We start from the raw sequence: 109,869 nt of genomic DNA on the forward strand, positions 1-109,869 counted from the left end.
ATCTCCCCCACTTGGGGGGAGATTGGCCGGCATCACTGATTTCGCCAATCACAAAGGTCGCAAGAAGAGTGCCGTCGCCGGAGCTGCCAATCTCCCCCCTCGTGGGGGAGATGGCCGGCAGGCCAGAGGGGGGCGCCGTAGGGCGAAAGCCTCTCGAAAATGAGCGTCGCGCTGGCGGAGCACCCGCATGACCTCCTCCGTGCCACATCTCCACCAAGCCTCGACCCGCACCGACCTCGTCGACTGGGGCGCACAGCCGGATGCGCTGGAAGGCGCTTCGCACTCCACCGGCAGGCTCGTCCACAAGGGGCCGAACAACCAGCCGGAATCCGGCATTTGGGTCTGCACGCACGGCCGCTGGCGGCTGGCGATCCCGCGCGACGAATTGTGCCATTTCGTTGCCGGCCGCGCGACCTACCGATCGGACGACGGCGAGGTGATAGACGTCTCCGCCGCCACGGTGGTCATGTTCCCGGCCGGCTGGGCGGGCGAATGCACCGTACACGAGACCATCCGCAACATTTACATGCTGGCCTGAAGCCAGCCACTGGAGCTTTACGACATGCCGACACCGATCATGAAATCGCCGCTCGCCCTCACCGACCTCGTCGACTGGGGCGTCATCCCTACCATGATCGAGGGAGAATCCCGCACCTCCGGCAAATTGCTGCACAAGGGACCTGAGGGCCGCTCCGAATGTGGGTTGTGGGTCTGCACGCCGGGCAAATGGCACTGCCACGTCACCCGCGACGAGTTCTGCCATTTCCTCGAGGGCCGCTGCACCTATGTCCACGAATCCGGCGAGGTGATCGACATCGAACCGGACACCGCAGCGTTCTTTCCGCAGGACTGGAAGGGCGTCTGCACCGTCCACGAGACCGTCAAGAAGGTCTACATGATCCGCTGAGCCTTCTCGATAATTCTACCTCTGCCGGACACCTGACGTGGTTTTCTCCGCTTCCGATGCTCACGGACTCCAACGTCCGCTCCGCTTCGGTTCTCGAAAACCACGTCATCTGTCTCGGCAGGGCGACTTCTCAAAAAGGCTCCGTGCACACGGGAGGACAGAATGGATTTTTCACCTGACCGGCCGACCTTCTTCGTCAATCCCGATTATCGGCCGATGACCGGCGCAGCAAAACCGGTGATCGATCCGGCGACGCTGGAAACCGTCGGTGCGATCACCGCAGCCAGCGATGGCGAGATCGATGCGGTGCTCACCGCGGCGACGAAGGCGCAGGCGGCGTGGAAAAAACTCGACGCCAAGAGCCGCGCCAGGCATCTGCATGCTGTCGCCAACGCCATCGAGGCGGCCGACTTCACGCGCTGCGCCGAGCTGATGGTGCGCGAGATGGGCAAGCCCTATCCGGAAGCAATCGGCGAGATCGCCAACTGTGCACCGATCTTCCGCTACTACGCCGAAATGGCGCGTGACGATGCCGGCAAGATTGCCGGCACGACGCAGACCGGATCGTTCCAATATGCGCGCTACGAGCCTTACGGCACGTCGGTGCACATCATGCCCTACAACTTTCCGATCCTGTTGATGTGCTGGACCGTCGCCGCCTCGCTCGCCGCCGGCAATGCCTGCGTCATCAAGCCGGCCGAGGCGACGACACTGTCGACGCTGGATTACATGACCGTGTTCCGCTCACTGCCGGAGGGCCTGGTTTCCTGCCTGCCGGGTGGTGCGGCTACCGCGCAGGCGCTGATCGCTTCGGACCGCACGCATGCGGTCGCCTTTACCGGCTCGGTCGCCGCCGGCAAGGCTGTAGCCGTCGCTTGCGCCGAACGCATGAAGCCTTGCGTTATCGAGGCCGGCGGCAGCGATCCGCTGATAATCAGCCAACACGCCCCGCTGGAGGTGGCGGCGGCCGGCAGCGTCACCGCCGCTTTCCATCTTACGGGCCAGGTCTGCACCTCGGCCGAACGGTTCTTTGTCGTCGATGCCGTTCACGACCGTTTTGTCGAGCTGTTTGCCGAGAAGACACGTGCGCTGCGCATCGGCAACGGGCTGGACAAGACCGAGATCGGACCGCTGGTCAGCGAGGCGGCGCGGGCGAAAGTCATGCGGCTGGTCGATGATGCGATCCGCAGCGGCGCCAAGGCGATCACCGGCGGGCGCATTCCACCGGCGCATAATGTCGGCTGGTTCTACGAGCCGACAATCCTGGCCGGCGTCACGCCTGATATGGCGATCGTGCGCGAAGAGTGTTTCGGGCCGGTCGCCGCGATCTGCCGGGTCAAGGATTTCGATGAGGCGATAGCGCTTGCCAATGATAGCCCGTTCGGGCTCGGCGCCTCGGTCTTCACCACCGATCTCGCCGAAGCGCATGAGGCTGCGGAGCGGCTCGAGGCCGGCATGGTCTGGATCAACAATCCGCTGATCGACAATGACGCGCTGCCGTTCGGTGGCTGGAAGGCGTCGGGCCTCGGCCGCGAGCTTGGGCGCCAAGGGCTGGATGCCTTCCGCCGCTCGAAGATGGTGATCATCGACCACAAGCCAGCGATCCAGGGCTGGTGGTATCCTTATCCCGACCGCTGGTTCCGTGAGGCCGGCGGCCGCAAGCACGTGTGAGGTGACACGGAAGGAGCGTGGTCAGCGCCGCCCTTCATTGATCGTCGGATAGAGCGTGATCTGATCTCGTGGTCGCCGATCGCGCGGCGCGATGCCCTTCTCTGCGGCCTTGTCAAGGATCAGCGCTCCGACATCGGGGGTGACGCCACTTCAGCGCAACGCCTTCTGGCCGCCCGCGGCGGTGATGACGCCGACGATGATCAGTCCGGTCAGCAGCAGCCGGACGCCGGCGCTGACGCCGAACGTGTTGAGCATGGTCAAGAGCAGCACCAGGAACAGCGCCGCGCCCCAGACGCCCGGCACATTGGCCTTGCCGCCGGCCACCGACGTGCCGCCGATGACGACCACGGCGATAGAGGCCAGTAGGTACTCATTGCCGATATCGACATTGGCGCCGCGGAAATAGCCGGCGAGCAGCGCCCCGTCAAGGCCGCCGAGCGCGCCCGACAGCGTGTAGGTGAGGAAGCGGATGCGGCTGACATTGATGCCGGCAAGCCACGCGGCGCGAATGTTCTGGCCGATCGCCAGCACCGAACGGCCATAGATCATGCGCTGCAGCGCGATTGCAGCGCCGATAGTGAACAGCACGGTGAGGATCGCCAGCACCGGAACGCCAAGAATCTGCCGGTTGGTGAAATCGGCGAAGCCTGGCGGCGGCTTGATCTGCAAGCCGCGTCCGTAGCTGATGTCGATCGACTGGATGATGAAGCTGGCCGACAGAGTGGCGATGATCGGCGGAATGCGCAGCGCCCAGATCAAGAGATAATTGGCGGCGCCGATCGCCATGCCGCAGGCCAGCGCCGCCAGCAGCCCGACGGCGATCATCGAATCGTTGCCGTCCATCACCTTCATGGCGACGGCGCTGGCGAGGCCGATATTGGCCGGCAGCGACAGGTCGACATTGCCCGGCCCGAGCGTGATCACGAACATCTGGCCGACACCGACGATGACGGTGAAGACGGCGAGCGAAAGTGCCGCCGTGATCATGCCGCCGCCGCCATAGCCGCCCGTGAAGGCGACCGTCGCCAGCCACACCAGCAGCGCGCCGATGAAGGACCAGATCCAGGGTTTGGCGAGCAGCAACCGCAACGAGGCCATCGCTCACCTCTCCCTGCGGCTGATCAGCACCCGGGCCGCCAGCACGATGATCAGGATGGCGCCATTGGCGGCCACCTGCCAGTCGGGCGGAATGTGCATGAAGGTCAGCAGCGGCGACGCCGCCAGCGCCAACGTCAGCGCGCCGATCACCGCGCCGATCGGCGACACCCGGCCGCCGACGAATTCGCCGCCGCCGAGGATGACGCCGGCGATCGAAAGCAGCGTATAGCCATTGCCGATATTGGCATCGCCCGAGGTGGTGATGCCGATCAGGGCCATGCCGGACAAAACGCCGAACAGGCCGGTCAATGCGAACAGCACGACCTTGGTCTTGAGCAGCGACCAGCCGGCACGGCTGAGGGCCGCGGCATTGCCGCCCGATCCGCGCAGGATCACGCCATAGGAGGTTCGCATCAGCCCGAAATGAACGACCGCCGCGATCAGCAGCGCCGCAATGATCGGAAAGGGAACAAAAGGCGGCTTGAAGGCCATCAGCGATAGCAGCCAGTCCGGCGCCTTGCCGCCGGGCTTCGGCAGGATGAGGATGGCGAGGCCCTGCCAGACAAAACTCATGCCGAGCGTCACCACGATCGAAGGCAGATTGCGCAAGTGGATCAGCGCGCCGAGCAGCGCATAGACGCCGATCGATCCGAGCAGGATCGCGACGCCGACCAGCGGCGCCTCCTTCAGCCACGTCGCCGTGACGCAGCCGACGAAGCCAACGAAGGTGCCGATCGACAGGTCCAGCTCGTTGCCGGCGATGACGAACATCTGCGCGATCGTCGCCAACGCGATCGGGATCGCCAGGTTGAGCATCAGGCTGAAGCCGAAATAGCTGATGGCGCGCGGGTTGAGCCAGGCGATCGCCAGCAGCACCAGCACCAGCGACAATGCCGGCAGCAGCCCGCGCAGCAGGCGCGCCCGCGCCAGCGCGCTGCGCTCGGAAGAACTCTTGGGGCCGGTCTCGACGGGTGCTGCCGTCATCTCAGGCCGCATCGCCGAACGAGGACTGGATGATCTTTTCCTCCGTCAGCTCGTCGCGACCAAGGTTGGCGACGATCCGGCCGTTCTTGAAGACATAGATTTGGTGGCAATTGTCGAGCTCTTCGGTTTCCGTGGTGTACCAGAGGAAGGTACGGCCGCGGCCAGCCTCTTCGCGCACAAGGTCGTAGACCTCGAGCTTGGTGCCGATATCGACGCCGCGCATCGGGTCGTCCATCAGCACGATCTTCGCGTCGGAACCGAGCGCCCGGGCAAACAGGGCCTTCTGCTGGTTGCCGCCGGACAGCGAATAGATGTTGTTGTTCATGTCGGGCGTGCGGATGCCGATCTTTTTTTGCCAAAAAGTTGCGAGCTCGGCTTCGCGCTGCGGCGAGATCAGCAGGCCGTTGCGCAATCGCGCCAGCGAACGGATGCCGATGTTTTGCGCAATCGACCATTGCGGAAAGATCCCGTCAGACTGGCGGTCGCCGGCCACCAGCGCCACCGGCGCGGTGACCTCGATGCCGGTTTTAGCGCGCGCCGCGGCGGCGAAGATCGCGAGCAGCAGGTCCGTCTGTCCATGGCCGGCAAGCCCGGCAAGGCCGATGATCTCGCCCGCATGCGCCACAAGTTCGTTGCCGTCCTCTTGCCGCGCCGGGCGGGCCCGGACCCGCAACGGGCCGGTCTCCGGCTTCTGGGTCGCGATTTTGGCTGCGATCTTCTCACGCGCTTCCGCTCCACCCATGGTCGTCACCAGCCTGTCGCGATCGAAAGCGTTCGCCGCATCTGACGCAACGACCTTGCCGTCGCGCATCACCACGATGCGGTCGGCATTCCCGAGCACCTCGCCCAGAACATGCGAGATCAGGATGCAGCTCCGGCCAGCGGCGACAAAGCGCCGGACGAAGGCCAGCAACTGGCCGGCCGTGTGCGCGTCGAGCGAGGACGTCGGCTCGTCGAGGATGACCAATTCGAGCGGATCCTGAGTCACCGTGAAGGCGCGCGCCACCTCGACCATCTGCCGTCTGCCGATGGACAGGTCGCTGGCGATATCGGAGGCGGAGATGCTGTGGCCCGGGAATATCTCGTCGAGCTTGGCAGCGATGAGATCGGCCGCCTTGCGCCGCCAGCCGAGGCCGCGCAGCGCCGGGTGGTTGATGCGCGTGTTCTCGGCTACGCTGAGGTTAGGGCACAGCGACAGCTCCTGAAACACGCAACGAATGCCGAGCTGTTGCGCGCGAGGCACCGAATAGTGGTCCTCGATGGCGCCACGCACCGCGATCCGACCGCTGTCGGGCAGGAGCGTGCCCGCCACCATATGCATGAGCGTCGACTTGCCCGCGCCATTGTGGCCGACGAGGCCGACGCATTCGCCGGCACCAACGTGGAAGTCGACGCCGGCGAGCGCCCTGACGGCGCCGAAACGTTTTTCGGTGCCGTCCAGTCTGATGATGTCGATATTGGCGGCGCCGAAATGTTTCTCGGCGCCGTCCAGCCTGACGATGTCGGCGTTACCCCTAGGCATCCCTAGCGATATCCAGTTGGCGATGCAGCTGGCAACGTGCCACGCTCACTTGATGTTGGCTTTGATCGCCGCGATGGCGTCTTCCTGCGTGTATTCGTGGCTGGCGACACCACCCTTGGGGATTTTCGGCAGCGCAGCCTCGAAATCATCCTGGGTGAAGGCGAGGTAGGGCACCAAGAGATCATGCGGGACGTCAGTGCGGCCGTCGAGCACCTGCTGCGCCACCCAGAAGGCCAGCGACGATACGCCCGGCGCGATGGACGCCGACCAGGTCTGGTAGCCGTCCTTGTCCTTCTGTTCCTTCCACCATTGCAGCTCGTCCTGACGGTTGCCCATGATGATGGTCGGACGCGGTTTGCCGGCTGCGGCGAAGGCTTGCGCCGCGCCATAGCCGTCGCCGCCCTGATCGACGACGCCGACGATTTCCGGCAGCGATGGCAGGATCGTCGCGACCGCCTTCTGTGCTGTGGTCTGATCCCAGTCGCCGGTTACCGAACCGACGATCTTGAACTCGGGATGAGCGGCGACGCCCTCCAGAATTCCGGCATGGATGGCGTCATCGATCGAGGTGCCGGCAAGGCCGCGGATTTCCAGCAGATTGCCGCCCTTAGGCTGGAATTTGGCCATCTGCTCGACTTCCTGCCTGCCCATGTCCTTGAAGTCGACGACCACGCGGTAGGCGCAGGGCTCGGTGACGATGCCGTCGAAGGAGACGACGACGATGCCGGCGTCGCAGGCCTGCTTGATGGCGCCGTTGAGTGCGTCCGGCGAGGCGGCGTTGATGACGATCGCATCATAGCCTTGCAGGATCAGGTTCTGGACCTGGGCTGCCTGGGTCGGCACTTCCTTGTCGGCCGTCGTGAAAATGTCCGCGGCTGCGACCACCCCGTCGGCGACCGCCTTCTTGGTGACGATGCCATAGCTGTCGAGCATCGCCTGTCGCCACGAATTGCCGGCATAATTGTTGGAAAAGGCGATCTTCTTGTCGCTGGTGTCGGCAAACGCGGTGCCTGACGCGAGCATCGCCGCAAGGGCACTCAAGACGAGTATCTTCTTCATATGTTATCCTCCCATGGATTGCTGGTCGTTGTTGGCTGCTGGTGGCTGTTATGACGACCCTCGTTTCAATATTGTCAGACAAATTTAGAAGGGCGCACTTGTCAACAGCGATCGGTGACGGTTTGACGATCAACTTGCGGTGCAATGATTGAAAAGGCTTCGGCTCCTGGTCTAGGGGTGGGGGCAGGAGACCGAAATCGAGATGGCAGCGACGCCGACTGATGCGCTGGGCGCACCCGGAATTCCGGCGCGCTGGACGTCAAGCGCCAAGAGCGGGGTCGGAACCGCGCTGTCTCCGGCCTGCCCTATCTGGTTCACGATCAGCCACGGCATTCTCAACGAGGTCTATTACCCCGGCCTCGACAGCGCCTGCACCCGAGACATGGGGCTGGTCGTCACCGGCCCCGGCGGCTATTTCTCGGAAGAAAAGCGCGATGCCGTGCACAGCGTCGAGCCGTTCGAGGATGGGGTGCCCGCCTACAGGCTGGTCAACACCGCCGCCGATGACACCTACCGGATCGAAAAGCGTATCGTTACGGACCCGGAACGTCCCGCTTTGCTGCAGGAAATCAGCTTCACGCTGCTGACAGGCGCGGTTGCCGACCACCGCGTCTACGCATTGCTGGCGCCGCATCTGGTCAACGCCGGCATGGCCAACACCGCCTGGGTCGCCGACTACGAGGGAAAGCCTGTCCTGTTTGCATCGGGACGTGGCGTCTGCCTGGCACTCGCCTCGTCGCTGCCCTGGGGAGCATGCTCCGCCGGCTATGTCGGTGTCTCCGACGGCTGGCAGCAGCTCCGTCGCGGCGGCCGGCTCGACCCGGCCTGCCGTAGGGCCGACGACGGCAATGTCGCGCTGACCGGCGAGATCGGCTTTTCGGCTGCGAACCCGAAGGCGTTGCTGGCGCTGGGTTTCGGAACGACGCCGCAAGAGGCGGCGGAAAATGCCTCGGCCAGCCTGAAGTGGGGTTTTGAGCCCGCGGCCAAATCGTATGTCGAGAAATGGCGGGATTGGCAGGCTAGCTTGCTGCCGTTGGACCGGCATATAGCAGGGATAAACACCTATCGCGTCAGCACGGCGGTTCTGGCGACACACCGCTCATCCACCGGAGCGGCCGTCGCCAGCCTGTCGATTCCCTGGGGCTTCAGCATGGGCGACGACGATCTCGGCGGCTATCATCTGGTCTGGCCGCGCGATCTGGTCGAGACCGCGGGCGGCTTCCTGGCCGCCGGCGATCCGGCGCAAGCGCTTGAGATCCTCGCTTATCTCCGCTCCATCCAGCAGCCTGACGGCCATTGGCCGCAGAATGCTTGGCTCGACGGGTCTGCCTATTGGCGCGGCATCCAGATGGACGAATGCGCCTTCCCACTGCTGCTCGCAGACGCGCTGCGCCGGGCTGGGCACCTGCCGCGCGCCAGGTTGCTCGCCTTCATGCCGATGGTCGAACGCGCCGCTTCCTATGTCGTACGCAACGGTCCGGTCACCGGCGAAGACCGCTGGGAAGAGGATGCCGGCTACAGCCCGTTCACGCTCGCCGTCGAGATCGCCGCACTGCTTGCCGCGGCGGACATGTTCGAAATTTGTGACAAAGGAGAGCCGGCAAACTATCTGCGTGAAACCGCCGATGTCTGGAACGACCAGATCGAGCGCTGGACCTATGTCGCCGGCACTTCCCTCTGCGAAGAGGTCGGCATCGAAGGCTATTACGTCCGCATCGCGCCGCCCGACACCGCCGGTGCGGCCTCGCCGAAGGACGGCTATGTGCCGATCAAGAACCGGCCGCCCGGCGACGCGGACCGGCCGGCCGAGGCGATCGTCAGCCCGGATGCGCTGGCGCTCGCCCGCTTCGGCCTCAGGGCCGCCGACGATCCGCGCATCGTCGACACAGTCAAGGTCATCGACGCGCGGCTGCGCCGCGACCTGCCGCAGGGCCCCGTCTGGTATCGCTATACCGGCGACGGCTATGGCGAACATGCCGACGGCGCGCCCTTCGACGGGACCGGCCAGGGCCGGCCCTGGCCGCTGTTGGTCGGCGAGCGCGCCCATTACGAACTGGCGGCGGGGCGCAAGGACAAAGCAGCGAGCCTGCTCAAGACGTTCGAAGGCTCGGCCGGGCCTGGCGGCCTGATGCCCGAGCAGGTCTGGGATGGTCTCGACATGCCGGAACGCGAACTGCGGCACGGTGGACCGTCGGGCAGCGCCATGCCGCTGGTCTGGGCACATTCGGAGCACATCAAGCTGCTGCGTTCGCTCAGTGAAGGCGCCGTCTTCGACATGCCGCCGCAAGGCGTGAAGCGCTACATCGAGGACAGGACCGTGGCGCCGCGCCGGACATGGCGCTTCAACCACAAGGTCCGCACCATGCCCGCCGGCAAGATGCTGCGCGTCGAACTGCTGGCCCGGGCGGTGGTCCATTGGAGCAGCGACGGGTGGGCGACCATCCATGACGCCGCGACGACTGAGAATGCCTTCGGCCTTCATCTTACGGACCTGCCCGTTGCCGATGTTCCGCCGGGCAGTACGATCGTCTTTACTTTTTTCTGGCCCGATGCCGGCCGTTGGGAGAATGTCGACTTTTCCGTCGGTGTCGACAAAAGCATGATCCCGAACCGAAGGTCCGCGTTAGCGAAAAGTGGCAACCGGTTTTCGGAAAAGGTCATGCTCCAAAGATAGAGCAAGTAAATCTTCTATCCCTCAAGAACCAGGACGAGAAACATGCAGATCGGAATGATGGGACTGGGCAGGATGGGCGCCAACATGGTGCGGCGCCTGCTGCGCGATGGCCACGAATGCGTGGTCTACGACATCAACCCGGCCAGCGTTGCAGCCCTTGTGACAGCTGGCGCGATCGGAGCGGCTTCGATGGAGGAGTTCGTCGGCAAGCTGACCAAGCCGCGCAGCGCGTGGCTGATGCTGCCGGCGGCAATCACCAGCCGGATCGTCGATCAGGTGGCCGACCTGATGGAGCCGGGCGACATCATCATCGACGGCGGCAATTCCTATTATCACGAGGCTGTCGACCACGCAGCGCGCCTGGCATTGAAGGGCCTGAGCTATGTCGATGTCGGCACCAGCGGCGGCGTCTGGGGCCTCGAGCGGGGCTACTGCCTGATGATCGGCGGCCCCGACAGCGCGGTCCAGCATCTCGACCCTGTCTTCGCCACCTTGGCGCCGGGCGCCGATGCCGGGGTGCCCGCCCCCGGCAAGGCCGCAGGAACCGCCCCCTTCGGCTATCTCCATTGCGGACCGAGCGGCGCCGGCCATTTCGTCAAGATGGTCCACAACGGCATCGAGTACGGCGTCATGGCCGCCTATGCCGAAGGCATGAACATCCTGAAGTCGGCGAATGCGGGCAAGAGGCAGCGGACGGCCGACGCCGAAACCAGCCCGCTGGAAAACCCTCAATATTACCAGTTCGACATCGACATCGCCGAGGTGGCCGAGGTCTGGCGGCATGGCAGCGTCATCGGCTCCTGGCTGCTCGACCTGACGGCAGGCGCGTTGAAGGCCGACTCGGCCCTGACGCAGTTTGGCGGACGGGTCTCGGACTCCGGCGAAGGCCGCTGGACGCTGAAGGCGGCGATCGACACCGGCGTGCCGGCGCCGGTTCTGTCCTCGGCCCTGTTTGACCGGTTCTCCTCGCAAGGCGAATCCGAATTCGCAGACAAGCTCCTGTCCGCCATGCGCTACGCTTTCGGCGGCCATGTGGAAAAGCCGAAGACCGGCTCGTGACGGGGAAGACACGCTCATGAACCAGGAACGATCCGACACGCTGGTGCTTTTCGGGGCGACCGGCGACCTCGCCCACAAGAAGATCTTCCCCGCACTTTACGCCATGGTCGCCAAGGGAACGCTGACCGAGCCGGTGATCGGCGTCGCTTTCGACGCCTGGGACCTGAAGCAGTTGGAGGCGCGCGCCCGCGACGGCATCGTCAAGGCCATCGGCAAGATCGACGAAAAAATCTTCGCGAAACTCGCCTCGCTGCTTCGCTATGTCAGCGGCGACTACCGCAGCGCCGCGACATTCGAGAAGCTGAAAAACGCGCTCGGAACCGCGCAGCACCCGCTGCACTATCTGGCGGTGCCGCCGACCATGTTCGAGACGGTCATCCAGGGGCTGGAGCAGTCGCGCGCAGCCCAGGACGCGCGCCTGATGGTGGAAAAGCCTTTCGGTCACGATCTGCAATCGGCGCGCTGGCTGAACCGGGTCCTGCACCTGGTATTCGACGAGCAGTCGATCTTTCGCATCGACCACTATCTCGGCAAGGAGGCGATCCAGAACCTGCTCTATTTCCGCTTCGCCAATTCCTTCCTCGAGCCGATCTGGAACCGCAATTTCGTCGAGAGCGTGCAGATCACCATGGCCGAGGATTTCGGCGTCGAGGGCCGCGGCCGCTTCTACGACGAGGTCGGCTGCATCCGCGACGTCATCGAGAATCATCTGCTCAACATCCTGCTGCTGCTTGCCATGGAGCCGCCCGTTGGTCGCTCGGCCGACGATCTGATCGACGAGAAGGTACAGGTGCTGCGGGCGATCCGGACGCTGACCAAAGACGATGTCGTGCGCGGCCAATTCAAAGGCTATCTCAGCGAGCCGGGCGTCGCGCCAAACTCGCCGGTCGAGACCTTCGCGGCGGTGCGGTTTTTCGTCGACACCTGGCGCTGGCAGGACGTCCCCTTCTTCATCCGCGCCGGCAAATCAATGCCGGTGCACGCCACCGAGGTCATTGTCCGGCTGAAGCGGCCGCCGCTCGACGTCTTCGACCCGATCAAACCGGGCGACGCCAACTACGTGCGCTTCCGCATCGACCCGCAGGTGGCGATCTCGATCGGCGCCCAGCGCAAGGCCGCCGGTGACGACATGATCGGCGAGCAGGTCGAACTGACCGCGCTCGACGACAGCAAGGGCGACATGCCGCCCTATGAGCGGCTGATCGGTGACGCCATGAACGGCAACGGCCAGTTGTTCACCCGCCAGGATGCCAGCGAGCTTGCCTGGCGGATCGTTGGCCCGGTGCTTGGCGACACCACGCCGCCTCAGCTTTATGAGCCGGGGACATGGGGCCCTGCCGATGCGATGGCCGGGTTCGGACCGCCGAACGGCTGGATCAATCCGGCAAAATGAACTCGAGAGGCGACGCAATGGCTAAAGCGGCGAAAAAGCCGGCACAGGACAGCGAAAAGATCGTGCTTGCGATCGATATTGGCGGCTCCCATGTCAAGATCCTCACCAGTGCCGGCGGCGAGGAGCGCAGAACCGATTCCGGACCCGGCCTGACGCCGCAGCAGATGATCGCGACCGTGCAGACGCTCGCCGATGGCTTGCCCTATGACGTCATCTCGATGGGTTATCCCGGCCCGGTGCACCACAACAGGCCGCTGACCGACCCCGCCAATCTCGGCAAGGGCTGGGTCGGATGCGACTTTGCAACGCAGTTCGGTAAACCGGTGAAAATCGTCAATGACGCGCTGATGCAGGCAGTCGGCAGCTATGAAGGCGGGCGCATGCTGTTCCTGGGTCTGGGAACAGGCTTGGGTGCGGCGATGATCGTTGACAACGTCGCCCAGCCGATGGAACTCGCGCATCTTCCCTACAAGAAGGGCGGCAGCTTCGAGGACTATGTCGGCGAATGCGGTCTTGAAAAGCGCGGCAAGAAGAAGTGGCGCAAACACGTCTTCGACGTCGTCGAGCGGCTGCGCGCCGCCATGCAGCCTGACTATGTGGTCATCGGCGGCGGCAATGTCGACGAGTTGGACGAATTGCCTGCCGGTTGCAGGCGCGGCGACAACACACGCGCCTTCGAAGGAGGATTTCGACTGTGGCGCGACAAATCCCTGATTATCTGATATTATAATGGTTTGGGATCAGACCTGTTGATCTGGCCCGGGCGTTAGTATTGTTATTCAAAATAATGTGTGGCGTGGTGCGGCGTCATTGCGTTACGCAGATTTGCCGACTAGGAATTCTGCGACCCCACTAACGGAGAAAATAGATTGACCGACGACAGCAACAAGGCCCGCAAGGACATCGACCTTCTCGAGCTGACCGCTCACATCGTGTCCGCTTACGTCGAGAAGAACCGCTTGCCCGCTTCCGGCCTCGGCGATCTCATCGCCAGCGTCAGCGCGTCGATAAGTGGACTCGGACAACCCGCCGCTCCGGTGGCAGCGCCGCTGATCCCCGCCGTCAATCCTAAGAAATCGGTGACGCCGGACTACATCATCTGCCTCGAAGACGGCAAGAAGTTCAAATCCCTGAAGCGCCATATCGGCGTTCATTTCGGGCTGACGCCGGATGCCTACCGCGCCAAATGGGGCTTGCCTGCCGACTATCCGATGGTTGCCCCCAATTATGCGGCCTCGCGCTCGCAACTGGCGAAGGCGATCGGCCTTGGCCGCAAGGCCGCCCCGCCGGCGCCGGTCAAGAAGGCCAGGAAGCCCAAAGCCACGGTCTGACACGTCGTTCGAAGCCCGGCAAACGCAAGCTTCAAAGATTGGCGAGTCAGAGAGGGCGCGAAGGAACTCGACCTGCGCGCCCAATAGCCTCTCCACCTCCGCCGAGCGCGTTTGCCCCCATGCAATTAGCATGGTAGCCCGGAAATCCTCGATCCAGAGCCGATTTTTGCGCGCGCCCCGCACCGAACTGCGCTAAAAGCGCTGTGGTTGGACCAGCGCCCTTCGTGGAAGAGCCCCGCCGGCCGATACACAATCTCGTCGGGGCCATTCACAAATGACAGCCGAACAGACATCGCCCGACCGGCGCTATGCCGCCTTCCGCCACAAACCCTTCCTGAGTTATTGGGCGGCACGCTTCCTCTCCACATTCGCCACCCAGATCGTATCCGTCGCCGTCGGCTGGCAGGTGTACGACCTGACCCGCGATCCATTCGATCTCGGCCTTGTCGGCATTGTCCAGTTCTTGCCTTCGCTGCTGCTGGTGTTGGTCACCGGGGTGGTCGCCGACCGTTTCGGCCGCCGCCTGATCATGGCGCTGACCGCACTGCTGGAGGCGATCTGCGCGTTGGTGTTGCTGCTGCTGACGCTGCGCGGCCTTAGCGGGCCGGGGTTGATCTTCGGCGTGCTCGCCATGTTCGGCATCGCGCGCGCCTTCTTCGGACCGGCGGCAGCGTCGCTGTTCGCCAACCTCGTGCCACCTGAGGATTTCGGCAACGCGATCGCCTGGAATTCGTCAGCCTGGCAGACGGCGACCGTCGTCGGACCGGTCGCCGGTGGCTTGCTCTACGGGCTTTCGGCGGAAGCGGCATACGGCACCGCAGCCGTTCTGATGTTTGTCGCCGCGGTGCTGGTCTTTACTATCCCGAAGCCTGCCCAGCGCAGCGAAACCGACAGGCCGACGATGCAGACCCTGTTTGCCGGCTTCGGCTATATCTGGAGCGAGAAGATCGTGCTCGGCGCCATTTCGCTCGATTTGTTCGCCGTGCTTTTGTCCGGCGCCACGGCACTGCTGCCGGTCTACGCGCGCGACATCCTCGAACTCGGCCCATGGGGCCTGGGACTGTTGCGCTCGGCACCGGGCATCGGCGCCATCTGCGTTGCCATCTGGCTGGCCGGACATCCGATCCGCAACCATGCCGGCGTGGTCATGCTCGGCTTCGTCGCGCTGTTCGGCGCCTCTACCGTGCTGTTCGGCCTCTCCACCATCACCTGGCTGTCGATCGCAGCACTCGCCTTGCTCGGCGCCACCGATATGTTCAGCGTCTACATCAGAGAGACGCTGATCCAGCTGTGGACGCCGGACCAGGTGCGCGGCCGCGTCAACGCCGTCAACCAGGTTTTCGTCGGCGCCTCTAACGAGCTCGGCGAATTCCGCGCCGGCACCATGGCGGCATTGATCGGCACCGTGCCTGCGGTGGTGATCGGCGGCGTCGGCGCAGTCGTTGTCGCCGGGCTGTGGGCGGTGCTGTTCCCGCAACTGCGCAAGGTGCGCCACCTCAACGGGCGAAACTGATCCAGGGCATACTGACCCAGACGCTGCCCCCCCCGCGACGTCTCAGCACTCATCGATCGGGAAGGATGCTATTCGGGTGTAGCAACGCGAATCGCGCGGGTGCCGATCTTTGCCCCTGTGACGGCATCCACGGCCACCGGCTCGATTTCTGCTCCTGTCTCAGCGTCGATGTATCGCGCCAACCTGCCTTCGCCACGGTACTCGCGTCCCCACGCACCCAGTAAGATCAGCACCGGCAAGAAATCGCGTCCGGCGGCGGTCAGCACGTACTCATCGCGCGGAGGCCGCTCCGAGTAGCGTCGCTTTTCCAGAAGTCCCTCCTCCGTCAGCGTCGCCAACCGCCGGGTCAGGATGGTTGGGGCGATGCCCAAACTTTTCCGGAATTCGTCGAAGCGGGTGAGGCCCAGGCTCGCGTCGCGAAGGATCAACATGCTCCACGCATCGCCGACGCAGGTCAGGCCGCGGGCGATCGGGCAAGAGGCATCGCAAAAATTTTTCATGTTCATATCATTTTGATAGTGACTTCATATCGAAATGATAGTAACATCCTTTTGAAATGCAATCCAGCACAAAGAAAGGAGTGACTTCCATGAACAGGACCAACCTTGGCGTCCCCCATCCGGAACGCAACCGTCAGCGCGTGCAATCGGCACATCATGTCGCCGCGGGCCAGCCGAGATCGGCATCATCCAAACGGAGCGTCGCAATGATCAACCTCATCGGTGGCGTGGCGGCATTCTTCCTGGCCGCGTCTCCGTTGCATGCCGGCGAGCTGTCGGTCATGGCCGGGGAGAGTATCGATCTCGGCGGTTTTCGCGGCGTGTTGCACTACACCGACGAAAATGACGGCTATCGGGTGATCGCAACGATAGCCGATGGTGAGGCCGGGCTCCCGGTGCGTTTCTCGGCCACGCTCGCCGAAGGGCAGTCGGCTAGGATATCCGTGCCGCGGAAATTGGGCGAACCTGAGCAAAGCCTCGAGATTTCGCGCTCCGGCGACAAGCTTACCGTCACCGAGCTGGGGTCGGTGTCCAACCAGCGAACTGGGGCCCTTGCCGACTAATGCCGCTCATCGGATCGCCGAGGCGTGCGCCACATCTCCATTTGGCGCGCATGCCTGCAGCCGCCAATCCAACACAAAGAAAGAAGTGACTTCCATGAACAAGACCAATCCTGGCGTCGCCCTGGTGACAGGGGCATCCACCGGCATCGGGCGCGCAACGGCCATTGCTTTGCAAACCGCCGGCTTTCGCGTGTTCGGCACCAGCCGTCGCGCGGTCGCCGATCGATCCGACGGCGTTACCATGCTGACCTGCGACGTCACCGATGACGCGTCGGTGGCGAAACTGGTCGATGACGTGTTGGCCGAGGCCGGGCGTATCGACCTGCTCGTCAACAATGCCGGCATCGGCCTGCTCGGCGGCGCCGAGGAGTCCTCGACCACTCAGGCTCGGGCACTGTTCGACGTGAACGTCTTCGGCGTACTCCGCGTGACCAACGCGGTCCTGCCGATAATGCGCCGTCAAGGAACGGGCAGGATCGTCAATTTGAGTTCGGTATTGGGGTTAATCCCAGCACCCTATTCCGCGCTCTATGCGTCGACCAAACATGCCATCGAAGGCTATTCCGAATCGCTCGACCACGAACTGCGCCCTTTCGGAATTCGCGTCGTGTTGGTCGAACCCGCCTATACCCGCACGTCCTTCGAAGATAATCTCGCCAAGCCGGACCAGTTGCTTGATATCTATGACGCTGCGCGCGCTGGCATGAACGCAGTCGTGCGGAAAGCAATGGAAAAAGGCGATGCTCCCGAAATCGTAGCCGAGACGGTCTTGAAGGCTGCGACCGATCGCGCTCCGAAGAGGCGCTATGCGGCGGGAAAAATGGCGCGCCAGGTCAGTTTCCTGCGCCGTTTCGTCCCGGCATCCGCATTCGACAAGAGCCTGCGAAAGCAGAACGGGCTGCCGGTCTGACGTCGGCAACGACGTCCTGCTTCGGTCGAACCGGCAGGCCACAGCAGACTGCTGTCGCTCGGTTCACCGCTCGGCAGGCAGGCCTTGCCGGTCCGGTGGCTTGACGCAACCCTTGGCTCATTGTCGGGCTCCAGCGGTGGCAGGACAGTTTGCGTTTTATAGGCGGAAACTAGATCAGGACCGCGCGAGCCTGCCGAAAATCGTCTGCAGGAATTCGCCGAGCCAGCGTTTGAGATGCATGTCCCAGATCAGCCGGCCGCCGAGATGGTCGCGGCCGGGCTGCGCGCCGGGCAACTCGAAGCGATGCGCGCCGCGAACGACCCAGCGCTGCATCATCGCCCTGGTCAGTTCGCCATGGAACTGGATGCCCCAGGCATTGTCGCCATAACGAAAGGCCTGGTTGGGATAGGTTTCGGCCGTCGCCAGCAGCGTCGCGTCCCGCGGCAGCGAAAAACCTTCGCGGTGAAACTGGTAAACCATGTCAGGCCAGTGCATCAGCTTCTTGCCATCCTCGGTCGCCTTCAGCGGATACCAGCCGATCTCAACCAGCCCCTCGCCATGACCCTCGACCTTGCCGCCAAGATGGTTGACCAGCATCTGCGCGCCGAGGCAGATGCCAAGCAATGGCCGGTTTTCCCTGAGTGGAACTTTCAGCCAGTCGGTCTCGCGGCGGACGAAATCGTCCTCGTCATTGGCGCTCATCGGTCCGCCGAACACCACGGTCCCGGCGTGACCGTCCAGTGTTTCCGGCAAGGTGTCGCCGAGCGGCGGGCAGCGGAGATCGAGGTCGAAGCCTTCTTCGATAAGCATGTGGCCAACGCGCCCGGGGCTCGAACTCTCCTGATGCAGCACGATCAGGATTTTTGGTCTCGGCCTCGGCATGGATGGCATCGGAATCCCGTCTATTCGTCGCTCGACGTTCCAGTGGCGCCCGGCGCTTCGGCGGCCGCCTTGCGGCGTGCCTCGACGCGGTCATGGCGTTCGACATCCATCAACTCGGCGACCCGCCAGACGATATTGTCCTCGAGTTCGTGCAATTCGCCATCGGCATAGACGATCTCCCACATCAGGCCGATGAAGGCTTTTCGCGCGTCTGGATCGAGCTGGCGCTTCAACACGCTGGTGAAGGCGTAGAGGTCGATCGCCTCATTGTCGGCCCGCTCGCCGGCAGCGGCAAGCGCGTCGAGCTCGTCGCCACTGATCGAATAGCTTTCCGCCAGAACTGCCTTGAACCGCTCCCATTCGGCATCCTGACGCACGCCGTCGGCACTCATCACATGATAGAGAAGGGCGGATGCGGCAACGCGCGGATCATCGGCGTCGTTGCGGGCGCTGCCAGCTGCCGGCAGGTCCTTCAGAAACGACAGAACGCGTTCGAACATGTGATTCCTACTTCCCATCGGCCAAAACTAGCAAGCTCAGCCAAATCAGAACAATCGAAATTTGCGTGGTGATTTTTGGTCTTCGTCGTCCGGATCGACGCCGGGGTCGTCGGGCAGCCGGGCCAGTTCCTCCGCCGGTTCGACAGCTTCGGCATCCGGCGCGCTGACCGGCGTAACATCGTCTTCGCCGCTTTCCGATCCCGTCGCGGTGGTCGGTTTTTCCGACGAAACAGCGGGGTTCAGCTCGATGACATTTTCCTTTGCCGGCTTGATGGGCGCCGCAATGGTCGGCACCGCGGCGTCCGGCGCGTCCTCGTCACTGTCGATGAGCTGGCCGAGCCGCTCCATCGGCGCCCGCCATTCGAAGGCGTCTAGCTTGCCGGTGATCGGCGAGACCGGCGCCCAACGTTCGGAGACGACGCCGTCGGCAACCCAGGCCGGATCGCGCGGTGCACGCACTGCCTTGGACAAAAGCTGCCGCACCTTGCCCTGATCGCCGGTCTCGGCCTCCTCGATGTCGGCCAGAAGCAGATAGGCGCCTTCGCGGCGATCCATGCGAATGGCCGCCTCGGCCTCTTTACGGGCGGTTGAAAAGTCCTGCGCGTCGAGCGCGGCGCGCGCCACCGCCAGCGAGGATTCGGCGTGGTTCTTCTTCATCTCCTGCAGCTTCTTCGCCCGATTCAGGCGGTCGAGCACGGCATCGCCCGGCCGGGCGTGTGTGTAAAGCTCGGCGATCTCCGGATGCGGCTCGGCTTTCCATGCCGCTTCGAGTATTTTCGCGCCCTTGCGCACCTCGTTCTGCCTGAACAGCAGTTTGGCTGCGACGACCGCCGCCGGGGCGAAATCCGGCCGCAGCCGGTTGGCCTCGAGAGCAGCGGTTTTGGCGGCATTGGGATCGCTGTCGATCAGCGACTGCGCCTTTGCGGTGAACAGCACGGCGCGACGCCGGTTGGCGGCGTCGCGCTCGATCTGGCGCGTCGATTTCTGCGCGTCGACCAGTTTCAGCGCGCCGTCCCAGTCGCCACGCCCGGTCAGGTCTTCCAGCGTCGATTCGGCGGCCCAGGCCAGTTGCGGCGCCATCACCGCGGCACGGCCGGCATAGTGCCGCGCAGCGTTGCGATCGCCGAGGCGCTCGGCCTCGAGATAAAGCCCGCGCAGGCCGAGCAGCCGCATTTCCGGATCGTCGAGCATGGTCTCGAACTTTTCGCGCGCACCCTCGTGGTCGCCTTCCAGCAGCGAAGCCTGCGCCTCCAGCAATTGGATCAACGGCTCCTGGTCGGAGCGGATCAGCTTTGCCGCTTCCTTGGTCTTCTTGCGGGCGAGCGCTCCGTCACCGGCGCCGGCGGCGATCATGCCGGTTGACAGTGCCTGATAGCCACGATCGCGACGGCGCACGCGGAAATAACGCGAGATGGTGTAGGGACTGTTCCACAGCGCCTTGAGCAGCCACCAGACGATCATCATCGCGGCAACCACGGCGACAACCGCCACCGCCGCCACCATCAGGCTGACCTGGTACTGATAGCCGCTGAAGGTGACGACCATCTCGCCCGGCCGGTCGGCCAACCAGGCGAGACCCAGGGCGAGCGCGAAAACGACGGCAAGGAAAAGCAGAATGCGAATCATCGGGTTTCCCTCACGCCTTCATCGCACCTGAAATCAGCGCGTCGACCTGCTTCTCGACCTCGATTCGCGCCTTCAATCTGCCGGCAAAATCGGCGCCGGCAGCCTTCACCGCCTCGGGCAGCGTATCGTATTCGCTGAGCGCCTTGGCGTAGTCGCCCTGGTTGACCGCCACTTCCATGCGGGCGACGGTTTCCGGAGCGCCAGCGCCTTCGACGGCACCGATCGGCCTGACCTTGACCAGCGATTCGGCGCTCGACAGCAGGCTTTGCAGGAAGCCGGCATTCTGGTCGACGGGCTCGGAGGCAGCGACCATGGCATTGGCGGCGGCAGGCATTTCGGCGGCGATCTCCGCACGGGTCGGAACGCCCTTTTCGGCGTAGGCACGTAAGCCTGCGATCTCGGGTGCATCCGGTGAAATCGCCGCAAAGGTTTCGAGTTCAGCAATGAATGGCGCACCGCGGTCGAGGGCAGCCTTCAGCGCCGAAGCGGCGATGGCGAGCGCAACCTTCGGCTGCCCGGCCTGTGCCTCGACTTTGCCGGAAAGCTGCGCCACCGACTGTTCCAGCGCCGCAAGCCGGCGGTCCTGCGCCGTCGCCGTCTCACCCGCGGATTTTACCGCCGCGTCGAGCCCGGCCAGCTTTTCGTTGAGCGGTCCGAGATCGACCGGCGCCGTATTGCCGGCCTGGCCAAGGGCAGCGACCGCCGTCTCGATCTGCCTGACCTTGTCGCCAAGCGCTGCAAGCCCGGCAGTGTCGCCTGCACCGCCCTGCTCGACCGCCGATTTCAGCGCCGCGACATCCGTCTTGACCTGATCCAGCGCCGACGACAGCCCGTCCACCTTGGCCGACGCATCATTGTTGCCGGCCGTGTCCTTGAGCCCTGCGATCTCGCTCTTCAGCGAAGCGATTTCGCCATTGACGCCATCGAGCGACACGCCGTCCGAGGAGACATCGCCAGCCCCTGGCGCGCCGAGCAGGCCGGCAAACTGCAGCCCTCCGGCGGCAGCGAGCGCGATGACGCCGCCGATAATGCCGGCAGCGATACCGTTGATGCCGCCACGCTTCGGCTGCGCTGCCATCTCTTCATTCCCTGTCTGGGTTTGTTTCGGCGCTTCATCGGTCCCGCTGCTGGTCCCCGTCCCGCTGGCCCCTCTCCCACTGGCTTTGGCGGATCCGTCGTCGAAGCCATAGTCGAAGGCCCGGTTCGCTGATGCCTCCGAGCCGGCCGGATAAGTCGGTTTGGGTCCTTCGGGACCTTTGGCGCCGCCCTCTGCCGGCCCTTCCGAGCCGGCCGGCGGGGCCGCGTCGGCATGTTCCCACGGCTCGATGTCGGTCTGATCGGCATGCACGGGTTCTTCAGGCGCTTCCGGCTGCGACGCGTTTGCCGCTTCCTCCGCCTTCGCCTCGTCGGTCCGCCCGTTGGCGGCATCCTCGTCGGCAACGCGCGACACAGCGCCGGGTTCGAGCTCGATGGTCACCGGCTCGCGACGGCTTTTCGAATGCCGCATCTTCGGCGTCTTGACCATGCTTAGGCTCCGCAAAATTCGCTTCGGGATGGTTCAGAAGGGTCTAGCACATCACCAAGCGGTGAAAAGGGGCGGCGTGATGACACGGGGTCAACGCCACGTCCGCAAAAGCTCCAGCAGTGCCTCCTCGCTGGGCTCCGGCGCAACGCGGAGCTTTTCTGAGGCGACAGTTTCCAAGGCTGCGGCAATACGTCCGGACAGCGCGAAAAACCATGTCTCTTCAAAAAGATCGCGCAGCGCCGGCCGTTCGGTCAGGGCCTGCATCGCTGCCGCCGCCTTGGCCGAATAGAGCAGCACCGCTTCAGCCGGCTGGCCGGACAGGCGCGCAAGGATCGCAGCGTCCGAATAGCTTGGCGCAACGGTGTCGTAGGTCTCGATGGCGCGGACGTGGACACAAGCGGCCTTCAGCCGCGCCTCGAACGCCGGAAACCGCACCCGTCCGCACAGATAGACGATGGTCTGTCCGGCGTAACCGGCGGCAAGCGCATCGGCCAGCGCCTCGGCGTCGCCCGGCCCTTCGCTGACGGACAGGAATCCCACCGTGCGGGCCGATTCCGCTGTCCGTCTGCCGACGGCATGGCAGGGCAAGGCGGCGAGCGCCGCGATGATTTCCTTCGGCGCGTGGCGCACGGCATTGGCGCTGGTGACCGCAACGGCCGCGGACTTGTATGCGACCCCGTCCGCATCGACCGGCAGCGCCACCGTTTCGGTCAGCGGCAGCAGGATCGGCTGAAAGCCCTGGTCTCGCAGCCGCTGTGCCGTGCGCGAGGCGCCTGGTTCCGGCCTCGTCACCAGGACGCGAACCATGTCAGGCCCAGCCGTCGAAGAATTTTTCGCCGGCCCTGGCCCGCACGGTCCTGGCGGCGTCCTCGCCGATGCAGGCGGCATCCTGCGCCGGGCCTTCCGCCCTGACCTCATGGGATTGCGTGCCGTCCGGCGAGATGATCAGCCCGGCGAAGAAAACCGTTCCGCCCGATATCGTCGCATGGCCGGCGATTGGCGTGCGGCACGACCCGTCGAGCGCCGCAAGGAAGGCGCGCTCGCAGGCCAGCGCCTGTCCGGTCGGCACGTCGTGGATTGCCGTCAGCATCCTTTCCACATCGAGGTCGCCGACGCGGCTTTCGATGCAGATCGCGCCTTGCCCCGGCGCCGGCGGAAAGGTGTCGAGCGGCATCAGGTCGGTGATGACATTCTCGAGCCCGAGCCGCTTCAGCCCGGCATAGGCGAGGATGGTGCCGTCGGCGACGCCCTCGTCGAGCTTGCGCAGCCGCGTCTGCACATTGCCGCGAAACATCACCACCTCGAGGTCCGGCCGCATCCGCCGGATCAGCGCCTGGCGCCTGAGCGAGGACGAGCCGACCCTCGCGCACTGCGGCAATCCGGCGATTGTTTTCGCCGCCTTGCCGACGAAAGCGTCGCGGGCGTCCTCGCGCGGCAGGAAGGCGGACAGTTCCAGCCCGTCGGGCAACCCCGTCGGCATGTCTTTTGACGAATGTACGGCGATGTCGATGCGGCGCGCCAGCAGCGCATCCTCGATCTCTTTGGTGAACAGGCCCTTGCCGCCGGCTTCCGCCAGCGGCCGGTCCTGGATGCGGTCGCCGCTGGTCGAGATGACGACCACTTCGAACGCCTCAACCGGCATGCCGTGCGCCGCCATCAGCCGCGCTTGCGTTTCATGCGCCTGCGCCAGCGCCAGCGGGCTGCCGCGTGTTCCGATTTTCAAGGTTGTTTGCATGGCGCGCCGTCCGTGATAACCCCCGGCAGATTGAGGCCGCTTTCCCGGCTTTCTCCTAACGGGGAAAGGCTGGTTGCACAATCTCTAGGGATGGCGACGAATTGATCCGCGTTCTGGGTATTGAGACGAGTTGCGACGAGACCGCCGCCAGCGTGGTAGCGCTGGACGCCGGCGGCGCACCCAAAATCCTGTCAGATATCGTGCTCAGCCAGATCGAGGAGCATGCAGCCTTTGGCGGCGTCGTGCCGGAAATCGCCGCGCGCGCCCATGTCGAGGCGCTGGACGGCATCATCGAGGCAGCGCTCGCCGATTCGGGCGTCGAACTCGCCGACATCGACGCAATCGCCGCGACTGCCGGCCCCGGCCTGGTCGGCGGGCTGATCGTCGGGCTGATGACGGCGAAAGCCATTGCCGCGGCCGCAAACAAGCCGCTGATCGCAATCAACCACCTCGAAGGCCATGCGCTGACCGCGCGGTTGACCGACGGGCTCGACTTTCCCTACCTGTTGCTGCTGGTGTCCGGCGGCCACACCCAGATCGTCGCGGTGCGTGGCGTTGGCGACTACCAGCGCTGGGCGACAACCATCGACGATGCGCTTGGCGAAGCCTTCGACAAGACGGCCAAGATGCTCGGCCTGCCCTATCCTGGCGGACCGAATGTCGAGAAGGCGGCGGCGACCGGCGATGCCGCGCGCTTCGCCTTCCCGCGGCCGATGAAGGGCTCGGCGCAGCCCGATTTCTCCTTTTCCGGGCTGAAGACCGCCGTGCGCCAGGCGGCGACGGCCATTGCTCCGTTGAGCGACCAGGACGTCGCCGACATCTGCGCCTCGTTCCAGGCGGCGGTGGCGGATGCGCTGGACGATCGCGTTGCGAGGGCGCTGAACCGATTCCGTCAGGAATTTCCAGGCGAACTGAAGCCTGCGCTCGTTGTTGCCGGCGGCGTCGCGGCCAACCGGACGATTAAGACGACGCTCGAAGCCCTGTGCGAGAAAGCCGGCTTTGCTTTCGTCGCGCCGCCGCTCAAACTCTGCACCGACAATGCGGCGATGATCGCCTGGGCCGGCATCGAGCGGTTTCGCGCTGGCATCGCGGGTGAAAACACCGCCGATTTCGTGCCGCGCTCGCGCTGGCCGCTGGACAGCATCTCTGCCCCGATGGTCGGCTCGGGCCGGCGCGGGGCCAAGGCATGACCGGCAGCGGGCACAAGGCGCCAAGCGGCTGGCGCATTGCCGTACTCGGCGGCGGTGCCTGGGGCACGGCGCTGGCGCTGGCCATGTTGCGAGCCGGTCATTTCGTCCGCCTCTATGCGCGCGACCCGGAGACCGTCGCCGCGATCGACCGTGGCGAAAATCCGCGCTATCTGCCGGGCATCGCGCTCCAGGCCGGCATCGTGGCAACGAGCGACATCGAGGCTGCGCTCGACGGCGCCGATTGCGTGCTGGCGGTGGCGCCGGCGCAGTCGCTGCGCGCCATGCTGACCACCGCGAAAACCCATATGCCCAAAGACGTCCCGCTGGTCCTCTGCGCCAAGGGCATCGAGCGTGACACCGGCGCTTTGCTGTCGGCGATCGTCGACGAGATCCTGCCTAAAAATCCGGTCGCCGCCCTGTCCGGCCCGAGCTTCGCCACCGACGTCGCTAGAGGTCTGCCGACGGCCGTGGTGGTCGCCGCCCGCAACGAGGGTCTGGCGGCCGATCTTGCCGCCCGCTTCTCGGCGCAGAACCTGCGCTGCTATTCGAGCGACGATCTCATCGGCGTCGAGATCGGCGGTGCGCTGAAGAACGTCTTCGCCATTGCCGCCGGCGCGGTCACCGGCGCTGGGCTCGGCGCCAGCGCCCAGGCCGCCATGGTGACGCGAGGCTTTGTCGAATTGCGCCGCATCGGTGCTGCCTTCGGCGCCAGGCCCGAAACGCTGATGGGGCTTTCCGGCCTCGGCGATCTGCTGCTGACCTGCTCGTCCGCCCAGTCGCGCAATTTCGCCTACGGGCTGGCGCTGGGGCAAGGCAAGCCGCTTGCCGGGCTGCGCTTGGCCGAAGGCGTGCCGACGGCGGCGATCGCCGCCCGCATCGCCACCGAACGCAAGATCGACGCGCCGATCATCGCCGCCGTCGCCGCCATACTGGACGGCACGATCACCATCCGGCAGGCTGTGTCGGCGCTGATGACAAGGCCGCTGAAGACCGAAAGCGACGTGTAACCTCGAACGATCCGGAGATGGAAGATGCTGTTTGCTTTGATTTGCAAGGACAGGGCCGGACGCCTGCAGGTGCGGCTGGATACGCGGCCCGAGCATGTTGCCTTCCTGGAAGGATTGAACGGCGAGAAGAAGCTGGCCTTCGCCGGTCCGTTCCTCGACACCGACGGCAAGCCGAACGGCAGTCTCGTCGTGGTCGAGGCGCCCGATCTGGCCGCGGCAGAGGCGCTATCGGCAGCAGACCCCTACGCCAAGGCCGGGCTGTTCGAAAGCGTCGAAATCCGGCAATGGAATTGGACCTTCAACAAGCCGGCGAGCGCATGACCCCGAAAATCGGAATCGATTTCGGAAAGGATCATGCGCAAAATCAAAGTGCCACAGCGTCCTTTGCGCGTCTGAAAGACGCGCGGCGCTGTAGCTGATTCTCAGCCGCCAGGAGGAGCAAAAACGATGAACTACTGGCTGTTCAAATCCGAACCCTCGGTCTTCTCCTTCGAGGACCTCAAGGCGAAGGGCAAGGCCGGCACGCAATGGGACGGCGTGCGCAATTATGCGGCGCGCAACAACATGAAGGCGATGCAGATCGGCGATCTCGGCTTCTTCTACCATTCCAACGACGGGCTCGACGTGGTCGGCATCGTCGAGGTCTGCGCGCTGGCCCATCAGGACACCACGTCAGATGATCCACGCTGGGAATGCGTCGATATCCGCGCCGTCAAGGATGTGCCGAAGCCGGTGACGCTGGAACAGGTCAAGGCCAATCCCAAGCTTGCCGAGATGGCACTGGTCCGGCTCGGACGGCTTTCCGTGCAGCCGGTGACGCCGGCCGAATGGAAAGAGGTCTGCCGCATGGGCGGCCTGACGCCGGCTCCGTGACGGCGCTGACGCCAAACAGCGCGAGAAACTTCATCCTCGACAACACGGCGCTGATGGCGCCGCCGCATGTGCCGGAGATCCTGCTGCATATGGCCGACGAAGCGCATGAATTGTGGCAGCGGACCGAGGACGAACTGGCCGAAATCGGCCTGCCGCCGCCTTTCTGGGCCTTCGCCTGGGCCGGCGGCCAAGGCCTTGCCCGCTACATCCTCGACAATCCGGCTGATGTGCAGGGCAAGCGCGTGCTCGACTTTGCCTCCGGTTCCGGCCTTGTCGCCTTTGCGGCGGCGAAGGCCGGCGCGGCAGAGGTGATCGCCGCCGACATCGACCCGTTCTGCGCGACGGCGATCCGCCTCAACGCCGAGGCCAATGATGTCGGAATAAAGTTCCTCGGCTCGGACTGCATCGGAACCGATGCGGGTTGGGATGTGGTTCTGGCCGGCGACGTCTTCTACGACAAATCCTTCGCCGACCGGCTTATGCCATGGTTCGCGACGCTGAAGGCGCGCGGCGCCGACATCCTCGTTGGCGATCCCGGCCGCTCCTATCTGCCGAAGACGGGGCTGGAACCGCTTGCCGTCTATGAAGTGGCGGTAACCCGGGCGCTGGAAGACGCCCTGGTCAAGCGCACGACCGTCTGGCGGTTTGCTTGATGGCACCGCCGAACAGGCGTTCCATCGCGCATCGATTTTGAGAATACGCATGTCGTTGTCCCAAAACCGCTGGGCACCCCCGGTTCGGGCCCGGGGGCATGCTTTTGGGCGACATGCTTCCGGGGAGGGAAATCATGGATTTCTCAGCAGTGAACTGGCTGGCGGTGATCGTCGCCGCGGTGGTGGCGTGGTTGTTCGGCGCTGCCTGGTACATGGGCCTGAGCAAGCCGTGGCTCAAGGCCGCCAAGCTTGATCCGGCGACCATGGGTAAATCGCCGTTGCCCTTCGTCATCAGCTTCATCGCGGAACTTGTTATGGCGCTCGTCATGTCTCTGGTCATTGGAGCGATGACCGGTGGCGAACCGAGCCTCATTGCCGGGCTCGTCTTCGGCTTCGTTCTCTGGCTCGGATTCGTCGCCACGACGCTTTCCGTCAATCATCGCTACCAAGGTTTCGGCTGGGATCTGACCATCATCGACGGCAGCCACTGGCTTGGCGTGCTGCTGATCATCGGCGCGGTGATCGGCTGGTTCGGCGCGGCGGAAGTTGCCGGCTGACCCTGCCGCCACGAAATAGGTCGACGACCGCCGGCTGGCCAACTCAGAGCGACGTAAAGCTCATCCCAGCGTCGGGTCCGGCTGCGGGTTGTGAACTTCGTTCAGGAGCCAATCCCTGAACGCCACGATCCTGGGGTCGTTGGCCGAGGCGATGGGATAGACCAGGAAGTAGGCGAAGTCGGGCGGAACCTTGATGCCAAGTTCGAAGGGCCGGATCAGCCGGCCCTCGGAAAGGTCGTTTGCCACCATGGCAAAATCGGCGAGTGCGACGGCATTGCCGTCGAGCGCGGCCTGTACGGCGTCGGTCGAGGTGTTGAACACGATTGTCCGGCTGTCGTCGAAATCGTCGACGCCGGCCGCCGCCATCCACATCCGCCAATTCGGCCAGGTCACGCCTTGTCGCGCCCACTCGATATGGGCGAGCGTGTGATGGAAGAGATCGCGTGGCTCGCGCAGCGGCGGGCCGGAGGCCAGCAGGCTGGGGCTGCACACAGGTATGATGACATTTTCGAACAGCCGGTGGGTGCAAAGGCCCGGATATTTTCCCGCGCCGAATCGGATGCCGACATCGACGTCGTCCAGGTCGAAATCGCGCAATTCGGAGGCAATGTCGAAGCGGAGCTCGATGCCAGGCCGCTGCTTGCGAAAATCATCGACGCGCCGCATAAGCCATTTTGTCGCGAACTGGGCGTCGAGGGTCACTTTCAGCAGCGCCGTTCCGCGCGCCATCTTGTGCGCCCGTGAGACGGCCCGGCCAAGCAGGTCGAGCGCGTCGGTCGAGGCCTCGAACAACACCGCGCCCGCCTCCGTCAGCCGGATCGTGCGGCTGGTGCGCGTGAACAGCACGATGCCGAGCTGATCCTCGATTTCCTTGATCTGGTGGCTGACCGCGGCCGGCGTCAGGCCGAGCTCGTCTGCGGCGCGGGTGAAATTGAGGTGCCGGGCCGCCGCCTCCAGCGTCCGCAGTGCACGGGTTCCGGGCAGCAGGCGAGCCATCAGAGTAGGACGAGAAGAGGCCGGTCGAGCATTTCCAATCCTCAAACAAAACTTGAAGATGGAGAGAAAACTACTCGTTTCTCGTTTTATTTTCAATCCGTCATGATGTGACCATCGAATAAACATCAAGCCGGATTTGATATCCGGAGAAGCGGATTGCACGATGTCTCACATTGCCTTGAGCTCTGAAACCGTCCGCCCGGCCTGGCTGTGCGCGACGCTTGACTGGTTTCGCCATGCGAAAGTTGCGGTCAACCTCCCGCATGAAAAAGTCGAGGATCTTCCGGACCGCCAATTGCGCGACATCGGCGCCGAACGCAAGGATGTCGCGCACGTGATGGACCGGGAACTCGGCCGGTTGGGTCTGCTCGACATCGGCTGGCAGAGGCCGCGGACGTAGGGGGAGTAGGGCAGTAGGGCAGTAGGGCAGTAGGGCAGTAGGGCAGTAGGGCAGTAGGGCAGTAGGGCAGTAGGAAAACGAATAGGCAAGCGGCGCGCCTGCGCAATCCTACTGACACTTTGTTCCTTCCCTATTCCCCTATCCCCCTATTCCCCTACCTCACCACCCTCATCACCGTGCGGTCCGACAGCAGCGGCAGCAGCCGGGCCATCGTGCGCGCCGTCACCGCGACGCAGCCTTGCGTCGGCGTGAAGCCGGGGCGCGCCAGATGAAAGAAGATGGCGCTGCCGCGCCCGCGGCGGCGCGGCGAAATGTTCCAGTCGAGCACCAGGCAGGCATCATAGAGCCGGTCGGCGCGCAGCATCCGCTCGTGGCTGGCGCCATAGGGAATCTTGACCGGACGGTTGTAGTTGCGGTCCTCAGGCACTTCGCACCAGCCGAGATCGGGACCGATCGGTGTCATCGCCAGCCGGGTTTTGCGGCCGCCGGAGAAATGATCGTTACGGAAATAGCCCGACAGGATCCTCATCGAACCAAGCGGCGTGGCGCCGTCGCCTTCGCGTTTGCCGGCCGATATGCCGCCGCGTCCCAGCGCACAGGAAAACACCAGTTTGCCGGCCTGCAGGAGCCCCTGGCTGGCGTGGCCGGGCCTGGCACGCACCGTGAGAACACGAAGCCCTTTTCGCAAAAATGCGCTCGCCTCATTGCACGCGCGTTTTTTCTTGTATGATCGTGCCACGGAACAAATCATTGTGATCGGCTGTTGTGCCGGTCAGCTTCCGCATAAACAGGCAGCGGTCAACTGAATTTTCTTTTCAAAACAACGGATTGATCCATGACTTCACGCACCATTCTGATCGTCGATGACGATGACGACCTGCGCGGCACGCTCGTTGAGCAATTGTCTCTCTATGAGGAATTCGATGTCCTGCAGGAATCAACCGCCGCCAAAGGCGTCGCCACGGCCCGCGGCGGCCTCATCGATCTGCTCATCATGGATGTCGGCCTGCCCGACATGGATGGCCGGGAGGCGGTGAAGATACTACGCAAGGGCGGCTACAAGTCGCCCATCATTATGCTGACGGGACACGACACCGATTCCGACACGATTCTCGGCCTCGAAGCCGGCGCCAACGACTATGTGACCAAGCCGTTCCGCTTCGCGGTTCTCTTGGCCCGTATCCGTGCCCAGCTTCGCCAGCATGAGCAGAGCGAAGACGCCACCTTTTCGGTCGGCCCCTACACTTTCAAGCCCAGCCAGAAGCTTCTGATCGACCAGCGCGGCGCCAAGGTGCGGCTAACCGAAAAGGAAGCCTCGATCATCAAGTATCTCTATCGCGCCGACCAGAAGGTGGTGACGCGCGACGTGCTGCTCGAGGAAGTCTGGGGCTACAATTCCGGCGTCACCACGCACACGCTGGAAACCCATGTCTATCGGCTGCGCCAGAAGATCGAGCGCGATCCTTCCAATGCAGAAATTCTTGTGACAGAAAGCGGCGGCTACAAGCTGGTTCCTTAAACATTTAATCATTCAATCAGCGGTCGGGGCAGGGGCCGCTTTCGGGGTACGATCCTGAGACTGGAGGTGGTTCTGGATCGAACTCGCTGACGCATCGGCCCAAAAATCGGTTCGATTTTTGGAAAGCACGGTGGGTCAAGTTCAAAGCGTTCGAGCGTCCTTTGCGCGTCGAAAGGAGGCTCGGCGCTCTAAGGGAGGGATTGGACTGGCCGTTCGGGGACATAGCTAGATGGCGTTGGATGACGACATCCGCATCCTGTCCGCCGTGAGGCTCTTCGAGGGCTTCACGCAGGAACAGTTGCGTCTGCTCGCCTTTGGCGCGGAAACCACCAGCCTGCAGGCCGACCACAAGCTCTACCGCGAGGACGACGAGGCCGATTGCGCCTACATCGTGGTCAGCGGGCGCATCGTGCTCTATCGCGAGCAGGATGGCGCCCGCGTGCCGATAGGCACGGCCGGCCCCGGTACCATGTTGAGCGAACTGGCGCTGATCGCCGACACCAACCGGCTGACCAGCGCATCCGCCGAAATCGATTCGGAAGTGCTGCGGCTCAGCCGCAAGATGTTCCACCGCATCCTGGAGGAATATCCCGATATCGCGGTCCATCTGCACCAGCGCATCTCGGAGGATTTTCAGGCATTGATCCGCCGCATCGAGAAACTGGCGCCGCGTTTCGACAACTGAACCGGATGCTTTTCAACTCGCCCTCGCAACCAACAGACCGTGAAAGCCAATCGGATCAGGGCGGCAAGGGCTGAGGTGTGTCGAGATTCAGATCAGGCAGAGCCGGAGTCGAAGACGGGCGCGAAGCGACCAGAATGGTGGGGTCCGAGAACCGTACTTTTGGGTACGTGAGCACCGGAAGCGCAGGAGACCACCATTCGCAGGCCGGCCTCATCTGAATATCGATACACCTAATCCAGGTCGAACCGCGCGATCACCGGCACATGGTCCGAAGGCCGTTCCCAGCCGCGGGCCGGCCGCAGGATTTCGTAGCCGGCAAAGCTCGGCACCAGATTTGGCGACGACCAGACATGGTCGAGCCGCCGGCCGCGATCCGACGCTTCCCAATCCTGCGCGCGATAGCTCCACCAGGTGTAGAGCTTTTGCTCATAAGGCACGTTGAGCCGCATCAGGTCGACCCACTCGCCGGCGAGCCGCATCGCCTCGAAACTTTCCGTCTCGACCGGCGTATGGCTGACCACTTTCAATAGCTGCTTGTGCGACCAGACATCGTGCTCGAGCGGCGCGATGTTGAGGTCGCCGACCAGGATCGAACCGGACATTTCGCCATGCTCGGCGCGGATGGCGTTCATCTCGGCGACGAAATCCAGCTTGTGCTTGAACTTGCGGTTGATGATCGGATCGGGCTCGTCGCCGCCGGCCGGAACGTAGAAATTGTGCAGCAGGATCGCCTTGCCGCCGGCCCGGACGGTGACCGACAGATGCCGGCAGTCCTCGATCTCGCAGAAGCGGCGCTTGTCGACAATCGCGATCGGCCGGCGCGACACCGTCGCTACGCCGTGATAGCCTTTCTGACCATGGAAGGCGATGTGGTCGTAGCCGAGCTTGCGGAAGGCCTTCTCGGGGAACAATTCGTCGGGAACTTTGGTTTCCTGCAGGCAGAGCACATCTGGCGCCTGTTCCTCGAGCAGGCGCTCGACGATTGGCATGCGCAGGCGGACGGAATTGATGTTCCAGGTGGCGATGGAAAAGGGCATGCACAGGATCCAGGGCAGCGCATGGCCGCCAGAGGTGAACGCCTTGGCGAGTCATGCGCCCATGAAAGAGTCGGGCCGGAACCTGCCAGCGGAGCGCGGCAAAAACAAGCCGGCCCACGCTCGAAGCGCGGCCTGGGCTGGCACCAGGGTTCGCTGAGATTCAGGTCAGGCCGAGCCGAAAATGATGGGTTCCGAGAACAGGAGCGGAGCGTACTTTTGGTACGTGAGCACCGGAAGCGCAGGAACCCGCCATTTGCAGGCCGGCATCACCTGAATATCAACATACCTTAGCGCGACTTGGTATTGAGTTCCCGGTTCGCCGTATAGTCGATGGCAAAAGTGTCGGGGGCGAAGCTTACGCCTTCCCTGACGTTGAAGATCATCACCGTCGTGTCCTTGCCTTGCGCATCGGTGATCGTCCACTGGCGCAATTCGTAGGTTTTCGGATCGAACATCATGGTGATCTTCGAACTGCCGAACACCGATTTGTCGGCGAGTTGAATGGTGGTGACGTCGTTCTCTTCCTTGACGCTTTTGACGCGGCCGCCGGAGAGGTCGATCTTGGTGTCGAGCAGCAGCTTGAGCGGCGTCTTCGATAGCGGGTAGAGATCGGACGTTTTCAGCCGCTTGTTGAGGATGACCACCGACTTGCCGTCGGAGATCACCCGGAAATTCGACGTCCCGTCATAGTTGAAGCGGATCTTGCCCGGCCGTTCCAGAAAGAACTTGCCGCCGGTCTGTTCGCCCTTGGGTCCGAACTGCACGAATTCGCCGGCCATCGATTTGACCGAGGAAAAATGGTCGGCGATCTTCTGCGCGGTGGGTGGCACCGCCGCTTGCGCCGACGCCAGCAACTGGACCCCGGGCACGACGTTGATGGCCGCAGCACCTGCCAGGACCAGGCCGAGGCCAAGCAGCTGGCGGCGGGTCGGGGCAAAGTCGCTGATCGTGGCAAAAGAAGAATTTTTCATGCCGGTCACTCTCGTCTGGTTTATCTGTTGTCGCAGTGTTTGGCCCCCCAGTTGGGCTTAAGTTTGACGGCCGAACAGCGCTTGGTCGTTGCAAACGCGCCAGAAGGTTCAAAGTTGCCGCCGTCAGGTTGCAGCCGCGAAAATCCTATCGGTTGGTGCCGGGGCGGATCAGAACTTGTCGTCCTCCGTCGGCACCAGAATCTCGCGTTTTCCGGCATGGTTGGCCGGGCCGACAATACCTTCCTTCTCCATCTTCTCGATGATCGAGGCGGCGCGGTTGTAGCCGATGCCGAGCCGGCGCTGGATGTAGCTGGTCGAGGCCTTGCCGTCGCGCAGCACCACGGCAACCGCCTGGTCGTAGGGATCGTCGGAATCCTCGAAATTGCCGCCGCCACCGCCCGAACCACCCTTGCCCGACGGCTCGTCGTCGTCCTCATCGTCATCCTCGGTAATGGCGTCGAGATATTCCGGCACGCCCTGCAGCTTCAGATGAGCGACGATCTTCTCGACCTCGTCATCGGAAACAAAGGGGCCGTGTACGCGCTGGATGCGGCCGCCGCCGGCCATGTAGAGCATGTCGCCCATGCCAAGCAGCTGTTCGGCGCCCTGCTCGCCCAGGATGGTGCGGCTGTCGATCTTCGACGTCACCTGGAAGGAGATGCGGGTCGGGAAGTTGGCCTTGATCGTGCCGGTGATGACGTCGACCGACGGCCGCTGCGTCGCCATGATGACGTGGATGCCGGCGGCGCGCGCCATCTGCGCCAGGCGCTGCACCGCGCCTTCGATGTCCTTGCCGGCGACCATCATCAAATCGGCCATCTCGTCGATGATGACGACGATGTAGGGCATCGGCTCGAGATCGAGGTTTTCGGTCTCGTAGACCGCTTCGCCGGTCTGGCGGTCGAAGCCGGTCTGCACGGTGCGCGAGATTTTCTCGCCTTTCTTCTCCGCCTGCTGCACCCGCGCGTTGAAACCGTCGATGTTGCGGACGCCGACCTTGGACATCTTGCGGTAGCGGTCCTCCATCTCGCGCACGGTCCATTTCAGCGCCACCACCGCCTTCTTCGGGTCGGTGACGACAGGCGTCAGAAGATGCGGGATGCCGTCATAGACCGAGAGCTCCAGCATTTTCGGGTCGATCATGATCAGTCGGCAGTCCTGCGGCGTCAGCCGGTAGAGCAGCGACAGGATCATGGTGTTGATGGCGACAGACTTGCCCGAACCGGTGGTGCCGGCGACCAGCACGTGCGGCATCTTGGCGATGTCGACGATGACCGCCTCGCCATTGATGGTTTTGCCGAGCGCCAGCGCCAGCTTGGCCTTGGTGGTCTCGAAATCGCGGCTGGCCATGATTTCCCTGAGATAGACGGTCTCGCGCTTGGCGTTCGGCAGCTCGATGCCGATGGCGTTGCGGCCGGGCACCACCGCGACGCGGCAGGCGATCGCGCTCATCGAGCGGGCGATGTCGTCGGACAGGCCGATGACCCGCGACGATTTGATGCCGGGCGCCGGCTCCAGCTCGTAAAGCGTGACGACCGGGCCGGGGCGGACATGGATGATCTCGCCCTTGACGCCGAAATCCTCCAGCACGCCCTCGAGCAGACGGGCATTCTGCTCGAGCGCGTCCTTGGACAGGCTGGCGTCGCGCACGACGTTCTTCGGTTCGGACAGGAAATGCAGCGACGGCATTTCGAATTGTTCGGAGCCGATCAGCGAGGTCTGGGCTTCGCGCTGGACACGAGCGCCCGGAACGGGTCGGGGCGCCGGCGCCGCGACGCGTGTGGCCGCATCGGAGCGGAACGGCTGCACCTTCGCATTGGGCGCAGTGCTGCGCTGGCCCACGGGCTCCGGCGCAAAATCCATGTCGTCGTCATCGTCAAAAACATCGGCGTCGTCGGGATCGAGCGAGGCGCTGCGGTCGTTGACCATGGCGGCGAAGAATTCCGGCTCGACGCGGGCGCGGCCATCGGGGCTCATCCGCGCTTCGGCGAACTCGGCCGATTCGACCCTCTCGGCAGCGCGGCGCCAGGCGCTGGCGCGCGGTTCCATCTCCGGTTCGAAATCGTCGCGTTCCCGGCGGCGCGCGGCGCGGCGGCGCAGATAGGCACGCAACGACAGCCACCAATGCGTGATCGCGCCAAGCGCCAGAATGCCCTCGTCGCCTTCGTCCTCGTCATTGTCGAAAAGCAGGTCGTCCTGGTCCCTCGGATCGGGTGCAGCCGGTTGCTCCAGGACGGCGAAACCGTTCTGGCGCGCAATCAGCGCCGAGCCATAGGCAAACAGCCACAGTGCCGGGGCGGCGAGAAGCACGGCGAGCACGCTGGCGATGAGACCTGTCGGGTAGCCGCCGACGACGAGACCGGGAATCTGGAGCACCATGTCGCCGAACACGCCGCCGAGACCGGTCGGCAGCGGCCAGGTCTTCGGCGGCACCACGCAGCCGGCGATGGCCGCAGCAAGCACCGCGTAGCCAAACCAGGCGAGCCCGCGCTTCGGCAGCCTGTCGACGCCGCGCGCCGAAAACAGCAGAAATCCCCAGACCACCGCCGGCACCAGGGCCGCGACGGCAGCAAGGCCGAAGAACTGCATGGCAAGGTCGGAGAACACAGCGCCCACATAGCCCATGGCGTTGGTGACGATGTTATCGGTGGCGTGGGAGAAGCTTGGGTCGGCGACGTTCCAGGTGGCGAGGCTGGCGATACCGAAGGCGACCAGCGCAAACAGGCCGGCGCCGACCAGCCGGCCGACCTGACGCCGTGCGAATGCCCCGATGCCGTGCCCCGTATCGGCCAGCGCGAGCGGTGCTGAAGCCCCTGAACGCATGCTCTTCCCCGTCTATCATTGCCCGGCCGATAGCGCAGGCGCAACTCGGCAGATTCGAGCACCAGACTATCGGCGGGAAGGTTAAGGCAGCATTAACTATAAGGGGTTGAGGGAAGTATCTTGCGGCGAGTAGCTGGCACGGCCATGCGCGCAAAAAAAGAGGCCCGGAAACGTTCCGGGCCTCAATGCGTGAGCCCTTTCGGGAGCGTCACGACGGGATGGGAGAATGCGGAGCGGCCAAGGCCGCCCCAGACATGACTTACGGGTGATAGGCCGCTTCGCCATGCGCGGTGAGGTCGAGCCCTTCACGCTCTGCATCGGCTGTCGGGCGCAAGCCTACGATCATATCGACGATCTTGTAGAGGATGGCGCTGCCGATACCCGACCACAGCACGGTTACCAGGACACCCTTGAACTGCGACCACAGCTGGGTCGCCGTGCCGGCATAGCCGGCGGCGAAGTCGGCTGTCGAATAATCGACGATGCCAGCGCCGCCGAGGGCGGGATTGACCAGGATGCCGGTGCCGAGTGCGCCGATGATGCCGCCGATGCAGTGAATGCCGAAGACATCGAGGCTGTCGTCGTAGCCGAACTTGTTCTTCACTACTGAGACGAAGAAGTAGCAGACACAGGTGGCGACGATGCCGAGCACGATGGCGCCCATCGGTCCGGCAAAACCGGCGGCGGGCGTGACGGCGACAAGGCCGGTAACAGCGCCCGAAACCGCACCAAGCATGGACGCCTTGCCGCGCAGCAGCGTTTCAAGCACGATCCAGGTCACTGCCGCCGCCGCCGTGGCGACGAAGGTGTTGACCATGGCCAGCACCGCATAGGCGTTGGCTTCGAGGTTCGAACCGGCGTTGAAGCCGAACCAGCCGACCCACAGCAGCGAAGCGCCGACCATGGTCAGCGTCATGGAGTGCGGCGCCATGACGTCCTTGTTGTAGCCAATGCGCTTGCCGATCATGAGCGCCCCGACTAGGCCGGCGATGCCCGCATTGATGTGAACGACGGTGCCGCCGGCGAAGTCGATGGCGCCGAAGCCGAAGATGAGCCCCGACGGGTCGCTATAAGCGCTCGGGCCACCCCAGAACCAGACCATATGCGCGATCGGGAAGTAGACGAATGTGACCCAGAGGATGGTGAAAAGGATCACGGCGGAGAACTTGACGCGTTCGGCGAATGCGCCGACGATCAGGGCGGGCGTGATGCAGGCGAAAGTCATCTGGAAGAGGACGAACACCAGTTCAGGAATGGCGACGCCCTTGGTGAAGGTTTCCGACACCGTCGTCACGTCGACCCCGGCAAGAAACATCTTGGAAAGGCCGCCGACGAAGGCATTGCCTGGGGTGAAGGCAAGGCTGTAGCCGTAGAAAACCCAGACGATCATGACCACGCTGGTGATGGTGAAGACCTGCATCAGCACCGACAGCATATTTTTGGCGCGAACCAGGCCGCCGTAGAAAAGGGCAAGGCCGGGAATGGTCATCAACAGCACCAGGATGGTGGAAATCATCATCCACGTCGTGTCGCCCTTGTCGACGGTAAAGGCCGGCGCGGCTGGGGCTGCCGGTGCGGCCGGCGCCGCTTCCTGCGCGAATGCGGCGACCGTGCCCAGTGCTGTGACAACGAGCGAGCCCAGCAGCGCGGTGCGCGCCGCCGACTTCAAAGTAGCAGAAATATTCATTGAACTCTCCATTTGGAATACGTGTCCGCAGCTCAAAGCGCGTCGGTGTCTGTTTCGCCGGTGCGAATGCGCACCGCCTGGTCGATGCCGAAAACGAAGATCTTGCCGTCGCCGATCTGACCGGTCTTGGCCGCCGCGGTGATGGCTTCGACGGCCTTGTCGACCATGTCCAGGCCGACCGCGACTTCGATCTTGATCTTCGGCAGGAAGCTGACCGCGTATTCCGCCCCGCGATAGATTTCCGTGTGTCCCTTCTGACGCCCATAGCCTTTGACTTCGGTGACGGTCAGGCCCTGGATGCCGACTGCGGTAAGCGCTTCGCGCACCTCGTCGAGCTTGAACGGCTTGATGATTGCCATCACGATTTTCATAAGGTTTCACCCTTTGCTGTTGCGGGTCCCCGCGTTTGTACGACTTCGCCGATCCCCATGAGAGCCGGAGAGTGCCCGCTAGGATTCAAGCTCCGTGCCAATTGCCGAAGCAGGGTGTTAACCTATTGTTAAATAACGAATTGGGGAAGGTTTGTCGGCTGACTGTTCATAGTCGCGTCAGCACAGCTGACTAAAAAATAGGCAATTTTGCAAAATTGCCTATTCGGCAGGCGGCCGCTTCAGGCGGATCAGCCCTTCTTGGGCAACCGAGGCGATCAACGTGCCGTCGCGAGCAAACAGCGACCCGCGGGTGAACCCCCGCGACCCTTGCGTCGACGGGCTGTCCTGCGTGTAGAGCATCCAGTCGTCGAGCGGATGGCTGCGGTGGAACCACATGGCGTGATCGAGGCTCGCCGCCTGGATGTCGCTATCGAAAATGGCGCGGCCATGCGCAAAGGTTGAAGTATCGAGCAGCGTCATGTCGGAAAGATAGGCAAGCACTGCCGCCTGCGTGGCGCGATCGGCCGGAACCGGGCCGGTCGTGCGGATCCAGATGTTCTGCTTCGGCTCCAGCTTTTCCCGGCTGGTGTAATGCTCCAGCATCACCGGCTTCATCTCGATCGGCCGGTCACGCTCCCAGTAGCGCCTGATGCCGTCGGGCACGGCCTCGCCGAACTTGCCAATCAGTTCGCGCTGCGACAGCAATGTGTCGGGCGCCGGCACCTCCTGCGGCATCGGCACCTGATGCTCGAGCCCGACCTCTTCCTGCTGGAACGAGGCTTCCAGCGAAAAGATCGCCTGGCCGTGCTGGACCGCCACGACACGGCGCGTGGTGAAGGAGCCGCCGTCGCGAATGCGGTCGACCTGATAGATGATCGGCACCTTGGTGTCGCCGGGCCGCATGAAATAGCCGTGCAGCGAATGCACGTGGCGTTCGGGCTCCACCGTTCGCTGGGCGGCGACCAGCGCCTGGGCGATGGTCTGGCCACCGAAAACACGCTGCCAGTCGAGTTTGGGGCTGCGACCCCGGTACAGGTTGTGTTCCAGCTGCTCGAGGTCAAGAATGCCGAGAAGCTCGTCCATGGCCGCCGTCATGTTTCGCGCCCTCGCCGTAGAAGTGTTATTGCTTTCCGACAGGAATGACGGGCAGTCAAGGCCGGAAGGGAATTTGGCCGGAAAGGAATTTGCCATGGTGGATCGCAAGGCGGATGCAAAAAACCGAACCGCGCTCGACATTCTGGTCGCCGGCGCCGGCTATGTCGGCCTTGCCGCTGCGGTATCGCTGAAACAGGCGCGGCCGAGCCTCGCCGTCGCTGTCGTCGACGCCGCGCCCGCCGGCGTCTGGCAAAAGGACGGCCGCGCCTCGGCCATCGCCGCTGCCGCTTGCCGCATGCTCGACCAGCTCGGCGTCTGGGCCGAAATCGCGCCCGAGGCGCAGGCGATCACCGAGATGATCGTCACCGATTCGCGCACTTCCGATCCGGTGCGGCCGGTGTTTCTCACTTTCGATGGAGAGGTCGCGCCCGGCGAAGCCTTTGCGCATATGGTCGCCAATAGGGATTTGAACGGCGCCTTGCGCCGACGCGCTGAAAAACTCGGCATCGACATCATCGAAGGCGTCGCAGTCAGTGCCTTCGACGTGAACGGCGCCGGCATCACCGTGCATCTTGCCGACGGCGCGACGCTGAAGGCGCGGCTGCTGGTCGCCGCCGACGGCGTCAACTCGAAGCTGCGCGACATGGCCGGCATCAAGACGGTGAAATGGGAGTACGGCCAGTCCGGCATCGTCTGCACCGTGGCGCATGAACGGCCGCACAATGGTCGCGCCGAAGAGCATTTTCTGCCAGCCGGCCCGTTTGCCACGCTGCCGCTCAAGCCGGACACGGACGGCACCAACCGCTCGTCGATCGTCTGGGTCGAGCGGTCGGAAGATGCCGAAAAACTGGTCGACAGCGACGACCTCGTCTTCGAGCACGAGCTGGAACAGCGGTTTGGCCTGAAGCTCGGCGAAATTCACGTCGCCGACAGGCCACGCGCCTGGCCGCTCGGCCTGACGCTTGCCCGCGCCTTCGTCGCGCCGCGCATTGCGCTCGCCGGCGACGCCGCCCACGGCATCCACCCGATCGCCGGCCAGGGCCTGAATCTCGGCTTCAAGGATGTGGCGGCTCTTGCCGAGGTGGTGGTCGAGGCCGACCGGCTCGGCCAGGATATCGGCGCGCTCGACGTGCTCGAGCGCTACCAGCAGTGGCGGCGTTTCGACACGCTGCAGATGGGCATCACCACCGATGTCCTGAACCGGCTGTTTTCCAACGACATCGGCCCGTTGCGCGCCGTCCGCGACATCGGCCTCGGCCTCGTCGAACGCATGCCGCGCTTGAAGGATTTCTTCATTCGCCAGGCGTCCGGACTGTCCGGCGACACGCCGAAACTGCTCAAGGGCGAGGCGATCTAATCTAAGCGCCCGCCTCACGGACATGCCAGGGCGCGTTGAGATTCAGGTCAGGCCGAGCCGAGAACGGTGAGTTCCGAGAACCGGAGCGGAGCGTACTTTTCGTACGTGAGCCAGCGCATGACCTTTCCGAAATCGAATTCGATTTCGGAAAGGTCATGCGCAAAATCAGAGTTCTACAGCGTCCTTTGCGCGCCCAATAGGCGCGCGGCACTGTAGTAAGCGCAGGAAGTCGCCGTTCGCAGGCCGGCATCACCTGAATATCAGCACACCCTAGTTGACCTCGAAGCCCAGCTTCTGCCGCAGCCGCAGTACCCGCTGGTCGGATATCTTCAGGGGCTGCTCACCAGCCTGCGCCGCGCGGTTCACCATCTGCAGCAAATCGTTTCGCTCAGTCACATCCAGACGATCGCGCAGGAACGGCGCCAGCTTGTCGATGACGATCGTGGCATCGTCGATCTGTGACGCCGCCCATTTGGCGTAGACCACGGCCTCATCGGTCTTCTTGTCGTCCGCAATCTCCGAAATCACCGACCGAATCGCGGCTTCGCGCTGCGGCAGGACAGGGCCGTTCTCGGAAACGATGGCGGTGATCAGCGTCGCGGCCGCCACGACCGGATCGTCGATCGCCGTCAGCGGTGAGAGCGCCGCCTGCTTGCGCAGTCTCTTGCGGCGAATGTTCCCTTGCACACGCCCGACGACGTCCGCGACCTCGCGCGCCGCATCGTTCATGGCCTTCATCCGATACCACCAGAACGCCGCCGCTCCCAACAGCCCAATTGCAGCAATCAGTATATGCATGCCGGTGATCCCCAAACCGCAGCGACGATAGGAGAAGTGCTGCCTCGCTTCAACACGCAAAAGTTGCGCCCGCCGAAGAAATTTGATTCAGCCGGACGCAAAACAGAATAATCGCTAGGACCCCGGCACGTCGTAGATCGCCCTGACCTCGATCGTGCCGATTTCGGCCAGCGGGATGCCGCCGGCAATCTCCAGCGCCTCGTCGATATCCCCGGCCTCGATCATGACGAAGCCGAGCAATTGCTCCTTGGTCTCGGCGAAGGGGCCGTCTGTAATCAGTCGCTTGCCCTTGCGCCGACGCACGATTTTCGCGGTCTTCACCGACTGCAGCGCTTGCGCGATGATCAGCCGACCGCTTTGCTCTACCGATTTGTCGTAGGCCAGCGAGTCAGCGTCGAGCTTGGCCAGCCTCTCCGGGCTCATTGCATAAAGGTCTTTTTCCTCACCATAGACCAGGCAAACGTATTTCATCTCTCATCTTCCTTGTTGTGGGGAACCATAGGATGCGGCCACCTCGGTGTCAGCCGCGCCTATGCCGGTCGCCGCGTGATCGAGAACGCATGCCGCGACCCCGATGATGGCGACCGCCGCCAGAAGCCGGCCGAAACCGAACGGCGGCGGATGCAGCCAGTAATCTTCCCGCCGTTCGGGCTTGCAGCCCGAGCTCTTCCACAGTGCGATGAACAAACCATCCATGTGAACCTCCATCCGGCCGCGAAATCCGTGACCGCCCGCAGGACGGTCGAGGCCGATGGAAGTCGACATTTTTGCACGCGCATTTTTTTAACGCCTGGCCATTGGCGCGAAAGCACGGGTGGCCTTCGTGCCCACGCGCGCTATAGTCGATCAGACGCCGATCACGGCTCAGCCACCACATCAAGGAGGAATTCATGGACCGCACCGCAAACGCCGTCTGGAAAGGCAATCTGAAAGAGGGCAAGGGCACGCTCGACACGCAGAGCGGGGCTCTGAAAGGCACGCCCTACTCGTTCAAGATGCGCTTCGAGGACGAGAGCGGCAAATCCGGCACCAATCCGGAGGAACTGATCGCGGCGGCGCATGCCGGTTGCTTTGCCATGCAGCTTTCGCATGTCCTGGCCGAGAACGGCACCCCCGCCACCGAACTCGACGCCAAGGCCGTGGTGACGCTGGTTCCAGGCACCGGCATCACCGGCAGCGCGCTCACGCTGGTCGGCAAGGTGCCGGGCATCGATGCCGCGAAATTCCAGGAGCTGGCCGAACAGGCCAAGGCTGGGTGTCCGGTTTCGAAGGCGCTCGGCGCCATCAAGGTTTCGCTCGACGCCAAGCTCGGTTGAGCAGATGGCATGAAGTGATAAACGCCGGCTCCAGGGCTAGCGTTTTCATTTGTGGGGCGTCGGTGATCCTTCACACCCCCTCTGTCCTGCAGGACAGACGGGGTGCTGTCCATCCGACGCCTCAAAAGGTCGTTAGCTTCCTTCGCCGGTCAGCGCGTCAATTCGTGCGCGCAATTGTGCGACCTCTTCCTCGAGAGCCTGCACGCGCGCTTCGAGGTCCGAAGCCGGCGACGGTGATTGCAGGGGCGTTGCAGCCACCGCTGGCGTCTGCACTGGCCCGCCCAAGAGATGCACATAGCGGTCCTCACGCTGGCCGGGACCACGATCGATCTGCTGAACGAGCGGCGGCTTGCGGCCGATCAACAGGTCGAGATTGCTGCGAAGCTCGTCGATGGAGGGTAACCGCGCCATGCGCTCGCTGCGCGCCAGCAATTCATGCGCGGTCTGCGGACCGCGCAGCAACAGCAGCCCAAGCAGAGCGATCTGCGCCGAAGTCAGCGAAAAGCGCTGCGCAACGACATGCTCGTAACGCTCGACGCGCGAGGCAAAGACCTGCCTGACTAGGCCCTTGTGCTCAAGCTGGCCAAGTGCTCGTCTCACCTCGACAAGCTCGACCGACATCACCGGCTCGCGCGCCGTCTTCTGGTTGGCGGCGGCATGCGCTGCATTGAGCGTCAGCGGGTAGATATCGGGCGTCAGTTCCTTCTTTTCGATCAGGCAACCGAGCACGCGCGCTTCGACGGGAGAGAGGATGGGGAGATCGGTATCGGTCATTGGATAGCTATTGCTGCTGGTTTTTTGGCACTGTGATGTTCTTTGGCACTGTGATTTTGACAGACATCCGAGCGTTACGACAGAGCCTCTCAATGTCGGCAGGACAGAGGGGGGCGCGAAGGATCGCTGCCTATGAGAGACGAGGCAGAAACTGCCGGGGTCAGACCCTTCTCTCCACCATCATCTTCTTGATCTCGGCGATCGCCTTGGCCGGGTTGAGGCCCTTGGGACAGGTCTGGGCGCAGTTCATGATGGTATGGCAGCGATAGAGCCGGAACGGGTCTTCGAGATTGTCGAGCCGTTCGCCCGTGGCCTCGTCCCGGGAATCGATCAGCCAGCGATAGGCCTGCAACAGCGTCGCCGGGCCGAGATAGCGATCGCCGTTCCACCAGTAGCTCGGGCATGAGGTCGAGCAGCAGGCGCATAAGATGCATTCATAGAGCCCGTCGAGCTTTTCGCGGTCCTCATGGCTCTGCAGCCATTCTTTGGCCGGCTCGGGCGACACCGTCTTCAGCCATGGCTCGATCGAAGCGTGCTGGGCGTAGAAATTGGTGAGGTCGGGCACCAGATCCTTGACCACTTGCATATGCGGCAGCGGGTAGACCTTGATCGCGCCGGAAATGTCGTCGCAGCCCTTGGTGCAGGCGAGCGTGTTGGAACCGTCGATATTCATGGCGCAGGAGCCGCAAATGCCCTCGCGGCAGGAGCGGCGCAGCGTCAGCGTCGGGTCGATCTTGTTCTTGATGTAGAGCAGCGCGTCGAGCACCATCGGCCCGCAATCGTCCATGTCGACGAAATAGGTGTCCATGCGCGGGTTCTCGTCATCGTCCGGCGACCAGCGGTAGATGCGGTACTCCCGCAGATTGGTAGCATTCTCCGGCTTCGGCCAGGTTTTCCCGGCCTTGATCTTTGAGTTCTTGGGAAGCGTGAGTTCGACCATTACCTCAGGTCCTTTCGGATGACGAGCTTCAGCCCGGACCAAGTCCCGTTCACGGCGGCCATCGTCAATACACCCTCGCCTTGGGAGCGATCTTGGCCGGGTTGATGCCGCCGTCTGCTTCCCTAAGCAGCGGCTCGGTGTGCACCGGCCGGTAGCTGAGCGACACCTCGCCGGTCTCGCTGAGCCGGGCCAGCGTGTGCTTGCGCCAGTTCGCATCGTCGCGCGCCGAAAAATCTTCCCGCGCATGCGCGCCGCGGCTCTCCTTGCGCGCTTCGGCGCCGTAGACCGTGGTGATGGCGTTGGCCATCAGGTTTTCCAACTCCAGCGTCTCGACCAGGTCGGAGTTCCAGATCATCGAGCGGTCGAACACTTTTACATCGTTGAGTTCGCCCCAGATCTGCGAAATGCGCCTGCAGCCGCTTTCCAGCGAATCCTGCGTGCGGAACACCGCCGCATCGTCCTGCATCGCCTTCTGCATCTTTTCACGCAGCACCGCCGTCGGCGTCGAGCCGTTGGCGTGACGCAGCCGGTCGAAGCGGTCCATGATCTTCTCGACCGAGGCTTCGTTGGGCGACGGGATCGCGGCGTTGCGGTCGATCACCTGGCCTGCCCGGATCGCGGCCGCGCGGCCGAACACCACCAGATCGATCAGCGAGTTCGAGCCCAGCCGGTTGGCGCCGTGGACGGAGGCGCAGCCGGCTTCGCCGACCGCCATCAGCCCGGGCGACACCTGGTCCGGGTTCAAGGCAGTGGGGCTGAGCACCTCGCCCCAGTAATTGGTCGGCACGCCGCCCATATTGTAGTGGACCGTCGGCAGCACCGGGATCGGCTCCTTGGTCAGGTCGACGCCGGCAAAGATTTTTGCTGACTCCGAAATCCCCGGAAGTCTCTCGTGCAAAACGGCCGGATCGAGGTGGTCGAGGTGGAGAAAAATATGGTCCTTCCTCGGTCCGACGCCGCGCCCTTCGCGGATCTCCAGCGTCATGCAGCGCGAGACCACGTCGCGCGAGGCAAGGTCCTTGGCCGATGGCGCGTAGCGTTCCATGAAGCGCTCGCCTTCGGAATTGACAAGATAGCCGCCCTCGCCGCGGGCGCCCTCGGTGATCAGGCAGCCGGCGCCGTAGATGCCCGTTGGGTGGAATTGCACGAATTCCATGTCCTGCAGCGGCAGCCCGGCCCGCGCTGCCATGCCGCCGCCGTCGCCGGTGCAGGTGTGTGCCGAGGTCGCCGAGAAATAGGCGCGGCCATAGCCGCCGGTCGCCAGCACCACCATTTTTGCCGAAAAACGGTGGATGGTGCCGTCGTCGAGGTTCCAGGCGACGACGCCGGTGCAGGTGCCGTCCGGCTCCATGATCAGGTCGAGCGCGAAATACTCTATGAAGAACTGCGCATTGTGCTTCAGCGACTGGCCGTAGAGCGTGTGCAGCATGGCGTGGCCGGTCCGGTCGGCGGCAGCACAGGTGCGCTGCACCGGCGGTCCCTCGCCGAAATTCATCATCATGCCGCCGAATGGCCGCTGGTAGATTTTCCCGTCCTCCGTGCGGCTGAAGGGAACGCCGTAATGCTCTAGCTCGTAGACCGCCGCCGGCGCCTCGCGCACCATGTATTCTTGTGCGTCGGTGTCGCCGAGCCAATCCGAGCCCTTGACCGTGTCGAAGAGATGCCACTGCCATTTGTCGGGACCCATATTGGCGAGCGAGGCGGCGATGCCGCCCTGCGCCGCCACCGTGTGCGACCGCGTCGGGAAAACCTTGGTGATGCAGGCAGTGCGCAGGCCCTGTTCGGCCATGCCGAGCGTGGCGCGCAGGCCGGCGCCGCCGGCGCCGACGACCACCACGTCGAATTTGTGGTCGACATAGCTATAGGCGGACGCCGTGTTGGCGTTTTTCGCGTCCTTGGCCAAAACTCAGCCTCCAAATGCCAGTTTGAGCAGGGCGAAGATCGAGGCGACGCCGACCACTACGGGAAAGAATGTGTTGAGCGCCAGCAGCGCCAGCCTCATGCCCTCGCCATGCACATAGTCCTCGATGATCGCCTGCATGCCGAGCCGCATATGATAGAGCCCGGACAACAGCACCAGGGCCAGGACCAGCGCCACGAACGGGTTGGCAAGCGCGGCGCGCACTTCCGCATAGCCGGCGCCGTTCAACGCGATCAGGAAGCCGACGAAGAACAGGATCAGCGGGATGTTGGCGATCGCCGTCAGGCGCTGGCGCCAGAAATGCTCCGTGCCCTCGCGGGCGGAGCCGAGGCCGCGCACCTTGGCCAGCGGCGTGCGCATGTCGGTGTTGTGGTGGCTCACGATCAGGCTCCCCGCGCCATGTAGCCGGCGATCCAGATCAGCAGCGTCAGTACAATCGAGCCGGCCAGCGTCGCCCAGGCAACTCTGGAGGCCGTGTCCTTTTCAAGACCGGCCCCGGTGTCCCAGATCAGGTGGCGCACGCCGCCCAGCATGTGGTGCATCAGCGCCCAGGTATAGAAGAACAGCACCAGCCGCCCCAGCCACGAGCCGAAGGCCCAGTTGACGCCATCGAAGATAGCTTGCGAGCTCGCCGCCGCCATCAGCCACACCGCGACCAGCAGCGTGCCGAAATAGAGCGCCCCACCAGTGATGCGATGGATGATCGACATCGTCATCGTGATCGGCGGTCGATAGACGGTCAGATGCGGCGAAAGCGGCCGTTCACGTCTGGCAAATTCGCGGGTGGCTGGTGATTTGCTCATGGCTCCCCCAGTTCGGCGTCTCTGGAGCCCCAGGTGGAAATGCGGCGTTACCGCTTCCGGATGCGACTTCGGACAGCCGGTTTCTAATGCTCTTTTTGCACCGCGTCAAAGCCGGAAAATCGTTTCGAAAACGTAATTTAGTCTGACTGAATAGCCCGTTTTCGCTTCAATCGATTAGGGCGCGACCCAAAGCCGGCGCAATGTTCGCTGCACTGCGGCATATCTGCCCGGCTTGGGCGTCCAGGGTGTGTTGAGATTCAGGTCAGGCCGAGTCGAAAATGGTAGCTTACGAGAACCGGAGCGGAGCGTACATTTCCGTACGTGAGCACCGGAAGCGGAGGAGGCTGCCAGTTGCAGGCCGGCCTCACCTGAATATCAATGCACCCGATTAGCGCTTGCAGGTCAGCGGCGTCTTCCCGCCCTCCATCACCAGCGCGTCGCGCCCGTCGATCACGATTGCGTCATGCGCCTCGCCGAAGCGGCTATTTTGATTGGCTGGTGAGGCCGGCAGGTCCTCGCTGGCGCCGTCCGGGCCAAGCACGCGAACCGAGGTGCCGAGATTTTCGATGGTGATCCTGGCGCCATCGGCGCAAGTGTAGGTCGCGGTGCGCGGCTGCGGCGAATCGGCGAGCGGATTTCCGGCATTCGGCGCATTGGTCTGCGACACGCAGGCAGCAGTGATCAGCAATGGGAAAAGCGCAGGCGTTATCCGAAACGTCCGGCCTAACGCCATATGCTGCCTCCCTACGCGTCAATCCAGCCGCGGTGGTTTGCCGAGATCACCCGCGCCACGCGATGGTGCGGGCAAGCATGGCCGAATGATGGCCGCAGCGCAGGCGCCGGATATTAACCATGTTTGCCGAGATCTGGCTGCCAGCAGGGGCCGGCATCTTAACAAAGGTTAAGAAAAGGTTAATTTGTGATTCGAGCAAGACTCGCCTCTGACAAATGGGGGACGCCATGCGTTCGAATTCAGGCAGATCGCGCCTTCCGGCGCTCATCCTGGTGGCGGTGGCCATCGGCTTCGCAGCACCGGCACTCGCCGGGACGCGCGACCGCGTCTACGCCGATTCCTTCGGAAATCTCGTCATCGAGAGCGCCGCCGGTTACAAGCGCATCCTCGTTGGCGACGGCAACCTGGCCAAGGAACTGTCGGACTACACCGGCGCCGGCCAGCCCAAAATCATCTATGAAGACGACCCGGATGACATCAGCAGCCGCGACTGCTACAGGCCGCCGGTTTTCGTGAAGGGCCGCAGCTATATGTACGGGCTTTCCGACGGCGAGATGCCCGAGCTCAGCCCCTGCCGCTGATCTTCGGCCCGGCGTTGGCGACAGCCGTCTGCCGGGAGGCGATCGACCCTATCGAGATGCGCACGCAATTGCGTCCGCTGCCCTTCGCTTGATAGAGCGCTTCATCGGCGCGCTGCAGCAGGTCGGAAAAACCTTCGGCCGGGTGAAGCTCGGCAACGCCGAAGCTGGCGGTGCAACGATGGTGCGCCGGCAGACAGTCTATCGGCAGGGCCCCGAAAGCGCTGCGCGTGCCTTCGGCGAAGAGCCGCGCGGCGGCGAGGTTGGTTCCCGGCAGGATGATGGCGAATTCCTCACCACCGATGCGGCCGGCGACGTGGTGATCGGCGGCCGCATCACGCAGGAAGCCGGCAAAGGCCTCGATGACCCGGTCGCCGGACGCGTGGCCGAAACTGTCGTTGATGCTCTTGAAATGATCGAGGTCGGCGATGACCAGGGCGACCGGAATACCCTTGCGCACGGCGTCACGCATCGCGAGCTCGGCATGACGTTCGAAGCCGCCCCGGTTGAGCAGCCTTGATAGCGTGTCCGTCTCCGACTTCGATGTCGCCTCGGCGAGCACGTCACGGACCACAATGACCAGAATGAGAAGCGCGATTGTCATGCCGAATACAGTGCCTAGTGATTGCGACACCAGAGCGTAGTTGCTCTGCAGATAGGCCTGCGGATTGACACCCCAGCCGCCCAATGCATGGGCGATGAACGGCTTGCTCACGAATTGCAGGGCGCTGGCCGCCAGAACGGCCATCAGCGCATGGTCGAGCCAGTCGCTTCTTTGCCTGGACGACCAGACGATGCCGACGCCGACGAACTGCATGGCCGCATAGGGAAGCTGGTAGGCCATCATGCGGGCAAGCGACTGGCGCGGCAGGTCCTGCACGAAATACACGGCCACGGTGGCCGCAAACAGGAAGACGAGCATCGGCGCCCAGGGCGGCGCCACACCGTATTTATGGGCAAGCCCGCCATTGAAGGCGATGGTGGCGCCAAGGAAAACGGCGAAGCCCGCGACGACCGCGGGTCGCGCATTGTCGAAGACCGGAATGCTGAACTCGATGGCGAAATAGGCCATCCCGAGCAGATAACCGAAGACCAGCCAGCGCGCCGGCGCGCGCGCCACATCGTTGAACGAGATAGTCATGAAGGCGGCCGCCAGCAGACCGGCGACGAGCAGGTTGATTGCAAGGATGAACTCTGCGCCGCCGCTCATGTGGTTTCTCGCACTCCCTGCGCCAGCAGATCACGAACGGGCGAAAAAGACGTTAACGCGAGCCCAGGGCGCGGATGCGATCAGCCGGCTTTGAGCGGTTCCACAACCGACACCGTTTCCGACGGTTCACAGGCCGACTGGTCATAGGACAGGCGCACGCTGTCGCGGCCGTTCCTCTTGGCTTTGTAGAGCGCCTCGTCGGCGCGGCGCATCAGCGGCTCCAGCCCTTCCTCGCCGGTGCGGGCCGCCACGCCGAAGCTTGCCGTCGCTCTTGTACCGTGCGGAAGCCCGTCGACGCTGCCCGCCGAATAGAGCGTGCGAATGGCTTCGGCAAACAGCCTTGCCGCGCCGAGGTCGCTCAGCGGCAAAAGCACTGCGAACTCCTCGCCACCGATGCGGCCGGCGACGCCGCTGGTGCCGGCAGCCGATCGAAGCTTGGCGGCGAAGTCGGCGATCACGCGATCGCCCGCCGCATGCCCGTGCAGATCGTTGAGCGCCTTGAAATGATCGAGGTCGGCGAGCACAAGAGAGACCGGCAGTTTGGCGGTGGCGCAGTGCTGCAGGAGAAGCGTGGCGCGCTCCTCGAAGCCGCGGCGGTTGAGCAGGCCCGACAGCGGGTCGGTGTATGCATCGGCCTTCAGCACTTTCATCACGTCGAGCGCAGCCGCACAGAACAGGCAAAGCGCGATGAGCAGCGACAACAGCGCGTGCGACAGGAGCGCCGTCGTCCAGTAGGACGAGGCATAGAACCCGTCATAGCTTTGATAGGGTCCATGCGCGATGACGATAACGAGGGTGCGCACGAAGAAGTTCAGCCCCGAAAGCAGCGACAGCACGAACAGGATCATTTCCGTCGGGCCCTTGTCGCGCACGACGCGCAGTTCGGCGGCGACAACCAGGCTGAGGCCGCCGAAAGCGAAATTCATCACTAGGATCCGCCAGGTGAGGTCCGGCTGGATGAACATGAACCAGCAAAAAGCGGTCAGGCCGCCGCTCGCCAGAACGCCGATCGCAACAAAGGGCACGCGCCGTCCATAACGTGTCACGATCGCGCCGGCGAGACCACAGGCGGCGATGGTGAAGCAGATGTTGGAGATCAGCTTGGTCGGCGCCATGCCGATGGGCAGGGTGAAATGCTGCAACAGGAAGCCGGCCGCCGAAAGCCAATAGCTGGCGGCCAGAACGGCCAGATAGGGGCGGTGACGTTGATAGAACGAAAGCACGAGAAACACCGCGCCGAGCGCAAGCGCGATCGTCGGGTTGAGCAACCCTACCAGCAGACCGGTGTCCAAAGGACCGTGACCCCCACGCTTCCTGAGGGAAGACCTTAGAGCGGAAGCCCAAACAAGCGGTTAAGCGGGATCGAATATGCGCGAGGTCACTCATGAAGCTGCTGCACGGAACTTGAGACCCCGGCCGGCGTTTTCCGGCAGCAATCGATGGAGACGCTTTCATGGCCGATACAATCATGCTGACCGATCACGAGGCAATTCGCTCATGGGCCGCGTCACGTGCCGGATTTCCGGCAATCGTCGATGTATCGCCCGAAACAGGCACGCAAGCCATGCTGAGGCTGGTTTTCGGCCAGCATGCCTATCAGGACCAGGACCAGGCCGAACGCCCGGCCAACGCCGGCGGCTACGAACTGGTCGAATGGGACGAGTGGTTCAAGCTTTTCGACGAACGTCAGCTGGCGCTCGTGGTGGCAAAGGATCAACCCGGCCGCCGTGAGCAATTCCACGAATTCGTCAGGCGCCCCGGCTGAAAGAGAGTGCCCGAATCGCGTTGCGGCTCGGGCCTGCATGCACTCATATACGGACCGTGGCAGCCCTGCGTTTATTTCCACTCACGGATGTCGACGAAATGGCCGGCGATCGCCGCCGCCGCCGCCATCGCCGGCGACACCAGATGGGTGCGGCCCTTGAAGCCCTGACGGCCCTCAAAATTGCGGTTCGAGGTCGAAGCGCAGCGTTCATGCGGCTTCAGCCGATCGTCGTTCATGGCAAGGCACATCGAGCAGCCCGGCTCGCGCCAGTCGAAGCCGGCGGCGACAAAGATCTTGTCGAGACCTTCGGTCTCCGCCTGCTCCTTGACCAGACCGGAGCCCGGCACGATCATCGCATCGACATGAGGGCTGACTTTCTTGCCCTCGACCACCTTGGCGACGGCGCGCAGATCCTCGATGCGGCCGTTGGTGCAGGAGCCGATGAAGACGCGGTCGAGCGCGATATCGGTGATCCTGGTACCCGGCGTCAGCCCCATATAGTCGAGCGCGCGCTGCTTGGAGGTGCGCTTGTTCTCATCGGCGATATCGTCGGGGTTCGGCACGATGCCCTGGACCGAGACGACGTCCTCGGGCGAGGAGCCCCAGGAGACGATCGGCGGCAATTTCGCCGCGTCGAGCACGACCACCTTGTCGAAATGCGCGCCCTCGTCGGACTGCAGCGTCTTCCAGTAGGCGAGCGCCGCATCCCACGCCTCGCCCTTGGGGGCCCGCGGCTTGTCCTTGACATAGGCGAAGGTCGTCTCGTCAGGCGCGATCAGGCCGGCACGGGCGCCGCCCTCGATCGACATGTTGCAGATGGTCATGCGGCCTTCCATGGACAGCGCGCGGATCGCTTCGCCGGCATATTCGATGACATAGCCGGTGCCGCCGGCAGTGCCGATCTCGCCGATGATCGCCAAAATGATGTCCTTGGCGGTGACGCCTTCCGGCAGTACGCCGTCGACGCGCACCAGCATGTTCTTGGCCTTGCGCTGGATCAGCGTCTGCGTGGCCAGCACATGCTCGACTTCTGAGGTGCCGATGCCATGCGCCAATGCGCCGAAAGCGCCGTGCGTCGAGGTGTGGCTGTCGCCGCAGACGATGGTCATGCCGGGCAGCGTAAAGCCCTGCTCCGGACCGATGATGTGGACGATGCCCTGGCGGATATCCTTCTCGGAATAATATTCGACGCCGAAATCCTTGGCATTCTTGGCCAGCGCCTCGACCTGGATGCGGCTTTCCTCGTTCTTGATGCCGAACTTGCGCTCCGGCGAGGTCGACACATTGTGGTCGACCACGGCCAGCGTCTTTTCCGGATGGCGGACTTTTCTGCCGGTCATGCGCAGGCCTTCGAAGGCTTGCGGGCTGGTCACTTCATGGACGAGATGACGGTCGATGTAGAGCAGGCAGGTGCCGTCGTCCTGGCGGTCGACGACATGGTCGTCGAATATCTTGTCGTAGAGGGTGCGCGGTGCGCTCATGTGCGTAAATCCGTCGATATAAAAATGGGAAAGGACAAGCGCCGGCTAGCCGGCGAACACGGCCTAGCGAAGTCGGCTGGTCAGAGCGCCGGAAACGCGCGCCGAGAATCGCGACGGCAGGCGTTTTCTGTCCTGCAGCACGAAGCCCTTGTAGGCCGGATCGCCAAAAAGCTGTTCCATGGCGTGGCTCATATCAATCTTTTGGCTTTTCGGCAATCGCGGCTGCCTGGCGCGGCTCTGCCTTCTCCCCTTGTGGGAGAAGGTGTTGCCGAAGGCGACGGATGAGGAGTGCTCCAGGGAACGCCGACGTCTCATTCCGTCCAACACCCCTCATCCGTCTCGGCGCTGCGCGCCGATCCACCTTCTCCCACAAGGGGTCCCACAAGGGGAGAAGGAAGAAGGCTTATTCAAACCACTTCAAACACAAATGTCTTCACCAGCGCCTCGGGCTCGGCGATCGCATAGCAGCGGAACCACGGGCTTTCCTCGACCGACCGCCATTTTTTGTCCCGCTCCAGTTCGGCAAGGACGTCACGAAAGCCGCCGCTCTCGAACACTTGGTCGCGAACGGTGAAGATGGCGTGGCCGCCCTTCTTGGTGATCCGCACCAGTTCATGCAGGCTGGAGGCCGGCGCGTGGCTGATGGTGAACACGCCGGTCGAGAAGAAGGCGCGGAAATACCCGTCCGGCCAAGGCAGCGGACCGCCAAGCATCGCCTGTTTCAGCTCGCTGTAGGCCCGGCGGCTGCCGGCGATGTCAAGCATTTCGTCCGACAGGTCGAGCCCGGCGATGTCCTGATAGCCGAGCGCTTTGAGCGACGGTCCCGACAGGCCGGTGCCGCAGCCGGCGTCGAGCAGCGGCCCCTCGCCTGATGGCACATGGCGCGCCACCCAGGCGGCGATCAGGAACGGCAGGAGATAACCGAGCGAGGCGGTTTCGCTGTCATAGGTCGCAGCCCATGCGGCATAGGCTTGCGCCAGCGCTTCCGGCGTGTCGGCCGTATAGACGGACTCCAAGGCCGCATTGGCTTTGTCGATAATCATGGATCTGACCTCCAACTCATGCATGTCGCCCAAAAGCATGCCCTTGGGCTTGAACCGGGGGTGCGCAGCGCTTTTTGGGACAACGACACGCACAAAAACAAAATCTGCCGCGATCGTAGCGCCGTCTTCGCCTGCCGGCTATTGCTCATGCTGGCGGCGCAGCCGCTTCTCCAGCCCCCGCAAGGCCAGCGACAGGCCGACCGTCAGGATAAGATAGATGTAGGCGACGATCGAATAGGTTTCGAAGAAGCGGAACGAGCCGGCGGCGTAGATCTTGCCCATCTGGGTGATGTCAGCGACGCCGAGCACCGAGACCAGCGAAGAATCCTTGACCATGGCGACGAAATCATTGCCGAGCGGCGGCAGGATGGTGCGGATCGCCTGCGGAAAGACGATCAGCCGGAAACGCTGCGTGCGCGTCAGCCCCAGCGCCTTCGCCGCCTCGATCTGGCCCTTCTCGACCGCCTGGATGCCGGCGCGGAAGACCTCCGAGATGAAGGCCGAGTAGCCGATGGTCAGCGCCATGATGGCGCGCCACAGCAACGACACGTCGCGCACCAGCAGTTCTCCGAAGAGACCCGCATTTTGCAATGGCGCGGTCAGCCCGTTCCATGCCGCGACGAAGGCCGGCGCCCCGGCAAAGGCGATCCAGAACAACAGCACCAGCATCGGCACGCCGCGGATGATCTCGACATAGAAGCGGGCAATCTGGCGCAGCCAGCGCGACCCCGACAGCCCCATCAGCGCAATGCCGAGCCCGATTGCCGAGGCCAGCGCGAAGGCGATCATTGTGACGAAGACGGTGATGCCGATGCCCGTGGCGACGGTCGCAAAAACCTGGGCGTAGAGGTCGCTTGCCGCAATGAAGATGGCTGCGGCCATGGCGAGCGCCGCCGCCACGGCAAGCCACCACGGGAAGTCGGTTTTGGAGGTTGAAGCTGGGGGCATTAGGCAGTGCCAGTAAAGCAGGCATCGCGGAGGCAGCGCGAGTTCCTGCGCGACCCGCAACGTCCGCGACAAAAGTCCTACTGCCCCATCTTGTAGTCAAGGAACCATTTCTTGTTGAGCGCGTCGAGCGTGCCGTCGGCCTTCAGTGCGGCGATCGCCGCATTGACCGGTTTCACCAGATCCGAGCCTTTCGGGAAAATAAAGCCGAAATCCTCGGTGCCGAGCGGGCCGCCGATCAGCTTCAGCCCGCCGTTGGACGCATCGACATAGCCCTTGCCGGCAGTGCCGTCGGTCAAAACGACGTCGACGTCACCGGTCTTCAACGCCTGCACCGTCGCACCGAACGTCTCGAACAGTTTGATGCGCGGGTTCTGCTCATTGCCGTCGAGCACGCTGTAGACGGCGGTGTAGAAGGGGGTGGTGCCGGCCTGCGCGCCGATCAGCCCATCCTTGAAGGCGCCAAATGTCTTGGCGTCGGTGAAGCGCTTCTCATCGCCACGCACCAGCATGAACTGTTCCGAGCGCATGTAGGGGTCGGAGAAATCGACCTTCTGCTTGCGGTCGTCCTTGATGGTGATACCGGTCATGCCGATGTTGTACTGGTTGTCGGAAACCGCCTGGATCATCGCGTCCCAAGAGGTGTTCTGGTACTCGACCTGGAAATTGAGCCGCTTGGCGATCTCGTTCATCGCGTCATATTCCCAGCCGATCTGCTGGCCGGTCTTGGCGTCGATGAATTGCAGCGGCGGATAGGCGTTCTCCGTCACCACCACCACCTTCTTGCCGCCGAGATCGGGAAGCGCCTGCGCCAGGGCGGCGACGGGCGCAAGTATCAGAGCCAACAGGCCGGCCAACAGCAGTTTCGATTTGGTCATGGTACACCCCGAAAACTTGAACCGCCTCGACATGGTCGAGGCTTGCAGGAAAATCCGGCGCCGACTTTAGCTTTCCGCAAGCGCCTTGCAAGCCGGCTTGATGCGCCGTTCCGCCCGAAAATGGATTCCCATGCTTTCACCAAACGGTCACGGAACGATCCGTTTCGATTGCGTCGGAATCCATCCCGCGAAACAAAAAGGCGGCCGAAGCCGCCTTTTCGAAACATCGGTTTTGAAGACGCCTTATTCGGCGGGAGCGGCTTCCTCGGCCTTGGCGGCCTCGTCGGCAGCCTTCTTCTCGGCGGCGTCCTGCGCCGCCTTCTCGGCGGCCAGCGCCTGGGCGGCGGCCACCTTCTCGGCCTCGATGCGGGCCTTTTCGGCGTTCAGCGCATCGCGCTCCTCATCGTTCAGCTTGCGGGCGCGCACGCCGGTGTTTTCCGAAATACGGGCCGACTTGCCGCGACGATCGCGCAGGTAATAGAGCTTGGCGCGGCGCACCTTGCCGCGGCGCACGATCTCGACGCCCTCGACCATCGGTGAAAAGACCGGGAACACGCGCTCCACGCCTTCGCCGTAGGAAATCTTGCGAACGGTGAAATTCTCCTGGAAACCGGCGCCGGCGCGGGCGATGACAACGCCCTCATAAGCCTGGACGCGGGTGCGGGTGCCTTCGGTCACGCGGACCTGGACGCGCACGGTGTCGCCGGGCTGGAATTCGGGAAGCTTGCGCTTGGCTTCGACCTTGGCGGCCTGTTCGGCCTCGAGCTGACGGAGGATATCCATCTCTACAAATCCACTTCTTGTTCTTCCGACAGTCAGAGCGTCCGACACTCGCCTTGCAGTTGCATTGACCGCTCGGCTATGCCCTTTGTTCGAGAACATCTGGGTTCGAGAACATCGGGCAGGGGCGACTACACCGTCATTGTTGACGGGTCCGGCAGATCGTTCTTCCGGTTCGGCGCGCACATACAGCTATTTCGACGCTTTGTCACGCCTTCGCCGTGTCTTTTTTGGCCGTTGGCCGACATTGCAATCTTTCGGCGCAGGGGTTGCGTCGAAGGCCCAAGCTTTTTAAGCCGAGTAAAACGTGACTTTCCTCCGGCGGCAATACCCCTCCATGCCAGTTCTCGATGCGGCCCTGCTCTTTGTCGCGGGCTTTCTCTCAGGCGCCGTCAACGCTATAGCCGGCGGCGGGACGTTCATAACCTTCGGCGCCATGTCGCTGGTCGGCTTGCCGCCGATCGTCGCCAATGCCACCTCGTCGCTGACACAGTTTCCCGGCTACATCACCTCGACGCTCGCCTACTGGTCCGACATCAAGCATTTCTGGCGCACGGCATTGCTGCTCGGCCTTATCTCGGCTTTCGGTGCACTGGCCGGTGCGCTCATCCTTCTGGCGCTCGACAATCCGTCGTTTCGCGTCCTGGTGCCATGGCTGCTGCTGGCGGCAACCGCGCTGTTCGCCGCCGGGCCGTGGCTGAGGCCGGCACCCAAGCCGGGGCGTGAGGCCGCAGTGGGTTCGCTGGTCGGTTCCCTGGCGCAATTCGCCACCGCCGTCTATGGCGGCTTCTTCGGCGCTGGCATGGGCGTCATGATGCTGGCGACGCTCGGCCTCACCCAGCCCGGCGACTATCACCGCCTGAACGCGCTGAAGAACATGCTGGCCGTGGTCATCGCGGCGGTAGCCATCCTGGTCTTCATCTCCGGCGACATCATCGCCTGGCCGCAGGCGATCGTCATGATACCCGGCGGCGCGCTGGGCGGCTATGCCGGCGTCTGGATCGCCAAGCGTGTGCCGCAAATTGCCGTGCGCGGCTTCGTCGTTGGGGTCGGCGTGTTCCTGGCCTTTTACTATTTCACCAGGGGGTGAGCAGCTAACAGGTCCGGCCGCCGCTCCTTCGTCAATTTTTCCGACTCGGCGCGCCGCCATGCGGCGATCTTCTTGTGATTGCCCGAGGTGAGAACCTCGGGGATTTGCCGGCCCTCGAATTCCTGCGGCCGCGTGTAGTGCGGATGTTCGAGCAGGCCGTTTTCAAAGCTCTCTTCATCGCCCGACACCGCATTGCCCATCACGCCGGGCAACAGCCGCACCACGGCGTCGAGCAGCACCAGCGCTGCCGGCTCGCCGCCGGAGAGGATGAAGTCGCCGACCGAGACCTCCTCCAGTCCCCGCGCCTCGATGACCCGCTGGTCGACGCCCTCGAAGCGGCCGCAGACGATCACCGCGCCAGGTCCGGCAGCCAGTTCGCGCACGCGGGCCTGTGTCAGCGGCTTGCCGCGCGGGCTCATCAGCAGGCGCGGGCGCGGATCACCCGCCGGCGAAGCGTGGTCGATGGCGCTGGCCAGCACATCGGCGCGCATCACCATGCCGGCGCCGCCGCCGGCCGGCGTATCGTCGACGGTGCGATGGCGATCGGTGGCGAAATCGCGGATCTGGATCGCTTCCAGCGACCATGTGCCGGCCTCCAGCGCCCGGCCGGCCAGCGACAGGCCCAGCGCGCCGGGAAACATCTCGGGATAGAGCGTCAGCACCGAGGCGGAAAAACTCAACGGTTGCCCCCGGCGTCCTTCGGCCCACGCGGCCTGCCCTTGGGGTCGAAACCGTCGCTGCCGGGAGCATCGCTGTCTTCGTCATCGATCAAGCCCGCTGCCGCCGGATCGATGCGGAGGAAGCCGTCTTTGATCGACACGTCAGGCACGGCAGCCTGCGTGAACGGAATCAGCACGCCTTTGCGCTCGCCAAGCGTCACGTCGAGAATGTCGCCGCCGCCGAAATTATGCACGGCAACGACCTTGCCGATGTCAGCACCGGTATCGTCCCGGACTGCCAGCCCGACGAGATCGGCATGATAGAATTCGTCCTCTTCGCCGTCGTCCGGCAACATCGAGCGATCGACGAACAGTTCTGTGCCGGCAAGCACCTCGGCGGCGTTGCGGTCACTGATGCCCTTGAAGCGCACCACGACGACCGTGTTGGCCGGCCTGATGTCGACGATCTGGAAGGCGCGGCCGTCCCTTGCATAGAGCGGCCCGTAGTCGGCCAGCGCCAGCGGATCGCCGGTGAAGGTTTTCACGCGCAATTCGCCCTTGATGCCGTGGGCGGCGCCGATCACGGCCATCTGGACGGGGTTTTGCGGTTTGGTCATCGGTGGAAAAATCCTTTGTCTTGCTCTAGCTCCACCCTCTTGTCATTTCAATGACGCGGCTCTTCACCGCTTCCTAACCCGGCTGCCGGAAGATGGCCCAGAATGGAAGAACGGAATATCGCAAGAGCGCAATGCAGGAATTCCTTATCCCGGCCAAACCAGACCTTCAGGCGGCCCGCGAGAGCTGGCTGAAGATGCTGGCGCGCGAACGCCGGCTGTCGCCGGAAACCGTGGAGGCCTATGAGCGCGATACGCGCCAGTTCCTGCATTTCCTGACCGGCCATTGCGGCGGCTCGCCCGGCATTTCGGATATCGCCGATCTGCGCCCGGCCGATCTGCGCGGCTTTCTCGCCGCCCGCCGCGCCGGAGGCGCCGGCGCCCGCACGCTCGGACGCGGGCTCGCCGGCATCCGCTCGCTGCTGCGCTTTCTGGAGCGGCGCGGCCTCGTCAATGCGGCGGGTGCTGCGGCACTGCGCGCGCCACGGCAGCCGAAGTCGCTGCCCAAGCCGCTGACGGCCAGCGATGCGAAACACGTCGTTTCGGTGGAAGGCCAGCTGGCGGAGGAGCCGTGGATCGCCGCCCGCAACGCGGCCGTGCTGACGTTGCTTTACGGCTCAGGTCTGCGCATTTCCGAGGCGCTCGGCCTGCCTAGCGCCGACCTTTCGTCGCCTGATGAAACGGTGCTGCGCGTCACCGGCAAGGGCGGCAAGACGCGGCTGGTGCCGGTGCTGCCGATCGCGCTGCGGGCGATCGCCGAATACCGCCGGCTCTGCCCCTATCATCTCGACCCGAAGGGCCTGTTGTTTCGCGGCGCCCGCGGCGGCCCACTCAACCCGGCCATCGTCCAGCGCGACATGGCCAAGCTGCGCTCGGCGCTCAATCTGCCCGACACCGCCACGCCGCATGCCTTGCGCCATTCCTTCGCCACGCATCTGCTTGGACGCGGCGGCGACCTGCGCACCATCCAGGAATTGTTGGGCCACGCCAGCCTGTCGACGACGCAGATCTATACCGGCGTCGACACCGCGAGGCTGCTCGAAGTCTATGAAGCGGCCCATCCGCGGGCGTAACCGACGCATGATTTCGCAAAGTTGCAGCCAGGATATCAGCCGTGGAACGATGTCCGAGACAATTTTGCTGCGCCAGTTAACCGTTTCGCCGTTCTTTGTCTGTAAAAAGCGGCCATGAAACGCGTCATTATCATCGCCGACCGCACGGCCCTTGCGTCGTTGAAGCTGCTCGTGGCGCTCAACGTCCTGTTTTTTCTCTCTTTCCTCATCCTCGCGCTGCTCGCCGCCGGCAAGGCGCGCGCCGAAACCCCGGTCTGCGCCGGCGCCGACATGCTGTCGGCCTTGCAGAAGGACGACCCGGCCACCTACCGCAAGATCGAGACGGAAGCGGCCGCAACACTGAACGGCAAGGGCCTGTTGTGGAAACTGGAAAAGGCGGGCGAAAGGCCGTCCTTCCTGTTCGGCACCATGCACATGACCGACCCGCGCGTGACCACGCTGCCGCCCGCCGCGCAAAAGGCGTTTGACGCTGCCGACACTGTCGTCATCGAGACCACGGAGGTGCTCGATCAGCAGAAGATGATGGCGGCGTTCCTGAAAGAGCCGGAGCTGATGATGTTCACCGACAGCACCACGCTGTCCTCGCTGCTGTCGCCGGACGATGCGGCGGCGGTGAACAAGGCGCTCGACGCGCGCGGCATCCCGCCGGCGAGCGTCGCCAAGATGAAACCGTGGATGCTGTCGACCATGGTCGCGCTCCCGGCCTGTGAACTGGCCCGCCAGGCCGGCGGCGCGCCGGTGCTCGACATCAAGCTCGCGCAGGACGCCAAAGCCTCAGGCAAGGCCGTCGATGGGTTGGAGACCGTCGCCGACCAGCTTCGCGCCATGGCCTCGCTGCCGCTCGCTTTTCACATGAAGGGCCTCGTCGACACATTGAAGCTCGGCAACAGGGTGAACGACGTCAACGAAACCATGATCGTGCTTTACCAGCGCGGCGACATCGGCATGCTCTGGCCGCTGTTTCGTGCCGTCCTTCCCGGCGGCGAAGACGATTCGGCGGGCTATACCGCCTTCGAGGAAACCATGATCACCCGCCGCAACAAGGTGATGATCGATCATGCCGGGCCGATCCTCGCCAAGGGCAACGCCTTCATGGCGGTCGGCGCCTTGCACCTTCCGGGCGCGGAAGGCCTGGTCGAAGATTTCCGCAAGGCCGGTTACACCGTTACTGCCGTCGACTGAGTTGCGCGGTTGAGTTGCAGACCCGGCAAGACGTGATTCGGGGCGATGCCTTTCCCGAATCACGGAAGGCTTGTCTGAGTACAGGAAGGTCGAAAGGTTTGTTTTGGCTCGATCGCTGCGAATTTTGCGAGTAAAGTGCGTGCGGACAAACGATTCCCGGCGAAGATTGCCCTGTTTTCGGCGTTTTCGATCCCTAACGTGAAACCTGTTCGACGATTGCGCGTTGATGTGTGTTGATTGATACTTTTCATTCCACGGAGGACACTTTTATGGCGAATCCAAACGACCCGTACACCACTCCGACCCCCCCTCCCAAGTCGGGTGGCGGCAGCACCGGCTGGCTGATTGCCCTGGTCGTCGTTATCCTGGCCATTGTCGCTTACTATGTTTTTGGCACAAGCGGTGAGGCGCCAGCGCCTGGTGAACCGCCGGCTGCAACCACGCCGGCCCCGGCGCCAGCGCCCGCTGAACCGACTCCTGCTCCGGCAGAGCCTGCGCCAGCCCCGGCACCTACAGAGCCTGCACCTGCCCCGGCACCTGCAGAGCCTGCTCCGGCGCCTGCCCCAGCACCCGCTCCGGCGCCTGCAGAGCCAGCGCCTGCCCCGGCGCCCGCACCAGCCCCGCAGTGATCGGCTGCTGACTCCAAATACGAACGGCCCGCTGAAAAGCGGGCCGTTTTGCTTTGAGCCGTCAGATGGCTGCCGGAGTAGCTTGGGAAGGCCTACATGTGGATCGGCTTGAAGAAGGTCGCCAGTGCCGCTTCCTTCACCGCTTCCGACATCGTCGGATGAGCGTGGCAGGTGCGGGCAAGATCTTCCGACGAGCCGCCGAACTCCATCAGCACCGCCGCCTCGTGGATCATCTCGCCAGCGCCGAAACCGACGATGTGGACGCCGAGCACGCGGTCGCTCTGCTTGTCAGCCAGGATCTTCACGAAGCCGTCGGTGTGCAGCATGGCGCGCGCCCGGCCATTGGCGCTGAACGGAAACTTGCCGGCCTTGTAGTCGATGCCGGCCGCCTTCAGCTCTTCCTCCGTTTTGCCGACCGAGGCGATTTCCGGACTGGTGTAGACGACGTTCGGAATCACCTCGTAATTCACATGGCCGGCCTGGCCGGCAATGATCTCGGCCACCGCCACCCCCTCGTCCTCGGCCTTGTGGGCGAGCATCGGCCCGGCAATGACGTCGCCGATGGCGTAGATGCCCGGCACATTGGTCTTGAGATGGCTATCCGTCTTGACCCGGCCGCGCTCGTCGACCTCGACCCCGGCCTCCTTCAGCCCGAGACTGTCCGAATAGGCCCGGCGTCCGGTCGCGATCAGCACCGCATCCGCCTCGATCGTCTCGGCGGCACCCCCCTTGACCGGCTCGAAGGTGACGGTGACACCCTTCTTGGCCTTGGCGACACCGGTCACCTTGGCGCCGAGCCTGAATTCGATGCCTTGCTTGGACAGCATGCGCTGGAACTGTTTGGCGACCTCGCCGTCCATGCCGCCGAGAATGGTGTCGAGGAACTCGACGACGGTCACCTTGGCGCCGAGCCGCGCCCATACCGAGCCGAGCTCCAGCCCGATGACGCCGCCGCCGACCACCACCATGTGGCCCGGCACCTTGTCCAGCGACAGCGCGCCGGTCGAGGACATGATCACCTTCTCGTCAAAGTCGACCTTGACCCCCGGGATGCCGGTGACGTCGGAGCCGGTGGCGATGACGATGTTCCTGGTCTCGATCTCCTCGACCTTGCCGCCCTCGCCGATCACCGACACTTTTCCGGAGGACAGGACCTTGCCGGTGCCGCGAAAGCTGTCGATCTTGTTCTTCTTGAACAGGAAGGCGACGCCGTTGACGTTGGACGCCACGGTCGCGTCCTTGTGCGCCATCATCTTCTCCAGATTGAGCTTCGGCGCGCCGATTTCGACGCCCAGTGTGTCGAAGGAATGACCGGCCTCGGCGAATATCTCGGACGCATGCAGCAGCGCCTTGGACGGGATGCAGCCGATATTGAGGCAGGTGCCGCCGAAGGTCGGGTCCTTCTCGACCACCGCCGTCTTCAGGCCGAGCTGTGCCGCTTTGACGGCGCAGACATAGCCGCCTGGTCCCGATCCAATGATAACGACGTCATAAGCCATGATTTTTCCTTCTGGTCTGCACTCAGCCTTGGCTGGGATTAGCGGCCGCCGCCCACTTCCAAATTCGCGCCTGTCGTATAGGACGCCCCATCCGACAGGAGCCAGAGAATTGCCGCGGCGACCTCTTCGGTGGTCCCCGCCCTTTGCATTGGCACGCCGTGACGCATCCTCTCGACGCGATCCGGCTGTCCGCCGGAGGCATGAATTTCGGTATCGACAATCCCTGGGCTGACTGCGTTGACGCGAATGCCTTCGCCGGCCACCTCGCGCGCCAGGCCGATAGTGAAGGAATCGATCGCGCCCTTCGAGGCGGCGTAGTCGACATATTCGCCCGGTCCGCCAATTCTTGCAGCAATCGAGGAAACATTCACGATGGCGCCGCCCTTGCCGCCATGGCTGGTCGACATGCGCTTCACCGCTTCGCGGGCACAGAGCATGGCGCCAATGACGTTGATGCGCATCATGCGCTCCAACCTTGCTCCGCTCATTCCGTCGACACGCGCCCTCTGGTCGACGACGCCAGCATTGTTGACGAGCGCATCGAGCGGCCCGAAGACATGATCGATCCTCTCGAACATCGCCTGAATATCGGCCTCGCTGCCGACGTCGCCCTTGATGGCCAGCGCTTCGCCGCCATCCTGCTCGATCGCCTCGACAAGCGCCGTGGCAGCAGCCTCGTTCGAGGCATAGTTGATCGCGACGCGGTATCCAGCCTTGGCGGCAAGCCTGGATGTGGCAGCACCGATGCCGCGGCCGCCGCCGGTGACCAGCAGCACTTTTTTGGCCGCGCTCATTCCTGACAACCCTTCAACGAAAAAACATCCCACGGCACCTTTGAAAACCCGTTGGCGCCATAGGCAGCCGACATCTGCAGCGACGGCCCGAGGTCGGGAAAGATCAGGGTCTTCGGCGCGTCGACGCCTTCGGCCGGCAGCAGAGCGATGTTGCCCTTGTCATCAGCACTGTAGACGACCCCCTCCCACAGCGTGCAGGCGGCGAGCTCGTCGCCGGTGACGTCGCCTGCCGGGCATTTGTACATCAGCGAACCATGCGGCCGCGCCACGCCTTCCGTCCACATGACGATGCCGTCGAGTACGACATCGTTCTCAAGCACCATCTTGAAGGTGTTGGTGACAACAGCCGATCCCCCGGTCGGCCTGAAATCGATCTCGGCCGCACCTTCGGCATCGCCATAGACGGCGAGCTCGAGCGGGCAGGCGGCAAAGGCCGTCGATGCGACCATGACCAGCCCGGTCGAGAACGATGCGGCCAACAAACGCGCAGACTGGGGACGGATCGTCATTTGTCAGTTCTATTCGCCTTGAACATCCCGATCGACGATGAAGATCGTGGCCAGGAAATAATCTATCTCGAAGGCAACGTTTGCGCGCGCGTCGACTGGTATGGTGTTCACCTCATATTTGAGGGTCAAGAAGCGGGAGCCTTCCGCCACCTCGACATAAATGTCGCGCTCATCGCCGCCGCCAATTGTCCACTTGAATTCGAGTTCGGGCTTGTTCAGGAGTTGCAATGCCTTGGGCAGGCTGTGGATCGCTATCGGTTTGCTGCCCGCAAAAGTTACTGGATGTCGCCCCAGATCTATGTCCAGATCGCCTTGCCAGGTCGCCATCATCCCGCCCACTTGCAATCTTCCAAAGACGGGCTCGACCCTGATTGACCTCAGGCAAAAATCGGGGCTGAAAAAGAACTCGCAATTCGCACCATAGATGCACCACGCTGACGCAGTATCTCCGTGGCGATAGTGATTATCCGCGCGCAGATCCTCCGGATCTATCAAGCCGCGAATCGTTTCGCGGTTGCTTTTGCCGAGTTCGATCGGTCCCGCGCGGCCCGTCGTCAGAAGTTCGAGCAGATCGATTGGCTCGACAGGCTCAGCCATCCTGGCCACTCACAGATCCAGCACCAGCCGCTCCGGATCCTCTAGGCTTTCCTTGACCCGGACCAGGAAAGTCACCGCTTCCTTGCCGTCAACGATGCGGTGATCGTAGGAGAGCGCCAGATACATCATCGGCCGGATCACGATCTGGCCGCCGACCGCCACCGGCCGCTCCTGGATCTTGTGCATGCCCAGAATGCCCGACTGCGGCGCGTTGAGGATCGGCGTCGACATCAGCGAGCCGTAAACGCCGCCATTCGAGATGGTGAACGTGCCGCCCTGCATGTCGGCGACCGACAGCTTGCCGTCACGCGCGGCGATGCCCAGCCTGCCGATATCTTTCTCGATCTCGGCGATCGACATCTGGTCGGCGTCGCGCACCACCGGCACGACGAGGCCTTTTTCGGTGCCGACGGCGACGCCGATATGGGCGTAGTTCTTGAAGATGATGTCGGTGCCGTCGATCTCGGCGTTGACTGAAGGGATTTCTTTCAACGCATGGGTGACGGCCTTGGTGAAGAAGCCCATGAAGCCCAGCTTCACGCCGTGCTTCTTCTCGAACACATCCTTGTATTTGGTCCTGAGCGCCATCACCGCGCTCATGTCCACCTCGTTGAAGGTGGTCAGCATGGCGGCGGTCGACTGCGCTTCCTTGAGGCGGCGCGCGATGGTCTGCCGCAGCTTGGTCATGCGCACGCGCTCTTCGCGCGACGCGTCGTCGGCCGAGGACGGCGCGCGGGCAGCAAGCGGTGCAGGGGCTTTCGGCGTCTCGGCTGGTTGCGACGGCGCGCCCCTGGCGATCGCGTCGAGCACATCGCCCTTCAGCACCTGGCCGCGCTTGCCGGAACCCGAGACCTGGTCGACCGCGAGATTGCTCTCGGCCAGCAGCTTCGCCGCCGCCGGCGCCGGCGGCATCGTGCGCGCCTCGATCGGCCCGGCATCGCCGGCGATCTTGGCGGTCTCGGCCGCGGCTTGCTTGACGGTGGCTGCGGCGGTCGGCGCCGAGGCCTGCGACACCGCGTCCTGCTTTGGTTCGGGAGTTGACGCCTTCGCGGGTGCTGCCGCTTTTGCCCCGTCGCCCGCCGAAATCATGCCGAGCAAAGCGCCGACCTCGACCGTCTCGCCCTCCTTGACCGCGATCTCGCTGAGCGTTCCTGCGGACGCGGCCGGCACTTCCACCGTTACCTTGTCGGTCTCGAGTTCGACCAGCGGTTCGTCGGTGGCGATCGCGTCGCCTACCTTTTTGAACCATTTGCCGATGGTCGCCTCCGTGACGGATTCGCCAAGAGTGGGGACGCGGATTTCGGTAGCCATTGTGCCTGTCCGTTTTCTGTCGGTTCTGTTCTATTCGCCCGGCTTTGTTCTATTCACCGAGCGCGTCTTCGAGCAAGGCGGCAAGCTGGGCGAGATGCTTCGACATCAATCCGGTCGCCGGCGACGCGGCGGCCGGCCGGCCGGTATAGCGCACCCGCTGATGCTTGGCGTCGATATGCGCCAGCACCCATTCCAGATAGGGATCGATGAACGACCAGGCGCCCATGTTCTTGGGCTCCTCCTGGCACCACACCATCTCGGCGTTGCGGAAGCGTGACAGTTCGGTGATCAGCGCCTTGGCCGGGAACGGATAGAGCTGTTCGACGCGCAGCAGATAGATGTCGTTGATGCCGCGCTTCTCGCGCTCCTCGTAGAGGTCGTAATAGACCTTGCCCGCGCAGAGCACGACACGGCGGATCTTCGAATCCTTGGTGAGCTTGATCGCCTGGCCGGGGAGCTGCTGGGCATCGTCCCACAACAGCCGGTGGAACGCGCTTTCGCCCGACATCTCCGGCAGCGTCGACACCGCCCGCTTGTGGCGCAGCAGCGACTTCGGCGTCATCAGGATCAGCGGCTTGCGGAAATCCCGCTTCAACTGCCGCCGTAGGATGTGGAAGTAGTTGGCCGGCGTCGTGCAGTAGGCCACTTGCATGTTGTCTTCGGCGCAAAGCTGCAGGAATCGCTCGAGCCTGGCCGACGAATGCTCCGGCCCCTGGCCTTCATAGCCATGCGGCAACAGGCAGACGAGGCCCGACATTCTGAGCCACTTGCGCTCGCCCGACGAGATGAACTGGTCGAACACCACTTGGGCGCCGTTGGCGAAATCGCCGAACTGCGCTTCCCAAAGCGTCAACGCCTTCGGCTCGGCCAGGCTGTAGCCGTATTCGAAGCCGAGCACGGCCTCTTCCGACAGCATCGAGTTGATGACCTCGAAACCGGCCTGCGCCGCCGACAGATTGTTGAGCGGAATGTAGCGTGTCTCGTCGCGCTGGTCGTAGAGCACGGAGTGGCGTTGCGAGAACGTGCCGCGCTCCGAATCCTGTCCGGACAGCCGGACCGGGTTGCCGTCGAGCAGGATGGCGCCGAAGGCCAGCGCCTCGGCCGTCGACCAGTCGATGCCTTCGCCCGACTCGATCGCCTGGCGGCGATTCTCGAGAAAGCGCAGGATCGTCTTGTGGGCCTCGAAATCCTTCGGCACCTCGGCCAGCTTCTTGCCGATTTCCTTCAGCGTCTTGACCGGCACGGCGGTCTTGCCGCGCCGCTGTTCGTCCTGGTTGTCGGCCGTGCGCAGGCCCGACCAGGCGCCATCCAGCCAGTCGGCCTTGTTGGGCTTGTAATGCTGGCCGACCTCGAATTCCTGCTCGAGATGTGCCCGCCAGTCGGCCTTCAGCTTGTCGAATTCGGCCTGGGTGAGGTGTCCTTCGGCGATCAGCCGGTCGGCATAGATCTGCACCGTCGTCTTGTGGCGACGGATGTTGCTGTACATGATCGGCTGGGTGAAGGCCGGCTCGTCGCCCTCATTGTGGCCGAAGCGGCGGTAGCAGAACATGTCGACCACGACAGGCTTGTGGAACTTCATGCGGAATTCGATCGCCACCTTGGTGGCGTGGACCACGGCTTCCGGATCGTCGCCATTGACGTGGAAGATCGGCGCCTCGATCATCTTGGCCACATCCGACGGATAGGGCGACGAGCGCGAGAAGCGCGGATTGGTGGTGAAGCCGATCTGGTTGTTGATGATGAAATGCAGCGTGCCGGCGACGCGGTGGCCGCGCAGGCCCGACAAGCCGAGGATTTCGGCAATCACGCCCTGGCCGGCAAAGGCGGCGTCGCCGTGCAGAAGCAGCGGCAGCACCTTGGCGCGTTCTTCCAGCGGCACGATCTCCTCGCGGCTGCGGCCGAACAGAGAGTCCTGCTTGGCCCGCGCCTTGCCCATCACCACCGGATCGACGATTTCCAGATGCGAGGGATTGGCGGTCAGCGACAGGTGCACCTTGTTGCCGTCGAATTCGCGGTCCGACGAAGCCCCGAGATGGTACTTCACGTCGCCCGAGCCCTCGACCTCGTCGGGTGCGGCCGAGCCGCCCTTGAACTCGTGGAAGATGGCGCGGTGCGGCTTGGCCATCACCTGGGAGAGCACGTTCAGCCGGCCGCGATGCGCCATGCCAAGCACGATCTCCTTCATGCCGAGCTGGCCGCCGCGCTTGACGATCTGCTCCAGCGCCGGGATCAGCGCCTCGGCGCCGTCGAGGCCAAAGCGCTTGGTGCCCTTGTACTTGACGTCGATGAACTGCTCGAAGCCTTCGGCCTCGACCAGCTTCTGCAGGATCGCCTTCTTGCCGGTGGCGGTGAAGGAGATCTCCTTGTCGGTGCCCTCGATGCGCGCCTGGATCCAGGCCTTCTCCTCGGGATCGGAAATATGCATGAACTCGACGCCGAGCGTCGAGCAATAGGTGCGGGTCAATATGTCCAGCATCTGCCGGATGGTGCCGAATTCGAGCCCGAGCACATTGTCGAGGAAGATCGGGCGATCGTAATCGGCGGCGGTGAAGCCGTAATTTTCCGGCGACAGCTCGTTGTAATCATCGAGCTTGGCGATGCCGAGCGGATCGAGATTGGCGTGCAAATGGCCACGCATGCGGTAGGCGCGGATCATCATGATGGCGCGCACGGAATCGCGCGTCGCCTGATGCACGTCGGCGTCGGAAAGGGTGACGCCGTTCATCACCGCCTTGTGCTGGACCTTCTTCTCGATGTGCTTCTCGACGATGCCCCAATCGCCGTCGAGCGCCGACACCAATTCGCCATTGGCCTGCAGCGGCCATGAGGGCTTGGCCCACGAGGCGCCCTTGGCATTCTTGCGGACATCGCCGGCGTCGTCCTTCAGCGCCGCGAAGAAGTCCCGCCATTCGGGATCGACCGAAGAGGGATCGTCCTCATAGGCGGCGTAGAGCGCATCGATATAATCGGCATTGCCGCCATAGAGGAAAGAGGTAAGCGAAAATTGGTCGTTGGCCTGATCTTGTCTTGCCATTTTTTTCCGCGGAGCCTGGCTCCGTCTCCTTTTCCGAAGGGGGTAAGGGAATAGGAGAGTAGGGCAGTAGGGAAAGTGGCAATTGTCGCCACTCGTTCCGTTCTTCCTATTCCCCTACTCCCATACTGCCCTACTCCCTTAACCCTTAATCGCTTCGACCAGCGTCGTGCCCAGCCGGGCCGGCGACGGCGATACCTTGATCCCGGCCGATTCCATCGCCGCGATCTTGTCTTCCGCGCCGCCCTTGCCGCCGGAAATCACCGCGCCTGCGTGGCCCATGGTGCGGCCGGCCGGGGCCGTGCGCCCGGCGATGAAACCGGCCATCGGCTTCTTGCGGCCACGCTTGGCTTCGTCCTTGAGGAACTGCGCGGCGTCTTCCTCGGCCGAGCCGCCGATCTCGCCGATCATGATGATCGATTGGGTCTCGTCGTCGGCGAGGAACATCTCCAGCACGTCGATGAACTCCGTGCCTTTGACGGGATCGCCACCGATGCCGACGGCGGTGGTCTGGCCGAGGCCGACATTGGTGGTCTGGAACACTGCCTCATAGGTAAGCGTTCCCGAGCGCGAAACAACGCCGACCGAGCCCTTGCGGAAGATGTTGCCAGGCATGATGCCGATCTTGCATTCGTTGGGGGTCAAGACGCCGGGGCAGTTGGGGCCGATGAGCCGCGATGTCGAGCGGTCGAGCCTCGCCTTGACCTTGATCATGTCGACCACCGGGATGCCCTCGGTGATGCAGATGATCAGCGGGATCTCGGCTTCGATCGCTTCCAGGATCGCCTCCGCGGCGCCCGCCGGCGGCACATAGACGACAGACGCATTGGCGCCGGTCTTCGCCTTGCCTTCAGCGACGGTGGAAAAGATCGGCAGGCTCTCGCCCTTGGCGCCGGTCCAGGTTTCGCCACCCTTCTTGGGGTGGATGCCGCCGACCATTTTTGTCCCGTGATAGGCCAGCGCCTGCTCTGTATGGAACGTGCCGGTCTTGCCGGTCAGGCCCTGCACCAGCACCTTGGTGTTCTTGTCGACGAGAATGGACATGGTGGTCCTTTTTACAAACCGTTGATCGAGGAAGGCTGCGCGGTCATCGTCAGAGCCGCCATAGTCAGAGACGCTTGAGATCGGCGACGGTGAGGTCGCTCTTGGCGTTGCCGGTGTTGAGTGTCGTCGCCGGCTCGAACATCAGCACCACCGGCTCCTCGCTCAGCGAGCGCGGCCGGTGCTCGACGGACCGCGGCACGACGATGAATTCGCCGCTGCCAAGTTCCACCGTGCCGTCGCGGAAATCGATGGCGATGCGGCCGCGCAGCACGAGGAACGCCTCGTCCTCATTGTCATGCGCGTGCCAGTCGAAGACATCGCCGAACTTGGCGATCTTGACCTGGGCGTCGTTGACGTCGCCGGCGATATGGGGATCGAAGACCTGTTTGATCTTCTGATCCGCCGCCTCGACCAGATTTATCTTGTGCGGAGGCACCAGATCAGCCCTTCACGCTTGTGGATGGAGGGATCATAGAGGATTCCCCACTTGAGGCCGAGGAGTTCCAAAACGAAAAACTCCACTGAACTTTTCGTCTACCGGATTGTCGCCGATGGTCCCGATAACGAGGCATGCGGCGCTGCCGTCCCCAGCAGCCTGGCACTCCTTGTTTGCGTAAATCCGGACGTAGTTTTGGTCCGCTAGATCGCCAAAAACCCCCTCCTTTGGCACCTCGATCAATCCCCGCGAGCGAGCGTAGTTATCAAACTCTGCCATTCGAATCGTAGTTCCGAAGATCTCACAGATATCGAGCAAAGACTTATTCCCATTTGATCCTGCCGGCTTGAGTATGACAAACGGCGCCGAGAGAGTTCCAGTCGTTCGATCGAAAGTCTTTCTGCCATGGTCGTCAGAATCGATCAAAAATCCATTCTCGATCGTCAATTGCTCCGCTTTGGTCAAATCACCGTTTGATGCGATACAGATATTCTTATAGAGCACCATTGCATCCGAAATCTCTTCCGCGTGCGCCGGCAGGGCGAAGCAGCCGAGTCCAATTGCACACAGAAGTCGCGTCGAGATCATCGACTGCCCTTCAGCCCTTCACCGCCGCCACGATTTTCTTGGCCGCGTCGTCTAGGTCGTCGGCCGAGACGACGTTGAGCCCGCTGTCGTTGATGATTTTCTTGCCGAGCTCGGCATTGGTGCCTTCCAGCCGCACCACCAGCGGCACTTGCAGTCCGACTTCCTTGACGGCCGCGATGACACCCTCGGCGATGATATCGCACTTCATGATGCCGCCAAAGATGTTGATCAGGATGCCTTTGACCGCCGGGTCCTTGGTGATGATCTTGAACGCCGCCGTCACCTTCTCCTTCGACGCACCGCCGCCGACATCGAGGAAGTTGGCGGGCTCGGCGCCGTAGAGCTTGATGATGTCCATCGTCGCCATGGCGAGGCCGGCGCCGTTGACCATGCAGCCGATATTGCCGTCGAGCGCGACATAGGCGAGGTCGTGTTTCGACGCCTCGATCTCCTTCTCGTCCTCTTCGGTGATGTCGCGCAACTCCATCACGTCGGGATGGCGAAACAGCGCGTTGTTGTCGAACGACACTTTTGCGTCGAGCACGCGCAGCCGGCCGTTCTTCATGACGATCAGCGGGTTGACCTCGAGCAGGCTCATGTCCTTCTCGACGAAGGCTTTGTAGAGGATCGGGAACAGCGTCTCGCCGTCCTTGGCGGCCTCGCCGTCGAGCTTCAGCGCGCCGTTGAGTTCTTTCAAATCATCCGCCGTCACACCCTTTTCCGGGTCGATGGCGACGGTGATGATCTTTTCCGGCGTATCGTGGGCGACCGCCTCGATATCCATGCCGCCCTCGGTCGAAACGACGAAGGCGATGCGGCCGACCGAGCGGTCGACCAGCAGCGACAGATAGAGCTCGCGCTCGATGTCGGCGCCATCCTCGATGTAGAGGCGGTTGACCTGCTTGCCCGCCGGGCCGGTCTGCTTGGTGACCAGCGTGTGGCCAAGCATTTCCTTGGCGTTGGCGACGACCTCGGCCACCGATTTCGCCAGCCGCACGCCGCCCTTGGCGTCGGCGCCGAGCTCCTTGAACTTGCCCTTGCCGCGGCCGCCGGCATGGATCTGGCTTTTTACCACATAGAGCGGGCCGGGCAGCGCCTGGGCGGCAGCTTCCGCCTCGCTTGCCCTAAACACCGGCACGCCCTCGGCAACCGGTGCGTCAAAGCCCTTCAGCAGCGCCTTGCCCTGATATTCATGGATGTTCATGCTAGATATCTCCAGATCACTTTACTGGCGGGTCACTTGGCGGGGGTCACTTGGCGGCGAGTTGCGGAGCGATCTTGACGCAGGCCTCGCACAGGCCCTGCACCGCCGCCACCGAATTGTCGAACATCTTCTGCTCGGCCTTGCCGAGCTCGATCTCGATGACGCGCTCGACGCCGCCGGCGCCGATCACCACCGGCACGCCGACATAGGTGTTCTTGACACCGTACTGGCCGGAGAGATGCGCAGCACAGGGCAGCACGCGCTTCTTGTCCTTGAGATAGGCTTCGGCCATGGCGATCGCCGAGGCGGCCGGTGCGTAGAAGGCCGAGCCGGTCTTGAGCAGGCCGACGATCTCGGCGCCGCCGTCGCGGGTGCGCTGCACGATCTGATCGAGCTTTTCCTTCGAGGTCCAGCCCATCTTGATGAGGTCGGGCAGCGGGATGCCGGCGACCGTCGAATAGCGGATCATCGGCACCATGGAATCGCCATGGCCGCCAAGCACGAAGGCGGTGACATCCTCGACCGACACCTTGAACTCGTCGGCCAGGAAGTAGCGGAAGCGCGAACTGTCCAGCACACCGGCCATGCCGACGACATGGCTCTTCGGCAGTCCGGAGAACTTCTGCAGTGCCCAGACCATGGCGTCGAGCGGGTTGGTGATGCAGATGACGAAGGCTTTCGGCGCGTATTTCTTGAGACCCGCGCCAACCTGCTCCATGACCTTCAGATTGATGCCGAGAAGGTCGTCGCGGCTCATGCCGGGCTTGCGCGGCACGCCGGCGGTGACGATGCAGACGTCGGCGCCCTCGATGCCAGCATAATCGTTGACGCCGACCAGCCTGGAGTCGAAGCCATCGACCGGCGACGACTGCGCGATATCCAGCCCCTTGCCTTGCGGGATGCCCTCGGCGATATCGAACAGCACAACGTCGCCGAGATCCTTGAGGCCGACCATGTGGGCGAGCGTGCCGCCGATCATGCCCGAGCCGATGAGCGCTATCTTGTTGCGTGCCATGTGAGGATGTTGTCCCTTTAGACTGTGACGGCGCCATGACGGCGTCGAAGAAGCGGGCCGGAATGCTGCGGGGAAGCCACGAATTTTCGCCGCCCCCAATAGCCCCAGCGCGGAAGAAATTCAAACGATTATTTTGGAGTGAACAATTTCAATCGGTTAGAAACAACGGGAATTACGTAAGCGTCAAAAGAATTGAGCTGACTTGGGAAAGTTACGCAATGAAGATGGAAATAAGAAGGCTGTTTCCCGGCGATGACGCCTTGTGATGCGGATCGCCGAAGATGTGTTCGATGAACCGGTCAGGCCGGATCGGATCGCCGCCTATCTCGCCTCATCAGGTCATTTCATGATTGTGGCATTGGCCGATGGGATAGTCGTCGGCCAATGCGCGGCCGTCATCCACCGCCACCCGGACAAGGTGAGCGAACTCTACATCGACGAAGTCGGCGTAGCGCCGGCCTTCCAGCGCCAGGGCATAGCGACGAACATGCTCGACGCCATGTTTGAGCTCGGCCGGGAGCATGGCTGCGAGGAGGCGTGGGTCGGCACCGAGCCGCACAATGTCGCGGCGCGCGCACTTTATGAGGCGCGGAATGAGCCGCACGGGCCGGCGGAGGCGTTCGTGATGTATGTGTATCGACTATAGGCGCCGGGAGGGACAGCACCCCCCTCTGGCCTGCCGCCATCTCCCCCGCAAGGGTCCCCACATGGGGGGAGATCAGCAGCTTCGACGCTCCGCTCACGCCTGCGACGTGGAGACTGGCGAAGCGAAAGATGACGGCCAATCTCCCCACTTGTGGGGGAGATGTCCGGCAGGACAGAGGGGGGCGCGAAGGATCGCGACCTTCCGGAGACTATCTTCAGGCCCGAGCCTGCTGCGCTTCGGCCACCCGCGCCTTCTGCCTCTCGACCCAGTCTTCAAGCCATTCATGGCTCTGCATCTCGATCAGCCGTGACGCCGTGCGCTCGAACTCGAACACCTCGGCGCCGCGCTTGGCCGTATACAGCTGCGGTGGCGGTGCAGCGGCGCTCATTACCAGCCGCACATGATGGTCGTATAGCGTGTCGATCAGCAGGATAAAGCGCTTGGCCTCGTTGCGCATGCCTTCGCCGAGCACCGGCACATGATCGATGAAAATGGTCGAGAAGCGGCCGGCAATCGCCAGGAAATCGCGGGCGCCGAGCGGTTTTTCGCACAGATCCCCAAAGGAAAACCGCGCCGCTTCGCCGGCGGCACGCGGCACCACGACCTGCCGGCCCTTTACCGTCAGCATAGCCTCGGCCGCCGGCCTGCCATGCGTCATCACTTCCCAGGCCTCGTCGAGCACAGCATCGGCGGCGGCATCGGCGGGGGTAACATAGACCGGCAGGCGGCTGAGCTTGTCCAGCCGATAGTCCTTGTCGGCGTCCAGCGCCAGCACCTGCGCATGCCGCTCCAGGATGCCGATGAAGGGCAGGAAAAGCTTGCGGTTCAAGCCGTCGCGGTAGAGATCCTGCGGCGCGACATTGGACGTGGCGACCAGCACGACGCCGTTGGCAAACAGCGCCGAGAACAGCCGGGACAGGATCATCGCATCGGCGATGTCGGTGACGGAAAACTCGTCGAAGCAAAGTACCCAGGCTTCCTCGGCCAACGTGCGGGCCACCGGCGCGATCGGGTCGTCTTCCCTGACGGTGCCCTCTTTGCGCGCCTGCCGGTGCTTCTGGATACGGTCCTGCACATCGGCCATGAAGTCGTTGAAATGCACACGGCGCTTGCGCCTGACCGGCACCAGCTCGAAGAACATGTCCATCAGCATGGTCTTGCCGCGGCCGACGCCGCCATGGATGTAGAGGCCCTTGACGGCCTCGCGCGTCTCGCGCTTACGGGCGAACAGCCAGCCCAGCGCGCTCGATTTGTGCGCCAGCCGCTTTGCCGAGATCTCATCGATCAGCCGGTCGAGTGCCGCGACGATCCGCTCCTGCGCCGGATCGCGGTCGACCAGGCCTGACACAACCAGATGGTCGTAGCGCTGCCGGACGGTCGCATGGGTCTGAAGGCCGTCACGCAGATGCATCGGTCACGTCGTTCTAGAGCAATTCCAAGAAAAGTATGTCTCGGTTTTCCGTCGGATTTGCGTAAAAATAAATGGGGGCGGGTCAGCCTCTTGTAAGCGAGATCGGCAGGCCGTTGGAAGTTTGGCCGTCGAATTTCTCTCCGCCCGAGGAATAGAGCCGTGCCAGCGTGCCGCCATTCTCGTCGTACAGCGTCAACTGCTTGCCGGCGACGTTCCAGGACTTAATGCCGTTGATCGGCGCCGGGCAATGCAGCGGCCCGGCCCGGTAGCCGGCGCCGAATTTGGTCTGTGGCGTCGCCACCTGGCAGCTCTGGCCGGAGACGCTGGCCTTCCACACGCCGGCGACGCTGGAGGCGGTAAGATCCGCAGCCCCGGCCGGAGCCGTCCCGTCCGGTGGCAGCGAAGCGACCTCAGAGCCTTGCGGCGCCGTTGGAAATTTCGACGGGTCGGCAGTGCCGGGCGCCGCCGGCGGCGGCAGCTGATTTGCGGTCACCGTGCCGGAGGGCGCGGCCTCAAGCGGCGACGGCTGCTGGTCCATCGACGAGAATCGTGACGTTGAACAGCCGCTCGCAACGAGCGCGGCAAGCGATACGGCCAGCAGACCGGTTTTCGATAAATTCATTTCAAACCTCCGTCGGATCCGGCTGGGGCCGCCGTCCGCACAATCTCCCCAACCAAGATGGGGAAGGTGGCGAAATTTCAACCCGATATAGTTAAAATACCATTTGCGGCAACAACTGTTGCAACTTTGCCACAAAATGCGGGCCGCCCAGCCTGCCCCTGTAAGCCTGACCGAGGCGCGCAAGCGGTTTTGCTGGACAGGCGTGCTCTTGGCATTCGGCCGCCAAATGCTTGCGCCAGCCGGGTCCGGTCCTATCTCTGATGAAACGGAACCCTGCCGGAGGCGAAACCTTGGCTGCGAGAAAAAGAGCCGCCAATCGCTATTACAGCGGCCCGCCGAGCGATCATTTCGACGGCACCTTGTTCTTCAATCCCAACGGCAAGCTGCCTGCCCGTTTTTCCGATCTTCTGAAGTGGCAGCTGGGCGGCGAACGCTCGAAATGGCCGGCGGCGAATCCAAGTCCGTTTCATCAGGCGACACCGGCCAAACGGATCGACGGCTCCGAACTGAGGCTGACCATGGTCGGCCATTCCTCGTTGCTCATCCAGACAGCCGGCCTGAACATCCTCACCGATCCGGTCTGGTCGCGGCGCGTCTCGCCGCTCTCCTTTGCCGGGCCGAAACGGGTCAATCCGCCCGGCATCGCCTTTTCCAACCTACCGCCGATCGACCTCGTATTGGTCAGCCACAACCACTACGACCATCTCGACCTCGCCACGCTGAAGCGGCTGAAGACGAAGCATGACCCGCTGGTGCTGACGCCGCTCGGCAACGACTGCATCATCGACGACGGCGTTCCCGGAATGCGGCTTTCCGTGCATGACTGGGGCGAGCGGGTCGATATCGGCAAGGAAGTCGCCGTCCATGTCGAGCCGGTGCACCACTGGTCGGCGCGCGGCGCCCGCGACCGGCGCATGGCGCTGTGGGCGGGTTTTGTGGTCGAGACGCCAGGCGGAAAAGTCTATTTCGCCGGCGACACCGGTTTCCACGACGGCATCAACTACCGGCTGATGGCCGAAAGGCACGCCGGCTTCCGCCTCGCCATCCTGCCGATCGGCGCCTACGAGCCGCGCTGGTTCATGGCGCCTCACCACCAGAACCCGGAGGAGGCGGTGCAAGGCATGCTTTTGTGCAACGCCGCCCATGCTGCCGGCTGCCATTGGGGCACGTTCCGGCTTACCAACGAGCCGATCGACGAGCCGGCCAGAAAGCTGGGCGAGGCCCTGGATGACCAGGGCGTCCCTCGCGAATGCTTTCGCGCCCTGCGTCCCGGCGAGGTCTGGGACGTGCCGGCGGTCTAGAGCGGCGGACTTTCAAGTCGAAGCGAACCGCCGCTCATCGGATTTTCCCAAAACCGGTACCCACTTTTGGGCCCGATGCACCAGGCAGGCAACCGGCTTCACGGCGCAGGGGACCCCCAGCGGAACCCGGGACGTCGCAAACACGTTGGCAGGCATCCACAACCGTCGGCTGCGAGGGATTTCCGCATGATCAAATGGATCATCATTCTTCTGATTATCGCGGCCGCGGCCAGCCTGCTCGGCATGCCCGCATTGGCCGGAGCCGCCGCCACCGGCGCCCGTATCCTCATCGGCATCGTGCTGATTATCTTCCTGCTGGTCATGCTCGGCGTCTTCGCGGTGGCGTAGACGCATCGGCCCGAAAATCGGAATCGATTTTCGGAAAGCACGATGCGCGGGCCCAAAGTGTCAGAGCGTACTTTGTGCGTCCAAGTGGACGCACGTCGCTCTGACGTCCGCACACTGGTAATTTCGGCCGGTATCCGCCATATAGGCGCCAAACCGGCATGAGACCTTTCGATCCATGGCAAGCACTGCCCCCTTCGCCAAGATGAACGGCATTGGCAACGAGATCATCGTTGCTGACATGCGCGGTCGCGCCGATCGGGTGACGCCGGCTGCCGCCCTTGCGCTCAATGCCGATGCCGCGACGAAATTCGATCAGATCATGGCGATCCACGACGCCAGAACGCCGGGCACCGCCTTTTTCATCGACATTCTGAATTCCGACGGAACCGGCGCGCAGGCCTGCGGCAACGGCATGCGCTGCGTGGTGCAGGCACTTGCCGCCGAGACCGGCCAGAAGACATTCGCCTTCGAGACCGTCGCCGGCATCCTCAACGCTGAAGAACATGCCGACGGGCTGATCTCGGTCGACATGGGCAACCCGCGTTTTGGCTGGCAGGATATTCCGCTGGCCGAGGAATTCCGCGATACCCGCATGATCGAGCTGCAGATCGGCCCGATCGACGCGCCTGTACTGCACTCGCCCTCGGTCGTGTCGATGGGCAATCCGCACGCTATCTTCTGGGTCGAGCGCGACGTCTGGTCCTATGAGCTCGACCGCTTCGGCCCGCTGCTCGAAAACCACCCGATCTTCCCCGAACGCGCCAACATCACCATCGCACGGGTGACCTCACCCGAGACGATGGTCATCCGCACCTGGGAGCGCGGCGCCGGCCTGACCAAGGCCTGCGGTACGGCGGCTTGTGCCGCCGTCGTCGCTGCCGCGCGCACCAGGCGCACCGGACGCAGTGTCTCCTTGGTGACGCCCGGCGGCGGCTCCTTGCATGTCGAATGGCGCGGCGACGACCACGTCATCCTCACCGGTGCCGCCGAATGGGAATTTTCCGGCAGCTTCGATCCGTCGACCGGGGTGTGGGCCCGCGACACCGAAAGCGCCGCCTGATGGCTCCTCTTGCCAAGAAGGGTCCCGCTCTTTCCAAAAGTGTTGACGTCGTCACCTTCGGCTGCCGGCTGAACACCTACGAATCCGAGGTGATGCGGCGAGAGGCGGAAAGCGCCGGCCTTGGCGCGCTGGAAGGCGGCGCCATCATTTTTAACACCTGCGCCGTCACCGGCGAAGCGGTGCGCCAGGCAAAACAGTCGATCCGCAGGGCCCGCCGCGAGAACCCGGCCGCCCGCATCATCGTCACCGGCTGCGCCGCGCAGACCGAGCCGCAGAATTTCGTCGCCATGGCCGAGGTCGATCTCGTCCTCGGCAATGAAGAGAAGCTGAAGGCGCATTCCTATCGCGCGCTGCCGGATTTCGGCGTCAACGACACCGAGAAGGCCCGCGTCAACGATATCTTTTCGGTACGCGAGACGGCCGGCCACATGGTCGACGCCATCGAGGGCCGGGCGCGGGCTTTTGTCCAGGTGCAGAACGGCTGCGACCACCGCTGCACCTTCTGCATCATCCCCTATGGCCGCGGCAATTCGCGCTCGGTGCCGATGGGCGCCGTGGTCGAGCAGGTCAAGAGGCTGAGCGGCAATGGTTATGCCGAGATCGTGCTGACCGGCGTAGACATGACCAGTTTCGGCGCCGATCTGCCTGGCAGCCCGAAACTCGGCAAATTGGTCAAGACAATCCTGAAGCAGGTGCCTGGCGTAAAACGCCTGCGCCTCTCCTCGATCGATTCGATCGAGGCCGACGACGATCTGCTCGACGCCATCGCCACCGAGCCCAGGCTGATGCCGCATCTGCATTTGTCGCTGCAGGCGGGTGACGACATGATCCTGAAGCGGATGAAGCGCCGGCACAACCGGGATCAGTCGATCCGCTTTTGCGAGGATTTGCGCAAATTGCGTCCCGGCATCGTCTTCGGCGCCGACATGATCGCCGGTTTTCCGACCGAGACGGACGCGATGTTCGAAAAATCGCTGGAGATCGTCGAGGAATGCGGGCTGACGCATCTGCACGTCTTCCCGTTCTCGCCGCGCGAAGGCACCCCCGCCGCGCGCATGCCGCAGCTTCGCCGCGAGGTGGTCAAGCAGCGTGCGGCACGGCTGCGCGCCGCCGGTGACGCCGCTTACCGCGGCCACCTTTCCTCGCTTGCCGGAACGCGCCAGTCGATCCTGGTCGAGCGCGACGGGCTCGGCCGCACCGAAGGCTTCACGCTTGCCGCGATCTCTGCCGGCGCGCCGGGCGAAATCGTTGAGGCTGATATCGCCGGCCATGACGGTATCAGACTGATCGCGGCGCCACTTGCCGCCCGCGCCGCCTGAGACGCAAGAACATGGCTGGTTTTCTCAAGAAGATATTTTCGTTCGGCAAGAAGGAAGTGGTCGAGGAGCGGATCGACGAGACCACGCCGCTGCCGCCGATCAAATGGGACGCGCTGGAGGCGCTGAAACCGGCGACGGAGCAGGCCGTTCCGGAATTTTTGAAACACGAGGAGCCCCGGCCCGAGGCAGAAGCTGCGCCTCCGCCACCGGTCGATGCGGAAGCGCCGCCCGCGCCGCTGCCGGCGCCTGTTGAAGAGGCCGAGCCCGCTCCGATCATTTCCCCCGAGCCACAAATCCAGCCAGAGCCTGCTCCGGTCGAGGAGCTGCGGCCGCCGGAGCCGGAAACGGCTGCTGAGGAGCCGGAGCCCGAAGAAATCCCGGCCGCCGCCGTCATCGCTGAGCCAGTTCCTGCACCAGTGCCGCAGGAAATTCTTGAGCCCGAGCCGCAGCCGCCAGAAATCGCCCCGTTCCAGCCGGAAAAACAGCCGGAGCCGGAGCCCGTCGAAATGCCGGCACCGCCCGCTGAGGCTCCCTCAACAGCCCCCAAGTCTGAGGCGCCGGCGGCCGAAATCCCGCCCCCCATTCGCCAGCCGGCGCCGATCGAGGCGAAGCCGGTCCTTGCCGAAATCGCACCCGAGCCGGAGGCCGTTCCGCAACCACCGCCGGAGCCAAAGCCGGCCCCCGGCAAGGTGACCGTAACCAAGAAGGTCGAGCAGAAAGCCGAGCCGCAGAAGGCGCCGGGACCGGCACCGAAACGCTCGTGGTTCCAGCGTATGAAGGAGGGGCTTGCCCGCTCTTCCCGGGAACTGTCCGGTAACATCGCCGGCGTCTTCACCAAGCGCAAGCTCGATGAGGACACGCTGCAGGATCTGGAGGACGTGCTGATCCGCGCCGATCTCGGCATGGAGACGGCGTTGCGCGTCACCGATTCGCTGGCCGCCAGCCGCTACGGCAAGGACGTCTCCGAGACGGAAGTCCGCGCCATCATGGCGACCGAGGTGGAGAAGGTGCTGACCCATGTCGCCATGCCGCTGGAGCTTGACCTCAGCCACAAGCCGCATGTCATCCTTGTCGTCGGCGTCAACGGCACCGGCAAGACCACGACCATCGGCAAGCTGGCGGCAAAGCTGACCGACGGCGGCCTGTCGGTGATGCTCGCGGCCGGTGACACGTTCCGTGCCGCCGCGATCGAGCAATTGAAGATCTGGGGCGAGCGGACCAAGTCGCCGGTCATCGCCTCGAAGCTCGGCGCCGATGCGGCAGGTCTTGCTTACGACGCCTTCGAACAGGCCAGGCAAGCCGGCTCCGACGTGCTGATCATCGACACCGCCGGGCGGCTGCAGAACAAGACCGAGTTGATGGCGGAACTGGAAAAGATCGTCCGGGTGCTGGGCAAGCTCGATCCGGAAGCGCCGCACACCGTGCTGCAGACGGTCGACGCCACCACCGGCCAGAACGCGCTCAACCAGGTCGAGATCTTCCGCAATGTCGCCGGCGTCAACGGCCTGGTGATGACCAAGCTGGACGGCACGGCACGCGGCGGTATTCTGGTGGCGATCGCGGCAAAGCACAAATTGCCGGTCTATTTCATCGGCGTCGGCGAACAGGTCGACGACCTCGAACCTTTCTCCGCAAGCGAGTTCGCCAGGGCGATCGCTGGAGTGGCATAACAAGCATGATCCCAAGAAGTTGCAGACTTCTTGGACAGGATCTTGCGCAAGAAGGAAAGCCTATGAACCCGCGCATCCTCGAACGCGACCCGTCCGACCCGCAGAAACAGAAGAAGGAAGGCGTCAATCCGCTGCTCAAGCTGGTGCTGGAGCTCGGCCCGCTTATGGTGTTCTTCTTCGCCAACGCGCGCGGCGCATGGCTATCGCAGAAATTTCCGGCGCTGGCCGAGCTCGGCGGGCCGATCTTCGTCGCCACCGGCCTGTTCATGGCCGCGACCGCGATCGCGCTGATCGCTTCCTGGCTGCTCACCCGCACCTTGCCGATCATGCCGATGGTATCGGGCGTCGTCGTCTTCGTCTTCGGCGCGCTGACGCTCTACCTGCAGGACGACATCTTCATCAAGATGAAGCCGACCATCGTCAACATGCTCTTCGGCGGCGTGCTGCTCGGCGGCCTGTTCTTCGGCAAGTCGCTGCTCGGCTACGTCTTCGATTCGGCGTTCAGCCTCGATGCCGAGGGCTGGAAGAAGCTCACCTTCCGCTGGGGCGTGTTTTTCCTGTTTCTGGCCCTTGTCAACGAAGTGGTCTGGCGGAATTTCTCCACCGACGCCTGGGTTACCTTCAAGGTCTGGGGAATCATGCCGATCACGCTTCTTTTCACCTTCAGCCAGATGCCGCTGATCATGCGCCATTCGCTTGAAGGCAAGACCGGAGCAGAAGAGAAGCCCGGCAAGTAGCGATTAAGGAGAGGGCATGGAATTCGTCACCACGCGCGAGGAGCTGAGAGCGATCTACAAGACGCCTCGGCCGACCGACGGCTCAATCCGCAAGGAATTGAAGGCGCTGGATGGCCACAGCCGTTCCTTCATCGGCAAAAGCCCCTTCGTGCTGATCGGCTCCTCCGACGGCGCCGGCAATGCCGATGTGACGCCGAAGGGCGACAAACCGGGCTTTGCCGCCGTGCTCGACGAGAAGACCATCGCCATCCCCGACCGGCCCGGCAACAACCGGCTCGACACGCTGGAGAATATTCTTCTCAACCCCTCGGTCGGACTGCTCTTCCTCATCCCGGGCATGAATGAGACGCTGCGCGTCAACGGCGATGCCCGCATCACCGTTGATGCGGCTTTGCGCGAGCGGCTAGCCGTCGACGGCAAGGAACCGCAAAGCGTCGTTCTGGTGACGGTCAAGGCCGCCTACATGCATTGCGCCAAGGCTTTCATGCGCTCCGATCTGTGGAAGTCTGAAACCTGGTACGACCGTGCGACGCTGCCGACGCTCGGCCAGATCCTGCGCGACCAGTTGGCGCTCGCCGAGACGGCCGAGGCGACCGACCGCTGGCTGGACGACGATTACAAGCACACCATGTGGTAGTGTGCCCGACACGAATCGCCCAAGCCGGTCTCCATTCCTTTGCTGAACATCCTCGCCATTTCCGGCAGCCTGCGCGCCGCCTCGACCAATTCCGCCCTGGTCGCGGCACTCGCGCAAAGCGCGCCGCCGGACTGTCACGTGTCCGTTTATGACGGGCTTGGCCGGCTGCCGATTTTCAACCCGGATGACGAAGGCGAGCGGACGCCACCGCAAGCAGCGGCGCTGATCGACGCGGTCACCGTCGCCGACGGCGTCATCGTCTCCTGCCCGGAATATGCCCATGCCGTGCCAGGCGGCCTCAAGAACGCGCTCGACTGGCTGGTGTCGCGCGACGCCGCTGTCGGGAAGCCGGCAATGCTGGTGCACGCCTCGCCGCGCTCGCTGTTTGCGCGCGACGCCTTGGCCGAGATCATGAGGACCATGTCTTTCGCGCTCTATGAGGAAGCTGCGCTCGAATTCGACCTGCTCGGCAAGAAGCCTCCGGAGGTAGAGAAAATCCTGGCGGAACCGGCAAACCGGCTGGCGATGCGCAGCGCCGTTTCGGCCTTCGCCGACTTCATCCGCTCGCGTTAAGCGGCGGCTACCATGCTTTCGTTGTCCCGGAGCGGAGCGAACGCGAGGCGAGCGTCGGCGCTCCTTCGCGCTCACCCTGTCCTGCCCTCTTTGCCAAGACTCGGCATCTCCCACAATGAGGGAGATTGGCCGTCATCCCCGCTTTCGCCAACCTCCAACGTTGAAAGACGGGCTAGGCGACGAAGCTGCCGATCTCCCCCCAAATGGGGACCAAGTGGGGGAGATGCCCGGTAGGGCAGAGGGGGCGCTGTCCCGCAGGCCTCTCGCAAACTTCCGCGCCGCTGCCGTGCCCGTCGGGAGATTAGCCCTTCCGTCTCAGCGTCTCGACATCGGTGTCACCGACGAACCAGTCGCGCGCATTGACCTCCTCGAAGACCACCCAGACATCGTTGCTGGTCAGGCCGGTGGCGCCGGTGATGGCCGCCGTCACCTGTTTGGCGATCGCGGTCTTCTTGCCGGCGGGATCGGCGGCGATGACTTCCTTGACGATGCGGATGTTGACGAATGGCATGCGTCCTCCCCTTTGTGATTCAATAAGTCTTGGCGCCGTTGACCATCAGCCGGACCATGTAGAGCGAGGTCGTGCCGGCGATGTAGAGGCAGTTCAGCTTGTTGCCGCCGAACACGCAATTGGCGACGACTTCCGGCACCTTGATCTTGCCGATCAGCGTCCCGTCGGGATCGTAGCAATGGATGCCGTCGGCGGCACTGGTCCAGATCCGCCCTTGATCGTCGAGCCTGAAACCATCGAACAGGCCGGCCGTGCAGTCGGCGAAGACCTTTCCGCCGGAGACCTTCTTGCCACCCTCGTCGATATTGAACACCCGCATATGCGCCGGATTCTGCGCGCCATGCGTGCGGCCGGTATCGACGACATAGAGCTTGCTCTCGTCGAGCGAGAAGGCAAGCCCGTTGGGCCTGACCATGTCGGTGATCACCGCGTCGATCTCGCCGGTTCCGGGATCGGTTCGGTAGACATGGCAGGCGCCGATCTCACTCTCGGCCTTGTCGCCCTCATAATCCGTATCGATGCCGTAGGTCGGGTCGGTGAACCAGATCGAACCGTCGGACTTGACAACCGCATCGTTGGGCGAGTTCAGCCGCTTGCCGCGCCATTTGTCGGCGATGGTGGTGATCGAGCCGTCATGCTCGGTGCGGCTGACGCGGCGGCCCGAATGCTCGCAGCTTACCAGCCGGCCCTGCCGGTCGACGGTGTTGCCGTTGGAATTGCCGGACGGCTGCCGGAACACGCTGACGCTGCCGTCGGTCTCGTCGTAGCGCAGCATGCGGTTGTTGGGGATGTCGGACCACACCACATAACGGCCGGCCGCAAACCAAGCCGGCCCTTCCGCCCACCGGCATCCGGTGAACAGTTTGTCCAACTGCGCATTGCTGTTGAACAGCCGCGCAAAACGCGGATCGAGAATCTCATAGTCTTCGGCGGCCATGGTTTCCTCCCGGTCATGCAAAATCGCTAGTGCCGGCGCGATCAAGCCAGCCGGCGATCAATATGGCAAGATCGTTGATGTCGGCCCCACCGCATCTTGAGACATCGGAGCAAACCGCGGCAATGCCGACCTTGCTCAAATGATAGGGCCCAAAATGACGGCGCTCATGCGCGGTTAACCGGCTATGCGTCCAGCGCAATGGTGCGTTGCAACATCTTCTTTTTGCAGCGCATCATAACTATGTCATGCTGCGTATCGATCAGGGAGGAACAACCTGCCGCAACAATGCGGCGCAGAAGGAACCTCGCTATGATTCTCGACAACCTCATGAGCCGCGCTCGCACCAGCATCGCCAAGCGCCGGCAATACAACCGCCTCATCGCCGAAATCGACTCCTTTTCCAGCCGCGATCTGGCCGACATGCGCGCCGACCGCAGCGAAATGCTCTACCAGGTCCACAAGCAGATCTACGGCTGAGGCGAACGCATGATCCCGAAAAGTTGCAGACTTTTCGGACGAGATCATGCGCAACCAGAACTGTTTGATCGGCTTAGCCGATCCATTCGATCCAGCGGCCGTGGTAATCGCAATGGGCCAGGCGGCGTGTCTCGCGGCCGGGCCATAGAGTGAGGCTGAGTACCGCCCATGGCTTTGTGGGATCGCGTGGCTCCATCCTCAGCCTTGCGATAGGCGCAGCGGCCGTGGCCTGTCTGCCCGCCTGCTCCAGGGTGGCGGTGATGGCATCCTTGGTCGCCCGCGGCAGGTATTGCCACATGGTCGAATGATAGAGCACGAAGGTGCCGCCCGGCTGCCGCGTGGCCAGTGCCTTCTCGATAAAATCCGCCGCGTCCGCTTTGACAAGCGGCGGTGGAAACTTTTCGGCAAGTGACAGCGCGGCGTCGAGCCGGGCCAGCCGCGCTGCCTGATCGGCCCAGACATAAGACCGAAGCCGTAAGCGCGCCGCTGCGTCGACGACATCGATCGGCGCGATGTCGCAGCCGGCGCGATGGCGGACGTCGATCGCTCCACCAAGCGGCACAGCGAGGCCGCGCACCTCCGGTGCCAACCGCACGGGGGAGGCCGGGTCTCCCCACTCGGCATCGCCGTAGCGGTAGTGAAAGCTGTCGAACAGGAGATTGAGCCCGGCGCTGGCGCCGATCTCGCACAGATCCAGCGGCAGGCCCGTTTCCCGCGCCACCGTCAGAAATCCAGGCAGCAGCATCGCCGACCGGGCGATTTCATTGGTCTGCGGCGCGCCGGCGAGGCCGGCGATGATCTGATCGTCGGACCGCGCAATTGCCTCCGGCAGCACCGCCGCGATCTCGGATTCGCTTGTCTGGTTGGGCGGATAGATCAGTGCCAGCTGCTCACTGGCACCCGTCAGGACCAACCCATGCAGCGCGCCGCAGAGCCGCAATGCGAGGCCGTCGGCGCGCGCGTCGCCCGGCCAACCGAGCACTGCCTGCCCAGCCCTGGTGTTTGCATCGAGAACCTTGGCCAGCGCACGGCATAAATTCGCGGTGAAGGGCGAACCAAGTCCATCGCAGGCTTTCGCCTGAGCCAGAAGATGATCGCGGATGTCTCGTTCGTCCATCGCGTTTCCGGTGTCTCAGCCGGGCGCTGCCAGCGCCTTCTCGACCTCCGGCAAAAGCAGCGTCTGCGCCGAGCCTGGCGTCAGCGGGCCGACATGCTTGTAGGCGATCTTGCCGTCCTTGCCGACGACGAAGGTTTCCGGCACGCCGTAGACGCCCCAGTCGATCGCCGCGCGCCCCGCCGCGTCGACGCCGATCGCCTGGAACGGGTTGCCGAGATCGCCGAGGAACCGGCGGGCGTTTTCCGGCTGGTCCTTGTAGTTGAGCGCGGCGATGACGAAGCGCTTGTCCTGCGACAACGCCAGCAGCACCGGATGTTCGTCGCGGCATGGCCCGCACCACGACGCGAAGACGTTGACCAGCGTGACCTTGCCGGCGAACTGCTTGGAATCGAGCCCCGGCAAATTCATGCCCTCCAGCGCCGGTAGATTGGTCTGCGGCGCCGGCAGGCCGATCAGCGCCGATGGCACTTCCGAAGTGTCGCGACCGGACAACAGCTGCGTCAGGAACAGCCCCGCCAGCCCGAGGAAAATCAGCAACGGCAACAGCACGATCAGGCGCCGCCCGCGCGCCGGCGTTTCCGTCTCCATGCTCATGATTTCCCCGCCTTGTCGGAGCGCCGCCGCACGCCGGATGCTTCCAGCTCGGCGAGGTCCCTCTTGCGTGCACGCTGGTCGAACAGGATCCAGCCGATCAGCCCGGCCAGCACCACGGCCGTGATGGCATAGGCAGCGGTCACATAAAGGGCGTGTACGCTCATATGGGTAGCTCCGCCGGCGCAAAAACTTTCAACCGGACCATTCCGCTTCGTTCGAACATGCCTTCCCTTAACCTTGCGCCATCGGCTTCGCAATCGACGGCAGCGCCGCAGCCTTTGACGTCAGGCGGCCGTCTAATTTAGTCCGCCCCATGACGCAGCGCCAGCGCTGCCGCAGCCGGCCCCAGCACGGCAAGAAACAAGGTCAGCGCGGCGAGAATGAGGAAAGGCTGCAGGAACGGATCGGGGTTGGCCACCGCGCCATAGCTTGCCGAGACGCCGAAGATCAGCACGGGAATGGTCAGCGGCAGCACCAGCACCGAGATCAGCAGCCCGCCGCGCGGTAGCGCCACCGCCACCGCCGCACCGGCAGCGCCGATGAAGGTGATCGCCGGCGTGCCGACCAGAAGGGTCAGCGCCGTGGCGCCGATGCCGATCGGCTCCATATTCATGAACAGGCCCAGCAAGGGCGCCGCGATGACCAGCGGCAGCACGCTTCCCGCCCAATGCGCCAGGCATTTCGTCAGCACGGTCAGCGCCAGCATCTGCCGTTCGTCGCCGAGCACCAGCAGATCGAGCGAGCCGTCCTCCCGGTCGGCCTGGAACAATCGGTCGAGACCGAGCAGGCAAGCGAGCAACGCGCCGATCCACAGGATCGCCGGGCCGATTCGGGCTAGCAGATTGAGGTCCGGCCCAACGCCGAAGGGGATCGTGGCGATCACCGCGAGAAAGAAGATCACGCCGGTCAGCGCCCCTCCGCCGGCCCGGATACTCAGGCGGATATCGCGCAGGAAGAGGGCTAGCATGGTGTGAGATGCCTTTGCCCAGGACAGAGGGGGGCGCCGTGGAACGCCGACATCAACCGGTCATCCTCAATTCTTGCGCCCCCCCAAGCCCCAGCGGCAGATGCGTGGCCGCCACAACGATCCCTCCGTCCTCAAGATGCTTCCGCATCAGCACGGCGAATCGCTCTTCCGAAGCCTTGTCCAGCCCGGCCGTCGGCTCGTCGAGCAGCCACAGCGGTCGCCGGCTGACCAGCAATTTTGCGATCGCCGCGCGGCGCCGTTGCCCGGCGGAGAGATAGCCGAACGGCAGATGGCCGATACCATCAAGCCCGACCGTTTCCAGCGCCTGTTCAGCGCTCAAAAAATCCGCGCCCAAAAAATCGCGCCAGAAGCGCAGATTTTCCGCCACGCTCAGCGCCGTCTTCATCGCGTTCTGGTGGCCGAGATAATGGCAGGCCGAGGCGACCGACGGAAAATCCTTACCGCCACCTTCGAGAAGCAAACGGCCTGCCGCCACCGGCAGCAGCCCGGCAACTACCCTGAGCAGCGTCGATTTCCCCGCGCCGTTCGGCCCGGTGACGATCAGCGCCTGGCCTTTTTCCAGGGCAAAACCGATGCCGGAAAAAATCGTCTCGCCGCCGCGTTCGCCGCCCAGATTTTCGGCGATCAGCCGCATTCCATGCCCGTCCCGAAACATCGCGCCACGGCAGCTGCCGCATCGCACAAAATAGCCTTTCGACTGTCTAGAACTATTCCAGGAAATTCTCTATATCCGGGTCATCCGTGCCAGCGGTCGGCACGGGAAGCGAATTAGCGCCGAACCAGCGCACGCGCCGCCTTGAACGGCTCGGGTTGGCTGGGAACGGACAGCGGAAATGGCCGTACCCGCACCTTTGCGCGTGATTGCATGCCATCGGCGTCCGTTCCCTTTCAGGCTGAACAGACAAGGACGGATCGCACGTGTCAAAATCCCTCGATAGTTTCAATTGCCGCCGCACGCTGACCGCTGGTGGCGCCGAGTATGTCTATTACGATCTCATCGAGGCCGAGAAGAACGGCCTCACCGGCATCGCCCAGTTGCCCTATTCGATGAAGGTGCTGCTGGAGAACCTGCTGCGCAACGAGGACGGCCGTTCCGTCACCAAGGAGAGCATCCAGGCGGTCGCCGGCTGGCTGACCGACCGGGGCACTGCCGGCGTCGAGATTGCCTATCGCCCGGCCCGTGTGCTGATGCAGGATTTTACCGGGGTTCCGGCCGTGGTCGACCTGGCCGCCATGCGCGACGCCATGGCTTCGCTCGGCGGCGACCCGCAAAAGATCAATCCGCTGGTGCCGGTCGACCTGGTCATCGACCACTCGGTCATCGTCGATGAGTTCGGCACGCCGCTGGCTTTCGCCCGGAATGTCGAGCTTGAATACGAGCGCAACGAGGAGCGCTACAAGTTCCTGAAATGGGGCCAGCAGGCCTTCCGCAATTTCCGCGTCGTGCCGCCCGGCACCGGCATCTGCCACCAGGTCAATCTCGAATATCTCGGCCAGGTCGTGTGGACCAACACTGAAGGCGGCGAAACCACCGCCTATCCCGACACCTGCGTCGGCACCGATTCGCACACCACCATGATCAACGGCCTTGGCGTGCTCGGCTGGGGCGTCGGCGGCATCGAGGCCGAGGCCGCGATGCTCGGCCAGCCCGTCTCCATGCTGTTGCCGGAAGTCATCGGCTTCCGCCTCACCGGCAGACTGAGGGAAGGCGTCACCGCCACCGATCTCGTGCTCACCGTCACCCAGATGCTGCGCAAGAAGGGCGTCGTCGGCAAGTTCGTCGAGTTCTTCGGTCCGGGTCTGTCCAACATGACGCTGGCCGACCGCGCCACCATCGGCAACATGGCGCCCGAATATGGCGCCACCTGCGGCTTCTTCCCCGTCGACGGCGAAACCATACGCTACCTCACCATGTCCGGCCGCGAGGAAAACCGCATCGCGCTGGTCGAGGCATACGCCAAGGCGCAAGGCATGTGGCGCGATACCGGCTCGGCCGACCCGGTCTTCACCGACCTGCTCGAGCTCGATCTCGGCGATGTCGTGCCGTCGATGGCCGGCCCCAAGCGTCCGGAAGGCCGGGTCGCGCTGGAAGACATTCCGGCCGGCTTTGCCAAGGCGATGGAGACCGAATACCGGAAGGCCGCCGAAATCGACAAGCGCTACGCCGTCGAAGGCACCAACTATGATCTCGGCCATGGCGATGTCGTCATCGCCGCCATCACCTCCTGCACCAACACCTCGAACCCGAGCGTGCTGATCGGCGCCGGGCTGCTGGCGCGCAACGCCAATCGGCTCGGGCTCAAGCAGAAGCCGTGGGTCAAGACATCGCTGGCGCCGGGCAGCCAGGTCGTCGCCGAATATCTGGAGAAATCCGGCCTGCAGAAGGAACTCGACCAGATCGGCTTCAACCTGGTCGGCTTCGGCTGCACCACCTGCATCGGCAATTCCGGCCCGCTGCCGGCGCCGATCTCCAAGACCATCAACGATAAAGGTTTGATCGCTGCCGCGGTCTTGTCCGGCAACCGCAATTTCGAAGGCCGCGTCTCGCCCGACGTGCAGGCGAACTACCTCGCTTCGCCGCCGCTGGTCGTCGCCCACGCGCTGGCCGGGACCGTGACCAAGGATCTGACCACCGAGCCGCTCGGCGAGGACCGTGACGGCAACCCAGTCTACCTCCGGGACATCTGGCCAAGTTCGGTCGAGATCCAGGAGTTCATCGAGAAGAACGTGACGCGCGAACTGTTCGCCCGCAAATATGCCGACGTCTTCAAGGGCGACGAATACTGGCAGAACGTCAAGGCGCCGGAAGGCCAGACCTACGCCTGGGACGACCATTCGACCTATGTGCAGAACCCGCCCTACTTCGCCGGCATGACATCAGGCTTCGGCACAATCGGCGACATCAGGGGCGCCCGCGTGCTCGGCCTGTTCGGCGACAAGATCACGACCGACCACATCTCTCCGGCCGGCTCGATCAAGGCGGCATCTCCGGCCGGCAAGTATCTTACCGACCATGGCGTCGGCGTCGCCGACTTCAACCAGTACGGCACGCGGCGCGGCAATCACGAGGTGATGATGCGCGGCACTTTCGCCAACATCCGCATCCGCAACCACATGCTGGGCGAGAACGGCCGCGAAGGCGGCTACACCATCCACTATCCGTCGAAGGAAGAGAGATCGATCTACGACGCCGCCATGGAGTACAAGAAGGAAGGCGTGCCACTGGTCATCTTCGCCGGTGTCGAATACGGCAACGGCTCGTCGCGCGACTGGGCGGCCAAGGGCACCAACCTGTTGGGTGTTCGCGCCGTCATCGCTCAGTCGTTCGAGCGCATCCACCGCTCGAACCTGGTCGGCATGGGCGTCATCCCCTTCGTCTTCGAGCAGGGCACCTCATGGGCCTCGCTCAACCTCAAGGGCGACGAACTGGTCGAGATCGACGGACTGAGCGCCATCAAGCCGCGCCAGAAGATGGTCGCGAAAATCACCTATGGCGACGGCACGGTGAAGAACATTCCGATCATCTGCCGCATCGATACGCTGGACGAGCTCGACTACTTCAAGAACGGCGGCATCCTGCAATATGTGCTGCGCGATCTGGCGGCATAGAGAGAGGGCAGTACGGGAGTAGGGCAGTAAGGCAGTAGGGGAAAATCGCCTCCACTGCCTCGTCCTATTCCCTACTGCCCTACTGCCCTACTCCCGTACTGCCCTAATTTCGGCGCCCCGAAGCGCGCCGCCGCCGCCAGCAGCACACCGAGCATCAGCCCGTTGAGGATGTGCCACAGGAAATGCGTGCCGAGCGGGAAGCTGCCGCAGACCAGCGGATCGATGATCCTGAAGATGACCGAGACGACGAAGATCGCCGAGCCCGCCAGATTGTACCCGCCGGCACGGTTGCCGCTCGCCGCCACGATGACGCCGAAGAAGGCGAGCGCCAGGAAGGGCGGCAGATAGCCGGTCGTGCCGTTCGATGCCTGGCGCAGCCAGTCCGGCACGGCCCAGGTCAACAACCCGGTGACGGCATAGAAGGCGACGAAGATGGGGACCGCCTTGCCCCATTTCATGCCGAGGAAACGGCGTAGGTTGAACAGCGTGTAGGCCAGCGTGAACCCGGCGATCGGCAGCACGTCGGCCCAGACCGTGCCATGGTTGGCAAAGGTGTGGAACAGCGCCGAGCCGATGCCGATCGCCACCACCCACCAGGCCAGCACTTCGGCGAAGATGCCGGTGCCACGCCGGCGCACCTCCCGGACACCCCACAGCCCGGCGACAAGAAAAGCCAGATTGGTCAGTGCGTTGACCGGCTCGGCCCAGAGCTCCGGCCCGACCCGCTCGCAGTACAGGTCGACCGGCGTCAGGAGAGTTTGCCACATGCTGATTGTCGCCCGAATCGGTATCTACCCTGAAGTGTAGCCGTCCTATTGCGCCCTTGCAGTTGGTTACAGCGGTAAAATTTCACCGCAACGTGACTTCCCGTTGACTGCCGCTTCTGCCACATATTTCGCCAATCAGAATAAAGCCGGCCATCACCGGCGGGAGTCGAAACGGCTATGACACCTCGAAGACCATTGCGGCTTGCGGCATTGGCGCTGGCCCTCTCGGTGTTTGCCGGCGCTGGACTTGCCGGCAATGCGCTTGCCGGCGAGGCCGACAAACCCCAGGCTGACAAAGCCTCGACTGACCAGCCCTTGGGCGTCGTCGAGCTCTTCACCAGCCAGGGTTGCAGTTCCTGCCTGCCGGCCGATGAATTCTTCGCCGAGCTTGCCACCAAGGAGAACATCGTCGCGCTCGCCTATCATGTCGACTACTGGGATTATCTCGGTTGGAAGGACACGCTGAGCCGCAAGGAGAACACCGAGCGGCAATATGAGTATATGCGCGCCTTCGGCAGCCGCTCGGTCTATACGCCGCAGGCCGTCATCAATGGCCGCAGCCATGTCAACGGCGCCAGCCGCAAGGAAGTCGACGGCGCGCTCGCCCGCATGGAAGGATCAGGCGAAGGCATGCGGGTCAGCATCAAGGTCAGCCGGACCAGCGACCGCGTCACCATCGACGCCGGCGATGCCGGGACCGGCCCCAGCGATGCCCATGTCGTCATCGTCTATTTCGACCCGCCGCAGACGATCAAAATCGGCAAGGGCGAAAACACCGGCCGCAGCATGACTTACTGGAACGCCGTCTCCGGCATCCAGACCGCCGGCATGTGGCACGGCAAGGCGCAGCGCTACGAATTGCCGATGAGCGTGATTTCCAAGAAAGGCGGCTGCGCCGTGCTGCTGCAATCGGTGGGCAAGGACGGCATGCCGGGTCCCATCCTGGGCGCCGCCTTGATCCACAAGCCTTGAGCGGGGACCTCTCCTTCTCCCCTTGTGGGGCCCGAAGGGCGGGCGAGGCCCGCGACTCGCCCCGGGTGTGGATCGGCGCGCAGCGCCGAGACGGATGAAGGGGTGCTGGAAGGAATGAGGTGGCGGCGATTTCAAGGAAATTGCCAACACCCCTCATCCGACCTCGCGGAGCCTGTCCTCGGGCTTGCCGGAGGCAAGACCCGTGGGCGAGGCCACCTTCTCCCACAAGCGGAGAAGGGAAGGCCGCGCGCATCACTCGGCCATTAAAAAACCGACGTCAGCTTGCTTCTGACGCCGGTCATTTAGGTTTTGGGATCGTCGCACCCGATTTTTCCCAGGGAAAAACCGAGGTTGGTTCGATCCGACGCAGACCCGTGGGCGGGGGGCTTGGGGTTTACGAGCCAGTGCCGGACCGAACCGTCTCAGGCAACACCCATAAATTCGTCGGACATTGGGGCATTAGCGCGGATAAAAGAAGGCAGAATTGTGGCGAAGCATCACCAATTCCAACGAGCGTTTTATAAACGTGACTGGACACTGGGGAAACGGTGCGGCGCCGCCTTTGTCCGGCTGGGCTTGCAATTCCACGGCGAAAGCGCCAACTTTGGTTGGCGCAAGATTCATTCGAAGGGATCGAGGCATGACAGATCACGGCAGCGGGACGGAGGATGGGGACGCATCCGCAATACTGATCCCGCTGCATGAGGCAAGAGGCGAACGCCTCGACCAGCCGGTGCGGTTCGACCGGCGTGAATTGGACCAGATCCTGAGGCTTTACGGGCGCATGGTCGCCGCCAATGAATGGCGCGACTACGCCATCGACCATCTCACCGACCGCGCCGTCTTTTCCGTCTTTCGTCGCACCAGCGAGGTGCCGCTGTTCCAGATCGTCAAGGATCCGAAGCTGGCGCGCCGGCAAGGCGCATTCGCCGTCATTGCCGCCGGCGGCCGCATCCTCAAGCGCGGCCAGGAACTTGGCCGCGTGCTTGGCGTTTTCGAGCGCACGCTGAAGCTGGTCGAGGCCTAACTGCTTATTGCTGCTGGCGGAATCTCCGTTCCGGCAACGAGCTGGGATCGGGCGGAACCAGAGCCCCGCCATTGATCGGCAGTTGCATGAACACCGTGTCGAGCCAGCGCCCGTGCTTGTAGCCGGAGCCTTCCAGGCGGCCCGAATTGCGAAAGCCGAGCTTCTCATGCAGCAGCACCGAGGCACTGTCCGGCCGACCGTCGCCGATCACCGCGATGATCTGGCGGAAGCCCGCCGCCTCGGCCGCCTCGATCAGCGCCTGCATCAGCTTGAGCCCGACGCCTCGGCCCTTGGCCTCGGGCGCGACATAGACGGAATCCTCGACGACAAAGCGGTACGCAGGCCGCGCCCGGAAGGGGCCGGCATAGGCATAGCCGAGCACAATGCCGTCTTTTTCCGCCACCAGATAGGGAAAGCCGCCCGCCATCAAACTATCGAAGCGCGCACCCATCTCGGCGCGATCAGGCGGCTCCAGTTCGTAGCTCGCCGAGCCATGGGTCACCGCATCGGCATAGATATCCGTGATCCGATCGAGATCGGCCGAAGTCGCGGCGCGTATTGTGATGCTGCTCATAATTTATGCACGTCAATCATCTGCCGGCCATCTCATCAAAGACCGGGGCAGAAGAAAAGGGCGGCCGTTGGGCCGCCCTTTCCAAACTCACTGGTCCAGGGACTTGCCTTAACCATGATCCCGAAAAGTGGGAACCGGTTTTCGGAAAAGATCATGGTCAAACAAAAAGGTAGAGCTCCATCCCGACTTTATCGGGATGGACCCGGCTCTATCGGCGGTCGCCCATGAACTGCAGCAGGAACATGAACAGGTTGATGAAGTCGAGATAGAGCCTCAGAGCGCCCATGATCGCCTTGCGGCCGGCGACATCAGTCTCGTCGCCCTCGAAATACATCTCCTTGATGTTCTGCGTGTCATAGGCGGTGAGACCCGCGAAGATCAGCACGCCGATCGCCGAAACGGCGAAGGAAAGCGCCGACGACTGCAGGAAGATGTTGATCACCATCGCGATGATCAGACCAACCAGGCCCATGACGAGGAACGAACCGAACGCGGAAAGGTCGCGCTTGGTCGTGTAGCCGTAGAGCGACAGTCCGCCAAAGGCGGCGGCGGTGGCGAAGAAGGTCTGCGAGATACTGGCGGTGGTGTAGACCAGGAAGATCGACGACAGAGACAGGCCGACGAGGCCGGCATAGACCCAGAACGTCGTCTGCGCGGCCGAAACGCTCATCGACTGGACACGGAACGACAGGAACATCACCGCTGCCAGCGGGGCAAAGATCACCAGCCATTTCAGCGGCGAACCAAAGATCGCGTAGCCGAAGGAGGTCAGCATGTCGCCATTCGGCAGCGTGGCGACCGCCGAAGCCGGATCGGTGGTGGTGGCCAGCATGATCGTTCCGACCGCGGCGAGGCCGGTGATGAGGAGGCCAAGCCCCATCAGATTGTAGACCTTGATCATATAGGCGCGCAGGCCCTGGTCGATAGCAGCATCGACGCCGGCGCCGGGCACGGCACGCGTCTGATAATTGCGAACGGGTTCAGCCATGGAAATCCTCATATTGCTTCTGCCCCGTCCGGTGTCCGGCCCATTTGGACCGCGGCGCCGCTGGCGGGGCTCCAGCATGCCTGCGGCGAAATATGATGGTTATTGGCGCCAAGAACAAGACCGTAACCGGGCGTAATGCTTCGTGAAGACACGAAAATCCGGATTTATCGGCCTTCCGAAGCCCAACATTAACAAGATTTAACCGAATCCTGGTCGCGTTGAGCCTGCAGGTGCCTGCAGATCAGAGATTGCGCAGCACCGGCGCCGCCTTGTGGCCCAGCACCCGCCAGGTGCCGGCGAGGCCAATGCCGACCGTGACCACCAGCGCAAAGATGATGGTTGCCACCGCCACATCGGGCATGAAATGCGACGGCAGCGTCATGACGCGCGCGACAACGAACCACGCCGCAATCCCGCCTGCCGCCAGCGCGAAGATCGCGGTGGCGAGGCCGATCAGCATGTATTCCAGCGAAAAGGCCGCGATCAGCGTCTTCCTCGTAGCGCCCAGCGTCTTCAGCACCACTGCATCGTGGATGCGGGCGCGGTTGCCGGCGGCCAGCGCGCCGGCCAGCACCAGCACCGAGGCGATCAGCGCCACGCCGGCCGCGGCCCTGATCGCGGTGCCGAGTTGCGCCACCAGCCGGTTGACGATGTCGAGCGCGTCCTTGACCCTTACTGTCGTCACCGCCGGAAAGGCACGGGTGACGGCGTTGAGAAGACGGGCATCGTCGGCCGGCGACGCGCCCTTGTCGGTCAGCGTCGCCAGCCAGCTATGCGGCGCGCCGGCAAACGTGCTGGGCGAGAACACCATGACGAAATTGATGCCCATCGTCTCCCATTCGACCTGGCGGAAATTGGCGATCTTCGCCGTCACGTTGCGGCCAAGCACGTTGACGGTGATGGTGTCGCCGAGCTTCAGCCCGATCTCTGCGCCTTCCTCGGCCGAAAACGACACCAGCGGCTCGCCGGCATAGTTGTCCGGCCACCAGGAGCCTTCGGTCAGCGTCGCATTCGCGGGAATACTGGCCTCGTAGGTCAGCCCGCGATCGCCGCGCAGCACCCAGGCCCCTTCCGGCGCAACCCTAGCCTTTTCGACGTCGACGCCGTTCAGCGCCATCACCCGGCCGCGCAGCATCGGCACCTTGACCAGCGTGCCCTTCGGCGCTTGCCTGCCGACCAGCGCAGAGAACGCGTCGACGTCGCTGCTCTGGATGTCGACGAAGAAGAAGTTCGGCGCCTGTTCCGGCAGGCTGCCGGAAATCTGCCGCCTGAGATTGCCGTCGATCAGCGCCAGCGTCACCAGAAGCGTCAATCCCAGCCCCAGCGACAGCACCACCGACGGCGTCAAGGCACCTGGCCGATGGATGTTGCCGATGGCGAGCCTGAGCACCGTCGAGCCAACGCGCGGGCTCTTTTTAGCGGCCCACTGCACCAGCGCGCCGACGATGCGTAGCACCAGGAAAGCAAAAATGGTGGCGCCGACGAAGATCGAGGCGATATAGCGGTCGCCGGAAAACAGAATGGCCAGCGCCGCCAGGAGCAGCGCGATGCCGAGCGCCGCCGCCGTGTATAGCGGGCGCGGAAAACCGCGGCCCTCAAAACCCATCTCGCGAAACAGCGCCGTCGCCGGCACGTCGCGCGCACGGCCGAGCGGCAGCAAGGCGAAAGCCAGCGTCACCAGCAGCCCGAACAGCGCCGCCATGCCGAGTGCGCCGGGATAGAACCCACCTTCCGCCGGCACCGGAATGACCGACTGGAGTACCGCGCTCGCCGCAAACGGCATCAGCGCGCCAAGCACAAGGCCGACCGTGATGCCGAGCCCGGCGATCATCAGGATCTGCACCAGATAGACGGTAAAGACGAAACCGCCCGAAGCCCCCAGGCTCTTGAAGGTGGCGATGACGCCGCGCTTGCCGTCGAGATAGGCGCGCACCGCATTGGCGACGCCGACGCCGCCGACCACCAGCGCCGTCAGCCCGACCAGCGTCAGGAACTGCGAAAACCGTTCGATGTTGGAGGACAACGCCGGTGCTGCGTTGCTGCGCGTGCGGATCGACCAGCCGGACTCGGGAAAATCCTCCGCCGCCTGATCCTGAATGGCTTTTATGCCCGCCTCGCCGGTGCCGCCGGGCAGGCGGACCTTGTAGGCGTTCTCGACCAGGCTGCCGGGCTGGATCAAACCGGAAGCGGCAAGCCCGTCCGTCGAGATCATCAGCCGCGGCGCAAAGCCGAAGCCGTCGGACACCGCGTCCGGCTCGTTGACGAGCCTGGCGCGCAGTTCGAATGTGGCGCTGCCCAGCTTCAGCCGGTCGCCGACCCCAAGGTTCAGCCGCTCGAACAAAAGGTCGGGTGCTGCAGCGCCGAAAACACCGGATTTTTCGCCGAACAATTCCTGCTTCGACAGCGCCGGCTCGGTCTCCAGCGCGCCATAGAGCGGATAGGCTCCATCGACCGCCTTGGCCTCGACCAGCGCCTGATCGGAACCGTCCTCGAGCCGAGCCATCGAACGCATGTTGGCGCTGTGCGAGACAGTGCCCAGCCCTTCAAGAAAGACGTGCTCGGCTTGCGTCGCGGCGCGCTGATTGAGCTGGAAACGAAGATCGCCGCCGAGCAGCGACTGGCCCTCGTTGGCGACACCGGCGGTAATCGCCCGGGCCACCGAATTGACGCCGCCGATCGCCGCGACGCCGAGCGCGATGCAGGCAAGGAAGATCAGGAAGCCGGACAGCCCACCGCGCATCTCGCGCAGCGAAAAGCGGAAGGCGAGTGAAAAGGTGCGCGCCCAAGTGGCCGCTTCATCCGGCCGCGGAGCCTGTCCTCGGGCTTGCCGAAGGCAAGACCCGTGGGCGTCCACCTTCTCCCCGAGCGGAGAAGAGGTCGCCAACGCCTGCGCCAGCCTCTTCTCCCCGTCGGGGAGAAGGTGGCCCGAAGGGCCGGATGAGGGGATCTTGTCAGCCATTTGCGCTACGCCGTCACTTTAAGCAATGGCGCGCCCTCGATCCGGCCCGACCGCATCGATACCTGCCGGGAGCAGCGTGCGGCAAGCGCCGGATCGTGGGTGACCAGCACCAGCGTCATGCCGCGCTCGGCAGCCTTGGCGAACAGAAGATCGGCGACCTGCCGTCCCGTGGTCTGGTCGAGATTGCCGGTCGGCTCGTCGGCGATCAGGATGCGCGGCGAAGGCGCCAGCGCCCGGGCGATCGCCACACGCTGCTGTTCGCCGCCGGACAATTCGCCGGGATAGTGGGTGATGCGATCACTCAAGCCCACCGCCTCCAGCTCCCGCGCCGCCACCCCGAACGGATCGGCATGGCCGGCAAGTTCCAGCGGCACTGCGACATTTTCGAGCGCCGTCATATTGGGGATGAGGTGGAAGGACTGGAAGACGATGCCAATGTTGCGCCCCCGAAACGATGCGATCTGGTCTTCGCTCCTGCCGTTCAGCAATTCTCCGGCAATTCGTACCGTACCCGAATCGACCCTTTCCAACCCGGCCAAAACCATCAGCAGCGTCGACTTTCCCGAGCCCGACGGCCCGACGATGCCGGTCGCCTCGCCATCGGCCACATCGAGGCTGACGCCTTTCAGCACTTGGACGGAAGACGCGCCTTCGCCGAGCGTCAGCGATACATTTTTCAGCGCGATGACGGTTTCTGTCAAAATAAAATCGTCCTATATGGGAAAGGGGTGGCCAGGATCCGCTGGTATAATGTTCTCGGTCATATGGGGCCTGCCGCATGGCTTTCAAACACACTCTTGCCGCAGCCTTGATCCTTTTCCTCGGATTTTGCGGCGCCATTTCGTCGGCGCGCGCCGAGCCCTTCAAGATCGTCGGCTTCGGCGACAGCCTGATGGCGGGCTTTGGCCTCGGATCGGACGAAGGCTTCACCCAAAAACTTGAGGCAGCACTTCGCGCCAAGGGCCACGATGTGACAGTCGCCAATGCCGGCGTCTCCGGCGACACGTCGAGTGGCGGCCTGTCGCGGCTCGACTGGTCGGTGCCGGACGGCACGCAGCTCGTCATCCTCGAACTCGGCGCCAACGACATGCTGCGCGGCGTTTCTCCCGCCATCACGCAAAAGAATCTGGACGCCATGCTGGCGAAGCTGAAGCAGCGCAAGATCGCGGTGCTGCTGGCCGGCATGCGCGCCGCACCCAATCTCGGCGCCGACTACCAGAACGGCTTTGACGCGATCTTTCCGGAACTGGCGGAAAAATACGGCGTCCCGCTCTATCCGTTCTTTCTCGACGGCGTCGCCGGCGAGCCGGCTTTGCAACTCGACGGTCTGCACCCGAATGCGCAAGGCGTCGACCTTATGGTCGAGCGCATTTTGCCGGATGTCGAAAAGGCCATTGCCATGGTTCAGGACAACTCTTGAAGGACTGGATGAGGCTACGCGTTCCGCCGGGACGATTTGAATTTTAGGCAGGGCTGCGACCAATAAACCGCTTGCCCCGTTCGATTATCAATGATTCGCTAGCGACAAGAGTTCGATTCGAGGACAGGAGGCTTCCCATGCCACGTCTTTTCACCGCCCTCGAAATTCCGCGTGACGCCGCCCTTTCGCTGTCCCTGCTCCGGGGCGGCCTGCCCGGGGCTCGCTGGATCGACGTCGAGAACTACCACATGACGCTGCGTTTCATCGGCGATGTCGAGGGCCATGTCGCCGACGATATCGCCAACGCACTCGACCGCGTCCACCGCCCGTCCTTCCCGCTGACGCTGTCCGGCGTCGGCGCCTTCGGCCAGAAGAAACCGCATGCGGTGTGGGCCGGCGTCTCCGCCTCGCCCGACCTTTCGGCACTGCAAGCCGAGATCGAGCGCATCTGCCAGCGCCTCGGCATCCCCGCTGATCCGCGCAAGTTCATGCCGCATGTGACCTTGGCCCGCTTACGCAATTCGAGCCCGCTCGACGTCGCCCAGTATCTTTCGGCACGCGGCAATTTTTCGACGCTGCCCTTCCGTGTCGGTCGCTTCGTCCTGATGTCGTCGCGCGATTCGGTCGGCGGCGGACCCTACGTCGTCGAGGAGGCCTGGCCGCTGTCGGGCGCCGACAGCCGCGCCTCGAGCCGCGTCGCCAGCGCCTCCGACGCCTCGCGGATCATGCGGTAGACCAAGGCAAACGCATCCGGCCCCTCGTGATAAGGGTCCGGCACGTCGCTCGCCCTTCCCTCCGCGAACTCCAGGAACAGATGGACACGGTCGCGCATGGCGGCAGGCGCCAGCGCTTTCAGATCCCGGAGATTCGATCGGTCCATGGCGAGAATGAGGTCGAAACGCGAAAAATCGTCCTGCGTCAGCTTGCGCGCCCGCTGTCTGGAAATATCGATGCCGTGCCGCTCTGCGATCGACATCGAGCGCGGGTCGGGCGCCGAACCGGCTTCCCAGTCGCTGGTTCCGGCCGAATCAAGCAGGATATCCCGATCGAGACCGCGCTCCGCCAGGACGACGCGCAACACGCCCTCCGCCAACGGTGAGCGGCAGATATTGCCGAGACAGACGAAAAGAATGGATTTTATCGGCTTTGCGCTCATAGATCCGGCACTATGCTGAAGACTGCGAATCCAGATAGCACGGGAAACGATTATGACGAGAGAGAAACTGAGCAAGGAGGCGGTCGCCGAGGCGCTGGCCGGGCTCGACGGCTGGTCGCTGGCCAGGGACGGCGGCTCGATCGCTCGCACCTTCACCTTCAGGAGTTTTTCCGAAGCCTTCGCCTTCATGACCCGTGTCGCCCTGGCGGCGGAGAAGATGGACCATCACCCCGACTGGTCGAATGTCTACAAGACCGTGAACGTGACGCTGAACACCCATGATGCCGGCGGCCTGACGGCGCTCGATTTCGAACTGGCCAAGACGATGGACCGCTATTTCGGCGGTTGAACTCGCTGGTTCCCGACGTTCGCTGCCGGTCCTTTCCAAGCTGTCAGAATCGCTGCGTCGAGACAGCGGCATCTTGTAGTGGGGCACTGCTTTCACCACATTTTCCGCTGGCAGGCGCGCGTGGAACGACATGCGTAGCCCCGTTAGGAGAGACTGATGGCGCAAAAATCAGGTTTTGATTTCTTCGGCTTTAGCGGCAAGCCGGGCGAGGAGAGCGAAGTGCGCGAGAAATTCTGGCGCACCGCCAAGAGGGCTGCCCGGCAGATCCCGTTCATGGAAGAGCTGGTCGCCGCCTACTACTGCGCCATGGACAAGAACACGCCACTGCGCGCCAAGGGCATCCTGGTGGCGGCGCTCGGCTATTTCGTGCTGCCGACGGACGTCATCCCCGACTTCGTCTTCGGACTGGGCTTTACCGACGACATCGCGGTGCTGACCGCCGCGATCACCACCGTCAAAGCCCACATCACATCAGCGCATCGGCTCGCCGCCAAGCAGGCGATTGCCGACAACAGCTGAGCCGACGACAAGGCAGAAAAGTCAAACTCTTGCCGCTTTCGTGGCCTTCAAGTCGCGAAAGGGACGTTGCAACTGCCGCTTTTCGAGCGACGGGCGCAAGAATGGCGGCGGTTTCCTGGGGTGGATGTCCTTTTCCCAAGGGAAATTCACCGTTTGGTAACCCAGATTAAATCAAAATGAAGCGACGGGCAGGACGCTGAGCCGGCCTGCCTCCGCACCATATATGGGAAAAGCGATGCGCGGATTGATTGCTACAATTTCGAGCCTGGCACTGGTGGCCATGACAGCGCCGGCTCTGGCGCAGTCGGCGACCAAGATCGGCCAGCACAATGCCTGGGGCACCTACAGCTACCAGGCGTCGGGCGGCAAGGTTTGCTATGTGTTGACCGTGCCGACCGACAAGCAGCCGCCGACGCTTGACCATGGCGACATGTTCTTCTTCGTCAGCCAGCGGCCGGGACAGCAGGTCTCCTACGAGCCGCAATTCATCGCCGGCTACAATTTCCAGGAAAACTCCAAGGCCACCGTCACCATCGACGGCAAGAGCTTTTCGATGTTCACCCGCGGCAAGTCGGCCTGGGTCGAGAACGCCGCCGAGGAGCCGGTGCTGATCGCCGCGATGAAAACCGGCAGCGACATGAAGGTGCAGGCGAAGTCCGGCCGCGGCAACACCACCACCTATGTCTTTTCACTGAAAGGCATTTCGGCGGCGCTGTCGTCCATCGCCAAGTGCAAATAGCCATAGGCGAAGCGGAGTTTGAGTAAGGGCGGGGCCGCAAGCCCGGCTTTTTGCTTTTTAAAACGCCGCCCGGCCGGCACATTGCGGCGAGCCTTGCACCGCCGCCACCCATGACTCCGCCGTCAACCTGTGCTATGCGCCGCGCTTCATTTCCAGCACGATGCTGTAATCGGCCGCAAATCGGTTATATTGGCGCAACAATGACCCTTTCATTCGACCTCACCGCCGAAGGCGCCCGTGACGCGTTGCGCGCCCGCGCCACGCCGGCCGAAATACCGTCGCTGATCGGCCTGACCCGGGCTGAGCTTGGCGCTGCCCTGGTTGCATCAGGCATCGTGCCGGAGCGCCAGGCCAAGATGCGCGCCCAGCAGCTCTGGCACTGGATGTATGTGCGCGGCGTCTCCGACTTTGCCGGCATGTTCAACATCTCCAAGGATTTGCGCGCCGAGCTCCACAAGCATTTCACCGTCGCCAGGCCAGAGATCGTCGAGGAGCAGATTTCCTCCGACGGCACGCGCAAATGGCTGTTTCGTTTTCCGCCGCGCGGCGCCGGCCGGCCGGTCGAGATCGAGACCGTCTACATTCCCGAAGAAGGCCGTGGCACGCTCTGCATCTCGTCGCAGGTCGGCTGCACGCTGACCTGCTCCTTCTGCCACACCGGCACGCAGAAGCTGGTGCGCAATCTCACCGCCGAGGAAATTCTCGCCCAGCTTTTGACCGCCCGCGACCGGCTCGGCGATTTCCCCGACCGCGACACACCCGATGGCGCCATCGTGCCGGCCGAGGGCCGGAAAGTGTCCAACGTCGTCATGATGGGCATGGGCGAGCCGCTCTACAACTTCGAGGCGGTGAAGAAGGCGCTGCTGATCGCGTCGGACGGCGATGGGCTTTCCCTGTCGAAAAGACGCATCACGCTGTCGACCTCCGGCGTCGTGCCGGAGATCTTTCGCACCGGCGAGGAGATCGGCGTCATGCTGGCGATCTCGCTGCACGCCACCAGTGACGATTTGCGCGACCTTTTGGTGCCGATCAACAAGAAATATCCGTTGAAAGAGCTGATCGCCGCCTGCCGCGCCTATCCCGGCCTGTCGAATGCCCGGCGCATCACCTTCGAATATGTGATGCTGAAGGACGTCAACGATTCGATCGAGGACGCCAAGGGGCTTATCAAGCTGCTCAAGGGCATTCCGGCCAAGATCAATCTGATCCCGTTCAACCCGTGGCCGGGCACCAACTACCAGTGCTCTGACTGGGAGACGATCGAGAAATTCGCCGACTATATCAACAATGCCGGCTATGCCTCGCCGATCCGCACGCCGCGCGGCCGCGATATCCTCGCCGCCTGCGGCCAGCTCAAGTCGGAGTCCGAGCGCATGCGCAAGGTCGACCGGCTGGCGCTGGAAGCAATGATGATCGTGGGGCACGGCGAGGCGTGAACCGCCTTGTCCTCTACCTCATCCGCTTCGCCGTCATCCTGATCGGTTATGGCGTCGCCGCGCTGGCGGCCAGCGCGTTCCTCAACATCATGTTTCTGGCCTCTCTTGGACTGATGACGGACGAGACGCAGCCGGCAGCGCAGGCCTCGCTGTGGTTTTCAATCCCCTTCGTCGCGCTGTTCGTCGCCTATTTCGCCTTTATGCCGGCAGCGGTCGCGATTCTCGTCTCGGAAATCCTCGGACGGCGCGACTGGCTGTTCTATGCGCTGGCGGGCGCGGTGGTCGCGGCGGTCTTCCTCGGCTTCACCTACCAGACCGCCGACGCCAATTTCGAGATCACCGATCCGCGCGTCGCCGCTGCCGTGATCGGCTGCGGCATGGTCGGCGGCATTTTCTACTGGCTGAGCGCCGGGCGCTCAGCCGGGAGCTGGCGTCAGGTTGGACGCCCTATTTCGCCTGGGCGGTCAGGATCTTGAGCGCGAAGGCCGAAAACACCCCGGCGAACAGATAGTCGACGGCGCGCGTCACCCGCGGGCTGGTCTTCATCGCCGTCGAGAATTTTTCTGCCGCAAAGACCATCGGCGCCGTTACCGGGATCGACAGCACGACGAACATCGCGCCGAGGAAGAACAGTTTTCCGGGCGCGTTTGGGTCGTGCGCGGAGACGAACTGCGGCAGGAAGGTCATGAAGAACAGGATGATCTTCGGGTTGAGCAGATTGACACCAAGCCCCGCCGCCCAGGCGCGAAACAGCGAAATCTCAGGCCCGGTCTTCTTCTCCGGCGAAAACGCCGACCCCTTGGTGATCGCCTGCCAGGCCAGGAAAACGAGATAGCCGGCGCCGAAGATCTTCAGGGCCAGGAAGGACATCGGCGAGGCGACGATCAGCGCCGAGATGCCGATCACGACCAGCGTGGTGTGGATCAGTGTGCCGCACAACGCGCCAGCCATCGAGGCAAAGCCGGTGGCGCGGCCATGGCTCAGCGTGCGCGACACGAACAGCGTCATGTCAGGCCCAGGCGTGATCGCCAGGATCACGGTGGCGATGGCGAACTGGATCAGCGTGGTGGTATCGGGAATGAAGGACATCTGCGGGCCCCTGGATAAAGAAAGCGCAGCCTATACCGCAGGTGCTTTATAGATGCCAGCTTCTCGCCAGCAAAGCGTCTGATCCAGCCGGTCGAAACATCGATGTCGGCGCCGTTGGTAGTTGGCGAAGGCCGCAGCGACATCCGATCTCCCCGCTTGCGCGGAGATCGGCAGCTTCACCGACGGCCTGAAATCCGTTCGTCTCTTGCGCAGTCCGGAAAGCCCGTGATACCTCGCCCGGCGAGAACTCCTGTCGCGGAACCGCCAATATGTCCCCCAGCATGTCAAAAGCAAAAGCCGTCAAGAAGGTCGTGCTCGCCTATTCCGGCGGCCTCGACACTTCCATCATCCTGAAATGGCTGCAGACCGAGCTTGGCGCCGAAGTCGTCACCTTCACCGCCGATCTCGGCCAGGGCGGCGAGTTGGAGCCGGCGCGGCGCAAGGCCGAGATGATGGGCATCAAGGACATCCGCATCATGGATGTGCGCGAGGAATTCGTCTCCGATTTCGTCTTCCCGATGTTCCGCGCCAATGCCGTCTATGAAGGCACGTATTTGCTCGGCACCTCGATCGCGCGGCCGCTGATCTCCAAGCACCTGGTCGAGATCGCCAGGGAGACCGGCGCCGCTGCGATTGCGCATGGCGCCACCGGCAAGGGCAACGACCAGGTCCGCTTCGAGCTCTCGGCCTATGCGCTCAACCCCGACATCAAGGTCATCGCGCCATGGCGCGACTGGTCGTTCAAGTCGCGCACCGACCTGATCAACTTCGCCGAGCAGCACCAGATCCCGGTGCCGAAGGACAAGAGGGGCGACGCGCCGTTTTCGGTCGACGCCAACCTTCTGCACTCGTCTTCCGAGGGCAAAGTGCTGGAAGACCCGTGGAGCGAGCCGCCGGAGTTCGTCCATCAGCGCACCATCTCGCCGATGGATGCGCCGGACAAGGTCACCGAGATCGAAATCGAATTCCTGAAGGGCGATCCGATCGCGCTCGACGGCAAAAAACTGTCGCCGGCGACGATGCTGGCCGCACTCAACGATCTCGGCCGCGACAACGGCATCGGCCGGCTCGACCTTGTCGAGAACCGTTTCGTCGGCATGAAATCGCGCGGCGTCTACGAGACCCCCGGCGGCACCATCCTGATATCAGCCCACCGGGCGATCGAATCGATCACGCTGGACCGTGGCGCCGCCCACCTCAAGGACGAGTTCATGCCGCGCTACGCCGAGCTGATCTACAACGGCTTCTGGTTCGCGCCGGAGCGCCTGATGCTGCAGGCGATGATCGACAAGAGCCAGGAAGATGTCGAAGGCACGGTGCGGCTAAAACTCTACAAGGGCAACGTCATCGTCACCGGCCGCAAGTCGAAGAAGACGCTCTATTCCGACGCGCTGGTCACCTTCGAGGACGACCGTGGCGCCTACGACCAGAAGGACGCCGAAGGCTTCATCCGCCTCAACGCGCTGAGGCTGCGGACGCTTGCCGCGCGCAACCGCAAAGGTTGATATTCCAACAGGCCCAAAGCTTAGACGAGTTCGGAACCCGGTGAAGACGCCGGGTTTTATTTGGTGTCTCTAATATAATAGAGGCCGCGCTCTCAGGTCGTTTCCTGTTTGACCTTTCGGTGATTGGATCTTACTTCTCTTGCGGGTCGGAGGGCTTTGACAGTGAAAAACAGAATTTTTCTTCTGCTTGCGGCGATCGCCGTTTTTACCGGGTGTCAATCCACGCAAGCCTCGGCGGGGTCCAAGTTCCGTACCTGCAAAAGTTTTGACGGCCCCTTCCAGATTCCCGCTTCCCAGAAATGCCCGTTAAGCGGCTACGCGCAGGGTTCCAGAGTCCCGATGGTCATTGAGGGCAATCCAAAGGCGGCTACCCCGGTGCCGCGGAACTCCAAATTCCGCACCTGCAAAAGTGTTGACGGCCCCATCCAGATTCCCGCTTCCCAGAAATGCCCGTTGAGCGGCTACGCGCACGGTTCCGGAGTCCCGACGGTCATCGAGGGCAAGCCAAAGGCGGCTATCTCGGCGCCGTGGACGCTCAAGTTCCGTACCTGCAACGGTGTTGACGGCACCTTCCAGGTTCCCATTTCCCAGAAATGCCCATTGAGCGGCTACGCGCATTATTGAGCGTGATGTGCCCAGGCGCTTGGCCACTCTTGGAACCGTTTTCCTGCCCGCGTTGGCTGTCCTGACGAACTTGGCTGTTGCCAAAGCCAACGACTATGACCCCGCCTCCCTCGACCTTCCCGCGCTGATCGAGTGCAGGGCTGACGTTCCTACCTATAATGGTTTTGCCCTTTGGCTGAGCGACCGCCCCGATGCGCCCGCAAAACTTGGCTGGAAGGAAGTTCCTGCCAGCAATGCTTTCCTCAGGCAATTCGAGCTGCCGGCCACGGTCGGCGTCTTCTGGCGCGAAACGGCGTCCATCGTCTTTACGGCGACAGGGCCAATGGCAGTGCTTGACGGCGTTTCCGCACCAAAGCTCGCCCGCGAGCTCGGCATCGCACCCGAAGTCGCGACGGCGGGCAAATTCCTCGGCGAGAAGGTGCTCGTCGAAAGCAGCAAGGAAGCCGACGGCGTGACATTTTCCACGCGCATTGCGCTCAATGTCTCAGCCGTTGATTCACATCCCGGCAAGGTGCTCGCCGGCTGTTCCTACGCTCTCGATGTGAATTGAGGTCTGTTCGAGAAACACCCCCGCCTGGCCCATAGCCGGAAGGCACTTCTTCAGCTCAATATGCCCTGAAGAATATACGAGGGAACCATGCGAAAACTGATCTCCACCGGATCGCCGTTCGAGAAGGCCGCCGGTTATTCGCGTGCCGTGGTACAGGGCGACTGGTGTTTCGTTGCCGGAACGACCGGCTACGACTATGCGACCATGTCGATGCCGGAGACGGTCGAGGCGCAGACGCGCAATTGCCTGGCGACGATCGCCAGGGCGTTGCAGGATGGCGGCTTCGAGATGGCCGATGTGGTGCGGGCGCATTACTACATCACCGACGCGGCTTTCGTCGACATCGTCTTTCCGATCCTCGGCGAGGCCTTTGGCGACATCAGGCCGGCGGCGACGATGATCGTCTGCCAGCTCAACAAGCCGGAAATGAAGATCGAGATCGAAGTAACGGCGCTCAGGCGCACGGCCTGAGCGCGGCGGCGGCGCAGAAGCTTGCACGACGTCGGCGGGGCAGAAGGAGCGCGAAGCATCGCCAAAGATGCTCTGAACCAAACGCTTGCGCGTGAGCCGCTTGGCGTTTAGCAAGGCCGCGGCTCACGACAGCGTCGCGCGTCCTTTTGGACGCGCAAAGGACGCCGTCGAATTATAGTTCTGCGCATGATCCTTTCCGAAATCGATCCGATTTCGGGGTCATGCGCCACAGTTAGGACGGTTCCGATGGCTTC

The 109,869-nt window shown here is 63.5% G+C and carries 116 protein-coding genes (1 of these 116 only partly in view); 52 read left to right on the plus strand and 64 right to left on the minus strand.

Going from position 1 to position 109,869, the window contains the following annotated elements:
• Window positions 1-187 precede the first annotated feature (187 nt).
• The 3 genes from AC0L3N_RS17415 (at window position 188) to AC0L3N_RS17425 (ending at window position 2,578) form a co-directional block, all read left to right on the plus strand.
• Window positions 188-538, plus strand: coding sequence for a cupin domain-containing protein (locus tag AC0L3N_RS17415; RefSeq protein ID WP_473548767.1), 351 nt, complete (start codon window positions 188-190; stop codon window positions 536-538).
• Between the two features lie 24 nt (window positions 539-562).
• Window positions 563-907, plus strand: coding sequence for a cupin domain-containing protein (locus tag AC0L3N_RS17420; RefSeq protein WP_473525820.1), 345 nt, complete (start codon window positions 563-565; stop codon window positions 905-907).
• Between the two features lie 162 nt (window positions 908-1,069).
• Complete coding sequence (locus AC0L3N_RS17425) at window positions 1,070-2,578, plus strand: aldehyde dehydrogenase family protein (protein WP_473548768.1); 1,509 nt, start codon at window positions 1,070-1,072, stop codon at window positions 2,576-2,578.
• A 150-nt stretch (window positions 2,579-2,728) separates the two neighbouring features.
• Here the strand turns inward: AC0L3N_RS17425 and AC0L3N_RS17430 are convergent, their stop codons facing one another.
• Genes AC0L3N_RS17430 through AC0L3N_RS17445 form a run of 4 tightly spaced genes read right to left on the minus strand, consistent with a single transcriptional unit; the run spans window position 2,729 to window position 7,241 of the window.
• Window positions 2,729-3,676 (minus strand): ABC transporter permease, encoded by a 948-nt coding sequence (locus tag AC0L3N_RS17430; protein WP_473548769.1) that lies wholly within the window; start codon window positions 3,674-3,676, stop codon window positions 2,729-2,731.
• 3 nt (window positions 3,677-3,679) lie between these two features.
• On the minus strand, window positions 3,680-4,660 hold the full coding sequence (locus tag AC0L3N_RS17435) for an ABC transporter permease (RefSeq protein WP_473548770.1): 981 nt from the start codon (window positions 4,658-4,660) through the stop codon (window positions 3,680-3,682).
• Window position 4,661: 1 nt separating this feature from the next.
• Entirely contained in the window at window positions 4,662-6,182 is a 1,521-nt protein-coding gene (locus AC0L3N_RS17440; RefSeq protein WP_473548772.1) for an ATP-binding cassette domain-containing protein, read from the minus strand.
• Window positions 6,183-6,227: 45 nt separating this feature from the next.
• The gene (locus AC0L3N_RS17445) at window positions 6,228-7,241 is read right to left on the minus strand and encodes a substrate-binding domain-containing protein (RefSeq protein WP_123148852.1); all 1,014 of its coding nucleotides are present in this window, start codon (window positions 7,239-7,241) and stop codon (window positions 6,228-6,230) included.
• Window positions 7,242-7,443: 202 nt separating this feature from the next.
• Between AC0L3N_RS17445 and AC0L3N_RS17450 the strand changes: the two genes are divergently transcribed.
• The 6 genes from AC0L3N_RS17450 to AC0L3N_RS17475 all read left to right on the plus strand — a co-directional run bounded on the left by AC0L3N_RS17450 (window position 7,444) and on the right by AC0L3N_RS17475 (window position 15,211).
• Complete coding sequence (locus AC0L3N_RS17450) at window positions 7,444-9,915, plus strand: glucan 1,4-alpha-glucosidase (RefSeq protein ID WP_473548773.1); 2,472 nt, start codon at window positions 7,444-7,446, stop codon at window positions 9,913-9,915.
• A gap of 42 nt (window positions 9,916-9,957) precedes the next feature.
• The gene (gene gnd / locus AC0L3N_RS17455) at window positions 9,958-10,974 is read left to right on the plus strand and encodes a phosphogluconate dehydrogenase (NAD(+)-dependent, decarboxylating) (RefSeq protein WP_123148850.1); all 1,017 of its coding nucleotides are present in this window, start codon (window positions 9,958-9,960) and stop codon (window positions 10,972-10,974) included.
• Window positions 10,975-10,990: 16 nt separating this feature from the next.
• Window positions 10,991-12,367 carry a glucose-6-phosphate dehydrogenase gene (zwf, locus tag AC0L3N_RS17460; RefSeq protein ID WP_473548775.1) on the plus strand — a complete coding sequence of 459 codons (1,377 nt, stop codon included), beginning with the start codon at window positions 10,991-10,993 and terminating at the stop codon, window positions 12,365-12,367.
• Between the two features lie 17 nt (window positions 12,368-12,384).
• On the plus strand, window positions 12,385-13,089 hold the full coding sequence (locus tag AC0L3N_RS17465) for an ROK family protein (protein WP_473548776.1): 705 nt from the start codon (window positions 12,385-12,387) through the stop codon (window positions 13,087-13,089).
• A gap of 147 nt (window positions 13,090-13,236) precedes the next feature.
• On the plus strand, window positions 13,237-13,698 hold the full coding sequence (locus tag AC0L3N_RS17470) for a Ros/MucR family transcriptional regulator (RefSeq protein WP_123148847.1): 462 nt from the start codon (window positions 13,237-13,239) through the stop codon (window positions 13,696-13,698).
• A 274-nt stretch (window positions 13,699-13,972) separates the two neighbouring features.
• Window positions 13,973-15,211, plus strand: a complete 1,239-nt coding sequence (locus AC0L3N_RS17475) for an MFS transporter (protein ID WP_473548777.1) — start codon at window positions 13,973-13,975, stop codon at window positions 15,209-15,211.
• Between the two features lie 68 nt (window positions 15,212-15,279).
• On the opposite strand, the gene AC0L3N_RS17480 is transcribed toward AC0L3N_RS17475, so the two are convergent.
• Window positions 15,280-15,711, minus strand: a complete 432-nt coding sequence (locus AC0L3N_RS17480; RefSeq protein ID WP_473548886.1) for a winged helix-turn-helix transcriptional regulator — start codon at window positions 15,709-15,711, stop codon at window positions 15,280-15,282.
• A gap of 206 nt (window positions 15,712-15,917) precedes the next feature.
• Here AC0L3N_RS17480 and AC0L3N_RS17485 point away from each other — a divergent pair, with 206 nt between their 5' ends.
• Window positions 15,918-16,274, plus strand: coding sequence for a hypothetical protein (locus AC0L3N_RS17485; protein ID WP_473548779.1), 357 nt, complete (start codon window positions 15,918-15,920; stop codon window positions 16,272-16,274).
• Between the two features lie 94 nt (window positions 16,275-16,368).
• Window positions 16,369-17,184 (plus strand): oxidoreductase, encoded by an 816-nt coding sequence (locus tag AC0L3N_RS17490; RefSeq protein ID WP_473548781.1) that lies wholly within the window; start codon window positions 16,369-16,371, stop codon window positions 17,182-17,184.
• A gap of 174 nt (window positions 17,185-17,358) precedes the next feature.
• On the opposite strand, the gene AC0L3N_RS17495 is transcribed toward AC0L3N_RS17490, so the two are convergent.
• From AC0L3N_RS17495 to hemC, 6 genes are all read right to left on the minus strand, one after another.
• Window positions 17,359-18,075: a glutamine amidotransferase gene (locus AC0L3N_RS17495; RefSeq protein WP_123148844.1), complete on the minus strand. Its 717-nt coding sequence runs from the start codon at window positions 18,073-18,075 to the stop codon at window positions 17,359-17,361.
• A gap of 11 nt (window positions 18,076-18,086) precedes the next feature.
• Window positions 18,087-18,566 (minus strand): tellurite resistance TerB family protein, encoded by a 480-nt coding sequence (locus tag AC0L3N_RS17500; RefSeq protein WP_123148843.1) that lies wholly within the window; start codon window positions 18,564-18,566, stop codon window positions 18,087-18,089.
• A 45-nt stretch (window positions 18,567-18,611) separates the two neighbouring features.
• Window positions 18,612-20,192, minus strand: a complete 1,581-nt coding sequence (locus tag AC0L3N_RS17505; protein ID WP_473548782.1) for a heme biosynthesis HemY N-terminal domain-containing protein — start codon at window positions 20,190-20,192, stop codon at window positions 18,612-18,614.
• Between the two features lie 10 nt (window positions 20,193-20,202).
• On the minus strand, window positions 20,203-21,717 hold the full coding sequence (locus tag AC0L3N_RS17510) for a COG4223 family protein (RefSeq protein ID WP_473548783.1): 1,515 nt from the start codon (window positions 21,715-21,717) through the stop codon (window positions 20,203-20,205).
• A 90-nt stretch (window positions 21,718-21,807) separates the two neighbouring features.
• Complete coding sequence (locus AC0L3N_RS17515) at window positions 21,808-22,524, minus strand: uroporphyrinogen-III synthase (protein WP_473548785.1); 717 nt, start codon at window positions 22,522-22,524, stop codon at window positions 21,808-21,810.
• Between the two features lies 1 nt (window position 22,525).
• Window positions 22,526-23,452, minus strand: coding sequence for a hydroxymethylbilane synthase (gene hemC / locus AC0L3N_RS17520; protein WP_473548786.1), 927 nt, complete (start codon window positions 23,450-23,452; stop codon window positions 22,526-22,528).
• Between the two features lie 104 nt (window positions 23,453-23,556).
• On the opposite strand from hemC, the gene tsaD reads away from it, so the two are divergent.
• The 6 genes from tsaD (at window position 23,557) to AC0L3N_RS17550 (ending at window position 27,732) form a co-directional block, all read left to right on the plus strand.
• Window positions 23,557-24,642, plus strand: a complete 1,086-nt coding sequence (gene tsaD / locus AC0L3N_RS17525) for a tRNA (adenosine(37)-N6)-threonylcarbamoyltransferase complex transferase subunit TsaD (RefSeq protein ID WP_473548888.1) — start codon at window positions 23,557-23,559, stop codon at window positions 24,640-24,642.
• Complete coding sequence (locus AC0L3N_RS17530; RefSeq protein WP_123148837.1) at window positions 24,639-25,649, plus strand: NAD(P)H-dependent glycerol-3-phosphate dehydrogenase; 1,011 nt, start codon at window positions 24,639-24,641, stop codon at window positions 25,647-25,649. Before tsaD ends, AC0L3N_RS17530 begins: the two co-directional genes overlap by 4 nt.
• Window positions 25,650-25,673: 24 nt before the next feature.
• The gene (locus tag AC0L3N_RS17535; RefSeq protein WP_123148836.1) at window positions 25,674-25,970 is read left to right on the plus strand and encodes a YciI-like protein; all 297 of its coding nucleotides are present in this window, start codon (window positions 25,674-25,676) and stop codon (window positions 25,968-25,970) included.
• A 126-nt stretch (window positions 25,971-26,096) separates the two neighbouring features.
• Window positions 26,097-26,522 (plus strand): EVE domain-containing protein, encoded by a 426-nt coding sequence (locus AC0L3N_RS17540; RefSeq protein ID WP_123148835.1) that lies wholly within the window; start codon window positions 26,097-26,099, stop codon window positions 26,520-26,522.
• Between the two features lie 53 nt (window positions 26,523-26,575).
• On the plus strand, window positions 26,576-27,175 hold the full coding sequence (locus AC0L3N_RS17545; RefSeq protein WP_473548889.1) for a class I SAM-dependent methyltransferase: 600 nt from the start codon (window positions 26,576-26,578) through the stop codon (window positions 27,173-27,175).
• A gap of 134 nt (window positions 27,176-27,309) precedes the next feature.
• Window positions 27,310-27,732, plus strand: a complete 423-nt coding sequence (locus AC0L3N_RS17550; protein ID WP_473548788.1) for a DUF1761 domain-containing protein — start codon at window positions 27,310-27,312, stop codon at window positions 27,730-27,732.
• A 60-nt stretch (window positions 27,733-27,792) separates the two neighbouring features.
• Here AC0L3N_RS17550 and gcvA read toward each other — a convergent pair whose 3' ends face one another.
• Entirely contained in the window at window positions 27,793-28,728 is a 936-nt protein-coding gene (gcvA, locus tag AC0L3N_RS17555; protein ID WP_123148833.1) for a transcriptional regulator GcvA, read from the minus strand.
• A 163-nt stretch (window positions 28,729-28,891) separates the two neighbouring features.
• Here gcvA and AC0L3N_RS17560 point away from each other — a divergent pair, with 163 nt between their 5' ends.
• Window positions 28,892-29,128, plus strand: a complete 237-nt coding sequence (locus AC0L3N_RS17560; RefSeq protein WP_473548789.1) for a hypothetical protein — start codon at window positions 28,892-28,894, stop codon at window positions 29,126-29,128.
• A 154-nt stretch (window positions 29,129-29,282) separates the two neighbouring features.
• On the opposite strand, the gene AC0L3N_RS17565 is transcribed toward AC0L3N_RS17560, so the two are convergent.
• Complete coding sequence (locus tag AC0L3N_RS17565; RefSeq protein WP_473548790.1) at window positions 29,283-29,879, minus strand: L,D-transpeptidase family protein; 597 nt, start codon at window positions 29,877-29,879, stop codon at window positions 29,283-29,285.
• Window positions 29,880-29,963: 84 nt separating this feature from the next.
• Between AC0L3N_RS17565 and AC0L3N_RS17570 the strand changes: the two genes are divergently transcribed.
• Together AC0L3N_RS17570 and AC0L3N_RS17575 are read left to right on the plus strand one after the other, a co-directional pair.
• On the plus strand, window positions 29,964-30,647 hold the full coding sequence (locus AC0L3N_RS17570; RefSeq protein ID WP_029349304.1) for a response regulator transcription factor: 684 nt from the start codon (window positions 29,964-29,966) through the stop codon (window positions 30,645-30,647).
• A gap of 229 nt (window positions 30,648-30,876) precedes the next feature.
• Window positions 30,877-31,332, plus strand: a complete 456-nt coding sequence (locus tag AC0L3N_RS17575) for a cyclic nucleotide-binding domain-containing protein (protein WP_123148830.1) — start codon at window positions 30,877-30,879, stop codon at window positions 31,330-31,332.
• A gap of 230 nt (window positions 31,333-31,562) precedes the next feature.
• Here AC0L3N_RS17575 and AC0L3N_RS17580 read toward each other — a convergent pair whose 3' ends face one another.
• From AC0L3N_RS17580 to tesB, 6 genes are all read right to left on the minus strand, one after another.
• Window positions 31,563-32,369, minus strand: coding sequence for an exodeoxyribonuclease III (locus AC0L3N_RS17580; RefSeq protein ID WP_473548791.1), 807 nt, complete (start codon window positions 32,367-32,369; stop codon window positions 31,563-31,565).
• Window positions 32,370-32,656: 287 nt separating this feature from the next.
• A complete protein-coding gene (locus AC0L3N_RS17585; protein ID WP_352951844.1) occupies window positions 32,657-33,340 on the minus strand; it encodes an outer membrane lipoprotein carrier protein LolA in 684 nt (227 codons plus the stop codon).
• 168 nt (window positions 33,341-33,508) lie between these two features.
• On the minus strand, window positions 33,509-36,163 hold the full coding sequence (locus AC0L3N_RS17590) for an FtsK/SpoIIIE family DNA translocase (protein ID WP_473548793.1): 2,655 nt from the start codon (window positions 36,161-36,163) through the stop codon (window positions 33,509-33,511).
• Between the two features lie 259 nt (window positions 36,164-36,422).
• Window positions 36,423-37,850 carry an ammonium transporter gene (locus AC0L3N_RS17595; protein WP_473548795.1) on the minus strand — a complete coding sequence of 476 codons (1,428 nt, stop codon included), beginning with the start codon at window positions 37,848-37,850 and terminating at the stop codon, window positions 36,423-36,425.
• A 32-nt stretch (window positions 37,851-37,882) separates the two neighbouring features.
• On the minus strand, window positions 37,883-38,221 hold the full coding sequence (locus tag AC0L3N_RS17600; protein ID WP_023800571.1) for a P-II family nitrogen regulator: 339 nt from the start codon (window positions 38,219-38,221) through the stop codon (window positions 37,883-37,885).
• A gap of 219 nt (window positions 38,222-38,440) precedes the next feature.
• Entirely contained in the window at window positions 38,441-39,316 is an 876-nt protein-coding gene (gene tesB, locus AC0L3N_RS17605) for an acyl-CoA thioesterase II (protein WP_473548796.1), read from the minus strand.
• 94 nt (window positions 39,317-39,410) lie between these two features.
• On the opposite strand from tesB, the gene AC0L3N_RS17610 reads away from it, so the two are divergent.
• The gene (locus AC0L3N_RS17610) at window positions 39,411-40,673 is read left to right on the plus strand and encodes a ubiquinone biosynthesis hydroxylase (RefSeq protein ID WP_473548797.1); all 1,263 of its coding nucleotides are present in this window, start codon (window positions 39,411-39,413) and stop codon (window positions 40,671-40,673) included.
• A gap of 270 nt (window positions 40,674-40,943) precedes the next feature.
• Here the strand turns inward: AC0L3N_RS17610 and AC0L3N_RS17615 are convergent, their stop codons facing one another.
• The 3 genes from AC0L3N_RS17615 to AC0L3N_RS17625 form a co-directional block, all read right to left on the minus strand.
• A complete protein-coding gene (locus AC0L3N_RS17615) occupies window positions 40,944-41,471 on the minus strand; it encodes a hypothetical protein (RefSeq protein ID WP_473548890.1) in 528 nt (175 codons plus the stop codon).
• Between the two features lie 114 nt (window positions 41,472-41,585).
• A complete protein-coding gene (locus AC0L3N_RS17620) occupies window positions 41,586-41,942 on the minus strand; it encodes a YciI family protein (protein WP_473548798.1) in 357 nt (118 codons plus the stop codon).
• Window positions 41,943-41,945: 3 nt separating this feature from the next.
• Window positions 41,946-42,167, minus strand: coding sequence for a hypothetical protein (locus AC0L3N_RS17625; RefSeq protein ID WP_473548800.1), 222 nt, complete (start codon window positions 42,165-42,167; stop codon window positions 41,946-41,948).
• A 194-nt stretch (window positions 42,168-42,361) separates the two neighbouring features.
• Here AC0L3N_RS17625 and AC0L3N_RS17630 point away from each other — a divergent pair, with 194 nt between their 5' ends.
• Window positions 42,362-42,787 carry an OsmC family protein gene (locus AC0L3N_RS17630; RefSeq protein ID WP_123148821.1) on the plus strand — a complete coding sequence of 142 codons (426 nt, stop codon included), beginning with the start codon at window positions 42,362-42,364 and terminating at the stop codon, window positions 42,785-42,787.
• 132 nt (window positions 42,788-42,919) lie between these two features.
• On the opposite strand, the gene AC0L3N_RS17635 is transcribed toward AC0L3N_RS17630, so the two are convergent.
• From AC0L3N_RS17635 to AC0L3N_RS17660, 6 genes are all read right to left on the minus strand, one after another.
• On the minus strand, window positions 42,920-43,561 hold the full coding sequence (locus AC0L3N_RS17635) for a YceH family protein (RefSeq protein ID WP_473548801.1): 642 nt from the start codon (window positions 43,559-43,561) through the stop codon (window positions 42,920-42,922).
• A 160-nt stretch (window positions 43,562-43,721) separates the two neighbouring features.
• Window positions 43,722-44,501: a succinate dehydrogenase iron-sulfur subunit gene (locus AC0L3N_RS17640; RefSeq protein ID WP_473548802.1), complete on the minus strand. Its 780-nt coding sequence runs from the start codon at window positions 44,499-44,501 to the stop codon at window positions 43,722-43,724.
• A gap of 64 nt (window positions 44,502-44,565) precedes the next feature.
• The gene (sdhA, locus tag AC0L3N_RS17645) at window positions 44,566-46,404 is read right to left on the minus strand and encodes a succinate dehydrogenase flavoprotein subunit (protein ID WP_473548803.1); all 1,839 of its coding nucleotides are present in this window, start codon (window positions 46,402-46,404) and stop codon (window positions 44,566-44,568) included.
• 3 nt (window positions 46,405-46,407) lie between these two features.
• Window positions 46,408-46,782 (minus strand): succinate dehydrogenase, hydrophobic membrane anchor protein, encoded by a 375-nt coding sequence (sdhD, locus tag AC0L3N_RS17650; RefSeq protein ID WP_210335001.1) that lies wholly within the window; start codon window positions 46,780-46,782, stop codon window positions 46,408-46,410.
• A 23-nt stretch (window positions 46,783-46,805) separates the two neighbouring features.
• Complete coding sequence (gene sdhC, locus AC0L3N_RS17655) at window positions 46,806-47,225, minus strand: succinate dehydrogenase, cytochrome b556 subunit (protein WP_473548805.1); 420 nt, start codon at window positions 47,223-47,225, stop codon at window positions 46,806-46,808.
• Between the two features lie 388 nt (window positions 47,226-47,613).
• Window positions 47,614-47,958: a hypothetical protein gene (locus AC0L3N_RS17660; RefSeq protein WP_473548806.1), complete on the minus strand. Its 345-nt coding sequence runs from the start codon at window positions 47,956-47,958 to the stop codon at window positions 47,614-47,616.
• 227 nt (window positions 47,959-48,185) lie between these two features.
• Here AC0L3N_RS17660 and AC0L3N_RS17665 point away from each other — a divergent pair, with 227 nt between their 5' ends.
• The gene (locus AC0L3N_RS17665; protein ID WP_123148944.1) at window positions 48,186-48,539 is read left to right on the plus strand and encodes a hypothetical protein; all 354 of its coding nucleotides are present in this window, start codon (window positions 48,186-48,188) and stop codon (window positions 48,537-48,539) included.
• Here the strand turns inward: AC0L3N_RS17665 and AC0L3N_RS17670 are convergent.
• Entirely contained in the window at window positions 48,523-49,746 is a 1,224-nt protein-coding gene (locus AC0L3N_RS17670) for a GGDEF domain-containing protein (RefSeq protein ID WP_473548807.1), read from the minus strand. The two genes, AC0L3N_RS17665 and AC0L3N_RS17670, sit on opposite strands and share 17 nt — an antisense overlap.
• A gap of 80 nt (window positions 49,747-49,826) precedes the next feature.
• Window positions 49,827-51,038 carry a GGDEF domain-containing protein gene (locus AC0L3N_RS17675; RefSeq protein ID WP_473548808.1) on the minus strand — a complete coding sequence of 404 codons (1,212 nt, stop codon included), beginning with the start codon at window positions 51,036-51,038 and terminating at the stop codon, window positions 49,827-49,829.
• Between the two features lie 161 nt (window positions 51,039-51,199).
• On the opposite strand from AC0L3N_RS17675, the gene AC0L3N_RS17680 reads away from it, so the two are divergent.
• Entirely contained in the window at window positions 51,200-51,511 is a 312-nt protein-coding gene (locus AC0L3N_RS17680) for a hypothetical protein (protein ID WP_095495597.1), read from the plus strand.
• A 71-nt stretch (window positions 51,512-51,582) separates the two neighbouring features.
• Here the strand turns inward: AC0L3N_RS17680 and leuC are convergent, their stop codons facing one another.
• The 5 genes from leuC to rplS form a co-directional block, all read right to left on the minus strand.
• A complete protein-coding gene (gene leuC / locus AC0L3N_RS17685) occupies window positions 51,583-52,992 on the minus strand; it encodes a 3-isopropylmalate dehydratase large subunit (RefSeq protein WP_123148812.1) in 1,410 nt (469 codons plus the stop codon).
• Window positions 52,993-53,399: 407 nt separating this feature from the next.
• Window positions 53,400-54,035, minus strand: a complete 636-nt coding sequence (locus AC0L3N_RS17690; RefSeq protein WP_473548809.1) for a class I SAM-dependent DNA methyltransferase — start codon at window positions 54,033-54,035, stop codon at window positions 53,400-53,402.
• Window positions 54,036-54,173: 138 nt separating this feature from the next.
• Window positions 54,174-54,983 carry an amino acid ABC transporter permease gene (locus tag AC0L3N_RS17695; protein ID WP_473548810.1) on the minus strand — a complete coding sequence of 270 codons (810 nt, stop codon included), beginning with the start codon at window positions 54,981-54,983 and terminating at the stop codon, window positions 54,174-54,176.
• Window positions 54,984-55,060: 77 nt separating this feature from the next.
• Entirely contained in the window at window positions 55,061-55,858 is a 798-nt protein-coding gene (locus AC0L3N_RS17700) for a transporter substrate-binding domain-containing protein (protein ID WP_473548812.1), read from the minus strand.
• A 243-nt stretch (window positions 55,859-56,101) separates the two neighbouring features.
• Window positions 56,102-56,641, minus strand: a complete 540-nt coding sequence (gene rplS, locus AC0L3N_RS17705; protein WP_473548814.1) for a 50S ribosomal protein L19 — start codon at window positions 56,639-56,641, stop codon at window positions 56,102-56,104.
• A gap of 334 nt (window positions 56,642-56,975) precedes the next feature.
• Between rplS and AC0L3N_RS17710 the strand changes: the two genes are divergently transcribed.
• Window positions 56,976-57,728, plus strand: coding sequence for a sulfite exporter TauE/SafE family protein (locus AC0L3N_RS17710; protein WP_473548816.1), 753 nt, complete (start codon window positions 56,976-56,978; stop codon window positions 57,726-57,728).
• Here AC0L3N_RS17710 and trmD read toward each other — a convergent pair.
• Complete coding sequence (gene trmD / locus AC0L3N_RS17715) at window positions 57,710-58,408, minus strand: tRNA (guanosine(37)-N1)-methyltransferase TrmD (protein WP_473548817.1); 699 nt, start codon at window positions 58,406-58,408, stop codon at window positions 57,710-57,712. The genes AC0L3N_RS17710 and trmD overlap by 19 nt on opposite strands.
• The gene (rimM, locus tag AC0L3N_RS17720) at window positions 58,405-59,004 is read right to left on the minus strand and encodes a ribosome maturation factor RimM (RefSeq protein WP_473548818.1); all 600 of its coding nucleotides are present in this window, start codon (window positions 59,002-59,004) and stop codon (window positions 58,405-58,407) included. Before rimM ends, trmD begins: the two co-directional genes overlap by 4 nt.
• Before the next feature lie 131 nt (window positions 59,005-59,135).
• On the opposite strand from rimM, the gene AC0L3N_RS17725 reads away from it, so the two are divergent.
• Together AC0L3N_RS17725 and AC0L3N_RS17730 are read left to right on the plus strand one after the other, a co-directional pair.
• Window positions 59,136-60,074, plus strand: a complete 939-nt coding sequence (locus tag AC0L3N_RS17725) for a tyrosine recombinase XerC (protein WP_473548820.1) — start codon at window positions 59,136-59,138, stop codon at window positions 60,072-60,074.
• Window positions 60,075-60,188: 114 nt separating this feature from the next.
• The gene (locus AC0L3N_RS17730; RefSeq protein ID WP_473548821.1) at window positions 60,189-61,256 is read left to right on the plus strand and encodes a TraB/GumN family protein; all 1,068 of its coding nucleotides are present in this window, start codon (window positions 60,189-60,191) and stop codon (window positions 61,254-61,256) included.
• A gap of 721 nt (window positions 61,257-61,977) precedes the next feature.
• Here the strand turns inward: AC0L3N_RS17730 and lpdA are convergent.
• The 11 genes from lpdA to mdh form a co-directional block, all read right to left on the minus strand.
• Window positions 61,978-63,384 carry a dihydrolipoyl dehydrogenase gene (gene lpdA / locus AC0L3N_RS17735; RefSeq protein ID WP_473548822.1) on the minus strand — a complete coding sequence of 469 codons (1,407 nt, stop codon included), beginning with the start codon at window positions 63,382-63,384 and terminating at the stop codon, window positions 61,978-61,980.
• 38 nt (window positions 63,385-63,422) lie between these two features.
• Window positions 63,423-64,178, minus strand: coding sequence for an SDR family oxidoreductase (locus AC0L3N_RS17740; protein WP_473548824.1), 756 nt, complete (start codon window positions 64,176-64,178; stop codon window positions 63,423-63,425).
• Complete coding sequence (locus AC0L3N_RS17745) at window positions 64,175-64,627, minus strand: hypothetical protein (RefSeq protein WP_473548891.1); 453 nt, start codon at window positions 64,625-64,627, stop codon at window positions 64,175-64,177. The genes AC0L3N_RS17740 and AC0L3N_RS17745 overlap by 4 nt, the downstream gene beginning before the upstream one ends.
• Window positions 64,628-64,696: 69 nt before the next feature.
• Window positions 64,697-65,284, minus strand: coding sequence for a hypothetical protein (locus tag AC0L3N_RS17750; RefSeq protein ID WP_473548825.1), 588 nt, complete (start codon window positions 65,282-65,284; stop codon window positions 64,697-64,699).
• A 9-nt stretch (window positions 65,285-65,293) separates the two neighbouring features.
• Window positions 65,294-66,595, minus strand: coding sequence for a 2-oxoglutarate dehydrogenase complex dihydrolipoyllysine-residue succinyltransferase (gene odhB / locus AC0L3N_RS17755; RefSeq protein WP_473548826.1), 1,302 nt, complete (start codon window positions 66,593-66,595; stop codon window positions 65,294-65,296).
• Between the two features lie 49 nt (window positions 66,596-66,644).
• On the minus strand, window positions 66,645-69,629 hold the full coding sequence (locus tag AC0L3N_RS17760; protein ID WP_473548827.1) for a 2-oxoglutarate dehydrogenase E1 component: 2,985 nt from the start codon (window positions 69,627-69,629) through the stop codon (window positions 66,645-66,647).
• A gap of 138 nt (window positions 69,630-69,767) precedes the next feature.
• Window positions 69,768-70,670: a succinate--CoA ligase subunit alpha gene (gene sucD / locus AC0L3N_RS17765; protein WP_473548828.1), complete on the minus strand. Its 903-nt coding sequence runs from the start codon at window positions 70,668-70,670 to the stop codon at window positions 69,768-69,770.
• A gap of 64 nt (window positions 70,671-70,734) precedes the next feature.
• Entirely contained in the window at window positions 70,735-71,106 is a 372-nt protein-coding gene (locus tag AC0L3N_RS17770; protein ID WP_473548829.1) for a cupin domain-containing protein, read from the minus strand.
• Between the two features lie 33 nt (window positions 71,107-71,139).
• Window positions 71,140-71,694 carry a hypothetical protein gene (locus tag AC0L3N_RS17775; protein WP_473548830.1) on the minus strand — a complete coding sequence of 185 codons (555 nt, stop codon included), beginning with the start codon at window positions 71,692-71,694 and terminating at the stop codon, window positions 71,140-71,142.
• A gap of 10 nt (window positions 71,695-71,704) precedes the next feature.
• A complete protein-coding gene (gene sucC, locus AC0L3N_RS17780) occupies window positions 71,705-72,898 on the minus strand; it encodes an ADP-forming succinate--CoA ligase subunit beta (protein ID WP_473548832.1) in 1,194 nt (397 codons plus the stop codon).
• A 46-nt stretch (window positions 72,899-72,944) separates the two neighbouring features.
• On the minus strand, window positions 72,945-73,913 hold the full coding sequence (gene mdh / locus AC0L3N_RS17785) for a malate dehydrogenase (RefSeq protein WP_473548833.1): 969 nt from the start codon (window positions 73,911-73,913) through the stop codon (window positions 72,945-72,947).
• A gap of 265 nt (window positions 73,914-74,178) precedes the next feature.
• On the opposite strand from mdh, the gene AC0L3N_RS17790 reads away from it, so the two are divergent.
• A complete protein-coding gene (locus AC0L3N_RS17790) occupies window positions 74,179-74,559 on the plus strand; it encodes a GNAT family N-acetyltransferase (RefSeq protein ID WP_473548834.1) in 381 nt (126 codons plus the stop codon).
• Between the two features lie 214 nt (window positions 74,560-74,773).
• On the opposite strand, the gene zapE is transcribed toward AC0L3N_RS17790, so the two are convergent.
• Window positions 74,774-75,970, minus strand: coding sequence for a cell division protein ZapE (gene zapE, locus AC0L3N_RS17795; protein ID WP_473548835.1), 1,197 nt, complete (start codon window positions 75,968-75,970; stop codon window positions 74,774-74,776).
• An 82-nt stretch (window positions 75,971-76,052) separates the two neighbouring features.
• The gene (locus AC0L3N_RS17800; RefSeq protein ID WP_473548836.1) at window positions 76,053-76,592 is read right to left on the minus strand and encodes an AprI/Inh family metalloprotease inhibitor; all 540 of its coding nucleotides are present in this window, start codon (window positions 76,590-76,592) and stop codon (window positions 76,053-76,055) included.
• A 260-nt stretch (window positions 76,593-76,852) separates the two neighbouring features.
• Here AC0L3N_RS17800 and AC0L3N_RS17805 point away from each other — a divergent pair, with 260 nt between their 5' ends.
• From AC0L3N_RS17805 to AC0L3N_RS17840, 8 genes are all read left to right on the plus strand, one after another.
• A complete protein-coding gene (locus AC0L3N_RS17805) occupies window positions 76,853-77,893 on the plus strand; it encodes an MBL fold metallo-hydrolase (RefSeq protein ID WP_473548837.1) in 1,041 nt (346 codons plus the stop codon).
• A 186-nt stretch (window positions 77,894-78,079) separates the two neighbouring features.
• A complete protein-coding gene (locus tag AC0L3N_RS17810) occupies window positions 78,080-78,241 on the plus strand; it encodes a DUF1328 family protein (RefSeq protein ID WP_077380919.1) in 162 nt (53 codons plus the stop codon).
• Between the two features lie 175 nt (window positions 78,242-78,416).
• Window positions 78,417-79,301: a diaminopimelate epimerase gene (gene dapF, locus AC0L3N_RS17815; RefSeq protein WP_473548838.1), complete on the plus strand. Its 885-nt coding sequence runs from the start codon at window positions 78,417-78,419 to the stop codon at window positions 79,299-79,301.
• A complete protein-coding gene (gene mtaB, locus AC0L3N_RS17820; protein WP_473548839.1) occupies window positions 79,301-80,620 on the plus strand; it encodes a tRNA (N(6)-L-threonylcarbamoyladenosine(37)-C(2))-methylthiotransferase MtaB in 1,320 nt (439 codons plus the stop codon). The genes dapF and mtaB overlap by 1 nt, the downstream gene beginning before the upstream one ends.
• 11 nt (window positions 80,621-80,631) lie before the next feature.
• Window positions 80,632-82,290 carry a signal recognition particle-docking protein FtsY gene (gene ftsY, locus AC0L3N_RS17825; protein ID WP_473548840.1) on the plus strand — a complete coding sequence of 553 codons (1,659 nt, stop codon included), beginning with the start codon at window positions 80,632-80,634 and terminating at the stop codon, window positions 82,288-82,290.
• Window positions 82,291-82,352: 62 nt separating this feature from the next.
• On the plus strand, window positions 82,353-83,027 hold the full coding sequence (locus AC0L3N_RS17830) for a septation protein A (protein ID WP_473548841.1): 675 nt from the start codon (window positions 82,353-82,355) through the stop codon (window positions 83,025-83,027).
• Window positions 83,028-83,043: 16 nt separating this feature from the next.
• On the plus strand, window positions 83,044-83,664 hold the full coding sequence (locus tag AC0L3N_RS17835; protein WP_473548842.1) for a pyridoxamine 5'-phosphate oxidase family protein: 621 nt from the start codon (window positions 83,044-83,046) through the stop codon (window positions 83,662-83,664).
• 39 nt (window positions 83,665-83,703) lie between these two features.
• A complete protein-coding gene (locus AC0L3N_RS17840; protein WP_473548843.1) occupies window positions 83,704-84,237 on the plus strand; it encodes an NADPH-dependent FMN reductase in 534 nt (177 codons plus the stop codon).
• A 301-nt stretch (window positions 84,238-84,538) separates the two neighbouring features.
• Here the strand turns inward: AC0L3N_RS17840 and AC0L3N_RS17845 are convergent, their stop codons facing one another.
• The gene (locus AC0L3N_RS17845; RefSeq protein ID WP_473548845.1) at window positions 84,539-84,748 is read right to left on the minus strand and encodes a tautomerase family protein; all 210 of its coding nucleotides are present in this window, start codon (window positions 84,746-84,748) and stop codon (window positions 84,539-84,541) included.
• A gap of 19 nt (window positions 84,749-84,767) precedes the next feature.
• Window positions 84,768-85,685, minus strand: coding sequence for an SMP-30/gluconolactonase/LRE family protein (locus AC0L3N_RS17850; protein WP_473548846.1), 918 nt, complete (start codon window positions 85,683-85,685; stop codon window positions 84,768-84,770).
• Between the two features lie 309 nt (window positions 85,686-85,994).
• On the opposite strand from AC0L3N_RS17850, the gene AC0L3N_RS17855 reads away from it, so the two are divergent.
• Window positions 85,995-86,162: a hypothetical protein gene (locus AC0L3N_RS17855; protein ID WP_084646772.1), complete on the plus strand. Its 168-nt coding sequence runs from the start codon at window positions 85,995-85,997 to the stop codon at window positions 86,160-86,162.
• A 73-nt stretch (window positions 86,163-86,235) separates the two neighbouring features.
• Here AC0L3N_RS17855 and AC0L3N_RS17860 read toward each other — a convergent pair whose 3' ends face one another.
• The 5 genes from AC0L3N_RS17860 to ccmA form a co-directional block, all read right to left on the minus strand.
• Window positions 86,236-87,279: a DUF2332 domain-containing protein gene (locus AC0L3N_RS17860; RefSeq protein WP_473548847.1), complete on the minus strand. Its 1,044-nt coding sequence runs from the start codon at window positions 87,277-87,279 to the stop codon at window positions 86,236-86,238.
• A gap of 15 nt (window positions 87,280-87,294) precedes the next feature.
• Window positions 87,295-87,873 carry a DsbE family thiol:disulfide interchange protein gene (locus AC0L3N_RS17865; RefSeq protein ID WP_192356468.1) on the minus strand — a complete coding sequence of 193 codons (579 nt, stop codon included), beginning with the start codon at window positions 87,871-87,873 and terminating at the stop codon, window positions 87,295-87,297.
• Window positions 87,870-88,037: a heme exporter protein CcmD gene (ccmD, locus tag AC0L3N_RS17870; protein ID WP_029349414.1), complete on the minus strand. Its 168-nt coding sequence runs from the start codon at window positions 88,035-88,037 to the stop codon at window positions 87,870-87,872. The genes AC0L3N_RS17865 and ccmD overlap by 4 nt, the downstream gene beginning before the upstream one ends.
• Before the next feature lie 137 nt (window positions 88,038-88,174).
• Window positions 88,175-88,840, minus strand: coding sequence for a heme exporter protein CcmB (ccmB, locus tag AC0L3N_RS17875; RefSeq protein ID WP_473548849.1), 666 nt, complete (start codon window positions 88,838-88,840; stop codon window positions 88,175-88,177).
• A gap of 52 nt (window positions 88,841-88,892) precedes the next feature.
• Window positions 88,893-89,495, minus strand: a complete 603-nt coding sequence (gene ccmA / locus AC0L3N_RS17880) for a heme ABC exporter ATP-binding protein CcmA (protein ID WP_473548850.1) — start codon at window positions 89,493-89,495, stop codon at window positions 88,893-88,895.
• A 284-nt stretch (window positions 89,496-89,779) separates the two neighbouring features.
• Here ccmA and acnA point away from each other — a divergent pair, with 284 nt between their 5' ends.
• Complete coding sequence (gene acnA, locus AC0L3N_RS17885; RefSeq protein WP_473548851.1) at window positions 89,780-92,470, plus strand: aconitate hydratase AcnA; 2,691 nt, start codon at window positions 89,780-89,782, stop codon at window positions 92,468-92,470.
• Between the two features lie 71 nt (window positions 92,471-92,541).
• Here acnA and AC0L3N_RS17890 read toward each other — a convergent pair whose 3' ends face one another.
• Entirely contained in the window at window positions 92,542-93,237 is a 696-nt protein-coding gene (locus AC0L3N_RS17890) for a ceramidase domain-containing protein (protein WP_473548852.1), read from the minus strand.
• A 177-nt stretch (window positions 93,238-93,414) separates the two neighbouring features.
• On the opposite strand from AC0L3N_RS17890, the gene AC0L3N_RS17895 reads away from it, so the two are divergent.
• Both AC0L3N_RS17895 and AC0L3N_RS17900 read left to right on the plus strand, forming a co-directional pair.
• A complete protein-coding gene (locus AC0L3N_RS17895; protein ID WP_473548853.1) occupies window positions 93,415-94,209 on the plus strand; it encodes a DUF1223 domain-containing protein in 795 nt (264 codons plus the stop codon).
• A 640-nt stretch (window positions 94,210-94,849) separates the two neighbouring features.
• Window positions 94,850-95,236 (plus strand): DUF2794 domain-containing protein, encoded by a 387-nt coding sequence (locus AC0L3N_RS17900; protein ID WP_473548854.1) that lies wholly within the window; start codon window positions 94,850-94,852, stop codon window positions 95,234-95,236.
• 4 nt (window positions 95,237-95,240) lie between these two features.
• On the opposite strand, the gene AC0L3N_RS17905 is transcribed toward AC0L3N_RS17900, so the two are convergent.
• The 4 genes from AC0L3N_RS17905 to AC0L3N_RS17920 all read right to left on the minus strand — a co-directional run bounded on the left by AC0L3N_RS17905 (window position 95,241) and on the right by AC0L3N_RS17920 (window position 100,458).
• Complete coding sequence (locus AC0L3N_RS17905; protein ID WP_473548855.1) at window positions 95,241-95,810, minus strand: GNAT family N-acetyltransferase; 570 nt, start codon at window positions 95,808-95,810, stop codon at window positions 95,241-95,243.
• 208 nt (window positions 95,811-96,018) lie between these two features.
• Window positions 96,019-96,798 (minus strand): Bax inhibitor-1/YccA family protein, encoded by a 780-nt coding sequence (locus tag AC0L3N_RS17910; RefSeq protein ID WP_095495795.1) that lies wholly within the window; start codon window positions 96,796-96,798, stop codon window positions 96,019-96,021.
• A gap of 241 nt (window positions 96,799-97,039) precedes the next feature.
• The gene (locus AC0L3N_RS17915) at window positions 97,040-99,538 is read right to left on the minus strand and encodes an ABC transporter permease (protein WP_473548892.1); all 2,499 of its coding nucleotides are present in this window, start codon (window positions 99,536-99,538) and stop codon (window positions 97,040-97,042) included.
• Window positions 99,539-99,762: 224 nt separating this feature from the next.
• Window positions 99,763-100,458, minus strand: a complete 696-nt coding sequence (locus AC0L3N_RS17920; RefSeq protein WP_473548856.1) for an ABC transporter ATP-binding protein — start codon at window positions 100,456-100,458, stop codon at window positions 99,763-99,765.
• A 77-nt stretch (window positions 100,459-100,535) separates the two neighbouring features.
• Between AC0L3N_RS17920 and AC0L3N_RS17925 the strand changes: the two genes are divergently transcribed.
• Both AC0L3N_RS17925 and thpR read left to right on the plus strand, forming a co-directional pair.
• Complete coding sequence (locus AC0L3N_RS17925) at window positions 100,536-101,177, plus strand: arylesterase (protein WP_473548858.1); 642 nt, start codon at window positions 100,536-100,538, stop codon at window positions 101,175-101,177.
• A gap of 137 nt (window positions 101,178-101,314) precedes the next feature.
• Window positions 101,315-101,911, plus strand: a complete 597-nt coding sequence (gene thpR, locus AC0L3N_RS17930) for an RNA 2',3'-cyclic phosphodiesterase (RefSeq protein ID WP_473548860.1) — start codon at window positions 101,315-101,317, stop codon at window positions 101,909-101,911.
• Here thpR and AC0L3N_RS17935 read toward each other — a convergent pair.
• Entirely contained in the window at window positions 101,815-102,333 is a 519-nt protein-coding gene (locus AC0L3N_RS17935) for a low molecular weight protein-tyrosine-phosphatase (protein ID WP_473548861.1), read from the minus strand. The two genes, thpR and AC0L3N_RS17935, sit on opposite strands and share 97 nt — an antisense overlap.
• Window positions 102,334-102,385: 52 nt before the next feature.
• On the opposite strand from AC0L3N_RS17935, the gene AC0L3N_RS17940 reads away from it, so the two are divergent.
• The 5 genes from AC0L3N_RS17940 (at window position 102,386) to AC0L3N_RS17960 (ending at window position 105,852) form a co-directional block, all read left to right on the plus strand.
• On the plus strand, window positions 102,386-102,682 hold the full coding sequence (locus tag AC0L3N_RS17940; RefSeq protein ID WP_123148768.1) for a 4a-hydroxytetrahydrobiopterin dehydratase: 297 nt from the start codon (window positions 102,386-102,388) through the stop codon (window positions 102,680-102,682).
• 156 nt (window positions 102,683-102,838) lie between these two features.
• Window positions 102,839-103,201, plus strand: coding sequence for a YkvA family protein (locus AC0L3N_RS17945; RefSeq protein WP_123148767.1), 363 nt, complete (start codon window positions 102,839-102,841; stop codon window positions 103,199-103,201).
• A gap of 235 nt (window positions 103,202-103,436) precedes the next feature.
• Window positions 103,437-103,940, plus strand: coding sequence for an invasion associated locus B family protein (locus AC0L3N_RS17950; RefSeq protein WP_023803328.1), 504 nt, complete (start codon window positions 103,437-103,439; stop codon window positions 103,938-103,940).
• A gap of 200 nt (window positions 103,941-104,140) precedes the next feature.
• Window positions 104,141-105,376 (plus strand): dual-specificity RNA methyltransferase RlmN, encoded by a 1,236-nt coding sequence (gene rlmN / locus AC0L3N_RS17955; protein ID WP_473548863.1) that lies wholly within the window; start codon window positions 104,141-104,143, stop codon window positions 105,374-105,376.
• The gene (locus AC0L3N_RS17960) at window positions 105,373-105,852 is read left to right on the plus strand and encodes a hypothetical protein (protein ID WP_473548864.1); all 480 of its coding nucleotides are present in this window, start codon (window positions 105,373-105,375) and stop codon (window positions 105,850-105,852) included. The genes rlmN and AC0L3N_RS17960 overlap by 4 nt, the downstream gene beginning before the upstream one ends.
• Here AC0L3N_RS17960 and AC0L3N_RS17965 read toward each other — a convergent pair.
• Window positions 105,824-106,465, minus strand: a complete 642-nt coding sequence (locus AC0L3N_RS17965) for a LysE family translocator (protein WP_473548865.1) — start codon at window positions 106,463-106,465, stop codon at window positions 105,824-105,826. The genes AC0L3N_RS17960 and AC0L3N_RS17965 overlap by 29 nt on opposite strands.
• Before the next feature lie 281 nt (window positions 106,466-106,746).
• Here AC0L3N_RS17965 and AC0L3N_RS17970 point away from each other — a divergent pair, with 281 nt between their 5' ends.
• The 5 genes from AC0L3N_RS17970 to leuB form a co-directional block, all read left to right on the plus strand.
• Complete coding sequence (locus AC0L3N_RS17970; RefSeq protein ID WP_473548867.1) at window positions 106,747-107,970, plus strand: argininosuccinate synthase; 1,224 nt, start codon at window positions 106,747-106,749, stop codon at window positions 107,968-107,970.
• 162 nt (window positions 107,971-108,132) lie between these two features.
• A complete protein-coding gene (locus AC0L3N_RS17975; RefSeq protein ID WP_473548868.1) occupies window positions 108,133-108,594 on the plus strand; it encodes a hypothetical protein in 462 nt (153 codons plus the stop codon).
• Between the two features lie 70 nt (window positions 108,595-108,664).
• Entirely contained in the window at window positions 108,665-109,144 is a 480-nt protein-coding gene (locus AC0L3N_RS17980) for a hypothetical protein (RefSeq protein WP_473548869.1), read from the plus strand.
• A gap of 87 nt (window positions 109,145-109,231) precedes the next feature.
• Entirely contained in the window at window positions 109,232-109,615 is a 384-nt protein-coding gene (locus AC0L3N_RS17985) for a RidA family protein (RefSeq protein WP_473548870.1), read from the plus strand.
• Between the two features lie 246 nt (window positions 109,616-109,861).
• Window positions 109,862-109,869: the start of a 3-isopropylmalate dehydrogenase gene (leuB, locus tag AC0L3N_RS17990; protein ID WP_473485971.1), read on the plus strand. 1,096 nt of this gene lie beyond the right edge of the window; 8 of the gene's 1,104 nt are visible here — the first part of the coding sequence; its start codon is at window positions 109,862-109,864; the stop codon falls past the right edge of the window.

The sequence above is a fragment of the Mesorhizobium sp. WSM4807 genome, assembly GCF_055811615.1.

Coding starts and splice junctions, on each gene's coding strand:
- AC0L3N_RS17925 (WP_473548858.1), top strand. CDS start 100,536: ATGGCTTTCAAACACACTCTTGCCGCAGCCTTGATCCTTTTCCTCGGA.
- zapE (WP_473548835.1), bottom strand. CDS start 75,970: ATGCATCTGCGTGACGGCCTTCAGACCCATGCGACCGTCCGGCAGCGC.
- AC0L3N_RS17900 (WP_473548854.1), top strand. CDS start 94,850: ATGACAGATCACGGCAGCGGGACGGAGGATGGGGACGCATCCGCAATA.
- AC0L3N_RS17830 (WP_473548841.1), top strand. CDS start 82,353: ATGAACCCGCGCATCCTCGAACGCGACCCGTCCGACCCGCAGAAACAG.
- AC0L3N_RS17740 (WP_473548824.1), bottom strand. CDS start 64,178: ATGAGCGCGGCCAAAAAAGTGCTGCTGGTCACCGGCGGCGGCCGCGGC.
- dapF (WP_473548838.1), top strand. CDS start 78,417: ATGGCAAGCACTGCCCCCTTCGCCAAGATGAACGGCATTGGCAACGAG.
- AC0L3N_RS17510 (WP_473548783.1), bottom strand. CDS start 21,717: ATGGTCAAGACGCCGAAGATGCGGCATTCGAAAAGCCGTCGCGAGCCG.
- rplS (WP_473548814.1), bottom strand. CDS start 56,641: ATGGATATCCTCCGTCAGCTCGAGGCCGAACAGGCCGCCAAGGTCGAA.
- AC0L3N_RS17500 (WP_123148843.1), bottom strand. CDS start 18,566: ATGTTCGAACGCGTTCTGTCGTTTCTGAAGGACCTGCCGGCAGCTGGC.
- AC0L3N_RS17490 (WP_473548781.1), top strand. CDS start 16,369: ATGAACAAGACCAATCCTGGCGTCGCCCTGGTGACAGGGGCATCCACC.
- AC0L3N_RS17415 (WP_473548767.1), top strand. CDS start 188: ATGACCTCCTCCGTGCCACATCTCCACCAAGCCTCGACCCGCACCGAC.
- AC0L3N_RS17710 (WP_473548816.1), top strand. CDS start 56,976: ATGCCAGTTCTCGATGCGGCCCTGCTCTTTGTCGCGGGCTTTCTCTCA.
- AC0L3N_RS17965 (WP_473548865.1), bottom strand. CDS start 106,465: ATGTCCTTCATTCCCGATACCACCACGCTGATCCAGTTCGCCATCGCC.
- tesB (WP_473548796.1), bottom strand. CDS start 39,316: ATGACGGCGGCCATGGACGAGCTTCTCGGCATTCTTGACCTCGAGCAG.
- AC0L3N_RS17905 (WP_473548855.1), bottom strand. CDS start 95,810: ATGAGCAGCATCACAATACGCGCCGCGACTTCGGCCGATCTCGATCGG.
- AC0L3N_RS17420 (WP_473525820.1), top strand. CDS start 563: ATGCCGACACCGATCATGAAATCGCCGCTCGCCCTCACCGACCTCGTC.
- AC0L3N_RS17515 (WP_473548785.1), bottom strand. CDS start 22,524: ATGGTTCGCGTCCTGGTGACGAGGCCGGAACCAGGCGCCTCGCGCACG.
- AC0L3N_RS17630 (WP_123148821.1), top strand. CDS start 42,362: ATGGACCGCACCGCAAACGCCGTCTGGAAAGGCAATCTGAAAGAGGGC.
- AC0L3N_RS17750 (WP_473548825.1), bottom strand. CDS start 65,284: ATGGCTGAGCCTGTCGAGCCAATCGATCTGCTCGAACTTCTGACGACG.
- AC0L3N_RS17915 (WP_473548892.1), bottom strand. CDS start 99,538: ATGCGCGGTGGGCTGTCCGGCTTCCTGATCTTCCTTGCCTGCATCGCG.
- AC0L3N_RS17530 (WP_123148837.1), top strand. CDS start 24,639: ATGACCGGCAGCGGGCACAAGGCGCCAAGCGGCTGGCGCATTGCCGTA.
- AC0L3N_RS17665 (WP_123148944.1), top strand. CDS start 48,186: ATGCGTTCGAATTCAGGCAGATCGCGCCTTCCGGCGCTCATCCTGGTG.
- AC0L3N_RS17505 (WP_473548782.1), bottom strand. CDS start 20,192: ATGATTCGCATTCTGCTTTTCCTTGCCGTCGTTTTCGCGCTCGCCCTG.
- AC0L3N_RS17895 (WP_473548853.1), top strand. CDS start 93,415: ATGACACCTCGAAGACCATTGCGGCTTGCGGCATTGGCGCTGGCCCTC.
- AC0L3N_RS17480 (WP_473548886.1), bottom strand. CDS start 15,711: ATGAAAAATTTTTGCGATGCCTCTTGCCCGATCGCCCGCGGCCTGACC.
- AC0L3N_RS17560 (WP_473548789.1), top strand. CDS start 28,892: ATGTCTCACATTGCCTTGAGCTCTGAAACCGTCCGCCCGGCCTGGCTG.
- hemC (WP_473548786.1), bottom strand. CDS start 23,452: ATGCAAACAACCTTGAAAATCGGAACACGCGGCAGCCCGCTGGCGCTG.
- AC0L3N_RS17585 (WP_352951844.1), bottom strand. CDS start 33,340: ATGAAAAATTCTTCTTTTGCCACGATCAGCGACTTTGCCCCGACCCGC.
- AC0L3N_RS17495 (WP_123148844.1), bottom strand. CDS start 18,075: ATGCCATCCATGCCGAGGCCGAGACCAAAAATCCTGATCGTGCTGCAT.
- AC0L3N_RS17940 (WP_123148768.1), top strand. CDS start 102,386: ATGACGAGAGAGAAACTGAGCAAGGAGGCGGTCGCCGAGGCGCTGGCC.
- AC0L3N_RS17845 (WP_473548845.1), bottom strand. CDS start 84,748: ATGCCATTCGTCAACATCCGCATCGTCAAGGAAGTCATCGCCGCCGAT.
- AC0L3N_RS17620 (WP_473548798.1), bottom strand. CDS start 41,942: ATGAAATACGTTTGCCTGGTCTATGGTGAGGAAAAAGACCTTTATGCA.
- leuC (WP_123148812.1), bottom strand. CDS start 52,992: ATGAGCGCACCGCGCACCCTCTACGACAAGATATTCGACGACCATGTC.
- AC0L3N_RS17970 (WP_473548867.1), top strand. CDS start 106,747: ATGTCAAAAGCAAAAGCCGTCAAGAAGGTCGTGCTCGCCTATTCCGGC.
- sucD (WP_473548828.1), bottom strand. CDS start 70,670: ATGTCCATTCTCGTCGACAAGAACACCAAGGTGCTGGTGCAGGGCCTG.
- AC0L3N_RS17695 (WP_473548810.1), bottom strand. CDS start 54,983: ATGCCCCCAGCTTCAACCTCCAAAACCGACTTCCCGTGGTGGCTTGCC.
- AC0L3N_RS17700 (WP_473548812.1), bottom strand. CDS start 55,858: ATGACCAAATCGAAACTGCTGTTGGCCGGCCTGTTGGCTCTGATACTT.
- AC0L3N_RS17590 (WP_473548793.1), bottom strand. CDS start 36,163: ATGCGTTCAGGGGCTTCAGCACCGCTCGCGCTGGCCGATACGGGGCAC.
- sucC (WP_473548832.1), bottom strand. CDS start 72,898: ATGAACATCCATGAATATCAGGGCAAGGCGCTGCTGAAGGGCTTTGAC.
- AC0L3N_RS17910 (WP_095495795.1), bottom strand. CDS start 96,798: ATGGCTGAACCCGTTCGCAATTATCAGACGCGTGCCGTGCCCGGCGCC.
- AC0L3N_RS17445 (WP_123148852.1), bottom strand. CDS start 7,241: ATGAAGAAGATACTCGTCTTGAGTGCCCTTGCGGCGATGCTCGCGTCA.
- AC0L3N_RS17775 (WP_473548830.1), bottom strand. CDS start 71,694: ATGATCTCGACGCGACTTCTGTGTGCAATTGGACTCGGCTGCTTCGCC.
- zwf (WP_473548775.1), top strand. CDS start 10,991: ATGAACCAGGAACGATCCGACACGCTGGTGCTTTTCGGGGCGACCGGC.
- AC0L3N_RS17950 (WP_023803328.1), top strand. CDS start 103,437: ATGCGCGGATTGATTGCTACAATTTCGAGCCTGGCACTGGTGGCCATG.
- AC0L3N_RS17935 (WP_473548861.1), bottom strand. CDS start 102,333: ATGAGCGCAAAGCCGATAAAATCCATTCTTTTCGTCTGTCTCGGCAAT.
- AC0L3N_RS17835 (WP_473548842.1), top strand. CDS start 83,044: ATGGAATTCGTCACCACGCGCGAGGAGCTGAGAGCGATCTACAAGACG.
- gcvA (WP_123148833.1), bottom strand. CDS start 28,728: ATGGCTCGCCTGCTGCCCGGAACCCGTGCACTGCGGACGCTGGAGGCG.
- AC0L3N_RS17430 (WP_473548769.1), bottom strand. CDS start 3,676: ATGGCCTCGTTGCGGTTGCTGCTCGCCAAACCCTGGATCTGGTCCTTC.
- ccmD (WP_029349414.1), bottom strand. CDS start 88,037: ATGAGCGTACACGCCCTTTATGTGACCGCTGCCTATGCCATCACGGCC.
- AC0L3N_RS17745 (WP_473548891.1), bottom strand. CDS start 64,627: ATGGTCGCATCGACGGCCTTTGCCGCCTGCCCGCTCGAGCTCGCCGTC.
- rimM (WP_473548818.1), bottom strand. CDS start 59,004: ATGACCAAACCGCAAAACCCCGTCCAGATGGCCGTGATCGGCGCCGCC.
- AC0L3N_RS17575 (WP_123148830.1), top strand. CDS start 30,877: ATGGCGTTGGATGACGACATCCGCATCCTGTCCGCCGTGAGGCTCTTC.
- AC0L3N_RS17890 (WP_473548852.1), bottom strand. CDS start 93,237: ATGTGGCAAACTCTCCTGACGCCGGTCGACCTGTACTGCGAGCGGGTC.
- AC0L3N_RS17450 (WP_473548773.1), top strand. CDS start 7,444: ATGGCAGCGACGCCGACTGATGCGCTGGGCGCACCCGGAATTCCGGCG.
- ccmA (WP_473548850.1), bottom strand. CDS start 89,495: ATGCGGCTGATCGCCGAAAATCTGGGCGGCGAACGCGGCGGCGAGACG.
- AC0L3N_RS17680 (WP_095495597.1), top strand. CDS start 51,200: ATGGCCGATACAATCATGCTGACCGATCACGAGGCAATTCGCTCATGG.
- AC0L3N_RS17550 (WP_473548788.1), top strand. CDS start 27,310: ATGGATTTCTCAGCAGTGAACTGGCTGGCGGTGATCGTCGCCGCGGTG.
- thpR (WP_473548860.1), top strand. CDS start 101,315: ATGCCACGTCTTTTCACCGCCCTCGAAATTCCGCGTGACGCCGCCCTT.
- mdh (WP_473548833.1), bottom strand. CDS start 73,913: ATGGCACGCAACAAGATAGCGCTCATCGGCTCGGGCATGATCGGCGGC.
- AC0L3N_RS17600 (WP_023800571.1), bottom strand. CDS start 38,221: ATGAAAATCGTGATGGCAATCATCAAGCCGTTCAAGCTCGACGAGGTG.
- AC0L3N_RS17760 (WP_473548827.1), bottom strand. CDS start 69,629: ATGGCAAGACAAGATCAGGCCAACGACCAATTTTCGCTTACCTCTTTC.
- AC0L3N_RS17610 (WP_473548797.1), top strand. CDS start 39,411: ATGGTGGATCGCAAGGCGGATGCAAAAAACCGAACCGCGCTCGACATT.
- AC0L3N_RS17810 (WP_077380919.1), top strand. CDS start 78,080: ATGATCAAATGGATCATCATTCTTCTGATTATCGCGGCCGCGGCCAGC.
- ftsY (WP_473548840.1), top strand. CDS start 80,632: ATGGCTGGTTTTCTCAAGAAGATATTTTCGTTCGGCAAGAAGGAAGTG.
- rlmN (WP_473548863.1), top strand. CDS start 104,141: ATGACCCTTTCATTCGACCTCACCGCCGAAGGCGCCCGTGACGCGTTG.
- AC0L3N_RS17565 (WP_473548790.1), bottom strand. CDS start 29,879: ATGATTTGTTCCGTGGCACGATCATACAAGAAAAAACGCGCGTGCAAT.
- AC0L3N_RS17570 (WP_029349304.1), top strand. CDS start 29,964: ATGACTTCACGCACCATTCTGATCGTCGATGACGATGACGACCTGCGC.
- AC0L3N_RS17595 (WP_473548795.1), bottom strand. CDS start 37,850: ATGAATATTTCTGCTACTTTGAAGTCGGCGGCGCGCACCGCGCTGCTG.
- AC0L3N_RS17690 (WP_473548809.1), bottom strand. CDS start 54,035: ATGATTATCGACAAAGCCAATGCGGCCTTGGAGTCCGTCTATACGGCC.
- AC0L3N_RS17540 (WP_123148835.1), top strand. CDS start 26,097: ATGAACTACTGGCTGTTCAAATCCGAACCCTCGGTCTTCTCCTTCGAG.
- AC0L3N_RS17790 (WP_473548834.1), top strand. CDS start 74,179: ATGCGGATCGCCGAAGATGTGTTCGATGAACCGGTCAGGCCGGATCGG.
- AC0L3N_RS17860 (WP_473548847.1), bottom strand. CDS start 87,279: ATGGACGAACGAGACATCCGCGATCATCTTCTGGCTCAGGCGAAAGCC.
- AC0L3N_RS17475 (WP_473548777.1), top strand. CDS start 13,973: ATGACAGCCGAACAGACATCGCCCGACCGGCGCTATGCCGCCTTCCGC.
- AC0L3N_RS17850 (WP_473548846.1), bottom strand. CDS start 85,685: ATGGCCGCCGAAGACTATGAGATTCTCGATCCGCGTTTTGCGCGGCTG.
- AC0L3N_RS17805 (WP_473548837.1), top strand. CDS start 76,853: ATGAAACGGAACCCTGCCGGAGGCGAAACCTTGGCTGCGAGAAAAAGA.
- AC0L3N_RS17580 (WP_473548791.1), bottom strand. CDS start 32,369: ATGCCCTTTTCCATCGCCACCTGGAACATCAATTCCGTCCGCCTGCGC.
- AC0L3N_RS17425 (WP_473548768.1), top strand. CDS start 1,070: ATGGATTTTTCACCTGACCGGCCGACCTTCTTCGTCAATCCCGATTAT.
- lpdA (WP_473548822.1), bottom strand. CDS start 63,384: ATGGCTTATGACGTCGTTATCATTGGATCGGGACCAGGCGGCTATGTC.
- gnd (WP_123148850.1), top strand. CDS start 9,958: ATGCAGATCGGAATGATGGGACTGGGCAGGATGGGCGCCAACATGGTG.
- AC0L3N_RS17985 (WP_473548870.1), top strand. CDS start 109,232: ATGCGAAAACTGATCTCCACCGGATCGCCGTTCGAGAAGGCCGCCGGT.
- AC0L3N_RS17640 (WP_473548802.1), bottom strand. CDS start 44,501: ATGGTCGAACTCACGCTTCCCAAGAACTCAAAGATCAAGGCCGGGAAA.
- AC0L3N_RS17725 (WP_473548820.1), top strand. CDS start 59,136: ATGCAGGAATTCCTTATCCCGGCCAAACCAGACCTTCAGGCGGCCCGC.
- AC0L3N_RS17865 (WP_192356468.1), bottom strand. CDS start 87,873: ATGAGCATGGAGACGGAAACGCCGGCGCGCGGGCGGCGCCTGATCGTG.
- AC0L3N_RS17615 (WP_473548890.1), bottom strand. CDS start 41,471: ATGCATATACTGATTGCTGCAATTGGGCTGTTGGGAGCGGCGGCGTTC.
- AC0L3N_RS17535 (WP_123148836.1), top strand. CDS start 25,674: ATGCTGTTTGCTTTGATTTGCAAGGACAGGGCCGGACGCCTGCAGGTG.
- AC0L3N_RS17660 (WP_473548806.1), bottom strand. CDS start 47,958: ATGGCGTTAGGCCGGACGTTTCGGATAACGCCTGCGCTTTTCCCATTG.
- AC0L3N_RS17730 (WP_473548821.1), top strand. CDS start 60,189: ATGAAACGCGTCATTATCATCGCCGACCGCACGGCCCTTGCGTCGTTG.
- sdhD (WP_210335001.1), bottom strand. CDS start 46,782: ATGCGCACGCCGCTGGCCAAGGTGCGCGGCCTCGGCTCCGCCCGCGAG.
- ccmB (WP_473548849.1), bottom strand. CDS start 88,840: ATGCTAGCCCTCTTCCTGCGCGATATCCGCCTGAGTATCCGGGCCGGC.
- mtaB (WP_473548839.1), top strand. CDS start 79,301: ATGGCTCCTCTTGCCAAGAAGGGTCCCGCTCTTTCCAAAAGTGTTGAC.
- AC0L3N_RS17635 (WP_473548801.1), bottom strand. CDS start 43,561: ATGACCGATACCGATCTCCCCATCCTCTCTCCCGTCGAAGCGCGCGTG.
- AC0L3N_RS17800 (WP_473548836.1), bottom strand. CDS start 76,592: ATGAATTTATCGAAAACCGGTCTGCTGGCCGTATCGCTTGCCGCGCTC.
- AC0L3N_RS17855 (WP_084646772.1), top strand. CDS start 85,995: ATGATTCTCGACAACCTCATGAGCCGCGCTCGCACCAGCATCGCCAAG.
- odhB (WP_473548826.1), bottom strand. CDS start 66,595: ATGGCTACCGAAATCCGCGTCCCCACTCTTGGCGAATCCGTCACGGAG.
- AC0L3N_RS17945 (WP_123148767.1), top strand. CDS start 102,839: ATGGCGCAAAAATCAGGTTTTGATTTCTTCGGCTTTAGCGGCAAGCCG.
- AC0L3N_RS17465 (WP_473548776.1), top strand. CDS start 12,385: ATGGCTAAAGCGGCGAAAAAGCCGGCACAGGACAGCGAAAAGATCGTG.
- AC0L3N_RS17545 (WP_473548889.1), top strand. CDS start 26,576: ATGGCGCCGCCGCATGTGCCGGAGATCCTGCTGCATATGGCCGACGAA.
- AC0L3N_RS17625 (WP_473548800.1), bottom strand. CDS start 42,167: ATGGATGGTTTGTTCATCGCACTGTGGAAGAGCTCGGGCTGCAAGCCC.
- AC0L3N_RS17670 (WP_473548807.1), bottom strand. CDS start 49,746: ATGAGCGGCGGCGCAGAGTTCATCCTTGCAATCAACCTGCTCGTCGCC.
- sdhC (WP_473548805.1), bottom strand. CDS start 47,225: ATGAGCAAATCACCAGCCACCCGCGAATTTGCCAGACGTGAACGGCCG.
- AC0L3N_RS17440 (WP_473548772.1), bottom strand. CDS start 6,182: ATGCCTAGGGGTAACGCCGACATCGTCAGGCTGGACGGCGCCGAGAAA.
- AC0L3N_RS17435 (WP_473548770.1), bottom strand. CDS start 4,660: ATGACGGCAGCACCCGTCGAGACCGGCCCCAAGAGTTCTTCCGAGCGC.
- AC0L3N_RS17485 (WP_473548779.1), top strand. CDS start 15,918: ATGATCAACCTCATCGGTGGCGTGGCGGCATTCTTCCTGGCCGCGTCT.